Annotated in this window: 71 protein-coding genes, 4 tRNA genes, 1 other RNA gene and 2 pseudogenes (1 of these 78 cut by a window edge); 22 read left to right on the plus strand and 56 right to left on the minus strand. The window is 36.8% G+C overall.

What is annotated here, in order from left to right:
- The 10 genes from dnaX to RM573_RS03385 all read right to left on the minus strand — a co-directional run.
- A protein-coding gene (dnaX, locus tag RM573_RS03340) for a DNA polymerase III subunit gamma/tau (protein ID WP_311577184.1) crosses the window boundary here: on the minus strand, positions 1-1,727 show its 5' portion. The gene continues 445 nt to the left of window position 1, outside the view; 1,727 of the gene's 2,172 nt are visible here — the first part of the coding sequence; its start codon is at positions 1,725-1,727; its stop codon lies off the left edge, out of view.
- An 8-nt stretch (positions 1,728-1,735) separates the two neighbouring features.
- On the minus strand, positions 1,736-2,281 hold the full coding sequence (gene apt, locus RM573_RS03345) for an adenine phosphoribosyltransferase (protein WP_311577186.1): 546 nt from the start codon (positions 2,279-2,281) through the stop codon (positions 1,736-1,738).
- 56 nt (positions 2,282-2,337) lie between these two features.
- On the minus strand, positions 2,338-2,721 hold the full coding sequence (locus RM573_RS03350; RefSeq protein WP_311577188.1) for a response regulator: 384 nt from the start codon (positions 2,719-2,721) through the stop codon (positions 2,338-2,340).
- Between the two features lie 26 nt (positions 2,722-2,747).
- Positions 2,748-2,870 carry a hypothetical protein gene (locus RM573_RS03355; RefSeq protein WP_311577190.1) on the minus strand — a complete coding sequence of 41 codons (123 nt, stop codon included), beginning with the start codon at positions 2,868-2,870 and terminating at the stop codon, positions 2,748-2,750.
- A gap of 167 nt (positions 2,871-3,037) precedes the next feature.
- The gene (locus tag RM573_RS03360) at positions 3,038-4,297 is read right to left on the minus strand and encodes a tetratricopeptide repeat protein (protein ID WP_311577192.1); all 1,260 of its coding nucleotides are present in this window, start codon (positions 4,295-4,297) and stop codon (positions 3,038-3,040) included.
- Between the two features lie 2 nt (positions 4,298-4,299).
- The gene (locus RM573_RS03365) at positions 4,300-4,917 is read right to left on the minus strand and encodes an energy transducer TonB (protein ID WP_311577193.1); all 618 of its coding nucleotides are present in this window, start codon (positions 4,915-4,917) and stop codon (positions 4,300-4,302) included.
- Between the two features lie 4 nt (positions 4,918-4,921).
- A complete protein-coding gene (locus tag RM573_RS03370; RefSeq protein WP_303451342.1) occupies positions 4,922-5,323 on the minus strand; it encodes an ExbD/TolR family protein in 402 nt (133 codons plus the stop codon).
- 12 nt (positions 5,324-5,335) lie between these two features.
- Positions 5,336-5,860, minus strand: a complete 525-nt coding sequence (locus tag RM573_RS03375) for a MotA/TolQ/ExbB proton channel family protein (RefSeq protein ID WP_311577197.1) — start codon at positions 5,858-5,860, stop codon at positions 5,336-5,338.
- The gene (locus RM573_RS03380) at positions 5,860-7,209 is read right to left on the minus strand and encodes a MotA/TolQ/ExbB proton channel family protein (RefSeq protein ID WP_311577198.1); all 1,350 of its coding nucleotides are present in this window, start codon (positions 7,207-7,209) and stop codon (positions 5,860-5,862) included. Before RM573_RS03380 ends, RM573_RS03375 begins: the two co-directional genes overlap by 1 nt.
- The gene (locus RM573_RS03385; RefSeq protein WP_311577200.1) at positions 7,209-7,988 is read right to left on the minus strand and encodes a DUF3450 domain-containing protein; all 780 of its coding nucleotides are present in this window, start codon (positions 7,986-7,988) and stop codon (positions 7,209-7,211) included. The genes RM573_RS03380 and RM573_RS03385 overlap by 1 nt, the downstream gene beginning before the upstream one ends.
- A 414-nt stretch (positions 7,989-8,402) precedes the next feature.
- Between RM573_RS03385 and RM573_RS03390 the strand changes: the two genes are divergently transcribed.
- Positions 8,403-9,188, plus strand: a complete 786-nt coding sequence (locus RM573_RS03390) for an alpha/beta hydrolase (RefSeq protein ID WP_311577202.1) — start codon at positions 8,403-8,405, stop codon at positions 9,186-9,188.
- Positions 9,189-9,205: 17 nt separating this feature from the next.
- Here the strand turns inward: RM573_RS03390 and RM573_RS03395 are convergent, their stop codons facing one another.
- From RM573_RS03395 to RM573_RS03405, 3 genes are all read right to left on the minus strand, one after another.
- Positions 9,206-10,903, minus strand: a complete 1,698-nt coding sequence (locus RM573_RS03395) for a tetratricopeptide repeat-containing sulfotransferase family protein (RefSeq protein WP_311577205.1) — start codon at positions 10,901-10,903, stop codon at positions 9,206-9,208.
- Between the two features lie 48 nt (positions 10,904-10,951).
- Positions 10,952-12,592, minus strand: a complete 1,641-nt coding sequence (locus RM573_RS03400) for a tetratricopeptide repeat-containing sulfotransferase family protein (RefSeq protein ID WP_311577208.1) — start codon at positions 12,590-12,592, stop codon at positions 10,952-10,954.
- A 96-nt stretch (positions 12,593-12,688) separates the two neighbouring features.
- The gene (locus RM573_RS03405) at positions 12,689-15,553 is read right to left on the minus strand and encodes a TonB-dependent receptor domain-containing protein (protein WP_311577211.1); all 2,865 of its coding nucleotides are present in this window, start codon (positions 15,551-15,553) and stop codon (positions 12,689-12,691) included.
- Positions 15,554-16,147: 594 nt separating this feature from the next.
- On the opposite strand from RM573_RS03405, the gene RM573_RS03410 reads away from it, so the two are divergent.
- The 3 genes from RM573_RS03410 (at position 16,148) to RM573_RS03420 (ending at position 17,905) form a co-directional block, all read left to right on the plus strand.
- Positions 16,148-16,924, plus strand: coding sequence for a TSUP family transporter (locus RM573_RS03410; protein WP_311577214.1), 777 nt, complete (start codon positions 16,148-16,150; stop codon positions 16,922-16,924).
- Between the two features lie 11 nt (positions 16,925-16,935).
- On the plus strand, positions 16,936-17,541 hold the full coding sequence (priC, locus tag RM573_RS03415) for a primosomal replication protein PriC (protein WP_311577217.1): 606 nt from the start codon (positions 16,936-16,938) through the stop codon (positions 17,539-17,541).
- 100 nt (positions 17,542-17,641) lie between these two features.
- Positions 17,642-17,905, plus strand: a complete 264-nt coding sequence (locus RM573_RS03420; RefSeq protein WP_311577220.1) for a late competence development ComFB family protein — start codon at positions 17,642-17,644, stop codon at positions 17,903-17,905.
- Positions 17,906-18,293: 388 nt separating this feature from the next.
- On the opposite strand, the gene ffs is transcribed toward RM573_RS03420, so the two are convergent.
- From ffs to pspA, 12 genes are all read right to left on the minus strand, one after another.
- Positions 18,294-18,390: signal recognition particle sRNA small type (gene ffs / locus RM573_RS03425), an RNA gene on the minus strand.
- A 78-nt stretch (positions 18,391-18,468) separates the two neighbouring features.
- Positions 18,469-19,050: a 1-acyl-sn-glycerol-3-phosphate acyltransferase gene (locus RM573_RS03430; protein WP_311577223.1), complete on the minus strand. Its 582-nt coding sequence runs from the start codon at positions 19,048-19,050 to the stop codon at positions 18,469-18,471.
- 8 nt (positions 19,051-19,058) lie between these two features.
- The gene (locus RM573_RS03435; protein ID WP_311577226.1) at positions 19,059-19,910 is read right to left on the minus strand and encodes a DUF3014 domain-containing protein; all 852 of its coding nucleotides are present in this window, start codon (positions 19,908-19,910) and stop codon (positions 19,059-19,061) included.
- A gap of 250 nt (positions 19,911-20,160) precedes the next feature.
- Complete coding sequence (gene maiA / locus RM573_RS03440) at positions 20,161-20,799, minus strand: maleylacetoacetate isomerase (protein ID WP_311577229.1); 639 nt, start codon at positions 20,797-20,799, stop codon at positions 20,161-20,163.
- A gap of 158 nt (positions 20,800-20,957) precedes the next feature.
- Positions 20,958-22,508 (minus strand): transcriptional regulator TyrR, encoded by a 1,551-nt coding sequence (tyrR, locus tag RM573_RS03445; protein ID WP_311577232.1) that lies wholly within the window; start codon positions 22,506-22,508, stop codon positions 20,958-20,960.
- Between the two features lie 116 nt (positions 22,509-22,624).
- Positions 22,625-22,963, minus strand: coding sequence for a 4a-hydroxytetrahydrobiopterin dehydratase (locus tag RM573_RS03450; RefSeq protein ID WP_311577237.1), 339 nt, complete (start codon positions 22,961-22,963; stop codon positions 22,625-22,627).
- 9 nt (positions 22,964-22,972) lie between these two features.
- The gene (phhA, locus tag RM573_RS03455; RefSeq protein ID WP_311577240.1) at positions 22,973-23,794 is read right to left on the minus strand and encodes a phenylalanine 4-monooxygenase; all 822 of its coding nucleotides are present in this window, start codon (positions 23,792-23,794) and stop codon (positions 22,973-22,975) included.
- Positions 23,795-24,063: 269 nt separating this feature from the next.
- Entirely contained in the window at positions 24,064-25,077 is a 1,014-nt protein-coding gene (locus RM573_RS03460) for a YcjF family protein (protein ID WP_311577243.1), read from the minus strand.
- Positions 25,074-26,504 (minus strand): YcjX family GTP-binding protein, encoded by a 1,431-nt coding sequence (locus tag RM573_RS03465; RefSeq protein WP_311577246.1) that lies wholly within the window; start codon positions 26,502-26,504, stop codon positions 25,074-25,076. Before RM573_RS03465 ends, RM573_RS03460 begins: the two co-directional genes overlap by 4 nt.
- A 208-nt stretch (positions 26,505-26,712) precedes the next feature.
- Complete coding sequence (gene pspC / locus RM573_RS03470; RefSeq protein ID WP_432280199.1) at positions 26,713-27,165, minus strand: envelope stress response membrane protein PspC; 453 nt, start codon at positions 27,163-27,165, stop codon at positions 26,713-26,715.
- A complete protein-coding gene (pspB, locus tag RM573_RS03475) occupies positions 27,162-27,389 on the minus strand; it encodes an envelope stress response membrane protein PspB (protein ID WP_303451290.1) in 228 nt (75 codons plus the stop codon). Before pspB ends, pspC begins: the two co-directional genes overlap by 4 nt.
- A gap of 49 nt (positions 27,390-27,438) precedes the next feature.
- The gene (gene pspA, locus RM573_RS03480; RefSeq protein ID WP_311577251.1) at positions 27,439-28,110 is read right to left on the minus strand and encodes a phage shock protein PspA; all 672 of its coding nucleotides are present in this window, start codon (positions 28,108-28,110) and stop codon (positions 27,439-27,441) included.
- 188 nt (positions 28,111-28,298) lie between these two features.
- On the opposite strand from pspA, the gene pspF reads away from it, so the two are divergent.
- From pspF to RM573_RS03510, 6 genes are read left to right on the plus strand one after another with little or no spacing between them, the layout of a single operon-like run.
- Positions 28,299-29,393, plus strand: coding sequence for a phage shock protein operon transcriptional activator (pspF, locus tag RM573_RS03485; protein ID WP_311577254.1), 1,095 nt, complete (start codon positions 28,299-28,301; stop codon positions 29,391-29,393).
- A 10-nt stretch (positions 29,394-29,403) separates the two neighbouring features.
- The gene (locus tag RM573_RS03490; RefSeq protein ID WP_311577257.1) at positions 29,404-31,032 is read left to right on the plus strand and encodes an ABC transporter substrate-binding protein; all 1,629 of its coding nucleotides are present in this window, start codon (positions 29,404-29,406) and stop codon (positions 31,030-31,032) included.
- Position 31,033: 1 nt separating this feature from the next.
- A complete protein-coding gene (locus RM573_RS03495; protein ID WP_311577260.1) occupies positions 31,034-32,065 on the plus strand; it encodes an ABC transporter permease in 1,032 nt (343 codons plus the stop codon).
- Entirely contained in the window at positions 32,052-32,945 is an 894-nt protein-coding gene (locus RM573_RS03500) for an ABC transporter permease subunit (protein ID WP_311577263.1), read from the plus strand. The genes RM573_RS03495 and RM573_RS03500 overlap by 14 nt, the downstream gene beginning before the upstream one ends.
- Positions 32,945-33,934, plus strand: coding sequence for a peptide ABC transporter ATP-binding protein (locus tag RM573_RS03505; protein ID WP_311577266.1), 990 nt, complete (start codon positions 32,945-32,947; stop codon positions 33,932-33,934). The genes RM573_RS03500 and RM573_RS03505 overlap by 1 nt, the downstream gene beginning before the upstream one ends.
- 1 nt (position 33,935) lies before the next feature.
- Positions 33,936-34,718 carry a peptide ABC transporter ATP-binding protein gene (locus RM573_RS03510; protein ID WP_311577269.1) on the plus strand — a complete coding sequence of 261 codons (783 nt, stop codon included), beginning with the start codon at positions 33,936-33,938 and terminating at the stop codon, positions 34,716-34,718.
- A 212-nt stretch (positions 34,719-34,930) separates the two neighbouring features.
- Here RM573_RS03510 and RM573_RS03515 read toward each other — a convergent pair whose 3' ends face one another.
- The 10 genes from RM573_RS03515 to RM573_RS03560 form a co-directional block, all read right to left on the minus strand.
- Complete coding sequence (locus RM573_RS03515; protein WP_311577272.1) at positions 34,931-36,838, minus strand: SurA N-terminal domain-containing protein; 1,908 nt, start codon at positions 36,836-36,838, stop codon at positions 34,931-34,933.
- Positions 36,839-37,040: 202 nt separating this feature from the next.
- Positions 37,041-37,313, minus strand: a complete 273-nt coding sequence (gene hupB, locus RM573_RS03520; RefSeq protein WP_184424172.1) for a nucleoid-associated protein HU-beta — start codon at positions 37,311-37,313, stop codon at positions 37,041-37,043.
- Between the two features lie 289 nt (positions 37,314-37,602).
- On the minus strand, positions 37,603-39,960 hold the full coding sequence (lon, locus tag RM573_RS03525) for an endopeptidase La (protein ID WP_311577279.1): 2,358 nt from the start codon (positions 39,958-39,960) through the stop codon (positions 37,603-37,605).
- Positions 39,961-40,105: 145 nt separating this feature from the next.
- Positions 40,106-41,386, minus strand: a complete 1,281-nt coding sequence (clpX, locus tag RM573_RS03530) for an ATP-dependent protease ATP-binding subunit ClpX (protein ID WP_311577282.1) — start codon at positions 41,384-41,386, stop codon at positions 40,106-40,108.
- Between the two features lie 91 nt (positions 41,387-41,477).
- Positions 41,478-42,077 (minus strand): ATP-dependent Clp endopeptidase proteolytic subunit ClpP, encoded by a 600-nt coding sequence (gene clpP / locus RM573_RS03535; protein ID WP_432280205.1) that lies wholly within the window; start codon positions 42,075-42,077, stop codon positions 41,478-41,480.
- A gap of 127 nt (positions 42,078-42,204) precedes the next feature.
- Positions 42,205-43,512 carry a trigger factor gene (tig, locus tag RM573_RS03540; protein ID WP_311577289.1) on the minus strand — a complete coding sequence of 436 codons (1,308 nt, stop codon included), beginning with the start codon at positions 43,510-43,512 and terminating at the stop codon, positions 42,205-42,207.
- Positions 43,513-44,250: 738 nt separating this feature from the next.
- Positions 44,251-44,327 (minus strand) — tRNA-Pro (locus RM573_RS03545).
- A 35-nt stretch (positions 44,328-44,362) separates the two neighbouring features.
- Positions 44,363-44,438, minus strand: a tRNA-His gene (locus RM573_RS03550).
- Between the two features lie 29 nt (positions 44,439-44,467).
- Positions 44,468-44,544: transfer RNA gene (locus RM573_RS03555), tRNA-Arg, on the minus strand.
- Between the two features lie 48 nt (positions 44,545-44,592).
- Positions 44,593-44,669 (minus strand) — tRNA-Pro (locus RM573_RS03560).
- Between the two features lie 303 nt (positions 44,670-44,972).
- Between RM573_RS03560 and folD the strand changes: the two genes are divergently transcribed.
- Entirely contained in the window at positions 44,973-45,827 is an 855-nt protein-coding gene (gene folD / locus RM573_RS03565) for a bifunctional methylenetetrahydrofolate dehydrogenase/methenyltetrahydrofolate cyclohydrolase FolD (RefSeq protein ID WP_311577292.1), read from the plus strand.
- Between the two features lie 90 nt (positions 45,828-45,917).
- Here folD and cysS read toward each other — a convergent pair whose 3' ends face one another.
- A complete protein-coding gene (cysS, locus tag RM573_RS03570) occupies positions 45,918-47,312 on the minus strand; it encodes a cysteine--tRNA ligase (RefSeq protein ID WP_311577295.1) in 1,395 nt (464 codons plus the stop codon).
- Positions 47,313-47,460: 148 nt separating this feature from the next.
- Between cysS and RM573_RS03575 the strand changes: the two genes are divergently transcribed.
- The 3 genes from RM573_RS03575 to RM573_RS03585 all read left to right on the plus strand — a co-directional run bounded on the left by RM573_RS03575 (position 47,461) and on the right by RM573_RS03585 (position 50,056).
- A complete protein-coding gene (locus RM573_RS03575) occupies positions 47,461-47,952 on the plus strand; it encodes a peptidylprolyl isomerase (protein ID WP_311577298.1) in 492 nt (163 codons plus the stop codon).
- A 5-nt stretch (positions 47,953-47,957) separates the two neighbouring features.
- On the plus strand, positions 47,958-48,701 hold the full coding sequence (locus RM573_RS03580) for a UDP-2,3-diacylglucosamine diphosphatase (protein ID WP_311577301.1): 744 nt from the start codon (positions 47,958-47,960) through the stop codon (positions 48,699-48,701).
- A 353-nt stretch (positions 48,702-49,054) separates the two neighbouring features.
- Positions 49,055-50,056, plus strand: coding sequence for a GGDEF domain-containing protein (locus RM573_RS03585; RefSeq protein ID WP_311577303.1), 1,002 nt, complete (start codon positions 49,055-49,057; stop codon positions 50,054-50,056).
- A gap of 122 nt (positions 50,057-50,178) precedes the next feature.
- Here RM573_RS03585 and RM573_RS03590 read toward each other — a convergent pair whose 3' ends face one another.
- Together RM573_RS03590 and miaE (RM573_RS03595) are read right to left on the minus strand one after the other, a co-directional pair.
- The gene (locus RM573_RS03590; protein WP_311577306.1) at positions 50,179-52,047 is read right to left on the minus strand and encodes a DUF885 domain-containing protein; all 1,869 of its coding nucleotides are present in this window, start codon (positions 52,045-52,047) and stop codon (positions 50,179-50,181) included.
- Positions 52,048-52,158: 111 nt separating this feature from the next.
- Positions 52,159-52,794: pseudogene (gene miaE, locus RM573_RS03595) on the minus strand (tRNA isopentenyl-2-thiomethyl-A-37 hydroxylase MiaE); the annotation flags it as partial.
- 96 nt (positions 52,795-52,890) lie between these two features.
- On the opposite strand from miaE (RM573_RS03595), the gene RM573_RS03600 reads away from it, so the two are divergent.
- Positions 52,891-54,534, plus strand: a complete 1,644-nt coding sequence (locus RM573_RS03600; protein ID WP_311577309.1) for a recombinase family protein — start codon at positions 52,891-52,893, stop codon at positions 54,532-54,534.
- A 10-nt stretch (positions 54,535-54,544) separates the two neighbouring features.
- Here RM573_RS03600 and miaE (RM573_RS03605) read toward each other — a convergent pair whose 3' ends face one another.
- On the minus strand, positions 54,545-55,306 hold the full coding sequence (gene miaE / locus RM573_RS03605; protein WP_311577312.1) for a tRNA isopentenyl-2-thiomethyl-A-37 hydroxylase MiaE: 762 nt from the start codon (positions 55,304-55,306) through the stop codon (positions 54,545-54,547).
- A gap of 232 nt (positions 55,307-55,538) precedes the next feature.
- On the opposite strand from miaE (RM573_RS03605), the gene RM573_RS03610 reads away from it, so the two are divergent.
- On the plus strand, positions 55,539-56,813 hold the full coding sequence (locus RM573_RS03610) for an AAA family ATPase (RefSeq protein ID WP_311577315.1): 1,275 nt from the start codon (positions 55,539-55,541) through the stop codon (positions 56,811-56,813).
- A gap of 88 nt (positions 56,814-56,901) precedes the next feature.
- Here RM573_RS03610 and RM573_RS03615 read toward each other — a convergent pair whose 3' ends face one another.
- The 5 genes from RM573_RS03615 to RM573_RS03635 are packed head-to-tail and all read right to left on the minus strand — an operon-like array spanning position 56,902 to position 64,263.
- A complete protein-coding gene (locus RM573_RS03615; RefSeq protein ID WP_311577318.1) occupies positions 56,902-57,633 on the minus strand; it encodes a M48 family metallopeptidase in 732 nt (243 codons plus the stop codon).
- Between the two features lie 47 nt (positions 57,634-57,680).
- On the minus strand, positions 57,681-60,722 hold the full coding sequence (locus RM573_RS03620; RefSeq protein ID WP_311577321.1) for a type I restriction endonuclease subunit R: 3,042 nt from the start codon (positions 60,720-60,722) through the stop codon (positions 57,681-57,683).
- A gap of 2 nt (positions 60,723-60,724) precedes the next feature.
- A complete protein-coding gene (locus tag RM573_RS03625) occupies positions 60,725-61,333 on the minus strand; it encodes a hypothetical protein (protein WP_311577324.1) in 609 nt (202 codons plus the stop codon).
- Positions 61,326-62,534: a restriction endonuclease subunit S gene (locus tag RM573_RS03630; protein ID WP_311577326.1), complete on the minus strand. Its 1,209-nt coding sequence runs from the start codon at positions 62,532-62,534 to the stop codon at positions 61,326-61,328. Before RM573_RS03630 ends, RM573_RS03625 begins: the two co-directional genes overlap by 8 nt.
- On the minus strand, positions 62,527-64,263 hold the full coding sequence (locus RM573_RS03635; RefSeq protein ID WP_311577329.1) for a type I restriction-modification system subunit M: 1,737 nt from the start codon (positions 64,261-64,263) through the stop codon (positions 62,527-62,529). Before RM573_RS03635 ends, RM573_RS03630 begins: the two co-directional genes overlap by 8 nt.
- A gap of 252 nt (positions 64,264-64,515) precedes the next feature.
- On the opposite strand from RM573_RS03635, the gene RM573_RS03640 reads away from it, so the two are divergent.
- The gene (locus RM573_RS03640) at positions 64,516-64,968 is read left to right on the plus strand and encodes a hypothetical protein (protein WP_311577331.1); all 453 of its coding nucleotides are present in this window, start codon (positions 64,516-64,518) and stop codon (positions 64,966-64,968) included.
- Positions 64,965-65,816 (plus strand): MobV family relaxase, encoded by an 852-nt coding sequence (gene mobV / locus RM573_RS03645; protein WP_311577333.1) that lies wholly within the window; start codon positions 64,965-64,967, stop codon positions 65,814-65,816. Before RM573_RS03640 ends, mobV begins: the two co-directional genes overlap by 4 nt.
- 145 nt (positions 65,817-65,961) lie before the next feature.
- On the opposite strand, the pseudogene miaE (RM573_RS03650) reads toward mobV, so the two are convergent.
- Positions 65,962-66,096, minus strand: a pseudogene (miaE, locus tag RM573_RS03650) (tRNA isopentenyl-2-thiomethyl-A-37 hydroxylase MiaE); the annotation flags it as partial.
- Between the two features lie 288 nt (positions 66,097-66,384).
- On the opposite strand from miaE (RM573_RS03650), the gene RM573_RS03655 reads away from it, so the two are divergent.
- Positions 66,385-69,990 (plus strand): response regulator, encoded by a 3,606-nt coding sequence (locus RM573_RS03655; protein WP_311577336.1) that lies wholly within the window; start codon positions 66,385-66,387, stop codon positions 69,988-69,990.
- Between the two features lie 301 nt (positions 69,991-70,291).
- Here RM573_RS03655 and RM573_RS03660 read toward each other — a convergent pair whose 3' ends face one another.
- Positions 70,292-72,496: a M3 family metallopeptidase gene (locus RM573_RS03660; RefSeq protein WP_311577338.1), complete on the minus strand. Its 2,205-nt coding sequence runs from the start codon at positions 72,494-72,496 to the stop codon at positions 70,292-70,294.
- A 376-nt stretch (positions 72,497-72,872) separates the two neighbouring features.
- Here RM573_RS03660 and RM573_RS03665 point away from each other — a divergent pair, with 376 nt between their 5' ends.
- Positions 72,873-74,126 carry a Vgb family protein gene (locus tag RM573_RS03665; RefSeq protein WP_311577341.1) on the plus strand — a complete coding sequence of 418 codons (1,254 nt, stop codon included), beginning with the start codon at positions 72,873-72,875 and terminating at the stop codon, positions 74,124-74,126.
- A 93-nt stretch (positions 74,127-74,219) separates the two neighbouring features.
- Here RM573_RS03665 and RM573_RS03670 read toward each other — a convergent pair whose 3' ends face one another.
- The 3 genes from RM573_RS03670 to RM573_RS03680 all read right to left on the minus strand — a co-directional run bounded on the left by RM573_RS03670 (position 74,220) and on the right by RM573_RS03680 (position 77,485).
- Positions 74,220-75,014, minus strand: a complete 795-nt coding sequence (locus RM573_RS03670) for an alpha/beta fold hydrolase (protein WP_311577343.1) — start codon at positions 75,012-75,014, stop codon at positions 74,220-74,222.
- Between the two features lie 224 nt (positions 75,015-75,238).
- Entirely contained in the window at positions 75,239-76,444 is a 1,206-nt protein-coding gene (locus RM573_RS03675; RefSeq protein ID WP_311577346.1) for an alginate export family protein, read from the minus strand.
- Positions 76,445-76,846: 402 nt separating this feature from the next.
- A complete protein-coding gene (locus tag RM573_RS03680; protein ID WP_311577349.1) occupies positions 76,847-77,485 on the minus strand; it encodes an ANTAR domain-containing response regulator in 639 nt (212 codons plus the stop codon).
- A gap of 371 nt (positions 77,486-77,856) precedes the next feature.
- Here RM573_RS03680 and RM573_RS03685 point away from each other — a divergent pair, with 371 nt between their 5' ends.
- Together RM573_RS03685 and RM573_RS03690 are read left to right on the plus strand one after the other, a co-directional pair.
- Positions 77,857-78,138, plus strand: coding sequence for a hypothetical protein (locus tag RM573_RS03685; RefSeq protein WP_311577352.1), 282 nt, complete (start codon positions 77,857-77,859; stop codon positions 78,136-78,138).
- 226 nt (positions 78,139-78,364) lie between these two features.
- Complete coding sequence (locus RM573_RS03690) at positions 78,365-78,964, plus strand: Yip1 family protein (RefSeq protein WP_311577355.1); 600 nt, start codon at positions 78,365-78,367, stop codon at positions 78,962-78,964.
- Between the two features lie 83 nt (positions 78,965-79,047).
- On the opposite strand, the gene purF is transcribed toward RM573_RS03690, so the two are convergent.
- The 7 genes from purF to RM573_RS03725 form a co-directional block, all read right to left on the minus strand.
- Positions 79,048-80,565 carry an amidophosphoribosyltransferase gene (purF, locus tag RM573_RS03695; RefSeq protein WP_311577358.1) on the minus strand — a complete coding sequence of 506 codons (1,518 nt, stop codon included), beginning with the start codon at positions 80,563-80,565 and terminating at the stop codon, positions 79,048-79,050.
- A gap of 19 nt (positions 80,566-80,584) precedes the next feature.
- A complete protein-coding gene (locus tag RM573_RS03700; RefSeq protein ID WP_311577361.1) occupies positions 80,585-81,073 on the minus strand; it encodes a CvpA family protein in 489 nt (162 codons plus the stop codon).
- Positions 81,074-81,157: 84 nt separating this feature from the next.
- Positions 81,158-81,790, minus strand: coding sequence for an SPOR domain-containing protein (locus RM573_RS03705; RefSeq protein WP_311577364.1), 633 nt, complete (start codon positions 81,788-81,790; stop codon positions 81,158-81,160).
- Between the two features lie 8 nt (positions 81,791-81,798).
- Positions 81,799-83,061 carry a bifunctional tetrahydrofolate synthase/dihydrofolate synthase gene (gene folC, locus RM573_RS03710; protein ID WP_311577367.1) on the minus strand — a complete coding sequence of 421 codons (1,263 nt, stop codon included), beginning with the start codon at positions 83,059-83,061 and terminating at the stop codon, positions 81,799-81,801.
- 36 nt (positions 83,062-83,097) lie between these two features.
- Entirely contained in the window at positions 83,098-83,955 is an 858-nt protein-coding gene (gene accD, locus RM573_RS03715) for an acetyl-CoA carboxylase, carboxyltransferase subunit beta (RefSeq protein ID WP_311577369.1), read from the minus strand.
- A 154-nt stretch (positions 83,956-84,109) separates the two neighbouring features.
- Positions 84,110-84,892, minus strand: a complete 783-nt coding sequence (gene truA / locus RM573_RS03720) for a tRNA pseudouridine(38-40) synthase TruA (RefSeq protein ID WP_311577371.1) — start codon at positions 84,890-84,892, stop codon at positions 84,110-84,112.
- Positions 84,893-85,128: 236 nt separating this feature from the next.
- A partial coding sequence (locus RM573_RS03725) for a FimV/HubP family polar landmark protein (RefSeq protein WP_311577373.1) occupies positions 85,129-86,405 on the minus strand: 1,277 nt, incomplete at its 5' end.

Here is an 86,405-nt window from a genome sequence, read left to right on the forward strand (position 1 = left end):
GCGATATCAGGTACGTCTTCAATAACCGGTTTATTGACCACTTTTTCTGTATTTTTCTGACGCTCAGCGGCGTCATTAAGCTTTTTTCCATCTTTCTCCAAAGCTTTTTTACGACTGCGCAGCATATTTCTACTTGCTAAAATCGAATCTATTGGTGAGGCACTTTGTGGATTGCTTACTTGTGCTATTTCGGCTTCTGTGAGCAAAGGTGCTTGTTCATTAGACAAGTTATTATCAGAAGATAGACTCGGATCATTGTTCAGCGCATTCTCTTGAGACTCAGGAGGGATTTGAGTCTTTGCGCTTTGATTGCTGTTTGTTAAACCGGCTTGATTCTTCTCTTCGACTTCATCAGATTGAGCCTCATTAGAGAGTAAGTCTTCATCGTTCCTTTTTGGCGTGTTGATGGAGGGAAGCTCATTAAAACTCTGGGCAGCTTGCTGCTCGATGCTTGCCAATTCAGCTGAAAGGCTTTGCTCTTTAGACTCACTTGCATGAGATAGGGTTTGCTCGTTTGCTTTTAAGGCTTCGTCTTCTTGTTTAACAAAGTTTTGCTGTGTCATTGGCTGGTTGGGAAGATTTGGCTCCAGATCTGTAAAGTCGAGCTCTCTATCAACCTGCTCTGTTATTTCTATCGCACGGGTTTGCGGTTTAAACGCTAATAACCGTAATAACACCATATCAAACGCCGCTTGTTCATCTGCAGCATATGGTAAGTCTTTTCGACCTGTTAAGACGATTTGATAATAAAGTTGTACATCTTCAGGGCTCAATGCCTGAGAGAACTTTTCTAATAATTGATTATGCTCAGGCGATAAATCAAAATGCCTGTCGACAACTTGCGCCATGGCAATTTGGTGAAGTAGCTGAATCAATTCAGCCATTAAACGTCCGTAATTCGGGGCATAAGAGGCAATATCCAACGATAACGCCATTAATCCTTGAGTGTCTTGCTTAATTAACGCTATTAATATTTTATACACCCAATGATGATCAACACCCCCTAACATATTTTGAACGTTACTAGCGAGGATATTACCATTTCCTTGAGCGATAGCCTGATCCGTTAAACTTAACGAATCGCGCATACTCCCCCGCGCCGCTTTAGCTAATAAAGAAATGGCTAATGGCTCTGCAGACACATTTTCAGCAGTTAATATGGTTTTAAGCTGTTGTTCAATCTGTGGTACAGCTAATGCTTTTAAATGAAACTGTAGACACCTAGACAGTACCGTTACGGGGAGTTTTTGAGGATCTGTTGTAGCTAAAATAAACTTTACATGCTCCGGAGGCTCTTCTAAGGTTTTTAATAAAGCATTAAAACTGCTTCTAGAAAGCATATGTACTTCATCAATTAGATATACCTTAAATCGACCTCTCGTTGGAGCATATTGAACATTATCAAGTATTTCTCGAGTATCATCGACTTTAGTTCGTGATGCAGCATCAATCTCTAATAAATCGACAAACCTACCTTGGTCAATATCTACACAGGTATCACATTCGCCACAAGGCTCTGCCGTGATACCAAGATTACAATTTAAGCTTTTAGCAAAAATTCTAGCGATCGTTGTTTTACCAACTCCGCGAGTACCTGTAAATAAGTAGGCGTGGTGTAAACGTTGTTGTTTTAAGGCATTAGATAATACCGAGACAACATGCTCTTGCCCCATTAATTCCTGAAATGATTTTGGGCGCCACTTTCTTGCTAATACTTGATAGCTCATAAAAAACCTTACTCACCTTCATACTGAAGAAGTGAAGTGACAGACAATCCTAAATTTTCTAGTTTATTTTCACCACCCAAATCGGGTAAAGAGATGATGAAAGCAGCATGAGGCGCTTGAGCACCTAACTTTTTAATAAGTTTACTAGTCGCTTCTATCGTACCACCAGTGGCAAGTAAATCATCAACAATTAATACTTTATCTTCGCTGGTTAACGCATCTTGATGAATTTCAAGCGTATCAGTACCATATTCAAGTTGATAATCTTCAGCATAGGTTGGTCTCGGTAATTTCCCTGGTTTGCGTACGGGGACAAATCCAACGCCAAGGGCTAGTGCCAATGGTGCTCCAAATAAAAAACCACGTGCTTCAGTGCCAACGACTTTTGTATAACCTTGGTGTTGGAATTTTTCTTTTAAAAGATCAATCGTCAGTTTAAATGCTACAGCATCGTCTAATATGCCTGTTACATCCCTAAATAAAATGCCTTTTTTAGGGTAATCAGCAATAGTGTGAACCGCGTTTTTTAGTTGTAAAGTTTGTGCTTCTGTCATTATTCAATTTATTCATTATTTGGTAATGTTAAAGAATAATGGAAAACGAACTAATTTTATAGTGAATGTACCAGAGAATTTTCAACCAACAGCTTGTTAATCAATTGAAAGAAAGTTTCTTCATTGATTGGTTTAGCAATAATCTCCTGACATTGCTTTAATTCTTTAACATTATGAAGTGAATTGAGATCTTGAGTCGTCATAAAAATAACAGGAATATTTGCTGTTTCCTGCTTTGACTTTAAGTTTTTAATTAGTTGAATGCCGTTCATCACGGGCATTAAATGATCAATAATATACAAATTAAAAGTTTGAACTTGGGCTTTTTCAAGCGCATCTAAACCATTATTCGCACATTCATAGGTGTAACCAAGTTGAGTAAGTAATCCTCCAACCTTTTCACGAACAGCGGCTTTATCATCAACGACTAAAATATGCATATTATTGAACTACTTTTTAATTGAACTTAGCTTAAAACGGTAAACCAACCCATTAGCATAGGTAATAATGGCGCCGCTACTAACGCTGTTAAAGCTGCAAATAGGTGACGTTTTGATGAACTATCTTTAAAATTTTCATGTTGTGACATCTTCAATTTCCTAACTAAACTACAAAATGAACGGCGCGAATTCTAGCTGAAATAAGAATAAAATAACAGGAATATTTAAATTTCTAAAAACAATGCAGTGATTCAAAGCTAGTTTCTACACAAAAAAAAACCAGCCAAAAGGCTGGTTTTTTTTGAAGAAAGCTAAATTAAATGGCTTTGCCTTTACGAGCGGCAGTATCTTTAATATAACTTACCCAACCTTTAGCACCCTTACGAGTCTTAGGGTCTTTCATCGCATTTTGAATAGCTGCATAGGCTTCTTTATATTGAGCAAGGTAGAAATGAGATTCTGCAATACTCATATATAATCTACCTTTGTTCGATACACCTAAATCTAACGCTTTATTCAAAGCAACTACGGCTTTTTCAAACTGTTCATCCTGTGCTAATAAAGTGCCTTGCTTACTATAGTGTTTAGCTTCATTAGTCATTTTAGCTAATTCACCATAATATTTAGCAGCTTTATCAATATGCTGTGCAGCATGCCAAGCATTCGCTAACGAATAGATATTAGTATCATCACGTTTAACTAAGCCTGAAGAGATATGCTTCTCTAATAATTTTGCAGATTTATACGGCATATTATTTTGCGCATACAAACTAGCTAACGTTTTAATTTCTGACTCTTTTTCAAGATAACCTTGTTTATAAGCCAATTCTAACGTTGCCATGCCTCGGTCATAATCTTCAATTAAAAGATAAAAATTCCCTAACTGTTTCCAAAATGCTTTTTCATTTGGAAATAATTGCACTGCTGTTTCAAGTACATTTACAGCTTCTTTAAATTTCTTAGTCTCATAATAAGACGTCAATTTTAAAATATAAGGGTTTTTATTATGCTTATCACCATATGCTGCAATAGCATTATTTGCTGGCGTGATCATTTTAGGTAAACGTTTAAGCTCATAGTTCGCTTGGGCAATTTTCACCCAAGTATCACCATCAGATTTACCGGTAAAATCCATCCAAGCTTTATAATTGGCTAAAGCACCTTCATATTCTTTCGTTTGCATTTGAAGGTCAGCAAGTAACTTAATCGCTTCACCATGATCAGATTCATTCAAAATATCTGGCTCAACCGCTTTCTTTAAATACTCAATCGCTTTCGCTTCTTGATCACCTAAAGTTGCATACATAACCGCGATATATCGAGCCAAAATGGCTTTATCATAATCACTTTTTGCATTGATTTCTAACAGTAAAGCAAGTGCCCCTTTGATATCATCTGTAGAGTAGAGCTCAAATGCTTTACCCACTTTTTTACCAACAGAAGGACCCATTAAGCGAGTTTTACGTTTTGGCTTTTCTGACTTTTCTGCACCAGCTGCGCTAACATCAAATGATGTTGGCAGCTGTACTAATACCAATGAAGCCAATAAAGTCAAAGATGTTAATATCTTATTCATTATTACGAACCTCCATCCATTTTAAAGTCTAATTGAACTGACAAACCTGTTTGACGTAATGGCTTACCATCAACAACCTTTGGTTTGTACTTCCACTTACGTAAAGCACGTTTAGCTTCTTTATCAAAAATACGCTTTGGTTCTGCATCGATAACCGTTACATCTTCAACACCACCAATCTCATTGATAGAGAACGAAAGTTTTACCCAACCTTCTTTACCATCACGAGCTGCTTGTATTGGATATTTAGGTTCAATACGTACAATTGGTGTTGCATCACCATCACGACCAAAGCCTGCGCCTGGAGCAGATATACCTGCATTTGCACCCGCTAACTGCACACCTGGCATATTAAACGTTAATCCACCAGATTGATTATTAACTTCAGGCTCAGGAGCTTGAGGTTTAGGTGGCGTTTTAGGCGGCGGCGGCGGCGGCGGTGGCACACGTCGTCTTTGCTCAGCAGCTGACTTAGGTGGCGTAGTGTTAACTTCAACAATAATATTTTCTAATTTTTCTTCTTCTCTTCTATCACCACTGGATATAAGAAAAGCCATAAAAGAAAATAATGCAAAAGTAACAGCTGCGCCTAGTAGTATTGATACTAATAAGCGAACCATATAACTACCCCTTAGCTGCAGCGATAGAAATTCTGTCTATGCCCGCTTCTTTAATAGCGTCCATTACTTTAACAACTACGCCATGTTTTGCGTCTTTGTCAGCTTGAACAATCACTACTTCACTTGGTTGTTCCGCTAGTAATTTTTCAATATTAGCCGCTACACGTTCTATATCAACACGACGTTTATCTAACCAAATTTCACCATTATCTTTCACCGCAATGAAAATATTAGCTGACTTTTGTTTAGACTGATTAGCCGCTTTTGGTTTGTTTACTTCAATACCTGCTTCTTTTACAAAAGAAGTGGTTACGATAAAGAATATAAGCATGATAAATACGATGTCTAGCATCGGCGTCATATCAATTGCCGCTTCTTCGTCTTCACGAATACGTTTACGTGCCATTCTAATCTCTCTCTAGTGATGAGGTAAACTGTCAACCAGTTTAGCCTTTGCTAGTTTAACTTTAGCGTCTAATCTTGTGCTAAAAAACACCCCTGATAATGCTGCAACCATACCCGCCATTGTCGGGATAGTCGCCATTGAAATACCAGAAGCCATTAGACGAGGGTTACCTGTACCTTGCTGAGCCATAGTTTCAAATACTGAAATCATACCCGTTACTGTGCCAAGTAAACCAATCAGTGGACACATTGCCACTAAAGTTTTAATCGTAATCATGTTACGTTCAAGTAATTCTGCCGTTTCGGAGATCCATGTATCTCTAATTCGATGTGCATACCATGATGTTGTATCAGTTCGTGCATTCCAATTTGCGATGATTTCATCACGCATCTTAGGGTAAACTGATGCTAAGAACCAATAACGTTCTACCATCATAATCCACATCAATAAGAGAGCAAAGGCGACAAAGTAAAGTACATTACCGCCAGTTGCAATAAAACTCCTGACAGATTCTATAAGCTCTATCAGGAATAGCATTATTTAGACTCCTTCTCTGCAATTGCAGCAATTAAACCAGCACTTTGCTCATCTAATTTATGAAGAACGGCTTTACTACGACCAGCTACAATGCTGTGTACTAAAATTAAAGGTAATGCAGCAATAAGACCCAAAGCAGTTGTTACAAGTGCTAATGAGATGTTACCCGCCATAATTTTCGGGTCACCTGTACCAAACAATGTAATCGTTTGGAACGTCATGATCATACCGATTACTGTACCTAACAGACCCATTAACGGAGCTATAGCAGCAAACATCTTGATTAAGCTAATACCACGGTCAACGGTTGGTGTTTCACGTAAAATCGCTTCATCAAGTTTAAGCTCTAATGTTTCAGCATCAGCGCCTTTATTTTCTTGGTATACCGCTAATAAACGACCTAATGGGTTATTACTATTTGGTTGGTCAAGATTCTTCTGTTGAGCTTTCATTTTAGAAGAAACCGCACCAAGAACAACAACACGCTCAAGAGCAATTAATAAACCAATAATTAACAATACAGTGATTGCGTAACCAACTGTACCACCTTGATGGTAGAACTCTTCTAATGTTTTCTTACGAGTTTCTAACGTTAAAATAGCGCCACGAGAAGGGTCAACATATAAAGGAGAGTAACCTGAAGTTTCACCAAAGAAACTAGAAGCTGTATCAGCAATATAACCAGCAGGTTGCTTAGCTAAAGGTTGAATTTGACCTACTTCATCGTTGTAGTTTAAATAACCATTTTCTGAAACAAGGTTAAATGTACCGATACGAGTCACTTGTTCAGTCGATTTAGAACCATCTAAGTTAGTTACTTCAGCTGTAAATTGTGAAATTTCACCTGATTGAGTCATTTCAGTTTGTAAGGCAAACCATAATTCTTCAAGTTGTTCTAACTCAGGGATTGCTTTAGCGTTAGCAATTGCATCTAATGCTTCACCACGACCTGGGTATTCAGCACTTACAATTGATGTAGCAATTTGACCATAAGCGTTTGCAGCAGCTGCACGACTTACACCAAACATTTCACCTAAAGTACCTTTAGCGTTATCTAGTTCAACTTCTTTTTGTGCTAATTTAATTTCATTAGCTGCATATTCTTTCGTTAAACGTTTGTTACGTGCTTGCTCATCAGCAAGTTGCTTTTTCGCTTTATTTAATAAAGCTTGTTTGTCAGCACGAGCAGAAGTAAATTCAGCTTCACGTTTTTTGTCAATTTTAGCTTCAGAAATACGGTCTGCTTTAACTTGCTTTAACAGCTCGTTCAAGTCATTAGCGTTTGCTGAAGTAGCAATACCTGCTGTCATCGAGGCAGCAAGCAATACAAAATTAAATACTTTTTTCATTATTTAGCTCCTGCTGCAAATACTGGTAATTTAGTTAAATCTAATGGTAATTGCTTGCGAGCCATACGGATACCATCAGTGATAGGCTTAAGATACTCATCATCTAATACTTCCCATGAACGAGTTTCGTTATTCCAAACCCATGCATTTTTCATATCAAGAGATTGAGCAACAAAAGAAATACGACCCATATGTAAGAAGTCAGCCGTAAGTGTTTGACCACCTAGATCTAACTCTGCTTGATAAACACCAAACACTGTACCGTAGTTAGCTTCAATTTCGTAAGCTTCAAGAACTAAACGGAACTGCTCAGAAACAGAAACGTTTGAGTTACCCATAACATCACGTAAGGCTTGAATACGCTCTTTACGTGCAGCAATGTTCATTGGCACATCTAAATCAACAAATTTTTCCAATGTGTCGATCATTTTGTACATTAATGGTACAACACCTTGTTTTGTTTTATCGATACCAGCAATTTGCTTTTCAAGCGATTTAAGATTGGCATTTTGATCATCAACCATTAATTGAACATGATCGTTATAACCAGATAAAATTTCAGCTTCATCAACCGTATTACGGTATTCAGCCAATAATTCTAACGTTTGCTCGTAGATATTATCGATTTTGCTTTGTGATTTTTCAGAAGCTTTGAAAATTTTTGCTTCCGCTTTATGTAGTTCAGTTAATGCATCAGCAGAAGCGAAAGTGCTTGCTGTTAATGCTAATGAGCCGATTATCGTTGATGCGATAAGGCTTTTTTTGCTTAATTTGGACATAGTTCCCAACCATTGCTATTTAATTTTGATAACAAATATTATTGTTAACGCAAATTTAATAATCTGCCATTTTTAAGTTTTAATTTCTCTAGAATAAAACCATGCAATATTCCCAGACGACAGTGTTTATGTCAACTGAACATAGTAAAAAGGTGGTTAATTTAGTAAAAAGTACAAAAATCAACCTGTTTTAGTGACGATCAACCAACAAGACATTCGCTTGTCGCTTAAATTGACTATAAAATAACCCCTAAATTATGTATTAAATATTTGCTACACATGTTTTACTAAGTTGTTCGTAGTAAGTCAAATATTATTACAATTTTATATAATATTTTATCGCTTGTTTTAAATCTATTTAAGGTGCATTTAGCCAAGACAGTTTATTCTTAACGTCAATACAGGAGAGCTTAAGTGATTGTAATTAAAGCATTAGCTATTCATTTTATTGGGTTTGTTTGTCTTTTTTATTCAATATCCGTTTCCGCTAATGGTATTTTATCTACTAACTATTTATTCAAAAGTAAATTTTTACAATACGATCTAAACTATAGAGTTTATACTCCAAATGTAGAAAATAGAAAGAGTCTTCTGCCCACGTTATATTTAACTGATGGTCAATGGTATCTTTCAAGTGGCGATATCAAAAAGACATTAGATAAGTTAATTGCTTCAAAAAAGATTTCCCCTATTTTTGTCGTCTTTATTGACAGTAGGAATCCGCATAAGTTAACTGAAAATAGAAGAAATGATGAATTTATGTGTAATGCAAAATATATCAGTTTTTTCATCAATGAACTCATCCCAACGATAAGCCATAACTTTGCTGTTAGTTCAGCTCGGGAAGACAGAGTCATTGGAGGGATTTCATTCGGCGGATTAAATGCAGCTTGCTTTGGTTTATCTGCCCATAAATATTTTGGTGGGCTAGTGATGCAATCGCCAGCTAATGAGCAACATTTGAAAGTTATTCGTCGTTTATATTCAAAGTCTTCAACACTTCCCTTAAAAATGTTTCTGTCTTCCGGTGGCAATAACGATAACGGACGAGCAATTAAGAAGTTTTATCAAACTCTTGAAGACAAGGGTTATGATGTAACTTTTGTAAAAAATAACAAAGGTCACCATTGGGACAATTGGCGACCTTTACTTCCTGAAGTTTTAACCACTTTCTTTTCTATCAACGAAACTGATAAATAATTAAGTGGGTGTGGTTTTTATTTCTCATCAACCGCCAACTCTTCTAATAACTCAGTAATGTTTTCTTGATATTTTTGCCATAAGCCAACAGATGTATCATAAATTGGTTGTCTCACCTGATATGCACTTGCTGTTTTTATCACAGCTTCCGTTCGATGAAAATTCAGACAAGCTTCTTGCCAGTCTAAATCACAGGCCTGCACTAATTTTTTAATTTCAACGTCTGGATTTTTTATTAACGCTTCGTATTCAATATCATAAATGGACTCAGGAAAGTTCTCATGCCAATGCTGCATTAATTTTTGATATAACCGATGAAATTGACCTAGGGTTTTTAAATTGTAAGCGAAACGGTAATTGTCGGTTGTGAAATTTTTTTTATAAATTGATAAGCAATTATCTTTAGCGTTTCTAACACAATGAATAATTTTTGCATTAGGGAAGGCAAGCTTTATAAATCCAACCATCAACATGTTAAAGGGTAGTTTGTCAGTTATATAGTCTGCATCAGAATCAATACTTTCTAATTGTTTTAGATACTCTCGTGCGATATTTGCTAACTTTTCTTTCGGGTATTGATCTAACGGGGAAAATAGAAAATTATTATTTTCGGTAAGAAAGCCCTCCGTTGATAGTTTGAAAAAGTGCTCTAACTCCCCTGCTCCATGTACTTTAGAGTGACTTGCCAATATCTTCTCAACCAAAGTAGTGCCAGAACGCGGCATACCAATAATAAAAATCGGCTTTGATGACGTTTCAGGGGTTAACTTTGCTTTATCTACACTATCTTTTGTAAAAGTATTAATAATATTGCTAATAAACGCTTCATCAGACTCAATCGTATAATTATTCCTAGCATATCGAAGGTCATTCCCCGTCTTAAGAAACAGAAATGCTTGAGCGTAATCTTGTAAGTCTTCATATGCCTTCGCTAAAGCAAAAGCCAGTTGAATCTTATTATCAACGGGTAGATTCGTTTTATTGTATTGTTCTAACATTAAGGCAATATGCGGATCTTGACTATCAGCATATTTATTAATCGTTGCAAAAGTAAAATGAGCTTGAGAATACTCAGGGTGAATTGCGATTGCTTGTTGATAATATGTTTTTGCTTCGTCTAATTTACCTTGAGATTTTAAGATATTTCCAAGGGTGTATATTGCTTTAACATTTCTATTATTTACTTTTATTTGCTTTGCACAAAGGGCTTTTGCTTTATCTAGTTCGCCTTTAGCGATATAAATTTGCCCTAAATGCTCTTCTCCTTGTAAAAAATTTGGCGTAATAGTTAGCGCTTTTAAACACGATTGCTCACTTTCATCAAGCTTCCCTATTTGTAAATAACAATAGCTTAAATTTAAATGGCCAAGGCTAATTTTAGGGTTTACGTTAAGCACTTGTTGGTAATAATGAATGGCTTGTTTAAAGTTACGTTCAAATTTACATATATCACCTAAGCCAAGTAAAGCATCTGGGAAGTTAGGCACTATTTTTAACGAAAACGTCCATAAACTTTTTGCCTCTTCAATTCTATTTGTCTTTGCACAAATAAGTGCCAGTTGTGAATAAACTTGAGGTAACTGAATGTGACTCTCTACGAGTTTCCTAAATTCAATTTCCGCTAAAGATAAGTTACCGGTTGAAATGGCCTTTTCCGCCTTTTGTAACCCTTCTCGCTGTTGTGGGGTTATAGTTGGCTGATTATTAAAATGCATGGTGAGATCCGTAAATTATAAATGTTCGTTGCTCAATTAAAATTGATATTAAGACTCAAAAGAAAAATGATGCTGATAATTTTTCCAACGCCCTGATGAGCCTTTATACAAAGGCTGCCTAACTTGCCATACACTCGCAGTTTTTACTTGATTTTCTGACTGATGAAAATTTAAACATGATGATTCCCATGATAACTTGGCAAAGGCTAACAACTTTCGAATATTAGATTCAGGATCACTGATAAGATCGTCATAATTAAACGATAAAATGTCATCGCCAAATAGAGTTAGCCAATGATTCATCAACTTCTCTTGTTGTTTGTAAAAATGAATCGTGTTTTCTATTTTTGTTGCATAGGACATTGATGGCCCTAATCTTAGAAAAAACACCGATAAGCAATTGTCAAAAATAAAACGTTTAGTCCAGATGATTTTTGCCTCTGGCATTAATGCTTTTATTAAACCAAGGTACAAGAAATTATCTGGTCGCTTATCTGTTAATAATTTTCCTTCAGACTTAAATTCACTCACTTCTTGCCGGTAATCTGAAAGAAGTTTTCCACTGAGCGATTCGAATTTCTCAGGGAGATCTTTTGGGAAATCAGGAAAATGATGAAGGATAGAACGATGAAAAAACTCTTGTTCTCCCCCTGAGCTCACCTTGGAATGGCTCGCAAGTATTTGTTCACAAAGTGTTGAGCCAGAACGAAACATACCACAAATAAAGAGTGGCGACTCTTCTGTTACTTGTGCTGAGTGTTCCTTTACTTTGTTAAACCAATCTTGATTAAAATATGCAATGATACTTTCAATATATTGTTCATATTTTTCTGGTTCATAACGAGGCAAGTAGGCCTGATCCAATGTATTGGCTTTTTGATAAAACGAAGCGGCTAATTGGTACTCCTGACAATCGTCATGAGCTTTACCTAATGCATAAGCAATATTAACTTTCTCTTTATCGGCAAAATTTTTGGAATAGAAAACTGCTTTCATCGCCAGAACTATTTCATCTTCTTTCGATTTAATTTTATAAATATCAGCTTGTCTAGCAAGTGCATCAACATTTTTTGGGTTTTGAATAAAAGCATTTTGAAACATTGAAAATGCTAACGCTTTTTTGCCTAATTGTTCGTAAACATTCGCTAAATTATATTTTAGTGAGTCTTGATTGGGATACTTTTCAATCGCGATTAATAATAGCTCAATAGCCTTTTCGGGGGCTGATAAATGTTCACTATAAATAATAGCGATATTTAAATACACTTCATAAGCATCACTTACATCTAACGACAATGCTTGATTATAGTGCTCAATTGCTTCTGTAAATTCGCCACAAAGCTTTAAATAATAGCCACAATTAAAATGGTGATCAGCATTCTTTGGTTGCTTTAACGCTAATTCTTTATAAATTAAGGCTAGATCAGGCCAACGTTTTTGAAAATTATACAATTCAATTAACGGTTGTAGATAGCTGTCTGCAGATGGTTTAATTTTTCTTAATGCTAATAAATGTTTTTCTGCCAAGTCATGATTTTTATGTTGAAAGCTAAACTTCACCATCACTTGATGAGCAGTAACATTGTTTGGCTCACACTTAAGTATTTCTTCGATAATTTTGATGCCTGCTTGCTGATTATTCGAATTAAGCAGAGTAATGGCATGATTAATTGATAGTTCTTGTTTCATTGATTTACATTTAATTACAACGTTGATCAAACTTTACCATAAAAAAAAGCGGCTAACTTTGCAGTTTGCCGCTTTATTTAGTTTTTTAACTTTTTATTAGAAAGTTAAAGAAACTGAACCGTGAATGTAACGACCTAATTGGTCATAGAATGCACCTGGGTCCATTGTGTTACCAGTCATTGGTGGCTCTTCATCTAAAATGTTATTAATACCTAAACGAGTAGTAATATTTTCAGATACTGTGTAACGAACACTTAAGTCAAGGTAAGTTTGAGAACCAATACCTGTACCTACTAAGTAATCATCTTTATCATCGCCATCGTAATCGCCGTTAGTAACTTCGCCATTGATACGGATTTTAGCATTTAAGCCAATATCGCCCATGTCGTAGTTAGCATTGATCACGCTTCTCCACTCTGGTTGAGGGAAACATTTAGCACTGATAGTACCAGAACAGTCGTAAATCGCATCTGGGTTACCTGGAAGCGGCTCATATTCTTTAGTCATCATGTAAGTACTAACTAAAGTAACGCTAAATGGGTTACCTGATAATTCAGTGTTGTAAGCTGCAGTAATATCTACACCTTCCCATTTACGGCTCGCAAGGTTAATGTTTGTTGCTGTGATATAACCTTGAGTACCAGCCCAAAGACTACCACCACTGTTACGGTTGATGTTATCACAGAAAGCCGCATTACCAGTTTCAGCACATTGTGTTAATGTTACGTCTTCACTAACCGTACCAATAACTTCATCAATTTCAATTTTCCAGTAATCTACTGAGAAATCGATCTCATCAGTTAATTGACCAACTAAACCTAATGATAAAGTATCAGCAATTTCTGGTGCTAAGTCAGGGTTACCACCGTAAACACCATTATATTGACCAGCTGGACTTGCAGCAATATTACCGTATTGCGCAGCAGTTACACCTGTGTTAGCACATTGTGCTGCTGTGAATGAAGGATCATCAGTCGCACACGGATCTTCACCAGACCATAAACCTAAACCTTGGCTTGCGAACATTTCACCAATGTTTGGCGCACGTACCGCACGGTTATAACTTGCACGAACTTTCCAATCATCAACAGGTGTCCAATCTAAAGCAATTTTATAAGTTGGCTCTGAACCAGTTGTGTCGTAATCAGAGTAACGGTAACCTAATTCAAGAATTAAAGATTCTGCAAATTCTTTACCTTCAAGTAATGGTACACTTGCTTCCGTGTAAAGTTCACGAACTGAGTAACCACCTTCTAAGGCATGAGTTGGACCACCTTGACCTAATAATAAGCCTTTGTCGTATACTTCATCTACGATACGCTCATATTCTTCTTTTCTGTATTCTGTACCAAATACTACAGCAACAGGCGTATCTGCACCTGGCATAGTAAAGTCTAATTCACCAGTAACATACGCACTGAAGATAAATTGGTCAGAAAGCTCAGATCTAGCTGCAACACCTGTTAATAGGCCAGCCGACTCTTCTGTAACACCTTGGTAAGTAAATACTTCGTATGGGATACAATCAGCAGTATCCGCACAGCTTTCGCCGTTTGCACTTAATGCTGTAGTAATACGTGGAGCGAAGAAATCGTTAATGTAAGCATTCGTAACTGTAGTAGAACCTACTTGGATGCTTGTATCGTAAGACCAAGTATCGTTAAGCTCACCTTCAGTACCTAAAACGATACGGAAAGAGTCATGTTGAATTAATGATGCACGAGCACCACCTTCAACGTTACGCTTACCGATATAAGTTGCAAATTGATCACCAGAAGCTAAACCAAACGCATCTGTTAAATATGAACGTTGTGCGTCGCTAAGTAGCGGGCTATCGTAATCGATTCTGTATTCTTCGTTGAAGAATGTACCAGATTCTGCGATTTGACCTTTAGTTTGGTCACGCATATACATGAATTCCATGTATGGCATGAAATTGTCATTGATTTCATAATTAACAAATGAACCGAATGAGAATCTTTCATCTGGACGCATGAAGAAGTTAACAGGGTTGTAGTTATACACGTTACCTGATGAAGGTTGGAAACCACTATCAGGAGTTAATGTTAAATACTCGTAGTTACCCCAGTCAAAACTACCTGATTCATTTAATGGACTTAAGTAGAAGTTAGGAATAACAGCGTTACCAGAACCACCACATGAAGTAGCTGTCGCATTCAATGCACATGAAGTGTAGTCACGAGTACCAAATTTCATTTCATTGTTACGTTTCCACGTTGCGTAAGCAACGGCATGACCTTTACCATCGGCAAAGTCACTACCCATAGTAATTTCGATACCGTAGTTTTGACCTTCGATATCTGAACTACCTGAAGGGTATTCAAAATCTTTTTCATCCATTAAACCTTGGATGTAAGAGTTGTCGTTATTATGTTGGTAACCACCACCAATGAAGTCAATTTCTAAACCTTCGAAATCATCGTCCATTACAAAGTTAACAACACCGGCTACCGCATCAGCACCGTATACAGAAGAACCACCACCGGTCATTACTTCAACACGTTTAACTAAAGCACCAGGAATGCTGTTAGCATCAGCAGAACCTGAAGAACCACCACCTGGTTGCATACGACGACCATTGATTAGTACCAATGTACGATGCGCGCCTAAACCACGCATATCGATACCACCACGACCGGTAGCACCGTTAGATGAGAAAATTGTTGAAGATGCTTCAATTTGAGGCAATGTGTTAAGCATATCTTCTACACGAGTCAAACCTGAAATTTCAATATCTTCAGCACTTGTTACTTGAATTGGGCTAGAAGTTTCCATGTCGGCACGTTTAATACGAGAACCGGTAACTTCAATACGCTCAACTTTTTCAGCTGACTCTTCTTCTTCAGCTGAAACTGCCGATGTTGAAACCGCTGTTGCTGCGCCTGCACCAAAAATCATGGCAAGACGAACAGCTTTAGCTATTTTGCTATTGCTATACATATTTTCTCCCTGGATCACTTTCGTGATTCTAGTGTTTAAAATCAAAGCTATATTGCTTCGTTTGTTTATAATTTTGGTCATTGACCTGATCTGTCAATATGGATAGTAAACTTAATATCTATTTATGGTCAATACCATTTGTAACTATTCAGTAACAATAATTACAAATCTACACACATAGATATTTTTTAATAAACTTATATTTCAATAACTTAACTTTTTCACATTAATTATATCGATCATAGATTATAAAATTTCAACTACAAATAAAGCGAGCAAAACCAATCGGTTTAAAGTATAAAAATCAACAAGATAACAAAACACATATAATATTACATCCTTAAAATACGTGATAAAAATAGAATTTTAACTACACGAGAAAGCATATAAATTAAAAAAAATAAACCTATTAAATTCAAGCATATAATTCAAAGCATAACCTTTACGTAAAGATAAAAAGACATTGTTCAATAAAAAAGCACTAAATTAAATTGTAACAAGCCCGATTGCTCACTGAAAATAGCTGGTTCTGTTCAGTAAACATTATGTTAGACTGCACAACTTGATTTTAATTAGTAGGAAATATTGTCCTTAATGGAAGTTGTTTTAAATGTTGAGTTATGGATAACACTTTGCAGTGTAGGTTTTCTTGCAGGTCTTATTGATGCTATTGCTGGCGGAGGAGGTATGCTTACTGTTCCTACCTTATTAACCGCAGGTCTTCCTCCTCATGTCGCACTTGGTACAAATAAATTAGCAGCAACTTTTGGCTCTTTTACTGCGTCAGTCACTTTCTATAAAAAAAAGCTATTTGATATTGCCTTTTGGCGCATCTCAATCATTTGCACCGCAATAGGCGCTATCATTGGCACAGTTATAGTAAAATATTTAACGATTGAATTTTTAGACAAAGCTTTACCGCTTTTGATTGTTTCTACCGCTGTTTATACCTTATTTGCCAAAGGAACAGTTTATAGTGACCAAGGTTTACCTAAGCCGTCAAAAGCTTTAAAAATAAAACAAGCTTCACAAGGCTTAATTTTAGGCTTTTATGATGGCATAGCAGGTCCTGGCACGGGTGCTTTCTGGACTTCTTCTTCAAGTGTTTTATATAGAATTAACATTCTTCTGAGCTGCGGATTAGCACGTTCAACCAATTTTGTTAGTAACTTTTTTAGTTTATTAACTTTTATTTATCTTGGTTATGTAAACGTATTATTAGGCGTTGCAATGGGGATTTTCATTATGCTTGGTGCATGGGTTGGTTCGCATTGGGCAATTAAATTTGGTAATAAATTTATTCGTCCTGTTTTTATTATCGTAATCCTTGGTATGTCTTGTAACTTAGCCTACCAAGCTTGGATCCAATAAATATTACAAGTATGTCAAACTCAGCTATAACGAAAATCAACCATATTTTATCTGATTTACACGCAAAAGCAGTTGATGTGGATATGGCTAATAGCAACAATAAATCCTTTTCCATCAGGAAAGACTCGCCAATATTTTCTGAAACATTGTTTAATACCAATAGCGATAAACTCTCTCATTATGTCGATGAAATAAAAAAGAAAACGCAAGAATTAGCACTTTTAATCAAAACAAGAAAAGTACAGTTTTCCTATGCAAGATTAGCAATAATCGAACAACAAATATCAGCAATCAAAAATGCTATTGATGCCAATGATGCACAAAATAAAGCTTCAAAACATCATATACAAATTCTTAAAAACAAAAAATATCGTCAAGCGGCTCAATCCTTGATTATGCCGACACAGTCACTTTATCAAAAATTATCCGAAACGCATGAGTTTGAGAGACGTTTGCTTGATATGCTTGAGCAAAAACAAAATCAGTTTTCACAAGCAACACCACATACTAAAAACAAAATTTCAGATGAGCTATTGATCATACATCAACGGTTAGGCAGGTGTCGTCAAGCTATCTCTAAACTTGAAAGGCAAATAGAAATAAGTGAAAAACGGTAGCGAGTCATCACAGGTAAAAATTTACTTTACTTGCGGAAATCATTCGCTTTTTATTTCATCTAGCATTAGGCTTAATACAAAATAACTCAAGAGGTTAATCATGAAAATTTCAGATGATATCCATAATTATTATGAAAAATTAGTTATGCAACATTTTGCAGCATTAAAACTTGAAGAAAAATACGATGCAGACTTTATTGCAGACTTAACTTGTGTGGTTTTAAACCAATTACCTAATAGATATATTCGACATGAAGTAGATATGGCTTTTTATTTACCTGCTTCGGAACGATTTGAAATGGAAAGTAACGTAAAGGTAGCTGTAAACAAATCGCTTGAGTTTATGAAATTACATAACGATTAATATCTAGACTTTTTTCAATGATAAGCAAGCGTGTCACAAAGTATATGCTTGTTTATCGCTATTCTTTAATAAACCTTAAACTGCCCTATTCTTATCCATTTATTTCAACACTTAATCACTTTGCTTCTGACTTTATTTTAAAGAACACTCCATAACACACAGTCAAAACGGGATTTTTGATTTATTACTAAGCTCAACCTTTATGAACCAGTCATGGTTAGTTTGAACAATAGTCTATTTTTCTAATTGCCCGTCAATGTAATTCGAAACGATAGATACTATTACAACAATCTAGATAGGGAATAATTGGTAGCACGTATGTAGCAGGCCATGTAGCAAAAAGCTAAAAATATACGTAAGCCATTGAAAAGTAAGGATTTGGTGGCGACTTTCCCAGCCACACTCCGGCACATGAGTCGTCTGCTGCGGTTGCTTCCTTCCGGACCTGGCCGAGTTCACAGAGTATCATTGCGAAGGGACCAAAAAAGTCACCATAGAACTGCTAATTAGCGGTGAGGATTATCGCTAATCCCAATGTGTGATGCAAGCACTACTAGCAATTATCAAACTAAGTGTGGATTTTTTGCACAAACATCGACAAATTGTCTCTTAATTTCCATTAAAGCTTGTTGGATATCATCTTGAACAATATAAGGTCGGTGGATCTCGACTTCTTTTTTCCTAAAATCGAGACTGATCGGAATAATCGGTACATTGGCTTGCTTTGCAATAATAATAAAGCCCGTCTTCCACTGTTTAGTTTTGCTACGGGTTCCTTCTGGAGATAGCGCTAAAATCATACTTTGACTGTTATTAAAAACGTCAACCATCTGACCAACAACCCCCTGAGGATGTTTTCTATCAACGGGTACACCGCCAATTTTTTCAAGAAACCAACGCAATGGCCAAACAAAAATACTTTTTTTCCCCATGAAGGTTACTTTTAAATTGAGAGATAACATCACCAAAACAGAAACAATAAAATCCCAATTAGACGTATGTGGAGCAACAGCGAGAATAAACTTTTTTTCAGCTGGAAAATTTCCAATTATTTTCCAGCCAAATAATGTCAGCAACTTAGCTGATAAACGCCTGACAAGTCGATAGTTAGTTTGTGGTATTCCAGCAGGTATTTTTGGTGTCACCGTAAACCCTAATTATTTTCTCTGGCTATTTTTTCACTTATTTCTAGTAATACCGATTTAATCACTAATAAGTTTTCTTTACCAAGGCGTAACATTAATTTTTCGGCGTCATCTAAACTTTCGATATCTTCATCTTTAAATTGATACATGACACTTGGACGAACTAATTCAATTTGCTCTTTAGGTATTTCCATATCAAGCACTTTAGTAATGGCATCTTGTAAGATATCGGTAAAATCTTCTTCTGGGTAACCTAACTCTTGGTAGGCTTCGTCAACTAAGGGTTTTAATTCAAAGTACCAACTCACTAATGTTTCACTATCAACAGAACGAAGTAGATCAACATATAAGCTAAATCGTCTCGATGACGTGTCATCCCATTTGATGATCACATTGCCATTTTCATTGATTTCTCGACCTGAAAATGGACTCGTAGGTTTTATTAATGGGCTATGTTCATAAGCTAAAATGCCTTGTGAAAAATTATCGGTAAAAACGACAAAGCGACGAATCATATCGTCATCAATCACTAATTTTAATAATTCTTTACGCCAAGTAATCGTAGGTAACTTTTCTTCTAACCAAGCATCACTTTCATCTAATGTTGGTAGTAAAGATGCTGGCTCTGAGGCCGGCTTTTCAATAACTTCTTCTTCGATAGCAGGTTCAACGACTTCGGGTTCAATAATTTCAGGCTCAGGCGTTGGTTCTACAATGGGTTCTTCTACCACAGGAGTGTGAATAATAGGTTCAACCTCGTCTTCCGACAGAACGAACCAAAGGATCGCGATAATAACAATCATAATGCCAACAATGACGCCCCATGGCACAGAAGATGATGTAGATTGAGAGTTTTCCATAATTACCTTTCGTAAGTTACTTTATAACGAAATAATCACCCTATCGTTTTTACAAACGTTTATACCTAGATGAGGTGAAGAAAATATTAAGGCTATTGCAACGTTTTTTTTACATCGTTGCAAGTACATTTAGCCATTTCGGTGGATAAAAAGCCGTTTTATTGCTCATGGTGATAACTGTCATCAATTATTACCCAGCTAAGTCAGGCGTTGCCAGTTAGCATTCGCTAATAATTTGTTTTTCATAAATTTACACCGCATCCGGTTGATTTTCAGGAAGAGCTTTTATAAATGCCGGTAATTGATTACAACGATCGACTATGCCATTAATAAGTGGAAATGGTGTCATATCAAGGTTAAAACGTTTGGCATTATAAACTTGAGGGATTAAACATAAATCCGCGATGGTAATCGAATCTGCAAAACAATATAAACCGGCTGTTTTAGCAAGTTTTTTCTCTATCGCTGTAAATCCTGTTGCCATCCAATAATGACTCCATTGTAGTTTAGCTTGCTCATCACAATGAAGTTCATTAACCAAGTATTGTTGTACTCTTAAATTATTTACTGGATGAATTTCACAGGCAATATCTAAAGTTAGCCCTTGTACTATAGCTTTTTCAGCATAGTTATTGGGGAATAACGGCGTCACAGGATATTGATTATCTAAATACTCAATGATGGCCAATGATTGATTTAACACAAGATCACCGTCTACCAATGTTGGGACAAGATGCGTTGGGTTTAAGTTCACATAAGTTGACTCATGTTGCTCGCCACCGTTGTTAATTAAATGCACAGGAATTAATTCAACGTCGATATTTTTTAAATTTAATGCAATGCGAACACGGTAAGCCGCTGAAGAACGCCAATATCCATAAAGTTTCATTTCAAGACCTTAAATAGAAGTTTAATTGACTATGGTATGACAGCGAAAATTGAACACCAATAGCTAACGGCTAAATAGCTTAGCCGTTATTGTTAGCGATCCTTTACATATGAGTTTGAAAAATCAATCACACCAGATTTCAGACTTTCTCGATATGTTTATATTTTTACTGTCTTCTTATTAATATCATATTCGCGAAGTTTATTGGCTATGGCCGTATGGCTTAACCCCAGTTTTTTCGCTAACTGGCGCGTACTTGGATAGGCTGGATACAGCTTCCTTAATAAATCAGCTTCAAACCCTTTCACAGCAGCATCTAAAGTCCCTTCAAACTCTTGCTCTAAATAACCATGTTCACGGGTATAGGCAGGGAGTTGTAAATGATTTGTCATGATAACGCTGCCTTCCATTAAAGACACAGCACGAATCAACACGTTTTCTAACTGCCTTACATTGCCTGGCCATGGATAATGTTCAATAAAATCACGACAATCGTCAGATAAAGTAATATTAGTTTTTCCAATCCGTTGTCCGAACTTAGCAATAAAAAACTCAGCTAAGGGAATAATATCTGAGCGGCGTTCTCGTAATGAAGGGATATTAAGACCTAAGACATTTAAACGATAGTATAAATCTTCACGAAACTCACCTTGTGAAACCATGGTTAATAAATCATGATTGGTTGAACTGATAATGCGAACATTCACCGATATTTCATTTTCGTCATCTACTCGTCTAAAATTACCATTTTGTATGACACGTAGAAGTTTAATTTGCAATTTAGGTGACATTTCCCCGACTTCATCAAGAAAAATAGTGCCTCCATCAGCTATTTCAAATAATCCTTTTTTACTATTTTTAGTATTAGGCACTCCAAGACCAAATAACTCAGTTTCTGCTGCTTCATCAGGCAAAGAAGCACAGTTTAACGTCATAAATGGCTTTTCTGCTCGATCACTCGCCGCATGACAAGCATGAGCTAATAACTCTTTACCTGTGCCAGTCTCACCGACAATAAGCATGGAAGAATCAAGTTGTGACATTCGTTTAGCTTCTCTGATCACTTTACGCATGCTACCACTACTTGCTTGAATTCCTGCGAAGTTGTTTTCGTTAGCCTGTTTAAACGCACTAATTTGTTGCCCTAAGCGAGCTTCAGATTTAAGGATTAAAACAGCTCCGGCAAGTACAGGATCACCAATGTTATCTGAAACATGAATCGGGATAATATCGGCAACATAATCATCGTCGATAAATTTTAAACGGCGTGTTTGTGCAAAGACTTCGCCTCCATCTAACCACCGATTAAAATTAAACCCTTTAACCCATTGATTAATATGCTCGCCGACGATGTCATGTTCTTTGCAGTTCATCATAGATGCAGTTACATTATTAACAATTCGTACATGACCTTTAGCGTCTATAGAAATAAAGGGATCTGGAAAGGTTTTAATTAAAGTGGAAAGTTCATTTTTTTCACGTTCAGATGGCATATAAGGGGTGGTTTTGACATCAACCACACCTTCTATTAACCTCAACTGAGGCATAAAAGTTTGTAACTCTGAGAACTCAAGATCTGGAATATTAATGTAAATTTTACCTGGTTGCTTTAGCTCAATGCCGCGTAAATCGATCTGGCGCTCAACAAAAATAGTTAATACATCTTGGGCAATGCCGACACGGTCTTGACAACCAATTTCCAAACGCATTTATCAATCCTCAAAAGTTTTTTAATTAGCCGCTTATTGTAAACTAATTTTTACAATAAAAAAAAGCCCCTGATTTACAGAGGCTTTTATTTTTTATAATTTGTTGTAACTAAATATTACAATAATTTGTCTGTTTTCGCGGCACAAATAAAATCATTTTTATGTAGCCCTTTTATAGCATGGGTCCACCAAGTAACCGTTACCTTACCCCATTCTAATAAGGTGGCTGGGTGATGAAACTCTTCTTCGGCTAATTCTGCCACCTTATTAGCAAACGCCCATGCTTGTTTATAGTTTTTAAACTTATAAACACGTTCTAACATCATAATACCATCGCGAACTTCTGGCACCCAATCGGGTAACTGAGACATTAGCTCGCTTAATTCTTCTTCGCTCACTTTCGGTGCATCAACATGACATGCTTCGCATTGTTGGGCAGATAATTGAGAACTCATACTAATTCCTTAACTTGCTATTTTTGATTCTTTGGGTGGAAACTTGGCTTCAAATAGTCCTAACGATTTCGCTTGCTCGACTAACGCCATGATATCTTCAACTTCGTATTTTCTAATTTCGTCTAAATCGCTCACTTTACTCAACATATAATAAACAGGTTGCATAATATCTATTCGATAAGGCGTTCTTAACACATCAAGAATATTATCAGCAGTCAAAGTTTTTCTTTCAACATTTTGATCATGTAGCGCATACTTAGTTTCACTTGGCGATGAAATAATCCCTCCGCCATACACTCTTAAACCTTCAGAAGTATCTAATAAACCGAATTCAACTGTAAACCAGTATAGTCTCGCTAAAAATACCCGTTGCTCTTTAGAGGCATTTAAGCCCATTTTTCCGTAAGCTTCGGTGTAATTAGCAAACGATGGATTCGTTAGAAGTGGACAATGACCAAATATTTCATGGAAGATATCGGGTTCTTGTAAATAATCAAATTCTTCACGAGAACGGATAAATGTGGCCACCGGGAATTTTTTTTCGGATAATAATTTGAAAAACTCACCAAAGCCAATTAACGCAGGAACTGGTTCACATACCCAACCGGTGGTTTTCTTTAAAACACTACTGACTTCATCCAGTTGTGGGATACGCTCAGTCGGTAATTTTAATTTTTCTAATCCTTCAAGATATTCATCACAAGCTGTGCCTTTAATACAGGCTAATTGTCGCTGTATTAATTCTTGCCAAACTTTATTTTCTTCTTCAGACCAATCAATGATACCTTGTTCGTCTGGTACTCTAGAGACGTATTTTGTCGCCTTTGCCATGATTCAAACCTTAAATAAATTTAAATTAACTCAACCGTTTTTTTAAGTTAAATGATTTTGTAGCTGTTGAGCTATTTTAGTTAAGATCATCATAAGCTAGAGTTGTAAGAAAAATCACCAAACATAATTCGGCTGTTTTTTATACGATATGATTTTTTGTATTGATTTTGTTACATCTCTTTTTACATCAAAAGTAATTAATCTTATGTTTCATAGTTTTAACCATTAATTACTACTTTTTTCACCAACAAAAAACACCTTTAACAGGCTTAATCATAGTCTTTATTAGTCAACGACTTAATTTGGCCGATGAGTTGTTTTCGAACATCTTTTAATTTCGGGGCATCTTGCTCAAAAGGGATGGGACGACATAAATGCATTGTTTTCAGCCCTAATCTTGCCGTTAACATACCAGCACCTAAACCTTGTGCAAGTCTTGCAGACAGTTTACCTAATAAATCAGCACCAATTAGATCAGTACCAACATCAGCAATAAGTTCAGTAGCTCCAGCATAAACCATATTAATAAAAACTTGTTTAAGTAATTTAATACGTGACCAATAAGAAAGCTTTAAACCATATAAATGAGCAATTTCATCAATCATTTTTAAATTCCGCCAGAGCATCAACATCATATCGACAATAGCAATAGGACTTAAAGCCACTAAAACCACTGACTCTGTTGAATACTTACAAGTTTTATCTAATGCTTTTTTATCAACGGACGTTAATACTTGCCTTGAATATAAACGTAACTGTTCTGCATCGGTTAAATCTGCGTCAATATTGGTTTCTCCAGTTTGAACAAGGAGATCACAAGGTAGGTCTTCTGAAATTTTTTGACATAATTGTTGACCTTTGTGATGGTCATCACTGAATAAACTTTCCTTAACAGATTTTTGCAATTTTTCACGACGTTTAAATTGTCGCAAACCACGATATTCTTTAATAACGGTGCCGCCAACGATTAAAGAGATGATAGTTAAAAGCAAGGCATATAAGCTTGCAATGAAGGGTTCTTGTGAAAAACCAAGCATAAAAAATTCAACCGCTTCAAGAGTCACTAAGACCATAAAGATAAAAAACGCGATGCGCCAAAGCCATCTCGGCTTAGATTTTTCAATGACTTGGTCTGCTAATTCTTCATTTGGCTCAATAATTTCAATTTCATCAGATTCCAATATCACTTGTTGACTTGGATAAGGTAAGTCCGATTTATCTTCTTCTGTTTTTATTTCTTCAAATAATATCTGTTGTTGATATTTTTCTTTTTGTTCACTCATTTTATTTTATCTCCGAGCAAAAATTCCAACACTTGGTCCATACGTAAATGTGGTAATGCTTGATTTTCTGCCACAGCGTCTAATGGGGCAAACGATACATAATTAAAGGTTTTATTTTGCCAAAACTCTTGATGTGGAATTTTATTAGGTACGGTTCCTGGGAAAAGAGTAATGAGCTTATCATCGCCAACTCTTCGTCCTTGAATAACAGGTATTTTTCTTCCTTGGTGCTCTCCAACGCCCGACTTAGTTGACTTGACTGATGCTATTGCCAATGTTGCCATTTGTATTTCATCGAAACTAAGCTGATGTTGTGTTTGATGAACTAATTGATTAAGTAAGGTCGTTAACTGTTCATGTTGCTCTGGTGTAACATGATCCGCCTTCGTTGCGGCAAATAGCAGTTTATCAATTTTTGGTGAAAACAATCGGGTAAATATGCCAGACTTTCCATAGTTAAAGCTTTCCATGATTAAATTTAACGCGTGTTGTAAATCTTTAAAACTTTCAGGCCCTGAATTTAAAGACGTTAGGCAATCAGCTAAAATAATTTGTCGATCAAAATTAACAAAATGCTCTTTATAAAATGTTTTTACGACTCTTTCTTTATATTCAATATATCGTGCTCTAAGCATCCCAATTAAAGAATTATCATCAGCATTTTGGTATTGATCTATATCGATATTGTTAAAATTGGTATAAGGAAAAAACTGCAATATGGGGGCGTCTTGAAGATCTCCTGGTAAAATGAACCGTCCAGGTTGAATAACAGATAAACCAAGTTGATGACGAAAATGCAGTAACAATTCTGTGTATTCTGCAGATAACTCAGCAAGTTTATCTTCATCAACCGCTTCAAAGGGGTCTAATTGGTTTATTTTATCCAGAAAGGGTTGTGCTTTATCACGCCTTATTGTTTGTGTTAATAATAAATTAGTTGCATCACTCCATTCTTCAAACGTTTGATTTAACATAGGTAAATCTAACAACCACTCGCCAGGATAATCTGTAATATCGACATATAAAGTCACAGAATCGGTGGCATATTTTAACAACGAATCTTCTGGTTGATAGCGAATGGCAAGCCTTAATTCACTGATGCCATGAGTCGGCTCAGGCCATGTTGGAGGCGTTTGAGTAAAAGCAGACAATGATTTTTCATAGGCAAATCGTGGAACATGTAAAGACTTTTGCGGTACTCTTTTCGCGGCAATAAAGCGCCCTTGATGAATAACATTAAAAAAATCTAATTTTGATTGGCTATTCTCATTCACTAATTGATTCACGAATGATGTGATAAAAGCCGTTTTTCCACTTCGACTTAAGCCTGTTACTGCAAGGTTTATATGTTTATCAAAAGTACGATTAACCAATTGATTGGCTTTTTGTTTAAAAACATTGAGTGTTTCATTATTAATAAATGCCATAAAAGAACATGCTCACCTATGGTTAGAATTATTTTTGATTAGCGTTATTATTGAATTCGTTAAGATTAAGCGCTAATCAGTATCATAACGATTTATTGATAAATTTCACAGTAGTTCAACAGGAAATAATTAATAAATAAATGTCTGATCTATATACAATAAAAAAGCGACTAATGCCGCTTTATTGAAGGGTAAATACACGATAAATTTATAAATTATTAATTTCTCTTGAAACGGTGAATTCGGGAGATGTCACATATTTTTCTATTTGTCTAAGCTCACGTTCTAAGGTATTAAATTTGCGTCTGATATCATGAAAAGCTTGTTTAGGTGGCTCACCCGCTTGCCAAATACGTGATTTCACTTTAATCGATTCTGATGCAAAATCCTTCTCAGCTGCAGATGCTGCATTAACTACGGCTTGTTTCACTTTATCTTTTATCGGTGCTGAACCGGCTTTGGCATTTTTTTTATCTAAGATAAACCATGCTGCTATGTAAATGACAACAAACCATCCCATACCAAGTAACACGCCTGAGACAACTAAAATACGCACTAACCATGTTTCCCAGCCAAAGTATTCGGCTAAACCGGCACAAACACCAGCTATTTTACCTTGGCTTGGGTTTCGATATAACTCACCTCGGCCTTTAATGGTCATACTTTATTCCTCCAATCTGGCGTTTCAGCATCAAGGATAGCTTCCAATGTTTTGATTCTATCAGTCATTTTATCAGCCAATTCAGAAAGCTCAGACAACTGAATGTACTCTTCTTCACTGAACCCTTGGCTAATTTGTCGCTTACTTCGATAATGAAGCACCAGCCATATAGGTGCGACAACTAACATAAAAATAATGACTGGGGCTACGATAATCTCTTCCACGATACTTCTCCTTACTTATTACAGATCTTCGATGAATTTAGTTAATGACTTATTTAGATTTTTTATCTTTATTCATTTTAGCTTTTAATTGAGCTAATTCATCATCAATATTTTCATCATTTTCCAACTCTGCAATTTCATCGGCAAGTGACTTACTCCCCATGTCATACGCTTCAACTTGTGCTTCAATATCATCAATTTTACGCTCGTAACTATCGAAACGACTTAGTGCATCATTCACACGTTCACTGTCGATATTTTTCTTCACTTTCAAGCGAGAACTCGCGGTTTTTTCACGCATGATTATCGCTTTTTGACGAGCTTTAGCATCGGCTAGTTTTTCTTGAAGTTGTGATATTTCACCTTGCAACTTTGCGATGTGCTCTTCAACATGAGAAAGCTCATCAACTAAAGCCTCAGCACTTTCAGTGCATTTTTTCTTTTCTAACAGCGCAGCTCGTGCAAGATCATCCCGTCCTTTACTTAAAGCTAATTCTGCTTTTTCTTGCCATTGTTCAGCATCTTTTTCAAAGCGTTGTGCCTGTCTCGAAAGTTCCTTTTTATCCGCTAAGGTTTTTGCTGATGAAGAACGCACTTCAACTAAGGTATCTTCCATTTCCTGAATGATTAAGCGCACCATTTTTGCAGGATCTTCTGCTTTATCTAATAAACTATTGATATTAGAATTGATAATATCTGTAAACCTTGAAAAAACACCCATAACTACTTCCTCATTCAATTTAAATTTTTCATACTGCAAAAATACTATTCATGATTTGAGCCACTTTTAATTTAAAAGCTAATACCTTGTTTTGTCTAATTTTATTATATTTTTAAAAAATGCTTTCATCCATACGTTTAATAAAATACACTATTTGTTAGCCAAATAAACCAATAATTAGGTCAACAATGTCTCGCTTCAATCAACAAGATAATCTCATTGGTCAATCCAATAACTTTCTAGAAGTTCTTGAGCAAATTTCGCAAATTGCTCCCCTTAGTAAACCTGTGCTAATCATTGGTGAACGTGGAACTGGTAAAGAGTTAGTTGCTGCTCGATTGCATTATCTCTCTAAACGTTGGGATCAAAATTACTTAAAACTAAATTGTGCAGCATTGAATGAAAACTTGTTAGAAAGTGAACTTTTTGGTTATGAAAGCGGTGCTTTTACTGGCGCGAGTAAACGCCATGAAGGACGATTTGAACGAGCTGATAAAGGTACATTGTTTTTAGACGAGATAGCGAATACCTCGGGCTTAATACAAGAAAAGTTATTACGAGTGGTGGAATACGGTGAATTTGAGCGCGTGGGTGGTTCGCGCACAATAAAAACGAATGCACGTTTAATAGCTGCGACCAATGAAGATCTCCCATCAATGGCAGATGCCGGTGAATTTCGTGCGGATCTTTTAGACAGACTTGCTTTTGATGTTATAACCTTACCCCCCTTGCGTGAACGCGTAGAAGATATCATGGTGCTGGCCGAAAGTTTCGCAATAAATATGGCACGAGAGTTAGAATTTGAATTATTTAGCGGCTTTACCGAAAAAGCAAAAAGAGCCATGCTCGACTATGATTGGCCAGGCAATATTCGTGAATTAAAAAATGTCGTTGAGCGTAGTGTCTATCGCTGTAACAATCCTCATTTACCTGTTCATGATCTAGTTATTGACCCATTCGAGTCTCCTTATCGCCCTTCCAAGCGAATAAAAACGCAAGATCGGCTGGTTAGTCAGCCTTTGGTCGCACCAACCGTTGAACCTGTAACAACCAGCGAACCCGCAGAAAAAATAGCGACAAGCTTGAAACAAAGTTTTGAATTTCCGTTATCACTGAAATCACTTTCCCAAGACTATGAAGTTGAATTGATAAAATCAGCATTGGAAAATTGTCAATATAATCAAAAGAAAACAGCCGACGCGTTAGAATTGACCTATCATCAATTAAGAGGGTATTTGAAAAAATATAATTTATTAGAAAGCAGTGCTAACGAAGAAGATTAAGGATTTAATCGTGACGTCTAACTTTTCACATAAGCAATTTTTTTATCTGCTATGCATTGTGATGTCTTTGGGGTTATTCGCCTGCAATTCAGAAAATAAAGCCTCATTAAGTGCTAATAGTATAATTTATTGTAGTGAAGGTGCGCCTGAATTATTTAATCCTCAACTTGTTACTTCTGGCGTAACCATAGATGCAACGTCAAAACAGCTTTACAATCAGCTAATTACTTTTAATACCAAAAATAACAGTATTGCTCCGTCATTGGCAAAATCTTGGCATGTCACCCGTGATAATAAAAAAATAACTTTTTACCTCAGAAAAAATGTCAATTTTCACCAAACAGACTATTTTATGCCAACAAGACCCCTTAATGCAGATGATGTTCTTTTTAGTTTTAATCGGGTATTAGATAAAAAACATCTTTATCATCAAGTTTCAGGAGGAAGGTACCCTTTCTTTCAAAGTGTTGGCTTTTCAGATTTAATTCAATCGGTTGAACGTATTAATGATTACACCATTAGGTTCACGCTAAATAGAGCTGATAGTTCATTTTTAGCAAATTTAGCCACAGACTTTGCCGTGATCTTGTCAAAAGAATACGCGGAGCAACTTATTAAACAAGATCAAATGGAAAATATTGATTTTTATCCTATTGGCACCGGACCTTTTAAATTAAAAGATTATCGAGCAGGTTCATTTATTCGCTACAGTCCTCATGAGCAGTATTGGGGAACAAATACCACTTTAAAACAATTAGTCTTTGATATTACTCCCAGTAATACTGGACGACTCACTAAGTTGTTAGCCGGTGAATGTGACATTGTTGCTTACCCGATTGCTCATGAAAAAATTATACAGAACCCAAAACTTGCGCTTAACGATGTAACAGCATTTAATATTGGTTATTTAGGGTTTAACACGACAAAATACCCTTTTGATAATAAATTAGTCAGAAAAGCTGTCGCCCACGCCATCGATCGACAAGCAATTTTAGATACGGTGTATTTTGGTGACGCTAAAGCTGAAGGAGCAACCTCTCTTTTACCTCCTTCTTCTTGGGCTTATGATAATAAAATTCCAGTGATCAACTATTCAATTGCTAAAGCTAAACAATTACTGGCAAAAGCAGGATTGCCAGATGGTTTTTCGATTGATTTATGGGCAATGCCTGTGCAACGAGCTTATAACCCAGATGCCGTAACAATGGCCAAACTTATTCAAGCAGATCTGCAAAAAATTGGTATTACGGTCAACATTATCAGTTTTAATTGGCAAGAATTTTTAAGAAGAGTCGCATTAGGTGAGCATCATGCTGTTTTACTTGGTTGGTCAGCAGACCATCCTGATCCCGATAACTTTTTCAAACCACTATTAAGTTGTGCTTCGGCAGAAACCGGCAATAACAGAACCTTTTGGTGTGATGAAGAATATGATGATATTATCCACCGAGCTTTACTGACAACGAATATTAAAGAACGAAAACAACTTTATTCTCAAGCATTAAATATTGTCGCAGAAGAACTACCTTTATTGCCTATTGCTCATTCGAAACGGTTCCAAGCAAGATCAACTAAAATAAAAGGTCCTTTATTAAATGCTTTTGGTGGTATCGACTTTAACGGGGTAAGTAAAAACTAATATGCTAATTTTTACCCTAAGACGCCTGAACTTGTTTATGTTTACTATGCTGTTATTAAGCATTTTATCCTTTAGTTTAAGTTTCTTATTTCCTGGCGAACAAATCATCAATATATCTGGGCAAATAAATACTGGTCCTGCTGGAATTGAACTTGTAGCTTTACAATACGGCAAACATGAATCATTTATCACTCAATATTGGATTTACTTAAATCTATTATTTGAAGGTGACTGGGGTATTTCAATGACCAGTCAATTACCTATCTTCGGGGAAATATTAAATCACTTACCTGCTACAATTGAATTAACCATGACCGCTTTATTTCTTGCAATGGTGACAGGTATTCCGATTGGTTTTTTTGCTGCAATAAATCATAGAAAAAAAACAGATGATTTGATTTTATCATTTGCAATGTTAGGTTATTCCATTCCAATATTTTGGCTTGGCTTGCTGACAATTCTTATCTTTTCCATTCAACTGGGTTGGCTACCTTCTGCCGGTCAAATCAGCTTGCTCTATGAAATAAAACAAGTCACGGGTATTCAGTTTATTGATATTTTACTAAGTGATAGTCCGTACAAATGGCAAGCATTTCAAAATGCTAGTAGCCATATTATTTTACCGTCATTTGTTGTTGCTTTAGCTCCCGCAACAATCTTTATCCGCTTAGCAAGAACTTCGATGCTTAATGTGTTAGATACTCACTATATCAAAGCGGCAATGGCAAAAGGGTTAACTTTTCGACAGATTATCTATCGCCATGCCATTCGAAACGCTTTAGTAAATGTGATAAGAGATGTTGGCTTACAGTTTGCCAATTTAGTGACTTTAGCCATGGTCACCGAAGTCATTTTTAGTTGGCCTGGCATTGGTCGTTGGTTGATTGAAAGTATATATCAACGAGATTACACTGCGATTCAAGGTGGCTTGTTAGCGTTATCAAGCTTTATATTTATTGTTCATATATTGACTGATTTTATTTATGCAACTTTAAACCCTCTTGCCCGGGAGACTCATCGTGGCCCGCGATAATATTTATCAAGAAGAAGAATTTCCATCACCATTAATGCAATTATGGTTTCACTTTCGCCAATCCCCTGTCGTTAAAGTAGGGTTTGGTTGTTTTCTATTTTTGTGTTTTCTTGCGGTATTTTCATCCTTAATTTCACCATACTCTCCGGTAGAAAATCACTTAGACAGCTTACTTCTTCCTCCCGCATGGGATGATAATGGCGATGTAAGTTATTTATTAGGGACAGACAACCTTGGCCGAGATATGTTATCCCGCTTGATACATGGTACATCATTAACCTTCGGTTTAAGCTTTGTCGTGGTATTAATCTCTTTAGTGATAGGCGTTGTTATCGGGTCGTTATCCGCCCTTACCAAAGGGGTAAAATCAAGTTTTTTAAATCATTTTCTGGACGTAATTTTATCCATACCATCTTTATTATTAGCCATTGTCATTGTTGCTATTTTAGGGCCTGGTTTAAATAATACCCTGTGGGCGATTGTCATGGTTTTAATACCTCAGTTTATTCATATCACGCGCAATGCCGTCGATGAAGAATTTAATAAAGACTATGTATTGGCTTCACGATTAGACGGTGCTAACTCACTAAGAATCTTGCATTATTCAATTTTCCCTAACATTATTGAAAAATTAATAAGCCAAGCAACTTTAGCCCAGTCTGCTGCAATTTTAGACATTGCGACCTTAGGCTTTTTAGGATTAGGGGCGCCTATTCCAATGCCAGAATGGGGTGCTATGCTGGCCAATGGAATTGATTTATTTTATATCGCTCCATGGACTGTTTACTTACCTGGTTTGGCCATTCTTTTTTCTGTAGTCGCTGCTAACTTAGTCGGTGAAGGGATGAGACACGCACTTAAAGCTCGTAAGGAAAGTTAATGAACATACTCGATATTCGTAACTTATCTATTAAACTGGTCACATCGCACAAACCTATTTTAGCCGTTGATCGGGTTAGTTTAACCATGAAAGAAGGTGAAGTTCGAGGTTTAGTCGGTGAATCGGGCTCTGGAAAATCACTGTTAGCTCAAGCAATTGTTGGCGTATTAGATGATAAATGGCAAGTAGATGCTGATCGTTTTCACTGGCGCGGTATCGATCTTATGCGGGTATCGATAGAAGAAAGAAAGAAAATAATTTCTAAAGATGTCGCGATGATATTTCAAGAGCCGATGGCGTGTTTGGACCCTACGACCACGATCGGTGCTCAGCTTGAAGAAGCCGTTGATCATGAACAACTCACGGGTTATTTCTGGCAAAAAAAACAACAACGTAAACTCGCTGCTGTGAACTTATTGCATAAGGTTGGTATTAAACATCATGAAATATGTATTAAGAGTTACCCACATCAGTTAACTGAAGCTTTATGCCAACGAGTCATGATAGCGATGGCATTAGCAAAAAGACCACTTTTATTAATTGCCGATGAACCAACAGCCGCAATGGAAAGCACGAATCAAAATCAAATATTTCGCCTTCTCGCCAGTTTAAATCAGCTAAAAAATATGTCGATATTATTGATCAGTCATGATTTAGAGAACGTCACGCATTGGACAAATACGATCACTGTGATGTATTCAGGTCAGTTTGTAGAAGCGGGAACAACGCAACACATTTTTAATAAACCTTATCATCCCTATACGCGAGCGTTAGTTGATAGTAGTCCAAAAGCAAATATGCAAATTCCGATGAAGTCTAGATTAATGACCTTGCCAGGAAGTATACCAATTTTACAACATTTACCGATTGGTTGCCGATTAGGACCAAGGTGTCCAAAAGCCCAAAAAGCTTGTGTGCAAGCCCCTAACGTAAAAAATTATCACGGTCACCAAGTCAGTTGTCATTACTCGTTAAAAGGTAGTTATTAAGATGACTTCATTATTACAAGTAAGTAATTTAAGTAAGTCTTATAAACTAGATGGCTTTTGGTTTAACCGAAAATCGGTCTCCGCACTTGAACCCTTATCTTTTGAAATTCAAGCCTATAAAACCCTCGCGATTGTCGGTGAAACAGCCTCAGGTAAGTCCACGTTAGCGAAATTACTGGTTGGTGCTGAAAAGCCAACAACCGGCAATATCAAATTAAACGGACAAAGGTTACAACATGGGAACTTTAAACAGCGTTGTCAACATATTAGGATGATATTTCAAGACTCTGGTACCACGTTAAACCCTAGTTTAACCATTCAACAATTACTGGATGAACCTTTACGATTAAACACGGATCTAACGGAATTAGCACGTAATAAGCTAATTAGGGAAACGTTACAAAAAGTCGGGCTTCTAGGTGAGCACATGAGTTTTTACCCTCACATGTTCTCAGGTGGACAAAAACAACGTATTTCGCTTGCTCGGGCGATAATATTAAAGCCCCAAGTAATTATTTTAGATGAGGCACTTGCCGCCTTAGATCCTTCGTTACGCTCACAAATGATCAATTTATTACTCGATCTTCAACAACAAATGGGCTTAGCTTATATTTTGATCTCCCATAATCTAGGTATTGTGAGACATTTCAGCGATAAGATGATGGTGCTGTGTAAAGGGCGTGTTTTGGAAGTGGGTGATACTCAACAACTCTTAAGGAATCCTCAACATAAATATACTAAAAAGCTTATTATGAATCAGCATTTTAAGTTGCCTAAAAATTAACCTGAACATGGTGTTCTTTTAAAGATTATAGGTTTAATAATGTCGATGTATTACACGCTCTAATTTATTTTTAGTAACCACTAAATTGCTATTCTCGTGGTTGTCTGTAATGTCTGAAAACTCATTGCCAATCAATTTTTTCAAAACAAGATAAAGTAACTAACAAAAAAGGCACCAAAAGGTGCCTTCATAATTCAACCAAGAGAAACTAATTAGTACTGACTTGCTGTGTCAACAACACTTCGTTGCGTAATTTTTGCTTCTTCTCTTAGAGATTCAACATAATTTTGATAAGCAAATTGCGCTAACTGTTGCGAGTATTGCTCAGCAAAATTAGCTTGTGATGTACTTTCACCAGCTTTAACCGCTTGAACTTCTACAATCGCCAAATCGCCGTTTGATAAATTGACGGATGTTGCCGATATAGCGCCTTCAATAGGGTGTGGTAATTTAAACGCTTCTCTTGTGATACTAGCGTCTACGTCACTGCCGTATCGTGCAACATCAGCTTTAACAGTAAAACTTGTTCCATTTTCAGTTAATTGCGCTGAAATATCTTCACCCGCTTTAAATGCTGTTAACAATTGATCTGCAATCGCTTGTGCTTTATCACTCGCTTTTTGAGCAATTAACAAGGTTCGTATTTCTTCAGATACCGTTTCTAACGGTTTAACTTGTGCCGGTTGATACTCATTTAATCTCAACACAACGGCTAAACTGTCAGTCACTTCAATAATGTCAGAGTTCAATTGCTCTTCAATGATCATATCTGAGAATGCCGCATCAATTAACTTAGCATTATCAAAAGGAGCGGGGTTGCCAAAACGAGATAACCATACTGATGTTGCTACTTCTACGCCTGTAGCATTAGCTGCATCATCAAGGCTGTCTGGAATTTCAAAACTTAATTGGGCTGCTGTTTGTTGTAATTCAAAAAACTTATCTTGCGCTTTTTGCTTACTAACAGCTTCAGTTAATTCATCTTTAACATCTGCTAACGCTTGAACTTCTTCCGCTTGATAATCGGTTAATTTAATTAAATGCAAGCCTGCATCCGATTTAACAACATCGCTCACAACGCCCACTTCATTCATCGCTAAAACAGCGGCATCGAACTCGTCACCAAAAATACCGGCTTCAAACCAATCTAAATCACCACCATTTTCACCACTAAACGTATCTGCTGATAACTCTTGTGCTAATTGAGCAAAATCTTCACCCTTTGCAATCTTGTCTTGAATTGATTGGATTTGTGTTTGAGCAGCCGATTCGTCATCTGAAATTTCGATTAAAATATGAGAAATTCTCCGTTGTACTTCTTTACGGTAATTCGCCATATTTTCTTGATAGTAAGTGCTAATATCTTCGTCAGTAACATTGATAGTTTTAGCAATATCGTTTACATCAATGGCAATATAATCGACTTTTACTTTTTCTTGATTTTCAAATCGAGATTGATTTGCAAGGTAGTAATCATTAATTTCGTCATCAGAAACCTCAACACCTTGCTCAAACTGCTTAGCTGAAATACTCGCAAAACGAATATCACGCTTTTGGTTTTGCAAAGCCGTTAACTGTGTTTCCTGATAAGGCAAGCTAAACTCACTGGCAACTAAGCCTTGAGTTAATTGACGACGCGTCATTTCAACTCTTAAATAGTCACGAAAATCAGAAGACTGATAAAAACCAGCTTGATTAATTAATGCTAAGTAACGGTTATTATCAAACACACCTTCCACTTGAAATTCAGGCATTTCAAGGATAGTTTTCTTAATGCGATCATCAGAAACGCGAATTGACATATCTGCCGATGCTTGATCAACTAACGCTTGGTTAATCAGGCTTTCAACTACACTTTTACGAAAGTTAGCCATATAGTTTGCATCACTTGATAGTGTTTCAAACATATCGCCATACTGTTGCGCCATTCTGTTACGTTGATTTTGATAGGCTTTTTCAAAATCAGCTTGACTGATTTTTTCACCGTTCACTTCAGCAACGGATGTATCTACGCTATTTGTATAACTACCAATCCCAGCAAGTGCGAAGGTTAAAATCACTAAACCAAGTATAATTTTTGCCGCTAACCCCTGAGAGTTTTCTCTTATCTTTTCTAACATCTTTTTCTCTTTACACTAGGTGTGTTTAACGAAAGTATTTTTATTGCGCGCGATCTTATCAGATGTACTGCCGACCTTGAAGTAACAGATAACAATAATCGTAAAAAACTAGTTATTTTATCATCGCCAGCTATTAAATTTTAATTTTCAAATAAAAAGACCACCCGTAGGTGGTCTTAAAAATACTTAATAGCAACTGTGATTAGTTACATGCATCTTTTAAAGCTTTACCAGCTTTGAATGATGGTATTTTCGCCGCAGCAATCTGGATAGTAGCACCAGTTTGTGGGTTACGACCAGTGCGCGCTGCACGGTCACGTACTGAAAAAGTACCAAAACCAACTAGAGCAACTTGCTCACCACTTTTTAACTCTTCTGTAACCGCTTCAATAAATGAATCTAATGCACGACCAGCCGCAGCTTTAGAAATGTCAGCACCCGCAGCAATTTTCTCGATTAATTGAGATTTATTCACAGTGTATTCCCCTTCAATTGTTATTATTCAGCGCTATCTTCTGTTTTTAGCGTCCTGCAGAAACTTTTATATCAAGCTTCTTTTTGAACATCAAGCACTGAGTTAAAGAAATTTAAAAACAGACAATTTTTTTTATCTTAACTAGACCCCTTATCTACATTGGGGTCTAGGGCTTTAAGCTTCATTAACTTACCATAGTTTCAGCGTTTGAAAAGCCCTAATTGCATTTTTTTGGCATTTTTTTCGTTTTTTTTGTCTTTTTAAACAAAAAAGCAGCTATTTTTAGTGGTTACTCGGCTAATTTAAATTTTTCCACTGGGTGTTCAAGGGCTATTTCTAGGACTTCTTCTATCCATTTTACCGGATATATAGCTAAATCCGCTTTCACATTATCCGGTATTTCTTTTAAATCTCGCTCATTATCTTTTGGAATAACAACCGTTTTAATGCCACCACGATGTGCAGCAAGTAATTTTTCTTTCAAGCCACCAATAGGTAATACTTCACCACGTAATGTAATTTCACCTGTCATGGCTACATCGGCTTTGACTGGATTTCCCGTTAAACTTGAAACAAGCGCGGTACACATTCCTATCCCTGCACTTGGGCCATCTTTAGGTGTTGCTCCTTCAGGTACATGAACATGAATATCACGCTTTTCATAAAAGTCATCATTAATGCGTAAAGCTTCTGTTCGACTTCTCACGACAGTCATTGCCGCTTGAATAGACTCTTGCATTACGTCACCTAGAGACCCCGTGTAAGACAGTTTTCCTTTACCAGGCACAGAGGCGGTTTCTATCGTTAAGAGCTCACCTCCTACAGAAGTCCAAGCTAATCCTGTTACTAAACCAACCCTATTTTCATCATCAGCTTTGCCATAATCAAAACGTTGTACACCAAGATATTCAGACAAGTTGTCTTGATTTATGGTAATTTTCTTCAATGTTTTATCGAGTAAGATGGCTTTGACCGCTTTTCGACATAGTTTTGAAACCTCACGCTCTAAACTACGAACACCTGCTTCTCGAGTGTAGTATCGAATAATGCCAATGATTGCACTATCTTCAATCTCGATTTCTTTTGCTTTTAAGCCGTTACGTTCAATTTGTTTGGTAAGTAAATGACGCTTAGCAATATTAAGTTTTTCGTCTTCGGTATAACCTGATAAGCGGATCACTTCCATACGGTCAAGCAATGGTCCAGGAATTTCCATACTGTTTGACGTAGCAACGAACATTACGTCCGATAAATCGTAATCAACTTCCAAATAATGGTCGTTAAAGCTGCTATTTTGTTCAGGATCTAATACTTCAAGTAATGCAGATGCAGGATCGCCACGCATATCAGATGCCATTTTATCAATTTCATCTAATAAAAATAATGGGTTTTTAACCCCCGCTTTGGCAATTTTTTGGATCAATTTACCAGGAAGAGAACCAATATACGTACGTCGATGACCTCTGATCTCCGCTTCATCACGAACACCACCTAACGCCATACGAACATATTTACGGCCAGTAGATTTGGCAATTGATTGACCCAAAGAAGTTTTACCAACACCAGGAGGCCCAACTAAACAAAGAATGGGTCCTTTTAATTGTGAAACGCGTTGTTGTACCGCCAAGTACTCCAAAATGCGCTCTTTTACTTTTTCTAAACCATAATGATCAGTTTCTAGTACTTCTTCAGCAAGTTTTAAGTTACGTTTAAGTTTGCTACGTTTTTTCCATGGAACACTGATCATCCAGTCAATATATGATCGAACAACCGTTGCTTCCGCGGACATCGGCGACATCATTTTTAACTTTTTCAATTCGGCTAAGGTTTTTTCCTTCGCTTCTTTTGGCATTTGAGCTTCATCAATTTGTTTCTCGATTTGCTCAGCTTCATTAGAGCCTTCTTCATCGTCGCCTAACTCTTTTTGAATAGCTTTCATTTGCTCATTCAGGTAATACTCACGTTGGCTTTTTTCCATTTGCTTTTTAACACGAGTACGAATTTTTTTCTCAACTTGTAATAAGTCTATTTCACCTTCCATTAAAGCCATTAAATGCTCTAAACGTTCTGCGACATTTTTTATCTCTAGAACTTTTTGTTTTTCTGCCAGTTTTAATGGCATATGAGCAGCCATGGTATCTGCCAATTGCTCAGGATCTTCAATACCTGACAATGACGTTAAAACTTCTGGTGGGATTTTTTTGTTTAGTTTTACGTAGCCTTCAAACTGAGAAATAGCTGAACGAACTAAAATTTCAATATGCTCAACATCCGCTGATTCAAGTGATAAATAATCAATCGCGGCAGTAAAATATTCTTCGGTTTCAATAAAAGCACTAATTTCAGCACGGCGAACGCCTTCAACTAAGACTTTCACTGTTCCGTCAGGAAGTTTTAACATTTGTAATATCGTCGCAACGGTTCCGGTGCGATAAACATCGTCGTCAATGGGATCATCAATCGCGGCATCTTTTTGCGCCACTAAAAAAACTTGCTTATCACTTTCCATCGCAATATCTAAACAGCGAATAGATTTCTCTCGTCCAACAAACAATGGGATCACCATTTGTGGATAAACAACCACATCACGCAAGGCTAAAACAGGAATTTCAGCAACATGGGTTACTTCAGCTAATTCTTCAGACATAGGTACTCTCTTGGAAATCAATAGGAGATAATTATAATGATGTTAAAATCTATATGGGGATAATAGATTATCTTTCAACAAATGAATAAAAAAAAGAGCCAATCTGGCTCTTTTTATTGCTTACATCTTATTTTAAGGTAAGTGCTTAACTATCTGAGGCTGCTTTATCTTGCGGTGTTTCATAAATAATAATCGGTTTTGATTCACCTTTTATCACCGTTTCGTCAATCACAACTTTTGCAGCATTATCCATCGAAGGTAATTCGTACATTGTATCAAGTAAAACCCCTTCAACAATTGAACGTAAACCACGCGCCCCTGTTTTTCTCACCATGGCTTTATTCGCGATAGCCTGCAAAGCATCTTTTCTAAATTCTAACTCAACATCTTCCATATCAAATAGCGCAGTAAATTGCTTCGTCAGCGCATTTTTAGGCTCTTGTAGAATTTGAATCAATGCATCTTCATCTAATTCGGTTAATGTAGCCACGACGGGTAAACGACCGATGAACTCTGGAATTAAACCATATTTCACTAAATCTTCGGGTTCAACATCTTGAAAACGCTCTGTTAACGTTTTCCCTTGATCTGAAGATTTAACTTCAGCGCCAAAACCAATACCTGTGCCCACATCACAACGTTGCTGAACCACTTTATCTAGGCCAGCAAATGCACCACCACAAATAAATAAGATTTTCGACGTATCAACTTGCAAAAACTCTTGCTGTGGATGCTTGCGACCACCTTGAGGAGGCACGGAAGCAATGGTTCCTTCAATCAATTTTAATAATGCTTGTTGAACACCTTCACCTGAGACATCTCGAGTAATAGATGGATTGTCTGATTTACGCGAAATTTTATCAATCTCATCAATATAAACGATACCACGTTGCGCTTTTTCAACATCGTAATCACATTTTTGTAATAGTTTTTGAATGATGTTTTCAACATCTTCACCGACATAACCCGCTTCGGTTAACGTGGTAGCATCAGCCATAGTAAATGGCACATCAAGTAATCTTGCTAAGGTTTCTGCTAATAAGGTTTTACCGCTACCAGTAGGCCCTATAAGTAAGATATTACTTTTACTTAATTCAATCCCATTGTGTGAGTCACCGTTACGTAAACGTTTATAGTGGTTATACACGGCAACCGCTAAAACTTTTTTCGCGTGATCTTGGCCAATAACGTAATCATCTAAACTGGTTCTGATTTCTACTGGCGTAGGAAGACTTTCTTTTTCTTCCTTGGGTGAAATCTCTTTGATCTCTTCTCTGATAATATCGTTACAAAGTTCAACACATTCATCACAAACAAATACAGACGGGCCTGCAATGAGTTTGCGCACTTCATGTTGGCTTTTGCCACAAAAAGAGCAATACAATAACTTTCCGTTATCACCGTCACCTTTTTTAATATCGGTCATACGGTACCTCTAATCTTAAATTCTAAACACTAATACTGTTAAGTATTTCATAAATTTCACAGATAACAATGTGAAGTAATTATTTTCTTAATTACTTGTCGAGTCTCTGTTCTAATATGGAGTCAACTAATCCATATTCAACAGCACTTTCGGCACTTAAAAAATTATCACGATCGGTATCTTCCGAAACTTTTTTAAGGGGTTGGCCTGTGTGTTCAGCCATTAATTTATTCATTTTTTCTTTGATATAAAGAATTTCTTTGGCATGAATTTCAAAGTCAGATGCTTGCCCTTGAAAGCCACCAAGCGGTTGGTGAATCATCACACGTGCATTTGGTAAACAATAACGTTTGCCTTTTTCACCACCGGATAATAAGAAAGCCCCCATACTGGCCGCTTGACCGATACAAACCGTACTAACGTTCGGACGAATAAATTTCATTGTATCATAAATAGCCATACCCGCAGTGACAGAGCCACCAGGAGAATTGATATATAAATAAATATCTTTTTCTGGACTTTCTGATTCTAAAAACAGCAACTGGGCAACAATTAAGTTGGCCATATGGTCTTCAACTTGACCACATAAGAAAATTACACGTTCTTTTAAAAGACGAGAATATATATCATAAGAACGTTCTCCTTTGGCAGTTTGTTCAACTACCATAGGGACTAATGCGCTTTCAGTGATACTCGTAAGATCTTGAGAATTATTTTGAGAAGTTAACAACTATTTTTCCTTAATATAAAAAAATGGCTCATATGTTTCCATATAAGCCATTTAAGCGATTGCTTAAGCTATTGTCAATGAAAATAGCTTATTTACCTTCAGGATTCATTACATCTTGAAAGCTAGATTTCTTATCTTTTACTTTTGCTGAAGCAATTAATACGTCAACAGCTTGCTCTTCTAAAGCAACGTTTTGCATTTGTTGGTTCATTTCTTTGTTCGTTTTGTAGTACTCAATAACTTCTTGAGGATCTTCATAAGCAGATGCCGCTGATTCAATCAACTCATTTACTTTTGCTTCATCAACTTTCAAGTCATTGGTTTTGATCACTTCACCAAGTAAAAGACCAACTTTTACACGACGTTTAGCTTGCTCTTCAAACATATCGGCTGGAAGTTCAGGCATGTTTTTAGGATCCATTTGACCCGCAAAACGTTGCATCGCTTGTTGACGTAATACATCAACTTCTTGAGCAACTAGAGCGCTAGGTAATTCAACGTCATTAGCTTCAAGTAAACCTTCAATCACTTGATCTTTAACTTTAGCTTTAACTGCTTGGTTTAATTCACGTGTCATGTTTTTCTTCACTTCTTCACGAAGTGCTTCAACACCACCTTCCTCAACACCAAATAATTTAGCAAAATCTTCATCAACTTTAGGTAATACCGGACCTTCAGTTTTGATGATCTTAATATCAAATTCTGCTTCTTTACCTTTAAGGTTTTCAGCATGGTAATCTTCTGGGAAAGTTACTGTAATCGTTTTTTCTTCGCCCACTTTCATGCCAATAATGTCTTTTTCAAAACCTGGTATCATGCGATTTGAACCAAGTTCTAATTCGAACCCTTCAGCTTTACCGCCTTCAAATTCTTCACCGTCAACACGACCTAAGAAATCAATCGTTAATTTGTCGCCTTTCTTAGTTTTACGCTTATTTTCTTTCCACGTTTGATGCTGCTTTTGTAACGTTACAAACATTTCATCTAAATCTTTGTCTGTTACTTCAACCGCTGGACGTTCAACTTTAATTTTCTCAACATCTTTTACTTCTACTTCAGGGTAGATTTCAAACGTTGCTTCAAATTCTAAATCTTTACCATCTTCATTGCTTTTAGCAACAAATTGAGGACGACCGGCAGGATTAATTTTTTCTGCAATGATAGCTTCAACAAAGTTACGTTGCATTACTTCACCAGCAATTTCCTGACGTACAGAAGCGCCGTATCGTTTTTGAATAACTGACGGTGGAACTTTACCAGGGCGGAAACCATTGATTCGTTGCGTTTTAGCAATTTGACGAAGACGGTTTTTCACTTCTACATCAATTTTATTTGCTGGAACAGAAATAGTTAATTTACGTTCCAAACCTTGTGTAGTCTCAACTGAAACTTGCATTTACTTACCTCAATACTTAGCGTTTTGTTACGCTTTCAATAACGCATCTATCTATAGTGAACAATTAATAGAATATTAAATGTCCGCAATCCTTTAGCAATAAAGCTTTAGAACCCGCTTCCTAAATAAAGATGCGAATAAAAGATGTTCAGATTAAAAAATAATGACGCAAAATTATAGCGGTGGTTTCAACAAGAGTCGAGGGGGGAATGCAATTAATTTTCAGAAACCCGTAAAAAAAATCGATATCTCGATAAAAAGATTGAAAAATTATGATATTTTTTCTTTCCTAAGCTTTATATAAGGTATTCGCGTTAGTTGTAAAAGTAGGATGTTTTTATCATCCAGTCTCTGTTTAGTAATTACGGACGTTTCTATACGCATTATCAATTTTTGTAGAAGTGGTCGGTGATGCAAGATGACTTCGTACATTCTGTACTTCGCCCTTCGGGACGCTATGCGTGCAAAATTGTTCCAGACAATTTTGTTGACTTGCTTCGCAAGTTCTCATCTAGAATGGTAAATCTATTGTATTTAATCAGGATAATGTTGAGATAAACTTTGTAGAAGTGGTCGGTGATGCAAGATGACTTCGTACATCCTGTACTTCGCCCTTCGGGACGCTACGCGTGCAAAATTGTTCCAGACAATTTTGTTGACTTGCTTCGCAAGTTCTCATCTAGAATGGCAAATCTATTGTATTTAATCAGGATAATGTTGAGATAAACTTTGTAGAAGTGGTCGGTGATGCAAGATTCGAACTTGCGACCCCTTGGACCCAAACCAAGTGCGCTACCAAGCTGCGCTAATCACCGATATATTCTATTTTTCATCGAAGGTAGAAGAAAAATGGGGTGGCTAATGGGACTTGAACCCACGACAACCGGAATCACAATCCGGGGCTCTACCAACTGAGCTATAGCCACCATAATTTCTTTGGCACGCCTGTGTTATATGGCACGCCCTAAAGGATTCGAACCTTTGACCCACGCCTTAGAAGGGCGTTGCTCTATCCAGCTGAGCTAAGGGCGCACAGTACCTTATAACAGGTTACTTTCAACTTTTTATAAAAAAAGAAAGTGGTCGGTGATGCAAGATTCGAACTTGCGACCCCTTGGACCCAAACCAAGTGCGCTACCAAGCTGCGCTAATCACCGACATTCGTATAATCACAAACTTTAAAACATGCTTGCTTTCAACGGGTGCGGATATTACCTAGTTGGCTGTTCTGCGTCAAACGTTTTTTACAAATAAATGTCCGTTCGCTCACTTTTACAGCAACCTTTACTTATCGTGAAACTATTTGGTTATTATTAATACTAACAACTAAATAATAGACGAATTAACTTTTACCACAAAGATGATAACCAATATCTATAACATATCAAAAAATTCACCTACACCTACGATTGAATTTATGAGAAAATGCGTTGTTTTTTCATATCGACACCTTAGGAATTATGACTGCATCACTTATTGATGGCAAAGCCATCGCTCAACAATTAAGAACTTCGGTTAAAGAAAAAGTTAGTGCACGAGTAGCACAAGGTTTAAGAGCTCCGGGTTTAGCCGTTATTTTAGTCGGTAGTGATCCTGCTTCAGAAGTGTATGTCGGCAGCAAACGTCGCGCTTGTGAAGAAGTAGGTTTTGTTTCTCGGTCTTATGATTTGCCGGCATCTACAACAGAAGCAGAGTTATTAGATCTTGTATCCACATTAAATAATGATGATGAGATTGACGGAATTCTTGTACAACTCCCCCTACCTGTTGGTTTAGATGCAAATTTAGTGATTGAGCATATTGCTCCCAATAAAGATGTTGATGGTTTTCATCCTTCTAATGTTGGCAAGCTTGCCTTGCGTTTACCAGGATTAAGACCTTGTACGCCTAAAGGCATTATGACGTTAATTCAATCAACCGGAGTGAAGCCTCATGGTTTAGACGCTCTAGTCATTGGTGCATCAAATATTGTTGGCCGCCCGATGACCTTAGAATTATTATTGGCTGGTTGCACCATTACTACGACACATCGTTTCACTAAAAACTTAGAAGAAAAAGTACGTAATGCTGATTTAATCGTGGTTGCCGTCGGTAAACCTAAATTCATCCCTGGCGAATGGATAAAAGAAGGTGCAATTGTTATCGATGTCGGTATTAATCGTTTAGACAATGGAAAACTAGTTGGTGATGTTGATTTTGATGTCGCGAAAGAAAGAGCCTCTTTTATTACCCCAGTTCCAGGAGGTGTTGGCCCGATGACAGTAGCTAGCTTAATTGAAAACACGTTAATAGCTTGTGAAAAATTCCATAGTTAGTCGCCGCCACTAAATCTAAATTAACCTCATAAAAAAACCAGCATATTGCTGGTTTTTTATTACTTATAATTAACCTTCAATAAATAATGACTACGCTTTACGCCAGGTGGTTTTTCCTGCGCTGTCTTCTAAAATAACGTTCAACGCTTTTAGTTTATCGCGCGCATCATCAGCGCTAGCCCAATCTTTATTAGCTCTGGCATCATTTCGCTGCTTAATTAAGGCTTCAATTTCTGCAACCTCATCATTATCACCACCGCCTTGAAGAAAGCTAGCAGGATCTAATTGTAGTAATCCTAATAAACCACCTAAACCTTTTAACAATGACGCTAATTCAACAGTATTATCATCTTGATTTTGTTTAGCAACATTCAACTCTTTCGATAACTCAAATAACACGGCTAATGCTTCCGGAGTATTAAAATCATCATCCATTGCCTTACAAAAATTCTTCACATAAGTATTATTTTTATCTAATGCAAAATTTTCAATCACGGAAACATCGCGTAATGCTGTATAAATCCTTTCGACTGACGCACGTGCTTGCTCCAAATTTTCAGTTGAATAATTCAGCTGGCTACGATATTGCCCTGTGGTTAAGAAAAAACGCGTGGTTTCTGGATCATACTTTGACAAAACTTCTCTTATCGTAAAAAAATTATTTAACGATTTAGACATTTTCTCTTGGTCAACCTGCACCATCCCCGTGTGAATCCAATAATTCACGTAAGGGGTATCAAGTGCACAACAACTTTGTGCTACTTCATTTTCGTGATGCGGGAATTGTAAATCTGAGCCACCACCATGAATATCGAAATGTTTACCTAACACTTTGGCATTCATTGCCGAACATTCGATGTGCCAACCGGGACGACCAGCTCCCCATGGAGAATCCCAACTTGGCTCTTCTGGTTTTGCCGATTTCCATAAAACAAAATCCATGGGATTACGTTTTGTTTCATCGACTTCAACACGAGAACCTGATTGTAGTTGCTCTAAATTTTGGCCACTGAGTTTGCCGTAATCTGCATAGCTTGAAACATCAAATAACACATCGCCTTGTTCATTATCGCCAGCAATGTAAGCATGTTTTTTGGCGATTAACGTTTCGATCATTTCAATGATCTCTGGCATATGAGTTGTCACGCGCGGCTCAAGATTAGGGCGAGCCATATTTAATGCATCAAAATCCTCATGCATTGCAGCAATGGTACGTTCAGTTAATTGCTCGGTTGTTTCATTATTTTCAATGGCACGATTGATAATTTTATCTTCAACATCCGTTATATTTCGAATGTAATTAACGTCGTAACCAGAAAAACGCAAATAACGGGCAATATTATCAAAACTAATATAAGTTCTCGCGTGACCAATATGACATAAGTCATAAACAGTACAACCACAAACATACAAACCTACTTTACCGGGTAGAATTGGTGTAAAAACTTCCTTTTTACGGGTTAAAGTATTGTATATCTGTAACATGAGGTTGTCTGACTCCGAATTGAAAAGAATAATATGAGATAAAATTTTCGATAATTGTACCCGAACTATTAACTATGGTCATCACTTCCCTTTACAGATTCTTGCTTTAGGTTACAATTCTCACATTATTTCTTATGAGTACATTAAAATGATCACATTTAAAACGACACTAGGTGATATCAAAATTGAATTAGATTTTGACAAAGCCCCTAACACCGCTAAAAACTTTCAACAATATGCTGAAGATGGCTTTTACAACGGCACTATTTTCCATAGAGTGATCAAAGGCTTTATGGCGCAAGGCGGTGGGTTTTCATCAGGTATGGGCGAAAAAGAAACCCGTGAATCGATTGAGAACGAAGCAAGTAATGGTTTAAGCAATAAACGTGGTACGTTAGCGATGGCTCGTACACAAGATCCACATTCAGCATCGGCTCAATTTTTTATAAACTTAGTGGATAATAACTTTTTAGATTTTAAAAACGAGTCTGTACAAGGTTGGGGTTACTGTGTTTTTGGTGAAGTGGTAGAAGGCATGGATATCGTTGATAAAATGACCTTAGTTGATACTGGTCGTTTAGGTCATCATGATGACGTACCAAAAGAAGAAATTCTGATTGAAAGCACGATTGTAGAATAAGTATCATGACAACACCTGATAAATCAGCCGTGACTTATTTCATAGCTGATTTACATTTAGCACAAAACAGGCCTGATATTACGGCCTGTTTTTTATCATTTTTAAAAAACGAAGCGGTAAACGCTGAAGCTTTATATATTCTCGGCGATTTATTTGAATATTGGATTGGCGATGATGATACGAGCGATTTTATTCATGAAATTGCTGCCGCCCTAAAAAGCCTTGCCGATAAAAATATTCCTATTTTTTACATACATGGTAATCGCGATTTCTTGTTAGGAAAACGCTACGCGAAAATGTCAGGCATGACGCTTTTACCGGAAGTCGCTTTAATCGATTTATATGGTGAACCCGTAGTTATCATGCATGGTGATACTTTATGCACACGAGATGTCGACTATCAAGCATTTCGAAGAAAGTCCCGTTCATGGTGGTGGCAAGCAATCATTAAAAGTTTACCCTTGTTTGTGCGAAGAAAAATAGCAGAAAACTACCGTTCGCAAAGCGCTGCCGCTACCGCGATAAAATCACAAGATATTATGGATGTTACTGAATCAGAAGTAGTGACATGCCTAGAGCAATATCAATCTCAAGTGTTGATCCATGGACATACCCACCGACCTGACACGCATCAACTAACCGCTAATAGTCTCCCAGCTCAAAGAATTGTTCTTGGTGATTGGTACGAACAAGGGGCTTGGCTTAAAGTAACACCTCAAAAAAAAGAACTGTTGTATAACCCATTATAAAGACGAAATGATTCACAATAAGGCGTATCCTGTTGTACATACAACCTAAACGCACAAGCTTTTCATTTTTATACAAAAGTATAATTTACCTAACGACAAAATTCATCTAGACTATAAAAATGCTATTAGTAAGTTAGTGAGTTGTTAAAAATTAATTAATAGCAAAACGAGTATATAAGGAAGTTACGCTCATACTTAGCATTACTCATAGTATCCATTCTTCCTTACCAACAATGTAAATGATCCGTTCAATCATTTTTATAGAGTTTGGTTGTCGCTTATCAATGTTAACTGTTATCGGTAATAATTTTATCGTTTGTTGCCAAAGTTAGAGTTATTTTTAAGGAAGAGAAATGAATACTCAAGATACTTATCCCTCTGCTGTCAAACTTAGTGAAGAAACAATTAAGTTCCTCAGTAATTATGAAGTGGCGCCTACACCAATAAATTTTTCAGTCATTTATTATTATTTATCGAAAAAAGATGAAAAAATGAATCTTTTACTTGATGAATATATCAGTTGGAATGGCTCATTAGACGCCGTATTTATTGAATCAATCTTTCTCGAGTTTTTTTCAAATTCTGAAGATGTTGAAAAAGTATTTTTTACCCCTTTTGAAAACACTTTAACATCTACAATAGAACAGTTAGAGCGCCAAGCGATAAATGGCGAACAAATCACCAAAAATTTCAAAAAAGCGGATCGCGTACTCGCAAATTCTGATCAAGCCAATTCATTAAAACCGCTAGTGAATTTTATCAATTCCACTTTAATAGATTCCCAACAACAGCATAGCGAGCTGGCCTGTGAGCTTGAAAAAACTTATAAGCAAGTGAATCAATTGAAGTCACAATTAAAAGCCTCTCGAGAAGAAGCCATGCGAGACTCACTTACGGGGTTATACAATCGTCGAGGCTGCGAAGAAAAACTGAAAGATTTAACACTTGAAAGCACACATAGTTCTGTTTCAATTGATATTGATCATTTCAAGAAATTCAATGATGATTTCGGGCATACTATTGGTGATAAAGTCATTCAAAGAGTTGCCACTACCATTGAAGAACATATTAGTGCAGATGACTTTGCTGTGCGCTTTGGTGGTGAAGAGTTTATGGTGGTATTAGCTAATAAAACTAAAGAAGAAGCTAGAAACATTGCCGAGAAAATTCGAATTGCTATTACAAATTTAAAATTAAAGAAGAAAAATTCGAATACCTATTTACCCTCTATTTCCATCTCAGCTGGTATCGCTGAATATCAAGAATATCAAAATTGGAAGTCAGTATTTGAAGTGGCTGATTCTGCGCTCTATCAAGCGAAACACGCGGGAAGAAACTGTTGTGTAGTTTTATAGGTGTTAATGCAAAACACGGTTAATTATCGCAACAAAAAAGTCAGCAATTAAGCTGACTTTTTTACATTTAGCTATGAAATCACAAGTAATCGTATGATTCATTTACCAAGTTAACAATAAAATCAGCTTGTTTTCATGCTATCGATCCAATTGGAAACACGTAGCTCCAATGCCGATAATGGCATAGCTCCACCACCTAACACCGTATCGTGAAATCCTCTGATATCGAACTTATCACCTAACGTTTTTTCAGCAATCGCTCTTAATTCCATTATTTTTAACATACCAATTTTATAGGACGTTGCTTGGCCCGGCAGAACAAGATAACGTCTTACCTCAGAAATAATCGCTTCTTCTGCAATGGGTGTTTTCTCTTTAAAATAATTAACGGCTTGCTCTTCTGTCCAACCTTTGGCATGTAAGCCCGTATCAACAACTAACCTTACCGCACGCCACATTTCATTGACTAATCGGCCAAAATCAGAATAAGGGTCTTGATAGCCGCCCATTTCTTTTGCTAACAGCTCAGCATACAACCCCCAGCCTTCACTATAAGCAGTAAAGTTAGCTTGTGTTCTAAATTGCGGCACAGATGTTAATTCTTGAGCAATAGAAACTTGCATATGGTGTCCTGGGTTCCCCTCATGATATGCCACACCTTCCATTTCATTCTTTGGCATGGCACTCATGTCTGATAAGTGCGCGTAATAAACGCCGGGACGAGAACCATCAGGTGTGCCAGGGAAATAATGTTGAGCGGCTCCGTCTTGCTCTCTAAATGCTTCAACACGTTTAACCACTAAATCAGCTTTAGGCAAAATACCAAAGAATTTAGGAAGCTGCTTATTAATTTCATTTAAGTGTGCTTCTGTTTCACTGATATACCCCATCCTTCCTTCATCGGTATTTGAGAAGAAAAATTGTTCATCGGTTTTGATAAAAGTAAAAAATGCTTGTAAGTCACCTTCAAAAGCTACTTTGTCTTTAATTGCATTCATTTCAGTTGTAATACGAGCAACTTCTGAGAGCCCTAAACTATGAATTTCATCAGAAGTTAAGTCGGTCGTCGTTGAAGCTTTTAACATGAAATTATAAAAGTCATCACCATTAGGCTGACTCGACACCCCTTTTGCGATAGCATCGGTATTAGCTATATCTTTTTTGAACCAAGCAATAAGTGCTTGATAACTTGGCAAGAAACTATTATTTAATGCTGATTTTGCTTGCTCTTTAAGTTCTGCAGCACGTTTATCATCTATCTTGTTACTAGCAACTAAACTAGCAATTTTTCTTTGCGCATCAGCCCATAAAGGCACATCATTATCACTTTCGACAAAAGGTGCACCATCAATTAAATTATTTGATTGCTCAATGACTCCTTGATAGGCAAAACGAGGAGGCCTAACACCTTGACTAGCATTGACTTTAGCTCGAGACAATAATTGTTCAATTGCCTTGGCCACGCCAGATATACGCTTATTATACGCAATCATATCTTGTTCATTTTCTACCTTATGAAAATTGATCAGAAATTGTGCGGCAAATGCTTGAATACCATTAAACTGGGTGAATATATATTGATTATGATTGTATTTCTGACCCGCTAACGCTTGCTCATATTGGTGTACCCAAACGCCATAAGAAGTTTTAGCTTCATCATCTAACTTTTCAAAATCAAACTGACTTTTTAAATCTTTTACCGTTTGTGCTTGCCACTCTAGTTGCTTTTTTTCTGCCGCTTCTGACATATCATCAACTTGATCATACTTTTCTTTTCGCCCTAAAAACGTCAACATCATTGGGCTCATTTGCAAACTTTCTTCATATTTAACGGCAAACCATTCATTTAAACGTTCACTTTCCGAAAGCGAAACTTCCTCAATGCTTGATATTTCCTTGGCAGTTGAAGCTTTGCTAGTGTCTTGTGAGGTAGAATTAGGCTGGCAGGCTGTTAAGAGACCTAATGCAACTAAGGTTAGTGCTATTTTCATGTATTCATTCCCTATTTTATTTTTATATCAGCGGTAAAAAGGCAAGTGGTTCTGTTCAATCCTTTAAGATAATAAACAGAACTGAGAAAAAATGCGAACATGTGGCAAAGTTCAAGCAGGTGAACCACTATGAAACTTAAAATCATTGTCTGGAGAAGAAATTAAATCGGCTTCTATTTCCGCAAAAAATTGTATGCGTTCAGAAATATCTTGTCCTGATATTTCTTCTGCTAAAGTTAAATAATCTTGATAATGTCTTGCTTCACTGCGCAATAAAGAGAGATAAAAATCTCCTAATCGTTTATCAACATGCGGTGCTAACATTGCAAACCGCTCACAAGAACGCGCTTCGATAAAAGCGCCGACGATTAACTTGTCAACTAATGCGTCAGGCTCAAAAGTTTTCACATTGCGCAGCATGCCTTTTGCGTAGCGACATGGCGTAATACTTCTATATTCAACACCATACTCATCCATAATTTCTAACACTTGATAAAAATGATGTAACTCTTCTTTGATTAACACCACCATTTTATCGATGAGATCTTGACCGTATTTTGAATCTGACTTTGGGATCACCGCTTTGGTTAATTTGTTTTTCAATGGTAATTCCCGCCAATCCCCTTCCCGTTTATAAATAAACGTCTCAAAAGGTTCAAGCCACGCTAACAAGGCGTTCGCACTTTCTTTATCAACCGCATATTTACGAATTAAAAACATTGCACTTTGCGCAGCCTTTAACTCACAAAATGTTTATATGTGCATACACCTAATTTCACCCTAAAACTAACATCGCGTTTTTTTATGATAAGTTAATCGTAACTAAACAAGGAGGTTATACCAATGACACAGACAAAAAAAGCATACCTATATCAACGATTCAGCTCAGACAGACAAAAGGACAATAGCTCGTTATACAGACAAACAGAAGCTCAGGAAGCTTGGTTATCTAGACACCCTGACGTTATTGTTGAGGAACGACTTATTGATGAAGCTCTATCTGGATTCAAAGGTCATCATCTAGAAAAAGGGGCGCTTGGTAGACTTGTTGAACAAATCGAAAAAGGAAATATTGAGAAAGGCTCACTCATTTTAGTAGAACATTTCTCTCGATTAACTCGTCAAAATATCGATAAAGCAGAAGAGCTTATCAGGAAGATATGGGATGCCAATATCACAATTGTTACCGTCAGATGTGGTAGTGAGTATCCCCCATCGTCAATTAATGATATGGCAACAAGGATTAAACTGATTGTTGAGATAGAAGCGGCTTATAAAGATTCAAAATGGCGTAGCGATAAGGCTAAAGCAAGTCATGCTAAAAAACGTGTTGAAGCCTCGAAAGGAGTAACTCCTAGAATAAGGAAGCATTTTTGGTTGGACACTGAAGGAAAGCTTAATCAATTTAGTGTTGCTGTAAAAGATATGTTCACGCTTTATTTAGAAGGAAAGGGACAAACCCTGATCCTTAGAACATTACAGCATAAATACCCTGATTTTGAGCCAATCCAAAAGATGCAGGCAACTACCGTCATTCGTTGCATCAAGAGTATGAGTTGTATCGGATTATGGCGTGGAAACAAGGTATTTGAACGTGCCGTATCTGATGAAATATTCTATCAAGCACAAAAAACAAATAGGGAACGTTTATTCAAGAACGTTCAACCTGACCGACACTGGCCTTTGAGTGGCCTAATTGAATGTGGACATTGTGGCAAAGGGATGTCTATTCAACAGTCTGGGAAAAGTTTACCGCTTCTTAGATGCAGTAATAAGCAAAGAAAGGGCAAAGATAAATCAGGATGTGATGCCGCAGCCACATTTCCATACTCAATCGCAGATCATTATTTTTCATACTATGTATATCATCAAGTATTGAGCGAGTTAACTATCAAAAACAAAGATGATGAAGCTAACAACTCATTGAATAAATTGGAGGAGTTGTTGAAACAAGAAAAATTAAAATTTAGCAAAGCTCGTAAACAGTATGATCACTATAACAAAAATGGTGATGAGCTTGAGGTCATGCTTGATTTAATGCAATCATCGTCAAGAAAAATTAAGGAAATGGAGGCTGAAATTCGTAAAATCAAAGCCCAAGTAGATACTGGCTTTAACATGGAAATTTCTAAAGAAATATTTAAACTTTCGAATGATCCGATCAAGCTAAATATTGCTCTACATAAGATTGGCTTTAAAATCACTTTGAAAAATGATGAGCTTTCATACAAAGGAGTTCGAACACTTAAATATAAAGGCTACTCAAGAAAGCTCTGTCAATATCGCTACCAAATCAATGGTTGCACACAGCTATTGCCAACTGAAGGACTAACGGCTGAAAAGCTTTTAGTTAAATCTCGCACAGTTGATAAAAGGGCTGAAGGCTTTCTTGAAAAATTGCAGGATCTTTATGTCGACTCGATTGAGAGCATTAAGAAAGGTGGAAATGTAACAGTCGCTGACACTTTCAAAATGCTTGCTCAGTAAAAGCAAACATTCAATTACTTGGTACACCACTATGAAACTTAAAGTCTTCATCTGGTGTACTAATTAATTCAGCTTCAACTTTACCAAAAAGTTCAACCTTTTCAGTAATATCAACATCTGAAATGGATTGCGCCAATTCTAAATAATCTTGATAATGACGAGCTTCTGAGCGTAATAGGGAAATATAAAACTCGCCTAGTTTTTTATCGACATGAGGTGCTAATTTAGCAAAACGTTCACAAGACCTAGCCTCAATATATGCTCCGCATATAAGCTTATCGATCAATGTATCTGGTTCATGTGTTTTAACATGTTTAAGCATCCCTTTCGCATATCTTGATGGTGCTATACTTTGATACTCAACACTATAATAATCCATCATTTCTAAAACTTGATAAAAATGATGCAATTCTTCTTTAATAAGCAAAACCATTTTATCAATCAGTTCTTGTCCATAAGGTGAAGTAGGTTTAGGGATAATAGATTTAGTTAATTTATTCCTTGCAGCAAGATCTCGCCAATTCCCTTCACGTTTGTAAATAAACTGCTCAAATGGTTGTAACCATTCTAATAAGGCATCACCACTTTCTTTATCAACTGCATATTTACGAATTAAGTACATTGCACTCTGCGAAGCTTTCAATTCACATATTAAGTGGTCCAAAAGCAACATTGAAAAATTTTCAGGTTTAACGGCTTCCTGCACCCACTCTTTTGGTGTATTGCATTTTAGGAAGTCCAAAATAGGAGCTAATAATGTCGAATCTTGCACAGAAGTATCACTCAAAATAAATTTAAGTGAATGTTACCACATAGATCTATTTAGGTAGGAAGAAAATGCTAATTCAAGTAATAAAAAGCAAAAGTTTTAAATTATTTTTCATATATATTCAGATAGTTAAATTAAAAACACAAAAAATACAGGGTAAATAGAAAAATAAAAATTGCTTTGCCTTTAAATGAGTCACAATAAGGTACGTCGAATTTAATGAAGGAGCGACGTTATGATGGAAGTTACAGGGAAATCACATACAACAAAGGCCACGAAAAGGAATTTTAGGCAAATGAGTTTTGAGCTCATATTTTCAGATAATGACAAGCCTACCTCCACAAGAAAAAAACTCAGCTCAACTGAAATATCAACTCAAAATGAACAATCCATGCTCAATAGCAACAGAGAAGCTGGTAAACTTATTCATCCTGAGAATAAATCATGTAACATTAGCAAATCCAACAGGAAGCTTCTTCTTGATAAAATAAGAAAATTTATCTCCTACGGGCATGAAGGCTATGAACACTCAACTTCTTGGCTCGTGCAAAGAATCCTACCAGCACAATCTATTGGATTCTTGATTGGTGACTCACAATCATTTAAATCATTTATTTCTGTGGCAGTTGCAGCATGCATTGCTACAGGAAGAAACTTTGGAGATCTAAAGGTTCCAAAGCAAAAGTTGGTTTTTTTAATAGCCGCGGAAGGTGGAGGAAGCATACCAAAGCGAATAAAAGCTGAATCAGAAAAATATGGTGAAGTTGGTGAGCAACTTATTGTTATTCAAAGACCGATCAACCTAAAACTAGCTGACGAAGCTCAAATGTTATCCGCTTTAATTTCTGAAGAGGAGGATAGGCAAGGCCTCAAAGCAGGCTTAGTTATTCTTGATACTTATTCTCAATGCGTAGCGGGAATGGATGAAAACAGTGCGGCAGACGTTGCTGTGTATTTAAATGCTTGTACTGACTTTTCAACAAAGCACAACGTAACTATTTTAAATGTACATCATAATAATAGAGGTGGGAGCTACCGAGGAAGTGGTGCTCTTTTTGCGAATTCTGACTTTATACTTATTGCTAAACGAAATGAAAAATTGCAGTTGAAAACCACTATTTCAATCGACAAGCACAAAGATGCTTCAACTGAGTACTTTTTTGAGATGTCCCTTGAGAAACATGATTTGGGATTATTTGATGAATTCGGTGAAAAAATAGATACTCTTTCCATATCCAGACCGAGTGTTTCCGAAGGTAAAAAACCTACTCCCCCCAAGAAGCTATCAAAAGGGCAGCAAAACGCAGATTGGTTGCTAGCCCAATTATCTTCAGCGCAAACTAAAAATATGCCTCAAACCGATCTGATTGAAATGTTTATGAAAACATTTAATCAAGATAAAGATGCAAGTAAACAAGCTATCTACCGAGCTGTTAAGGTACTTTCTGAGAAAAATTTGGTAGCGACAAAGGTAAACGGGAAGTCGAAACAGGTTTTTCTAGTTACCTAATAACCATAATTATAAAAACAGAAACAGAAACCCCCACGTCTATAGACGTGGGGGTTTCTGTTTCTGTTTTTGAGCTGTATGCTAATAATTACAACGATAAGCTATCACCTTGTTGTTTCAACCAATCTTTACACTCAGCATAATTTGGCATGATACGTTCAACTTCTCGCCAAAATTTAGGTGAATGGTCATGGTGAATTAAATGGCAAAGCTCATGAAGCACCACATAATCAACAATACGGTTTGGAGCCATAATAATTTTCCAGTTGAAAGTTATATCACCTTCAACGCTGCAACTTCCCCAACGGCTTTTATACGTTTTTAAACCAACAGAGTTAAATTTAACGCCCATCATTTTACTGTAACGTTTTGCTTTCTCGTTAAATTTGAGTTCTGCATGTTGCTTATACCAACTAAGCAGTGAATCTTGAATTAAGTCTGGATTATCTGCGCCAGCACGTAAGGTGATAGTAAATCGTCCGTGACTGAGTTTTATTGGTTGGTAATTACCACGATGCACCTTTAAACGATAGTTACGTCCAAGGTATGAAAAGCTCTCGCCTGATACAAACTGCTTTGTGCTTTTAGGTTGAGCTTCACGATGCAGTGCTATTTTTTCTTTAATCCAGCGGTTCTTATCTTTAAGCAATTTGGTTATACGTTCATGCTCTAATTGGCGAGGCACAACTACGCAAACCTTACCTTGTTCCACAGTAATAGTAGCTGACTTAGTGCGGTTGGTGCGTTTAATCTCAGCAACAATGCCATTGCTGTCGATGTATTCACTTACTTTGGATGTAACCTGATTTGTTGGTGACATTTATTTACTACTCAAAATTAGCACACTAAAAATTAACATACTCAGACCTAACGCTTGTTAAATTTAGTTTTGCCAAGTTCCATAAAACGCTCTTGAACAACCTTAACTAAGCTAGGTTCACCAAATGATTGGTCAACAATGGCGCGTTTAATTTCTTTCTTCATTCGTTTAACTTCATCTTGCTTGTTAAAGAAATCAACAATTTCAGTGGCTTCATCAAAGGTGTTAACTAAGGTTTGTGTGGTACTTTTCACTTCTTCCATAACGCTATCGTCAACCACATAATCACCAGAACTTTCGGCAACTTGTGATACTTCAGCAGTTAGGATGTTATAAAACGCATATTCAGTTTCAGATAAACCAACGTCTTGTGCTGCTTGTTGATGCTCACCTTCAATGTTATCTACCATCTCTAGCAACAGCTCTAGCTGACGTTCCCAATTACCAGCGTTTTTAACAATAATATCTCGAAGTCTTAAACTAAGTGACTTGTAGTATTCAGGGTCTTCTTCAAGGTTAACGGTAATATGGTGCTTAATAGCACTTTCAACTTCAGACGCTTTTGATTCGGTTGATTTAACTTCTTTCAGTTTTTCTTTAAAGTTAGCCGCTAACAAATCAACAGGCGGTATTTTAGGGTCTACACCTGTGCTGATAATATGTTCATCAACTAACTGACGAACCTTTTCACCAACACCTGATAAATCTAAACCTTCTTCACGATAACGTACTCTAGCAGCGTTTAGCACTTTGCCTAAAAAGGTTAAGTCTTTAACGAATGGTGAAGCTGCTTTGTCTGGCAAAATTACATTCATTTGTTTCGCAAAGCGTTTAAAGGCAATTTCAAACTGTGCTCTTATATCTTCGTCTTTTAACGCCAACACATAGTCATCAACATCAGTGCTTGGTTTACCATTTACTAGTACTTCTTTAAAAAAGCTCATGGCAACGGTATGAGTGGCTTTTAGCTTAGGTATTTCATCTTTAAGCGATTGAATTGTGCCTTCAACATCATCACTGGTGAACATATCCAGTGCATCAGTTAAGTGCTGAGACAAGCCATAATAATCAACGACAAAACCACATGTTTTACCTTTGTATGTGCGGTTAACACGCGCTATGGCTTGCATAAGCGTATGGTCTTGCAGTTTTCGGTCTATATACATAACTTGAGCTACGGGAGAGTCGAAACCTGTGAGCAGCATATCTTTTACGATTAAGAACGCGGTTGGATTCTCACTTAATGGTTTAGGGAAATCATCAATCGCTTTTTTCTGAGCGACTTTATCGGTGTACCTAGCTAAATAGGCTTCATCATTATGATCGCCCGAAATAATCACCTCTGACGGTGGCGCACCTAATTCATCAAGTGTTTGCTTGTATAGTGCAGCAGCATGGCGGCTACCTGTAACTATCATGGCTTTAAAACCATCGGGTTGAATATGCTCTCGGTAATGTTTTAATAAATCTATACAAACCCAACGGATACGCGCTGGTGCTTCACGCACCGCACGTTCAACGCCATATTTCTTCTTAATTTCACGCTGTTCTTCTTTGGTGTAATCAGAAAAGTACTCTTCAAATAATGAATCAAGTGATTGACTGGAAACATCGGTAATCACTTCTCTGCCTTCGTACAAAATAGGTACTGTTGCGCCATCTTCTACGGCTTCATTAATTTTGTACTGGTCGATATAGCCACCAAAGGCTTGCCCCATTTTTTGGGTTTTAAGTAATGGGGTTCCTGTAAAACCAATTTTGGGTGCGTTAGGTAAAGCAGCATTAATAACCATAGCCAAACCACCGAATTGAGTACGGTGAGCTTCATCGGCAAGTACTATAATTTTTTCGCTTGGATTTAAGTCGGTGAAAGCTTTATCTAAGCCACCGTTAGCAGCTTCTTTCTCAGCATCTTGGAATTTTTGCACCATAGCCGTTACTAAATCAGATGAGTCTTTTTTTAGTAACTCACGAAGTTTTGCTACTGATGAAGCGTTATATACGGTTTCACCTTGAGCATCACGAAAGGTTGATGATAGCTGCTCATCAAGTTGAGTGCGGTCAGTAATGAATACCAGTTTATATTGCTGAAGCTCAGGGTCTCTTCGCATTTTAACGGCAAGCATAACCATAGTAAGTGACTTACCTGAGCCTTGGGTATGCCAAACAACGCCTGATTTATCCTTTCGAGTTTCACCCGTTTTTAAGCGTTCAATAACTTTGTTTACCGCTCGGTATTGCTGATAGCGCGCCACCTTTTTAATTAATCTGCCATCAACGGTTTCATAAATAACAAAATTTTGCAGTAAATCTAAAAAGCCAACTTTGTTGAACATGCCAGCCAGTAAGCGTTGTTGTGCGGTTGTGTCTTCGCCAGCTAAATCATCATCGGTATACGGATAAGCATCTTTCCAGTCACCATAATGCTGTGAGCTTGAACTAATAGTGCCGACTTTGGCTTGGTCGCGACAGCTAGAAACCATCAACTGGTTATACCAAAACAGCTTTTCAGCACCTTCATCATCATGTGGATGGCGTAGATTAGCGTAACGTCTTAATTGGTTGATGCCCTCACTCATAGGGCTAGTAATGTAAGGCGATTTACATTCAATAATTGCCAGCGGCAAACCATTAACAAAACAAACGATATCGGGAATTATTTTTTGATTAGCCCCTTCAACTTTAAATTGGTTCGTGCAAACAAATTCATTATTTTCTAAATTATCAAAATCAATAATTTTAACGGTTTGCCCTTTACGACCTTTACCTAAGTCTTGCTCTACTGATTGATAGTTAACTAAAGTTTGATAAATTGCGTGGTTGTATTCCATTAAACCAGCAAAATTAGGATGGGTTAATTCACGAGAAACCTTCTTTAAGTTTTCATCGCTGATCCAAGGATTAATGCGCTTAATAGCGGAATTTAACTGTTCAACCAACACGACATCACGCAAATAAGCTCGTGCGCCTGAGCCTTCAGCGTGTAAAGAGTCGGGGTTAAGCTCGGCTCCATGAATATATGTCCAACCTAACTCTTTAAGTTGCTCAATTGCTGGTAGCTCTACCTTGTTTAACTCATCCTGATTCATTTTTATTTCCTTATTGCTGCTCTGGTAACTTTTTCGGTGAATGCAGCAACAGAACGATTAAAATTAAGTATTCCTACATTTGTTAAGTTGACACGCTTGTTGGTAATTTCAAAAAACTTATGGTGCTTACTGACTACACTTTCAAGCTCTTCTGATTTTTTTATGAAGTCTACTCTTCCAGCAGTGTGTATAAAGGCACTTCTAACTTTATACGCATCAACAATGAGCTGATAGTCTTGGTCTGTTTTTAACTCCACCCCAAGGTTGGTGAAGAGTCTTTTGAACTTTTTAATGCCATCAGCACTATCATTTTTTTCTTCTATATTTCGCCCATTACTGCACCATGCAAGGTACAGGTGTTCTTCTAGATGACCAAACATCATTAAGAATACCGACTGCCTTAAATTGTTAGGTAAATGCGTTTCATACTCTAATTTAAGTAAAATTTTCTCTTTTTGAGATAACTCTTCATCTTGTTGTGAGCTAGTAAGATTAGTGTTAAAAAAGCCATGAACATGATTATGAAATTGAACTATCTGATTAAGGTTATGGTGCATACTCCCAACCCTCAAAGACTCAAAACCTGAATCAATCACGCTATTTTCATCCATCTACATTAACTCTTACTGTGCCTGTGAGTAGGTCTCGCATAAGTGCCTTTTTAGTTCTTTTATTGGCAGTTAACTTTTTACTAACGGCATCAATTTTTTCATCAATGGATCGCAAAGCACCAATGATTTTTTTCTTTTCACTTTCATCTTTTGGCATTGGTATCAAAAAGTCTCTAACTTTTTTAATCCCTAAAGCTGGCTGGCTAGTTGTATTGGTTTGCATCAAAACTTGATTGTTAATCACATCACTAGAAAATATTTGAAATAAATACCGCATATTCAAAAGGTTTGATGTAGTTATCAAAACTACATTTGCAGATAAACAATAAAACCGCTTATCAGGCAAGATACTTGGATTCCCTATCGTACCTATCTTTCCAAAAATAAAGGCTTTCTTATGTATATCAAAGCCTTTGCATTGTTTATTATATGCAGCTTGAGAAACTTTTCTCGCTCCAGAAAAGTTAATCTTTCCAGCTTTATCTATATCGCCTAGACCAACATAGGGTATACCACCTTCGACTTCCGCTGGAGTTCTATGGTCTGGTTGAGGGTCTATAACTTCGGTAACATCACCCACCTTTTTAACCTGCCACTCAGCAGGGATTCTGCCGACAGGTGAGTCTTTGAATTCAGTATGTCCGATGCCGTTGGTTAGTAGCTCTTGCATCATGCCTGTTTTTAAGTCTTTTAACTTGTCGATTTGTGCTTGTGTTTTTTCAATCACTTCATCAACAGAGGTAAGGATTTTGGCTATTTTTTGTTGTTCGGGGAGGGGTGGAAGCAAAATACTAATATCTCGCATATCTGCTTGATTAAGTTTTGCTCTAGTGCCGCCATTTATATGTTTTAGAATGTTTTTATGTACTAAACTGTAATGAATAAATTTAGTTTCATGCTCTTGTTTTGCTTTTAAAATATGAGCATGGTTATTAACCCAAAACTTTCCTGATACTAAATAAGATATTGGTCTATTTTGCCACTGATCAAAGTTACCACCATCTTCAGCTAAAAGAACATGTTCACCTTCAAAAATATAATCGTCAATATATCCTTGAACACCATTGGCTCCATAATAAGGGTAATCGCCTTTTCTCAATGCTCTTTCTTGTGAATTTAAAGGGATTCTCTTTGAGTCCAGTACATCGCAAGTTTTATTGATGTTTGAAGTTTCCCACCCATCAGGTACTAGATTACTCATAACCCAATTCCTTTAGGTAACTTTTCATTTCAACTTCTGCACTGGCTACTTGGTCATCAAGCTGATGCAATGATACTTGGTATTTGTCCCACCAACGCTCTAATTGGGTGATTACAGCCGCTTCAAAGCTTTCACCAACACTCTGTTCAACAACCGTTCTGATTAACTCTTTGCTGGTAATTTCCGCTTTAAATACAAAGTAATTTTCATCCTGCTTATCAAATACCGTTGTTACATCAAACCCTTTTAAAATCGCTTCTTGGATATAATCATTTTCAACTTCTCGCACTGGAATACCGCCATGCAAGATTGCACGAACATCAAAAATTTCTGGTGGTGGTGAAGTATCTGCGTAGCGTCTGATATTTAGGTTGAAATCGTTTTCTTGAATTTCGCTAAGTTCTACAACTTTGGCGTAACGTTTTATGTCTTGGTATTCATTGAATGTGGCGATGATTTTTTCAATGTCTTGTAGGCGCAGTTTGTTTTGGTTTTTACCTTCTTCAAATTCTAATTCTGAATTGATGAATAAAACTTTGTTTTTACGTATCGCTGCTTTATTTTTATTGATGATAAGCAAACAAGCAGGAATACCAGTTCCGTAGAATAATCCTGACGGTAAGCCAACAACCGCTTCTAATAAATCATCTTCTAATAACCCTTGGCGAATGGCTTTTTCGCTAGCCCCTCGGAATAACACACCGTGGGGCATAACAATACCAGCCATGCCTTCGTCATTAATTGAGGCAACCATGTGTTGAACAAAGGCTAAATCGCCAGCATCTTTTGGTGGTGTGCCGTAGGGGAAACGTCCAAAGCCGTCTTTATCACACTCGTCTTTACCCCACTTTTTAAGGCTAAATGGAGGGTTGGCGATAACACGGTCAAAGGTCATTAGTTGACCATGTTCTGTGTGCTGTGGGTCACGTAAGGTGTCACCTTTGCGAATATCTGCACTGAATACGCCATGAAGAAACATATTCATTTTACAAATTGCCCACGTATTTAGGTTCATCTCTTGCCCTGCAAGGGATAAGTTAGCGGCATTTTCACCATGCGATTCAAGGTAATTACGTGTTTGTACTAACATACCGCCTGAACCTGCTGTTGGATCGTAAATACGCATACCAGCATGGGGCTTAAGTAATGCCACTAATAACTGCACCACTTCACTTGGGGTATAGAATTCACCGCCTTTTTTACCAGCAGAGTCGGCAAACATTTTAATCAGGTATTCGTAAGCCGTACCTAATAAATCAGGACGTTCAAAATCACTATTACGTAAACGGTGTTGGTTAAAGTGTGAAAGTAAATCTCGTAGCTTGGTATCTGATAATTTGTTTTTGATGTTGAAATCAATACTAACTAATACACCTTCAAGCGAGCTGTTGTGCTCTTCAATGGCTTCAGTGGCTTTGTTAAGCTCTGCGCCAATATCGTGTTTTAAATCTTTAAGAACGCTCCAACGGGCATTTTCAGGGATAAAAAAGGTGCTATCGTATTCATCTTCATCTTGCGCGAGTTCTTTCGCCTGAGCCTCGGTTTTGCCTTTTTGCATGTAATAGGCGATAACCTTTTCTTCTTCTTCATCAAATGAGTCTGAAAGGCGTTTTAAAAACATCATACCGAAAATATAATCTTTGAATTCTGAGGCATCCATGTTGCCACGTAAAATGTCGGCAGTTTCCCAAAGGAAAGATTCTAATTGCTGGAGAGTGATTTGAGTCATGTTGGTGTGTTCTTCCGTGTATTAACGCTTATTTATGATGGTTGGGCGAGATAATCAAAAAGCGTATAGGTAATTAATTTTTATGGGATGTAATTTATCAAGTTGTTGTGGTTAGGGCTATATATTTTGTCGATTAAAAATGCTTTCGAAAAAATGATGATAATATATATTTATCTAGTGATTAACACCAATACAGGATTAATAGCTAGATACAACAATATTTATAGCATATTAAACCACGGAGTATTCATTATGAGCAATTCCAAAGTAAACATTGAGATCACCAAACGAAGGTTATTCGATTTAAAGCCGGTTAAATTTGAAAGCGGCACAATATTCTATTTGCATGTAGCCCTGCCCAATGGAAAACAAGTTGGTAAAAAAGTTGCCTTTGTGGATTCACTTCAGCTTGAATTCGATGAAGATAGTGATGAAGTGTGTGCTCCTTATTCGTTAATTGCTAAAAACATTGAAGATGAAACTTGTTTTGATTCATGGTTTGTAGAGTGTGAAGAGCTCGATGCTATGTTGATGCCTTTAAATAGCTATGAGTCATTTTATAGAGAGCTTGTTTTAGAAGCAAAAATCAAACTTTGGTGTGCACAAGAGTCTACTTGTGATGACTTTGGGTACGAAGCTCAACAGTCAGAGTTGATTGAAAAAGCAAGTTCTAAGTTTAAATTGCTTATTAGGAAACACTCATGAGTAAAGTCAGTAGTGCCATTTTACGAACACTTAAAATCAAAAACTTTGCAGATTTAGCTGCGATGTCAGCACATTGGTTGAGAACACAGCCGACCGAAAATGCTAACCCTGCCCGTACAAAGCTTAATAAAGTTTTGCATGGGCATTCAAACCCATTGCAAGGAGTTAAAGAGCTTCTGCTTAAGAAAGGGATAACTAAATTGCGAAAAAACGGTGTGCTTGCCATTGAGTATGTTTTAGCATTCTCGCCTGAATTTTTGATGAACGAAGACGGTAGCTATAAAAAAAATGCAAAGGCCAATTTAAGACAATGGCTTAAAGAATCTACAAGCTGGCTGCTTGAAACTTATGGTGAAAACTGCACAACCGTGCTCGCCCACTTTGATGAAAAATCGCCACATATTCATGCACTTATAGTTCCTACAAAGGCATGGACAAACAAATCAGGTACAAATTTAAACAAATTATGCGCGCGAGATATTACGGGAGGTAGACAAAAATTAAGTCAACTCCAAGATAGCTATGCTGAACACTTAAAAAGTAAAGGCATTCAACTCAAGCGAGGAGTTAAGGGTTCCAAAGCTAAACATCAAACGGTTAAACAATTTTACTCTGCAATAAACAAATCAAAAGCTGATTGTTTGAAAGCAGGTATAGTCCCGCCGTCAAATAACCCTGCTGAATTTAATGTCTGGCAACAAACCATTCAAAACCTAACTGAGTCACTTAATAAGAATGACGAAGAACAGTTCAACAAGTTATCAAATATGATCAGCGAACTTGTTATTACCAACGAAAAACTAAAGGCGGAATTGTCGAATAATAGAGGGAGGACTGTTTCAAGATAATTGAGTACACAATTATCTTTTACGAGCGAACAATTTTAGCGTAGCGTTAAAAAATTGTGTAGTGAGTTACACAATCAACCCAATTTATATCCCCTTCTTTTATTCTATCTTAGAAGAATCAAAATACTTGTCTGCACACCTAGACTTTTAGCTCACAAATTAAGTGATCAATTAAAATTATGGCTAAATTTTCTTTCTTTATCGCTTCATCAATCCACGCTTGCGGGGTTGGACATTTTAGAAAAGATAAAATTGGCGTTAATAATTCCTGAGTCGACATCTGTGATCATTTTTCTTTTTAACTTAACAGTATGCGCCAATTTTATCATACGCTTTATAGCTTCACGTCATTTTTTTATATTAAATTGGACTGAAAAATATAACCTCGAATAACACTAAAAAATAACAAAGGCATCACAGTTTTCTTTTTGTCTTACCTTCAAATCGCACTAATGATAAAAATTTAAATTATGTTTTTCACATTAAACTTATGTTAAAAATATAGCTAATACATTAAAAAACAAACTAAAAATAAACTATTGTCTTTAGTTATACTAATATGAGTATTATGAATTTAAGAACTTACCTCTATTGTTTTTTCATTGCTGCCTATTTATGCAGCCTTAACGTATTAGCAGAAGAAGAAACAAACAAAGACAATATTCCTTTACATATCATTGCCCTAGAAAACAATTTTCCTTTTAGTTTTAGGTTACCCAATGGCTCTCCAAGTGGGCTGTATGTTGAGTTTTGGCAATTATGGGCAACAACTAACAATATCCCGATTAAAATATCATTGCTTTCTCTTGAAGAAGGTTTGCAATTAACCAAACAAAAAAACACCTTGCACGCAGGGTTATTTAAAAATAATGAGCGAGAACAGTGGTTAGACTTTACTTCACCTATTCATAATGTTCAGACCGGCGTTATTTACAAAAGAACTTTTGATAAATCCACGAAACTCAGTGAACTTGATGGAATAAAAATATCAACTAAACGCCTGAGTTTTCAAGAAGCTTATGTGCAAAAGAAATATCCCAATATTGACTTTGTTCAACACGAAAACTTTAATCAGGCGATCACCCGCTTATTAGCTGATACCAACAATGAAGTTCAAGGTGTTATCGCTGAATTACCCCATGCCATGGCAGAATTAGCAAAAATGGGGGTTAGTGGCGTTTTCGTTATTTCAGATGAAGTAATATTATCTAACAATGTTTATGGCTTAATAGCAAAAGGACAACCAACATTATTATCAAAAATAAATAAAGGCATCGACAGTATTCCCGTCGAAAAAGTCGTGGCGTTAGAAAAGCAGTGGTTCCCTACCCTAAAGCCATTTTTTGATTCATTACCGCATGTTCCATTATTAACCGATGAAGAAAACCGATGGTTATCTGAAAATAACCAATTCAGTTTAGGAGTTGACGTAAATTGGGCCCCTTTTGAATTTTATGATAATAAAGGTAACTACAGTGGTATTTCAGCTGATTATATCAAGCATGCTGAATCTCTTCTTAAAGTAAATTTATCTCCTCAAAAAAAGTTGTCTTGGTCACAAGCTTTTGACGAGTTTAAACAAGGTAAAATAGATGTAATGCCGGCTATTTTTTATACTGACGAAAGAGCTAAAAACATCAACTTTACAAACCCTTATTTTGAAATATCCTTGGTACTAGTCAGTAAAGCGAATGCGTTTTATGCCGAAAGTCTAAGCTCACTAGCCGGTAAAAAACTTGGGTTAATCACCGATTATGTCTATGACGAACTTATTCAACAACAGTATCCTAATATAGAATTAGTCAGTGTTAAATCTGTTGAAGAAGGATTAAAGCTATTGCAAACGGGGAAAATAGATGCCTTTATGGACTCTATTGCCGCTATTAATTATCAAATCAATAAAAATAAAATCAACGATATTATCATCACGGCATTTACCCCATACAGACTTGAGTTAACCATGGCGGTTCGTAAAGGGCTTGAACCTCTGATCCCTATTTTAAATAAAACGTTTTTATCCATGTCAGAAAAGCAACGTGCCGCCATCGCAAATAATTGGTTATCTATTCATGTGCAATCAGGTGCAAATATCACGACGATTCTTTTTTGGTCGCTGCCAATCCTCGTCTTTTTAATCGTGGTTATTTTCTTCTTTTATCGAATGAACCAACGGCTAAAAAAAGAAGTGTCTATTCGTCAAAAACATGAACAACAATTAATTGCGACACAACGTGATTTAGCCGCTCAGAAAAAAGCAATGGACGTACATTCGCTCGTTTCAGTTTCAGATATCAAAGGAAATATAGTCTATGCAAACGACAAGTTTTGCGCGGTTAGTGGCTATACTCAACAAGAACTAATAGGTAGAAATCATAGTTTACTAAAGTCGGGGCAGCACCCTTCTTCCTTTTGGCGCGGCATGTACTTGATTGTTTCAAAAGGTGGTCATTGGAATGGTGAAATTTGCAATAAAACTAAAGCTGGCGAACGCTTTTGGGTTGATACAACTATAGTGCCTTTCTACAACAATGAAAATAAACTGACCGGTTACATTTCAGTACGAACAGACATTACCCATCAAAAAGAAGCCATATCACGTTTAGCTGAAGCAAAAAAACAAGCGGAAGTTGCAAATGAGTCGAAAAATGAATTTTTAGCAAACATGAGTCACGAGATCCGTACACCAATGAATGGCGTAATAGGAATGACCAACCTTTTACTTGATACCGAATTAACCCAAGAACAAATTAACTTTGCTTTGACCGTAAAATACAGTGCTGAATCTTTATTAATTATCATTAACGATATTCTAGATTTCTCCAAAATTGAAGCGGGTATGTTAGATCTTGAACCACTTGAATTTAATTTAGGCTTATTATTACATGAACTTGGTAGCAGTATTGCTTTTCAGGCTCACGATAAAGGCCTGGACTTTATCTGCCCTGGCAATAGCATGTCCAAGCAGTCTTATATCGCGGACCCTGGTCGTATCAGACAAATACTCAATAATTTAATCAGTAATGCTATTAAATTTACTGACAAAGGTGAAGTTTCTGTATTTTGTCAGGTCGTTGAACAGTCAAAGCAACGAACTAAATTATGCTTTGAAATTAAAGATACTGGCATAGGGATCAGTAAAGAGAAACAGCACCACCTTTTTGAAAGGTTTAGTCAAGCAGACAATTCAACGACTCGCAAGTTTGGTGGCACAGGGTTAGGTTTAACTATCAGTAAACAATTAGTTGAACTGATGGGTGGAGAAATTGGTGTAAAAAGCAGCCCAGGAAAAGGCTCAACATTTTGGTTCACATTAAATGTTGAAAATGCCAACTCCACTGTATCTAAAGAAACTTTAGTTAGCTTACAAAATCAAAAAATCTTAATCGTCGATGACAACTTAACAAACAGAACTTTATTAACACAATTATTAAATAAATGGCAGGCAAAAAACAGCGCTGTTGATTCAGGTAAAAATGCCTTAATAATGCTTAATGAAGCGGCAGAACAAGGCTCTCCATTCCAAATCGCTATTTTAGATATGCAAATGCCTGAAATGGATGGTGCTCAGTTAGGGAAAGCCATTAAACACAATAAAAATTTGGCAGATACACGCCTAGTAATGCTGACTTCTCAAGGGCTGAGAGGCGAAACCGATACACTCAAAGCTATTGGCTTTAATGGTTATTTAAATAAACCAATTGATGAAACAATTTTGTATAAAACACTGAAAAAAGTGTCGGGTGTGCATGCTTCTGATAAAAAGCTGACGAACCATTTAACTGCTCATCAAATTCCTCAATTTCAGGCAAGAGTACTCGTTGTTGAAGATAACGCCATCAATCAAAGAGTAGCGCAAGGCTTACTGGAAAAATTCGGCATACAAGTTGATCTAGCAGCAAATGGCAAAGAAGCGTTAACGTCTTTAAAAACGTTACCGTTTGATTTAGTGTTAATGGACTGCCAAATGCCAATAATGGATGGTTATGATGCAACGAAAAAGATACGAGAAGAGCACTCAGAAGTACTTAATAGAAAAATTCCAATCGTCGCGATGACAGCAAACTCAATGAAAGGAGATCAAGCTAAATGTATTGCTGTGGGAATGGACGATTTTATTTCGAAACCTGTTAACCCGAATAAATTGGAAGAAGTTTTAACCCGTTGGTTAAAATAGAATAACTAGGCCGATTCATTTAAAGTACCGCTTTTTTAAAAGCCTTCATTTGCCATTACTCACTCACAATAGTGCCTAAATTAATTCAAAAAAACGCGGTTAAGGTTACCCTGCTATGCTGTATACCTTAGCAGGCAAGATTAACATGCTGAAATCTTATTTCTTGCACCTATTTCGCAATAACTATCAAAAGTAAAAATCGAGATGAATTGACATTCATGACACATATAAAAAAGGAGCGAATAATCGCTCCTTTAAACTTAGTGGTTAACGGCATTAATCAAAACCGTTTCTAATAAAGTTATTTACTTTCATTTGGCACAGGAAAGCCACGTTTTTTCAAGATATACTTAACTTCAGGGTCACGACCACGGAATTTACGATACGCTTCTTTACGATCTGTTTCGTTACCTGTCGCTAATATCACAGAGCGGAAACGTTCAGCGGTTTCTTTATCCCATACATTGCCTGCTTCTTCAAACGCTGCCCATGTATCTGCATCCATAGTTTCAGACCATAAATAGCTGTAATAGCCTGCTGAGTATGAATCAGAAGAGAACAAGTGATTGAAGTGTGGCAAACGATGACGCATAACAATCTCTTTTGGCATATTAATTTTATTCAAGGTTTCACGCTCAAAGGCATCTGGATCAGTAACCGGCTCTTCGCGATTGTGCAACATCATATCGACAATAGCTGAGGATAAATATTCAACGGTCGCAAACCCTTCATTAAAGGTTTTAGATTTATTGATTTTATCCACTAATGCTTGCGGCATTGGCTCACCCGTTTCAGCATGTTTTGCGTAATTATCTAAAATGTAACGAGTCAGTAACCAGTTTTCATTTACTTGACTAGGATATTCCACGAAATCTCTTGGTGTGCCACCTAAACCTGGGTAAGTAATGTCATAGTTTAAGTAATGTAACGCATGACCAAACTCATGGAACAGGGTTGACGCATCATCAAGACTGATAAGTGTAGGTTGACCTTTACCGCCTTTAACAAAGTTATTGTTATTTGACGCTAACACATAACGGTTTTTACCGCCTAAATCATGCTGACTACGGTAAGTTGTCATCCAAGCACCGGAGCGTTTCCCCTCTCTGGCAAAATTATCAAGGTAGAAAAGTCCAATGACTTTATCACCTCGTTTTACCTCAAACGTGCGCACTTCTGGATCAAAAACAGGCACATCACCCGTATTCTCTTTAAATGACATACCATATAGCTTACCTGCCGCATCAAACATCGCATTCACCATGTTATCCAGCTTAAAGTAAGGTTTAATTTCCGCTTCATCTAAGTCATATTTTGCTTTACGGACTTTTTCCGCATAAAAGCGATAATCCCAAGGGGCGATGGTAATATTTGCGCCTTCAGCATCTGCCACTTTCTGCATGTCAGCCACTTCTTCTTTTACACGACCAATTGCAGCAGGCCAAACTTTCATCATTAAGTCCATGGCAGCTTCTGGCTCTTTCGCCATTGTATCGGCCATGCGATAATGAGCGTGAGTTTTAAAACCTAACACTTTAGCGCGCTCAGCACGTAACTTTAAAATTTTCGCGATAGTGGCATTTGTATCGTTAGCATCACCATTATCACCACGATTAATATAGGCATTATATACTTTCTCGCGTAAATCACGTCTGGTTGAGTTTTGTAAGAAAGGTTGCATAACTGAACGAGTATTTTTCAGTGCCCAACCTTTTTTACCTTGTGCTTGTGCAGCACCTTTAATAGATGAAATAAAACTTTCAGGTAATCCTGCTAAATCAGCTTTATCAGTCAAATAAATATAGGTTTCTTCATCTGCTAATACTTTATTTGAAAATTCGTTAAAGGCTTTTGCTAACTCAGTATTAAGCGCAATAAGCTTTTCTTTTTCTTCGCCTTTAAGTAACGCGCCATTACGTACAAGTTGTTCGTAGTTACGTTCAACTAAACGCAACTGTTGCGCATTTAAATTCGCTGTTTTTCTGTTGTCATAAACCGTTTTCGTTTTTTCAAGTAACTTAGGGTCAAGCGTTAACTCATTAAAAAATGCGGATACTTTCGGCATCCATTCCCCTTGAATCTTACGCACTTCTTCATTGGATAAATTGCTAGAATGTACCCCCCAAATAGAGAACACTTCATCTGCGACGCTGCCAGCAAGTTCCATTGGTAAGGTAAAATTTTCAAAAGTTGCTGGTGCAGGATTATCGCGAATTACATTAATTTCTGATTTAACTCTTTCCATAACCGCTTGAAAGGCACCTGGAAAATCAGCAACGTTAATTTTATCCCAAGCAGGAACACCATCATAAGGTCCTTGCCAAGTTTGCAATATACTATTGTTTATTACGGCTGCGCCTTTTTCTTTCATTGCTGCAACTTTATTTTTGGCATTGGCCATTGTCTTTCCATGATCGTCAGCTATTGCTGGTGTGGCTGCTATGCCTAACATCGCAGCACTAGAAACGCTTAATAAGAGTTTCCGGCTTAAAATAGTGAATCGCATTGATACCTCTCTAAGTAATTAGCCTTTAAAATTTGGCCTTAAAAAAACGCCATAGGCGCATTCAGTAATTATTGAGAATAAACTATGCCAATGACCGTTACAATAACCGAGATCCGTTAAAGGTGTTTCTAAACATGTCTGGTTTGACATGGAAGTAAACATTTTTGAACATAATCCTCGTCTCATGCTTTAGGGGTATTAACGGGTAAAGACTTCCAACCCAACACTTAAAAAATCATTCCTAATAAAGAAAGCGAAAATGATATGTAAATTGCTGCTCAATATTCATTCGATTGAAATTTTTCAACTTTCATTGAAACTTCAACGACCATTGAATAAGCTTGAATAAATGTTCAATTTTACTAGGAGAGTTTCCATGCGTATTCGTATTTTATTAAAATCGTTTTTGTCTGGTATTGCATATTTAATTGGGGTAGCTAGCGTTAATCAAGCATTGGGACTAGAACTTATTGAAGATAACGAACAGTTGAAAGGTAAGGCGTTAGTTGAGCAATATTGTACCAGCTGCCATCGCATCAATATGATCACTCGCAGCTCTGGTTACAGTGTTAAGGATTGGAAACTCTTAACCCGCACCATGATTGATTTATCAAACCAACCGAAAATTGAACAGAAAATTTTTAACTATTTAGCAACACATTACTCGCCAAATACCTTACGTACCCCGACTCTCCTCGGTGGTGATACAAAAATTAGCTTTACTCAATGGCAAACGCCTACTTTAGGTCAACGATCACGTGACCCTATCGAGGCCGATGACGGGACTATTTGGTGGGCGGGTCAACGGGCAAATTTAATTGGTCAAATTAATCCCAAAACAGGTGAAATGAATGAATACTTTTTGCCAGATAACGCCATGCCCCATTCAGTTACCACAGATCAGGCTGGTAATATTTGGTATACAGGCAATAAAAACGGCAGTGTTGGCAAATTAGATATTAACTCCAAAAAGATCACAGAATATAAAATGCCGGATGAAAATGCTAAAGATCCTCACACCGCGATCTTTGACGATAAAGGCATATTATGGTTTACCTTACAACACAGTAATATGATTGGCCGATTAAACCCTGAGAGTGGCGATATAAAACTTGTCACCATGAATGCACCTCGCTCAAAACCTTATGGTATTAAAATAGATAGAAATGGTACGCCTTGGGTGGCTTGTAACGGTAGAAACTGTTTAGTCAAAGTTAACCCCAACACCATGAAATTAACTGACGTGATGTTACCAAATGAAGCAACGCGTGTCAGACGTTTAGATATCGCCAGTGATGGCATGATTTGGTATGTCAATTCATCACAAGGAAAATTGGGGCGGTATAACCCTTACACAGATGAAATAAAGGAATGGCCATCACCTAGTGGCAGCAAATCTCACCCTTATGCAATAGCCGTCATAGATAATATGGTTTGGTATAATGAATCAGGTATGCGACCAGATGCCTTGGTTAAATTTGACCCAACAACTGAAACATTTCAAAGTTGGGCAATTCCTTCAGGCAAAGTATATGCCGGTATTATCAGACATATGCGTGCTACTCGCGATGGCGATTTACTAATTCATCAAAGTAGCACCAATAAAATTATTAGAGTAAATATTGAATAAACAAACGCTAATTCGTTTATAAATCGCTCAGTTAGAATCCCTTTATTATCATCCGTGGGATATTAACTGAGCGATAAAATCAACTGATTATCACTAACTTTGCTGATCGATAAACGCAATGGAATGCTCATTAAAGGCTGCCGGATTTTCAACGTTACATACATGTCCACAACGTTGAATAGTGTGCAATAAACTATTTTTATGCTGTTTAACCATGTCTTTGACGGGGCCAAGAAACATATGATCTTCTTTACCCATAATATACAAAATAGGTATATCGATTTCCTTTTCTTTAAAGTATTGCATTAAAGGATTTACTTCCATGGCTAGTTTAAACCAGCGAAGAAACTCTTTTTGGCACAACCGTTTCGCTTCTCTAACGAACAATAATCGCGACTCTTTATGACGTTTTTTCGGCATCATAATAAAAGCAAATAACCGATATAACCACATATACGGCACACAATATTTAAAAGCATTACCTAAATGAACCAACGAGTTACTGCGAGTATTAAAGCGAGTAATAGCCCCACCAAGCACCATACTTGAAACATAATCTGGGGCTATTTCAGCTATGTTACGTATGATGATAGTACCTAATGATATCCCGACAAAGTGTGCATGTTTGATCTGGTTATAGTCCAAAACATCAATAATGTCTTCTGAAACACGATTGAAAGAATAATTATTATCGACAAACGATTTCACTAAGTTAGTTGATTTTCCATGTCCGCGAAGATCTAACAGAAGAATATTATATTTTTTCTGATATGCTCTGATTTGCCTAAACCAAATAGCAGAACTACCACCCGCACCGTGGATAAACACCACCCAAACTTTACTGGTTTTATGTGGGTAAATGGTATGAAAAAGAATTGATTTTTCCATCAACGAAAACGACCTACTCGAGATAAATAACAACTTAAGACCTTCAGTATAACGAATTATCAAACATTCTGAGAGTAAGTTTTTAAAAAACTAGCCTCCACCACACTAAATAAAGTAGTCGCTTTAAAAATTATCTAAAAAAAAGTGATAAAGAATACATTATCACTTTTTAAAACCTAAAGTTTATTTTCGGCTTATTAGCTAAATATATTGGTTAAAATTCATTAAAATTTAGCGCTGATCCATAACCAAAGTTTATCCGTATCTACTTTGCCTGTTGCTACATCACCGGCTGAATAAGCTGAATATTTGATTCCAGCAGTATAATGCTTCGAAAACTTCTTAGTATAAACCGCATTGATTTCGGAACCAAAATCATCAACTGTATCACTTGCTTTATCGGCATTAAAATTATGATAAATAACCGCCCACTTCCCTTCCAACACCTTACCACTAAGACTGGCATATAAATCAGTTAACCCTTCTTTTGGCGTTGTTAAAAATTGATCCGACCAACCATTAAACTTATGTAATGTCGCTAATGGTGTAGAAAAGCCATACATACCTTCATCAGAACCAAGTAGTTCATAACCAACTTTTAAGCCTAAACCTGATACATGTGTGCCAAGTTCAGCAGATAAATAATGACTGGAAAAGCTCGTTCCTGCACTCTCAGTATCTTGTAATGCATAGTCGAATGAATACGTGAATTTTTGACTGTCGAACTTACTCGCACCATTAAAGCGTATTCCGTATGTATCAAGGGCATTGTCAATATCATTATCAATTTCTAGTAGATAGCTATACGCAGTTACCGTTCCTGCACCTGTTTTGTAACTGGCATTGATTAAATGATCTTTTGAATCGATATCTTTAGCATCAGCAAAAATTCGATTTCGTTGCGTTATATAGGCGTACTTCAACGATAATTTTTCTGATGCTTGATAATCAAAGCTAATACCGTCGAACGTTTGTCTATCTTGTCGCCAGCCAACGTGACCAACAAATCGATGGTTATCCATGGTGATCACTTGACGACCCAGTTTTGCGGTAACATTTGCTTGTTTGTATTGTAAAAGCATCTGATCAAGCTCGGTTGTTTCTGGATCGGCAATCACTGAATAATCATTATTTCTACCTAAGGTATTTTTATAATCATTTATACCTAAAACATTACGTGAATCTTCAAATTCTACCAATGACGAAAAGCCATTCACTGCTTTGCTAGCATAGCTTAATCGGGTACGTAACGTTAATGCACTTGCCTTTTTTAAGGCGTTATCTTGGTCAACACTTTCATAGCGTAAATTTAAGTCAACGGTTGCTTTGCCATTAGCTAAAGCAGTAGAAATATCATTTGCCATAACTGTCGTTGAATACGAACTCGCTAATGCTACAGCAAGATATAAAGTGGTTTTATTGAGTTTCATGCGTTATTTCTCTTTAGGGTTTTATTAAAATTCTTGCCGCTGATATTCATCAACAAAGGCACTGTTCTTTTAGTTATTATTTAATCTAAGCGCCTGTTAATTAATACGATAATAATGAATATACTGAACTGAGCTCTTCACTTGAAATATATCGATTCCTGACACTTTTGTGAGTTGTTTTTAGATCCGCGTATATTGAATAATTGAATATTATCATCGTTGGATTATGGCAAAGGATGATCACGATCAAGATATTGTTCTATTGTTTTTATTAATTAAAACAAGGTTATAAATTCTTGTATTCATAGCATATTGCATGAATTATATTTTTTATTTACAACCTTACTTTCCTAATAAAATTACTCGAAAAAAATTAAATACGTTGCTCAATGACCATAAAAGTTATGATCTCGCTGGCGATAACAACTGACAAACATCAATAATATTTTTTGCCACGATTGCTATTGAACAACTTTGATCGAGTGCCATTTTTCTTAGTGTCTTATGTGCCTCATTCGCACTCATTCGTTTTTGCTCCATCAGTAAATTTTTCGCTCTATCAATATACTTTTTGCTTTCAAGTTGCACTTTTGCTTGTTTCAATTCATTCCGTAAAGATTGCTCAGCTTTAAACCTTTCATTTGCCACTGAAATAATACTTTGGATTCTTTGCGGTAAAATCTCATTCACCACATAAGCACTGACTCCTGATTTAATCGCTTGTTGAATAACATTAGGTGAATCATTTTCAGAAAAAATAACAATAGGCAAAGGGTGTAACTTATTTACTTCCGCTAAATTTTTTAGCACTTTATCACTGGGTGAATCTGTCACTAAAATCAATACTTCCGGAGAACATGTATCGATCAATTCCAAAATATTGTCACTGGCCGAAATATGTTTTATTACGTGATAACCAAAATCAATTAATGCTTTCTTTAACACTGAATGATTACTTGGGTGTTTTTCGATTAACATTACCGTGATTGATTTTTTCGCAAATTCAATCGGTAATATTTTATTTTTTAACGTTTGTTTCATAGTATGTCTCAATTGAGTTACCTGAATGTGTTCCCCATATATTTAAATATGGCATTACCTTTGGTATACAAAATCCGCACCATTATGAATAACCAATAAATATCAATAGGTTAAATAAATTTAACTCCAATAGGACAACGCGTTGCACCAAAATAAAAGTGCAATTGAAATAAAACAAACCAATTCACAAAATATTTGAATACGGCTGTTTATCACGCATAGATAGTAAAATGACAGACGGTTAAATGAATCATCAAACGAGGGTAATTAACACGGTAATATCGCTAGTGGCTTAACTATTCACTGAAAGTTCCGTAATATAAAACAATGTTTCCTGTTCAGATCATCTCAAATCAATAATTGAAAACGATATGTCACCAAAAAATAATATTAAAAAGCTGATTGATAAGCACCAAGACCTTGTTCATAGCGAGCATATAAAAGTTAAATCTCATGTACAGCGCGAGGAAGACGATTGGGTATTGAACACCATCATGATCGAGAATATTGATGTACCTTTTAAATATAAGCGAAAAAAGCTATATCGTTCGTTAAAAGGGCAACGCGTCAATATGACGTATTACCCAAGTTCAGAAACCATCGCAGGCTTTAATATTGAAGTGATGAATGTAGTCAGGATTAAGCTCAGTTAATAGTATTTTTAACTATATAAAAATTACATTTTTGCTCTTTTGATTATAAAAATATCCGTTTTTTTAAATTTCTTGGCTAAATTTCAATCTCTTCTTGACGTACGCTTTCAGTTATTTCATAAATAAGGTATCAACTATAAAAAAATAAAAAAGTTGAACGTAGATGTTGGAGCGGAAAATCAATCTCCGCAAACAACATATTTTGGGGACAGCAAGAGGTAATATTATGATCTTAAATCATATCTGGGGGCTTTATGCTCATCCAAAAGAAGAATGGCAAACCATAGAAAAACGTCATGAAAGTTTAATGTACAGTTTTGTCCATATACTAACAATTGCACTGATTCCAGCAATTTGTAGTTATTATGCTGCCGCGCATATTGGTTGGACTATAGGAGCTGGAGATGCGATAAAGATCTCTGAATCAAGTGCATTAGCAATGTCTGTTGCTATGTATGCTGGATTAGTGATTGGCGTATTTGCTCTCGCTTATTTGATACAATGGATGGCAAAAACATTTGATGCAAAACCCGATTTCACACAAGCATTAGAACTTGCCGCTTATACAGCGACACCATTGCTAATGGTTGGTCTAACGGCACTTTATCCAGTGTTATGGTTTGTTACTTTAGCAGGTTTAGCTGCGCTTTCTTATTCCGTTTATTTACTCTACTCGGGGATTCCTATCATGATGAATATTCCAGAGGAAAAAGGCTTTATCTATGCAAGTTCAGTGGTTACCTGTGGCTTGGTATTATTAGTCTCACTAATGGCGATTAGCGCAATTATGTTTGGAATGGGCTTTGGTACTGAATATATTTCATAGCTCAATGAGCTAATCCTAAAGAGTAAGCACAAAAAAGGCACCTAAGGTGCCTTTTTTAATGAGCTAATAACACTTAACAGTCGTTATTCAGCACCTTCATTGTGCATATCAATAATTGAATCCGCATTTTTATCTGAGGTTTCTTTTGTTTCGTTATTACGCAATGCATCTAATCTTTCTAAATAACCTTGATCGATATCTTGTGTAACATATTGGCCATTAAAAACTGATGTTTCAAATGCTTTAATATCAGGATTTGCAACCGATACTGCGCTAACTAAATCTTCGATCGTTTGGAATATAAGTTTATCGGCACCAATTAAATCACAAATATCGTCTAATTCACGGCCATGAGCAATTAACTCTGTTGCACTTGGCATGTCGATACCATATACATTTGGAAAACGAATTTCAGGGGCTGCAGAAGCAAAATAAACTTTTTTAGCACCTGAGGCTCTAGCCATATCAATAATCTGCTCAGAAGTTGTGCCACGAACAATAGAGTCATCTACCAATAATACATTTTTACCTGCAAACTCAGCACCGATAGCATTAAGCTTTTGACGAACAGACTTTTTACGTTGCTCTTGTCCTGGCATAATAAAGGTTCTGCCAATATAACGATTTTTTACAAACCCTTGGCGGTAAGGTAAATCTAATGTTTGGGCAATTTGTAATGCGGTATCACACGATGTTTCAGGGATCGGAATAACTACATCAATATCTTCATCCGCCCATTCTTGCTTGATTTTAGCCCCTAATTTTTTCCCCATTTCAACACGTGATGCATAAACAGATATTTTATCCATAGTAGAATCAGGGCGAGCAAAGTAAACATATTCAAAAATACACGGACTAAACCTAGGATTCTCTGCACATTGTTTGCTGAAAAACTGACCATTTTCAGTGATATAAATTGCTTCACCTGGTGCAACATCACGAACAAACTCAAAATCACAGGCATCTAAGGCGACTGTTTCAGAAGCAACCATGTACTCAGTGCCTTTTTCGCTTTCTCTTTTACCAAAAACAAGAGGACGAATACCATTAGGATCACGAAATGCCACCATGCCATTGCCAATCACTAATGCAACGGTTGCATAGGCACCACGAACACGTTGGTGAACATTAGCAATAGCAGTAAAAATATCATCCGGTGTTAACGTGAAGTTACCGATACTTTGTAATTCATGACCTAAAATATTTAGTAATAATTCAGAATCAGAAGTTGTGTTTACGTGACGACAAGCTTCTTTATAAAGCCATTCTTTCAATTCTTCAGCATTAGTTAAGTTACCATTGTGCGCTAAAGAAATACCGAAAGGTGAATTGGCGTAAAAAGGTTGTGCTTCTGAAGAACTCGACGTCCCCGCGGTTGGGTAACGGATATGGCCGATACCAATATTACCTTGTAATCGCAGCATATGACGCGTATGAAAAACGTCTTTAACTAAACCATTGCCTTTTCTTAGGCGAAAGGTGTTATTTTGAATCGTTACAATTCCTGCAGCATCCTGACCGCGGTGCTGTAGAACTGTTAAACCGTCATATAAATATTGACTTACCGGTGTATTACCAACAATACCAACTATACCACACATGGTGTTTTTCTCCGCCGAACTAAGCTTGTTTTAGAAAACTGGATGATTGTTTGAGGTATTCAAAAAACCATTCAATTATTAATTTGAATTCTGGGATTAACTGCGAACTTTGCCACCAATCACTTGATGTTGACGGAGTGAATGCATCCATAAAGAATAATACTGCACTTACGATCAATACCCCTCGTAGGGCACCAAAGACAATCCCTAATACTCTATCTGTACCTGATAGGCCTGTTTTGGTAACCAATTGACCAATAACGTAATTAACTAAGGCCCCTAAAATTAAGGTTGTTATAAATAGAATAGTAATTGCTGCGCCATTGCGCAGGAAAGGATCAGAAATATTAGTTAATAACGTGGCAAGTTTGGCATAGAAAGTACTCGCGATAAAAAAGGCACTGATCCAAATAATTAGCGACACAGCTTCTTTGACAAAGCCACGAACTAAACTAATTAAAGTGGAAATACCTATGACAGCCAAAATGGCATAGTCTATCCAAACCATAAATCGAGAGTTCTCAATTAAATTAACTAATAAATAGTGGCGCGCATTCTAACAGAACCACAAGCAATTTAGCTAATATTTTTATTATCTAGTTGGTGTAAATCGGGCAACTTTTCCTTGCACATTAGTTAACGTCTTCAATGCAGGGATTTTTTTCTCAAGACTGCTTTTAATTAATTCAGGTCCAACAAACACTTTCGTTAAGGTTCCATTTTTAGTTTTAATCGGTCGTGTAAAAACGGTATAGCCAGCTGCTTCTAGCTTTTTTACTAGTTCATTGACATTTTTCTTATGCCTAAAGCTACCAAGCTGTATTGCCCATGCTTGTTGAGAAACTGCTTTTTCCGGCATACTTTTTTTCACCACAGCTTGTGGCTTCACTTCATCGGTTTTAACACTCGCTAAAGGCTTTTCATCATTGAATGCTTTATTTTCTTGCACCCCACTATCAATAGCCGCAGTTGGTATGTCTTTATCTCCAGCATCGTCATCTAGCGCTATTTCTTCACTTATTTCGTCTTTGGGCAAACCCGCTAGTTTGTCATTAGGAAATGATTGGTTTTGCGGCTTAAAGTCGACTTTCGGTGCGGTTGGAATTTTATCAAATTCTTCTTGGTAGGTTTTTTTATCGCCATCAAGTACATCAGGTAAAAAAATAATCGCAACGGCTGCAACTATCATAGTACCGACTAATCTATTTTGAAAAGGTGTAGACAAGATAACTCCTAATTTAAAAAACCTTTAACTTGAGCAACAGTAAAAAATGATCCAAAAACAAGGATTAAATCACTTTCTTTAGCTTGTGAAAGTGCCATTTTATAGGCATCAATGACATTGTCAAAAGTTAATATTTGATTCGTGCTATTTGATATGTGGCTTTTGAGCTGTTCCGCATTAGCGCCTCTTGGTATATCTAGGCTTGCCATATACCAGCAATCAACTGCAGCCAATAATGGATTGAGCGTATTAAAGATATCCTTATCCGCCAACATTGCAACCACAGCATGAACTTTTGTCGCTGACAATAAAGGGATTTGTTCGACTAAGTATCGTGCAGCTAATGGGTTATGGCCAACATCTAGCATAATTTTACAATGGCCTGCGATCAATTCTGTTCGACCTGCAACTTTAGTCGATATTATCAATGATACAAGTTTTGTCTCATCCACATTAATTCCAAGTAATTCAAGCACCATAATCGCGGTAGCTATATTATCTCTAGGAATAAAGGGTTGAGGTAAACGGTTAAAGGTATAATTATGACTTTGCCAACCCCAACCATGAGCGAGTTCGTTAAGATCAACATTAAAATCTACACCTCGAATATATACTTGTGTGTTAAGTTGTTTAGCATGTGCTAGAACAGATTGAGGCGGATGTTTATCACCGATAACTACGCGTTGGCCTGCCCGCATAATGCCGGCTTTTTCAAAACCAATGCTTTCTCTATTATCGCCAAGGAAAGCTTGATGATCTAAATCTACCGTGGTGATCACAGCAATGTCTGCATCAATAATATTGGTAGCGTCAAGTCTGCCACCTAAACCAACTTCTAGAATGGCGAAATCAGGTTTTTCAACCATGATAATAAGTAAAGCTGCTAAGGTTGTATATTCATAATAGGTTAACGAGATATCACCACGCGATTGCTCTATGTTTTCAAAAGCAAGGATAAACGCTTTATCATCGACATCTTGTTTGTTAATGCGTAAACGTTCATTAAACTTTTCAATATGGGGAGACGAATAGACAGCAACTGAGCGATCTTCAGCTAATATAGCGTTTTCAAGAAAGGCACAAGTAGTGCCTTTACCATTAGTTCCTGCCACGGTTATAACCTGAGTAAATTCAAACTCAATAGCTAAATTTTCAGCAACCTTTGATATGCGCTCTAGACCCATATCAATTTCTGTACTGTGAATACTTTCTAAATAAGAAAGCCACTCATCGAGATTTCGACTTGAGTGGCTTTGAACGGTTTCTTTCATAAATGTATTGGACTTAATTAGTGTTTATTAAAACAATTAACTCACTTTTAAATCGTATCCAGTAAATTTAGCTAATAAACGCGCTAAGGTATCACGCATTTCACGGCGATCAACAATCATGTCGATTGCACCTTTTTCTAACAAGAATTCACTACGCTGAAAACCTTCGGGTAACTTTTCACGAACAGTTTGTTCGATAACTCTGGGACCAGCAAAACCAATTAAAGCTTTAGGCTCAGCCACGTTAACATCACCAAGCATTGCTAAACTCGCCGAAACACCACCCATAGTTGGATCCGTTAATACCGAAATATAAGGTAAGCCTTTTTCACTCATTTTAGCTAATGCAGCACTGGTTTTAGCCATTTGCATTAACGAAAACAACGCTTCTTGCATACGAGCACCGCCACTTGCTGAAAAACAAACAAATGGCAAATTATGTTCGAGACAGTATTCAACCCCTTTAACAAATCTAGCACCGACAACAGATGCCATTGAACCACCCAAAAATGAAAATTCAAAAGCTGCAGCTACCACAGGCATACCGTGTAATTCACCTTTCATCACTACTAATGCGTCTTTTTCACCCGTGCTTTTTTGTGCCGCAGAGAGGCGATCTTTATAACGTTTTGAATCTTTAAATTTAAGAATATCTTGCGCTTCGAACTCTTCGCCTAATTCAATACGTTCACCAACATCTAAAAAGCCTTCGATACGTTTGCGCCCACTGATTCTCATATGATGATCACATTTTGGACAAACCGACATTTGGCGCTCAAGTTCAACTTTATATAATACCGCATTACACGAATTACATTTACTCCAAACCCCTTCAGGGATATTACGCTTTTGGGTAGATTTTGCTTTCGGGAGAATTTTTTCAATCCAGCTCATAATTTCACTTAGCCTATGCACGAAAATCATTTAACAACTCATTTTGAGCCATTAAATATTAAAATTTTAATATTATCTAAATATAACCACTAATTAGAGCATATTTTACGGTATTTTGAATACAAAAAACTGGTCTGTTTTGTGTGTTTTCCTGTTATTCTAAAAATAAAGGACCTAATTGTCGTTTTGGGATATTAAATTCAGCCGGATAATCAACATCAACAAAATACAAGCCCTCGGCAGCGGCTGTCATCCCTGCAACACAACGATTCTTTGCTGCTAGCACTTCACTTATCCAGCTTACGGTTTCTTTTCCTTGCCCCACTCTCATTAAGCTTCCTGCAATATTCCTGATCATATGGTGCAAAAAAGCATTGCCTTTAACATCAAGAATTAAATAGTCACCTCGCCTACTTACATTACAGTGGGATAACGTTCTTACAGGTGAATGTGATTGACAATGCACTGTTCGAAAAGAGGTAAAATCATGTTCCCCAACCAAATATTGCGCGGCTTGATGCATTAACTTTTCATCTAACGGGTAATGACAAAAGCTTAAACCATGACTGAGAATGGCAGAACGGAGCCTTTTATTATAAATAATATATCGATAACGCCTTGCTGTGGCACTAAATCTCGCATGAAACGATTCACTGACTTCCTGCACCCAAGAAACAGCTACATCTTGCGGAAGATGAGTATTAACACCTAATGTCCATGCCACATCTTTGCGCTTATTATTGGTATCAAAATGCACCACTTGATTAGTCGCATTTACCCCTGTGTCTGTTCGACCAGCACAAACCACTTCAATAGGTTCGTTAGCAATTTTAGATAACGCAGTCTCTAATGTTTGCTGAACACTGACTACCGATTTTTGTCGTTGCCAGCCGCAATATTTACTTCCGTCGTATTCAATGCCTAAGGCATAGCGCATAACTTTCAAAACCTGTGTTAATTTTCGCGCATTATCTACTATTTTTAATGGTATTGCGAGTCGCGACTATCACGTTTATAACATTTATAACAACGACGACTATTGGATAATAAAAAACGGATATTAGCTCATAGCGAGGAAAGAAAAAGACAGGTGATAAAATTACTTTTTGATCACTAACGGTAAACAAAAAAGCAGCTATTTAAGCTGCTTTACTTCTATAGTTTAAACAAGTGTTAATTCATACTATCTAACAATTGTTGTGCTTCAAATTGTTGTTCTGCATCACCTATTTTAACCACATCTTGTAGGATCACTTCAGCATTTTCATTATCACCAATTTCGATATACACTTTTGCTAAATCAAGTTTTGCAGCAACTCCGTTATCATCTTCTTCATCGACATCTATTTGATTTATATCACTGGTAAACTCAGGGAAATCACCTAAACCAACATCAATATTGGTTTGATCATAAGGCTCTTCTTTTTCAGTTGAGTCTGAAAGTGTATCTGATATTAATGAATCGACGGAAATAAAATCATCCTGACGCTTTTCTACTTGCTCCGATGTTTGCTCAGTGGTGTCATCATCTAAACTTTCAATACTGTCTGCAATTTCAAAATCATCTGATAAATCAAAGTCTTCATCGCTTGAAGTTGGTGCTTCTTCTTCAATATTAGCCAGAAGCTCGTCGAAATCTAAACTGTCTAACTCTTGAATATCATTGATTTCAGTTGCTTCAGTTTTTTCAACAATTTGTTCAGTTTCTTCTTCCTGATTGTCATCCGCCAGTAAATCCGCTAAAACGTTGCTATCAGTAAAATCTGGAGAAAGCTCAACTTGTGAGGATGTTTGTTCATCATCCTCATCATTTAATAACTCGGTTAATGTCGACTCATCAAAATCACTTGAAATATCATTTAGAATTTCATCGTCAATAGGCGCATTAACATCAGCTGATTCATCCGTTGTAACCTCATCACTTATCGTATCGCCTAAATCATCGCCAATATCTAAAGATGAAAGTTCATCCTGATGATTATTATCGGCAACATCGGCAATCAGCGCATCTATGTCAATATCATCCTCGTCAGATATTGCTTCTTCTTGATGGGTAGCTTCGTTTGTAATTTCTTCTTCAGCTGAAGTCAAATCACTAAAGTCTGCAGATAAAAATGGCGCAACATATTCTTCAGAAAAATTGTCTATCTGCTCGTGATTTTTCGTATCTAATTCCGAATCATTATCACTTTCATCATTGCTCTTATCTTCTGCAGACTCTTCAATAGCAGAAGATTTTTGGGGTTCAGGAGCTGAATCCCCCGTCATTGAAGCCAGTAACGCATCTATATCATCTGGATCGGTTAATTCGGCATTATCAGGTATTTCATCCACCGCACTTTCAGCTGCTTCGCTGGCAGTTTCAGGCTCAGGCGCACTTGCCATTGAATCCATCAGCGCGTCAATATCATCTGGGTCGGTTAATTCGGCATTATCAGGTATTTCATCAG

Source organism: Thalassotalea castellviae (assembly GCF_031846185.1).
GTDB classification, from domain to species: domain Bacteria; phylum Pseudomonadota; class Gammaproteobacteria; order Enterobacterales; family Alteromonadaceae; genus Thalassotalea_H; species Thalassotalea_H castellviae.

Excerpts from the sequence above, each read along its gene's own strand:
- RM573_RS03435 (WP_311577226.1), bottom strand. The coding sequence starts at position 19,910 with ATGGAAAACTCTCAATCTACATCATCTTCTGTGCCATGGGGCGTCATT.
- tig (WP_311577289.1), bottom strand. The coding sequence starts at position 43,512 with ATGCAAGTTTCAGTTGAGACTACACAAGGTTTGGAACGTAAATTAACT.
- RM573_RS03505 (WP_311577266.1), top strand. The coding sequence starts at position 32,945 with ATGAACATACTCGATATTCGTAACTTATCTATTAAACTGGTCACATCG.
- RM573_RS03355 (WP_311577190.1), bottom strand. The coding sequence starts at position 2,870 with ATGTCACAACATGAAAATTTTAAAGATAGTTCATCAAAACGTCACCTA.
- RM573_RS03495 (WP_311577260.1), top strand. The coding sequence starts at position 31,034 with ATGCTAATTTTTACCCTAAGACGCCTGAACTTGTTTATGTTTACTATG.
- pspF (WP_311577254.1), top strand. The coding sequence starts at position 28,299 with ATGTCTCGCTTCAATCAACAAGATAATCTCATTGGTCAATCCAATAAC.
- RM573_RS03510 (WP_311577269.1), top strand. The coding sequence starts at position 33,936 with ATGACTTCATTATTACAAGTAAGTAATTTAAGTAAGTCTTATAAACTA.
- truA (WP_311577371.1), bottom strand. The coding sequence starts at position 84,892 with ATGCGCTATGCCTTAGGCATTGAATACGACGGAAGTAAATATTGCGGC.
- cysS (WP_311577295.1), bottom strand. The coding sequence starts at position 47,312 with ATGTTACAGATATACAATACTTTAACCCGTAAAAAGGAAGTTTTTACA.
- apt (WP_311577186.1), bottom strand. The coding sequence starts at position 2,281 with ATGACAGAAGCACAAACTTTACAACTAAAAAACGCGGTTCACACTATT.
- pspA (WP_311577251.1), bottom strand. The coding sequence starts at position 28,110 with ATGGGTGTTTTTTCAAGGTTTACAGATATTATCAATTCTAATATCAAT.
- RM573_RS03625 (WP_311577324.1), bottom strand. The coding sequence starts at position 61,333 with ATGGATGAAAATAGCGTGATTGATTCAGGTTTTGAGTCTTTGAGGGTT.
- RM573_RS03600 (WP_311577309.1), top strand. The coding sequence starts at position 52,891 with ATGACACAGACAAAAAAAGCATACCTATATCAACGATTCAGCTCAGAC.
- RM573_RS03370 (WP_303451342.1), bottom strand. The coding sequence starts at position 5,323 with ATGGCACGTAAACGTATTCGTGAAGACGAAGAAGCGGCAATTGATATG.
- RM573_RS03585 (WP_311577303.1), top strand. The coding sequence starts at position 49,055 with ATGAATACTCAAGATACTTATCCCTCTGCTGTCAAACTTAGTGAAGAA.
- RM573_RS03460 (WP_311577243.1), bottom strand. The coding sequence starts at position 25,077 with ATGAGTGAACAAAAAGAAAAATATCAACAACAGATATTATTTGAAGAA.
- accD (WP_311577369.1), bottom strand. The coding sequence starts at position 83,955 with ATGAGCTGGATTGAAAAAATTCTCCCGAAAGCAAAATCTACCCAAAAG.
- RM573_RS03670 (WP_311577343.1), bottom strand. The coding sequence starts at position 75,014 with ATGGAAAAATCAATTCTTTTTCATACCATTTACCCACATAAAACCAGT.
- RM573_RS03655 (WP_311577336.1), top strand. The coding sequence starts at position 66,385 with ATGAATTTAAGAACTTACCTCTATTGTTTTTTCATTGCTGCCTATTTA.
- RM573_RS03680 (WP_311577349.1), bottom strand. The coding sequence starts at position 77,485 with ATGAAACAAACGTTAAAAAATAAAATATTACCGATTGAATTTGCGAAA.
- RM573_RS03665 (WP_311577341.1), top strand. The coding sequence starts at position 72,873 with ATGCGTATTCGTATTTTATTAAAATCGTTTTTGTCTGGTATTGCATAT.
- RM573_RS03405 (WP_311577211.1), bottom strand. The coding sequence starts at position 15,553 with ATGTATAGCAATAGCAAAATAGCTAAAGCTGTTCGTCTTGCCATGATT.
- RM573_RS03615 (WP_311577318.1), bottom strand. The coding sequence starts at position 57,633 with ATGTCACCAACAAATCAGGTTACATCCAAAGTAAGTGAATACATCGAC.
- purF (WP_311577358.1), bottom strand. The coding sequence starts at position 80,565 with ATGTGTGGTATAGTTGGTATTGTTGGTAATACACCGGTAAGTCAATAT.
- RM573_RS03660 (WP_311577338.1), bottom strand. The coding sequence starts at position 72,496 with ATGCGATTCACTATTTTAAGCCGGAAACTCTTATTAAGCGTTTCTAGT.
- RM573_RS03420 (WP_311577220.1), top strand. The coding sequence starts at position 17,642 with ATGAAAATTTCAGATGATATCCATAATTATTATGAAAAATTAGTTATG.
- RM573_RS03635 (WP_311577329.1), bottom strand. The coding sequence starts at position 64,263 with ATGACTCAAATCACTCTCCAGCAATTAGAATCTTTCCTTTGGGAAACT.
- mobV (WP_311577333.1), top strand. The coding sequence starts at position 64,965 with ATGAGTAAAGTCAGTAGTGCCATTTTACGAACACTTAAAATCAAAAAC.
- RM573_RS03410 (WP_311577214.1), top strand. The coding sequence starts at position 16,148 with ATGGAAGTTGTTTTAAATGTTGAGTTATGGATAACACTTTGCAGTGTA.
- RM573_RS03350 (WP_311577188.1), bottom strand. The coding sequence starts at position 2,721 with ATGCATATTTTAGTCGTTGATGATAAAGCCGCTGTTCGTGAAAAGGTT.
- pspC (WP_432280199.1), bottom strand. The coding sequence starts at position 27,165 with ATGACCATTAAAGGCCGAGGTGAGTTATATCGAAACCCAAGCCAAGGT.
- phhA (WP_311577240.1), bottom strand. The coding sequence starts at position 23,794 with ATGGCAAAGGCGACAAAATACGTCTCTAGAGTACCAGACGAACAAGGT.
- RM573_RS03685 (WP_311577352.1), top strand. The coding sequence starts at position 77,857 with ATGTCACCAAAAAATAATATTAAAAAGCTGATTGATAAGCACCAAGAC.
- priC (WP_311577217.1), top strand. The coding sequence starts at position 16,936 with ATGTCAAACTCAGCTATAACGAAAATCAACCATATTTTATCTGATTTA.
- folD (WP_311577292.1), top strand. The coding sequence starts at position 44,973 with ATGACTGCATCACTTATTGATGGCAAAGCCATCGCTCAACAATTAAGA.
- RM573_RS03375 (WP_311577197.1), bottom strand. The coding sequence starts at position 5,860 with ATGCTATTCCTGATAGAGCTTATAGAATCTGTCAGGAGTTTTATTGCA.
- RM573_RS03385 (WP_311577200.1), bottom strand. The coding sequence starts at position 7,988 with ATGTCCAAATTAAGCAAAAAAAGCCTTATCGCATCAACGATAATCGGC.
- RM573_RS03400 (WP_311577208.1), bottom strand. The coding sequence starts at position 12,592 with ATGAAACAAGAACTATCAATTAATCATGCCATTACTCTGCTTAATTCG.
- maiA (WP_311577229.1), bottom strand. The coding sequence starts at position 20,799 with ATGAAACTTTATGGATATTGGCGTTCTTCAGCGGCTTACCGTGTTCGC.
- lon (WP_311577279.1), bottom strand. The coding sequence starts at position 39,960 with ATGTCTGAAGAATTAGCTGAAGTAACCCATGTTGCTGAAATTCCTGTT.
- RM573_RS03450 (WP_311577237.1), bottom strand. The coding sequence starts at position 22,963 with ATGAGTTCTCAATTATCTGCCCAACAATGCGAAGCATGTCATGTTGAT.
- RM573_RS03700 (WP_311577361.1), bottom strand. The coding sequence starts at position 81,073 with ATGGTTTGGATAGACTATGCCATTTTGGCTGTCATAGGTATTTCCACT.
- RM573_RS03580 (WP_311577301.1), top strand. The coding sequence starts at position 47,958 with ATGACAACACCTGATAAATCAGCCGTGACTTATTTCATAGCTGATTTA.
- RM573_RS03395 (WP_311577205.1), bottom strand. The coding sequence starts at position 10,903 with ATGCATTTTAATAATCAGCCAACTATAACCCCACAACAGCGAGAAGGG.
- clpX (WP_311577282.1), bottom strand. The coding sequence starts at position 41,386 with ATGACCGATATTAAAAAAGGTGACGGTGATAACGGAAAGTTATTGTAT.
- RM573_RS03365 (WP_311577193.1), bottom strand. The coding sequence starts at position 4,917 with ATGGTTCGCTTATTAGTATCAATACTACTAGGCGCAGCTGTTACTTTT.
- RM573_RS03575 (WP_311577298.1), top strand. The coding sequence starts at position 47,461 with ATGATCACATTTAAAACGACACTAGGTGATATCAAAATTGAATTAGAT.
- folC (WP_311577367.1), bottom strand. The coding sequence starts at position 83,061 with ATGAAAGAAACCGTTCAAAGCCACTCAAGTCGAAATCTCGATGAGTGG.
- RM573_RS03515 (WP_311577272.1), bottom strand. The coding sequence starts at position 36,838 with ATGTTAGAAAAGATAAGAGAAAACTCTCAGGGGTTAGCGGCAAAAATT.
- tyrR (WP_311577232.1), bottom strand. The coding sequence starts at position 22,508 with ATGCGTTTGGAAATTGGTTGTCAAGACCGTGTCGGCATTGCCCAAGAT.
- RM573_RS03610 (WP_311577315.1), top strand. The coding sequence starts at position 55,539 with ATGATGGAAGTTACAGGGAAATCACATACAACAAAGGCCACGAAAAGG.
- RM573_RS03690 (WP_311577355.1), top strand. The coding sequence starts at position 78,365 with ATGATCTTAAATCATATCTGGGGGCTTTATGCTCATCCAAAAGAAGAA.
- RM573_RS03590 (WP_311577306.1), bottom strand. The coding sequence starts at position 52,047 with ATGAAAATAGCACTAACCTTAGTTGCATTAGGTCTCTTAACAGCCTGC.
- RM573_RS03675 (WP_311577346.1), bottom strand. The coding sequence starts at position 76,444 with ATGAAACTCAATAAAACCACTTTATATCTTGCTGTAGCATTAGCGAGT.
- RM573_RS03360 (WP_311577192.1), bottom strand. The coding sequence starts at position 4,297 with ATGAATAAGATATTAACATCTTTGACTTTATTGGCTTCATTGGTATTA.
- RM573_RS03640 (WP_311577331.1), top strand. The coding sequence starts at position 64,516 with ATGAGCAATTCCAAAGTAAACATTGAGATCACCAAACGAAGGTTATTC.
- RM573_RS03380 (WP_311577198.1), bottom strand. The coding sequence starts at position 7,209 with ATGAAAAAAGTATTTAATTTTGTATTGCTTGCTGCCTCGATGACAGCA.
- RM573_RS03630 (WP_311577326.1), bottom strand. The coding sequence starts at position 62,534 with ATGAGTAATCTAGTACCTGATGGGTGGGAAACTTCAAACATCAATAAA.
- RM573_RS03465 (WP_311577246.1), bottom strand. The coding sequence starts at position 26,504 with ATGGCATTTATTAATAATGAAACACTCAATGTTTTTAAACAAAAAGCC.
- RM573_RS03620 (WP_311577321.1), bottom strand. The coding sequence starts at position 60,722 with ATGAATCAGGATGAGTTAAACAAGGTAGAGCTACCAGCAATTGAGCAA.